The sequence below is a fragment of the Aestuariibaculum lutulentum genome (assembly GCF_032926325.1).
In the GTDB taxonomy this organism is placed as follows: domain Bacteria; phylum Bacteroidota; class Bacteroidia; order Flavobacteriales; family Flavobacteriaceae; genus Aestuariibaculum; species Aestuariibaculum lutulentum.
The window spans coordinates 1,190,931-1,306,273 of sequence record NZ_CP136709.1 but is presented as its reverse complement, the minus strand read 5'-3'; the positions used below and the strand labels follow the sequence as shown (position 1 = coordinate 1,306,273).

Below are 115,343 nucleotides of genomic sequence, written 5' to 3'. Positions count from 1 at the left end.
AAGCATAGGAATAGCGAAGTATTTCCAGAGGTTTAGTTTTGATATTAAACCAAACGCTCCGAAATAGGCTTTAATTCCTGAAACGATATTTTTAATCATAAGCCTCACCCTAACCCTCTCCAAAGGAGAGGGAATAAGTTATATTGAGTTTTTAATAATTCATTTCTGAATCTCCCCTTTGGGGAGACTAAGAGGGGCTGTTACGCGCTATAATTTTTTACAGCATCTACAAAGGCTTGTGCATTTTCTAACGGAATGTTAGGCAAAATACCGTGACCTAAGTTTACAATATATTTGTCTTTACCAAATTCGTTAATCATTTGGTGTACCATGCGTTTTATATCGGCCGGTGGTGATAACAATCTTGACGGATCGAAATTACCTTGAAGCGTGATGTTTCCACCGGTTAAATAACGTGCATTTCTTGCCGAGCATGTCCAGTCTATACCAAGTGCAGAAGCGTTACTTTGCGCCATTTCGTGAAGCGCAAACCAGCAACCTTTACCAAAGGCGATCACAGGTGCATCGTCTTTTAACGCTTCAATTATTTGGTTAATGTATTGCCAAGAAAACTCTTGGTAATCGGTTGGTGATAACATACCACCCCAAGAATCAAATACCTGAACGGCATTAACACCAGCTTTTACTTTTTCTTTTAAGTAAGCAATGGTGGTGTCGGTAATTTTTTGCAGTAGTGTGTGTGCTGCAACCGGATTAGTAAAACAAAATTCTTTCGCTTTATCATAGGTCTTGCTGCCTTGACCTTGTACCATGTAACAAAGAATCGTCCAAGGCGAACCGGCGAAACCAATTAAAGGAATTTCGTCGTTTAATAATTCTTTAGTCGCTTTAATAGCCTGGTAAACGTAGTCTAAAGCTTCTTTTACATCAGGAACAATAACATTCTCAACATCTTTAGTGGTGCGCACAGGATTAGGAAGGTAAGGTCCGAAATTTGGTTTCATTTGTACCTCGACATTCATTGCCTGTGGAATCACTAAAATATCACTAAACAAAATAGCGGCATCCATACCGTAACGACGAATAGGTTGTACAGTAATTTCACTTGCTAATTCTGGCGTCTGGCAACGTGTAAAGAAATCGTACTTATCGCGTAATGCCATAAACTCTGGTAAATAGCGTCCTGCCTGACGCATCATCCATACTGGTGGACGGTTAACAGTTTCACCTTTTAGTGCTCTTAAAAACAGATCGTTTTTTATCATCTTAAATGTTTTTGTTTCTTAAATCGTATTCTTCTTCACCCATACAGTAATTTTCGATGTCTTTGTTGTTTCCGTAAACTACTAAAATATCGTTGTCTAAAATTACAGTATCTGGGTTGGTACGGCCAATAGTTTCTTTAACTATTGTTTTCTTGCCTATTAAATTTTTCTTTTCTTTTTCGCGAATAATGGTAATCAGCGTTAAGCTGTAGGTGTCAATAGAATCTAATTCTCTTAACGTTTTTCCGTAGAACTCTTTTTTGGCTCTAACTTCTGAAATGGTAAAGTTATTATCCAGCTGATAGTTTTCTAAGGTGGACTTAAAATTGATTTGTTTTGTTAATCGGTCGGCCGAATCCTGCTCCGGGTGAATAATACTATGAATACCCATAGCTTCCAAAACCGTATCGTGAATAGGCGATAAGGCACGACTTATGATTTTTACCGTACTCAGTTTTTTAATAATGGCTGTGGTTATAATCGCAGCACCTTCGTTCTCACCAATAGCAACTACCACTTTGTCGGCATCTTTTAAAGGTACCGCATCGTAAGCTAATTCGTTAGTCGAGTCCATACAAATGGCATGTGAAATTTTGTCTTTCACAAGGTTAATTTTATCCATTTGCTTGTCTATGGCAATAACTTCATTTCCTGTTTCGGTAAGGCTTAATGCTAAGGCTGTACCAAAATTTCCGAGTCCAAAAATTATTATTTTCATAAGTATCTATTTTTGATTGAAACGGTTTCTAGTTGATTAAAATATTTTCCTTTGGATACTCATAAAACTGATGGTTTAACTGGCGAAGTAAACCAATCATTAAGTTGAGCATACCAATTCGCCCTACAAACATCACAATAATGATGACGTATTTGCTTGGTTCTGAAAGAGTAGGCGTGAAATTCAAACTCAATCCAACGGTACTATATGCTGAAAAACATTCGAACGCTACAGTTAGTAGCGGTGTGTTTTTTGGTTCAAAAATGAGTAAAGCCATAATAGCAATACCTATAACAATTAACGAAATACATAAAATGGCAAACGCCCTTAAGGTTGTTTCTGCGGTAAGGCGTCTTCCAAAAAGTTCAATTCTACTTTTCCCTCTTGCTATGGCAATAATGTTTAGCGTAGCAATGGCAAAGGTACTGGTTTTTATACCACCACCGGTAGATGCTGGCGAAGCTCCAATCCACATTAAAAAGATAACTAAAAGTAATGAGGGCACTGTCATCGCTGAGTAATCAATAACATTAAATCCGGCTGTTCTTGGGGTAACCGACCCAAAAGCTACATTTGTAAACTTACCAAATGTTGAGGTGTGGTCTAATAGGGTGTTATTAAATTCTGAAATAAACAGAAAACCTGCACCGCCTATAAGTAAAATGAAGGTTGTGTAAATTACAATTTTAGTATTCAGGGTAATTACCGGAATACGTTTGTGAATGCGCTTTTTACTGAATAACTCCAGAACATAAGTTTTTATGTATTGCACAAAGTTGAAAACGATATTATGGCCTAAACCTCCAAACACAATTAATACCATGATAACCCATTGAAAAGCATAATTAAAACGGATGCTTTGGTCGAATAATCCTGATGAAAATATAGAGAATCCGGCATTACAAAATGCGGAAATTGAGTGGAATACCGAAAAGAAAAACTTGTTAGTTATGGTGCTAACATCTAAAATAGAATAGTAAATGAAAAAAGCACCTATAATTTCAAGAGACAGGGTAAAAACTACCACATGAAGTGCCGCTTTAAAGACGTCATGTAATCCTTCCTGAGCAATAAAATCGCGGGTATTTAATCCTTCTTTAAATGATGAACTACCTCTAAAGAAAAAGGCGAAAAAGGAAGTGAAGGTTAAAATTCCGATTCCTCCCAATTGTATTAAAACTAAGATAATAGTTTGCCCAACTATTGTAAAATCCAGACTGGTATCTACCACTGCTAATCCGGTAACACAAACTGCACTTGTTGCTGTAAATAAAGCATTTGTAAAAGTAATCCCGTCTTGTGTTGCACTAGGCATAAGTAAAAGGAAAGCACCTGATAAGGCCAGAATAATAAAACTCCCTACAAAAACGATAGCGGGGTTAAAATACACATCGTAAATATGACGAACTAAAATAAGTAACCTTAAAAAGAAGTAGGCAATTAGCCCACCTTCTAAAACCGGTTTTATTTTTTGAAGGATGTAGTGAAAATTATAGTCAATATAAACTATGGTCATAATCAGGGATGTTAATAGTAAAGATCCCATAATAACAATATTCACCAGAGCCACCTTCTTGCTTTTCTTGTACTTATATACAAAAAACTTTGCCGCATTAAAAGCGAGCAAAAATCCTGAGAGAATAAGTAAGCCTAAAACGTGAGGCGTGTTAAAGTTGTCGGCAAAGTCGTAACCAAAATCAAAAACAATAAAGAACAGTACTATAATATCGAAAAAGCGATATACGTTATTTAGCAAAGATTCTCTTTTCATTGTTATAATTTAGTTCTCTTAAAGCTTGTAGAATAACACTGATTTTAAGCGAATTAAAAACATGTAATTCTATAACAAAAATAGAATTTTTATACGTAATGCTCGTTAACTAATTCGATAACACTTTCTACTGTAGGTACTTTTGCTACTCTAACGTCTTTAAAATGCTTTTTAGCTTCATTAGCCGTACTGTCTCCAATACAAAAAGCAATCACTTCAGCTTTGTTTTTTTCAACAAAACTTTGCACTGTTGACGGACTGTAGAACATCACGCTTTCTACCGAGTCGTTTACACGAATACCGTCGTATTTGGTTTGGTAGGCTTCAACTTCGGTAACTTTAATATTATTTTCAGTTAAGATCGTTGGAAGATCGTCAAGCCTTAAATCGCTGCAAAAATAGGTTACGGTTTTACCTTTAATGTTGTCAACTAAATAATTAGCTAATTTTTTAGCGCTGTTTTCAAAATGTGTTACTTTACCAATTTTTGTTTCTACCATACGCTTGGTACGGCGACCCACACAATAGATGTTTTTAAACTGAAGTTCTAAAGGTGAAAAATTAGTTAATAAGCTTTCAACAGCATTTTTACTGGTGATGATAACGTTTTCAATTTCGTTTTTAACAAAACGCGGATGAATACGGTTTAAACTTATTTTTATAAAATCGGTATGTTCAACAATGGCTTTGTCATGAAATAACACACGCTGATCTTCGGTAAACGATTTTGTAGAATATACGTTGGTGTTTTTATGTCCGTTTTTAATATCATCCATAAGGCGTTTTCCTCCACGTTCGATAATGAATTCGGCGCAGTATTTTGCCATATCGTGGTGTTCACCTACCTTTTTAACGCGAGTTACATCGATACGTTTGGTGCCGTCGAAACTTAAAAGTACACCTTTAAAAACAACTTCATCATTTTTAATTTTTGCTAAGGCTCCAATTGGAGCGGTACAACCACCTTCAAGTTTGTTTAAAAACTCACGTTCTATAGATGTACAGATTTCGGTTTCTCTGTGATTTAATTGTGAACACGCAGTTAGTGAGTAATCATCTTCACCTAAAGCAGTAATCATAATAGCTCCTTGCGCTGGCGCAGGAATCATCCAGTCTAAATTAATAGCTTCTTCCGGACGAATACCAATACGACCAATTCCAGCAGCGGCGAAAATGGCTCCGTTCCAGTGTTCGTTATCGGCTAATTTTTGCAAACGAGAGTTTACATTTCCGCGTAAATCAACTATAGTATGCGTTGGAAAACGGTTTAACCATTGTGCACGTCGACGTAAACTTCCGGTAGCAATTATGGCTTCTCTGGATCCTAAAAACTCTTCGTTGTGTTTAAAAACCAAGGTGTCATTTACGTTACCACGTTTTAAAACAGCGGCTTGTACAATGCCTTTAGGTAATTGTGTTGGAACATCTTTTAACGAGTGCACGGCAATATCGATATCATGATTTAACATGGCAATATCTAGTGTACGCGTAAAAATTCCGGTAATTCCTAATTCGTAAAGCGGCTTATCTAACACAATATCGCCTGTAGATTTTACAGGAACCAATTCTGTTTTATAACCTAATTCTTCAAGTTGACTTTGTACGGTTTTGGCTTGCCATAGCGCTAATTCGCTATCACGAGTACCAATTTTTATGATTTTAGACATGTGTTTTGGTTTCTAACTGAAACACTTTTTTTATGAGTTCCAGACTCTCATCTGTAGATACAGCATCATCTTTTAAGTGATGTGCAAAATGATTTGTTATTTTTTGAATAATGTTGTTGCTGATTAATTCAGCTTGTGCTTCATTAAAATCGGCAGTTTTTTTGCGTTGCGTTTCTAGTTCGGTCGACGCAAAATCCATTAACTTATCTCTTAAAGCTTTAATGGTTGGTGCAAATTTTCTGGTTTCTAACCAGCCATTAAATTCAGCTTTTACTTCTTCAATAATAGCTTCGGCTAATGGAATATGTTTTTTACGTTCTTCAAGGGTTTGGTCTGTTATTTTAGATAAATCATCTAAATGAACCAAAGTTACGTTGTCTAATTCTTCAACATTAGAATCTACGTTTTTAGGAATCGATAAATCTAAAATTAGTAATGGTTTTGTAGACTGAATTAAATGCTTATCAACTGTAGGGCGTTGAGCACCAGTAGCTACAATTAAAATATCCGATTTATTAATTTCTTCCTGAAGGTTGGCGTAATCTTTTACAATTAAGTTGAACTTACCAGCAATTTGTTCTGCTTTGGTTTTCGTTCGGTTAATTAAAGTAATGTGTTCGTTCTTAGTGTGTTTTACTAAGTTTTCACAGGTGTTTCTTCCTATTTTACCGGTTCCGAATAATAATATGTCTTTATTCGAAATATCAGCAACATTATTAAAAATGTACTGTACTGAAGCAAAAGATACTGATGTAGCACCCGATGAAATCTCGGTTTCAGTTTTTATACGCTTGCTAGCCTGAATTACGGCATTAAGTAAGCGTTCGGTAAAATGATTTAATAATTTGTGTTTTTTAGACACACGTGCGCTGGCTTTTAACTGACTAATAATTTCGAAATCACCTAAAATCTGGCTATCCAGACCAGAACCCACTTTAAACATGTGAGCAATAGCATCGTTATTTTTGTAGATGTAAGCGACTTGCTGAAATTCGTCAACAGTACCTTTGGTATTATCGCAAAGTAGTTGAATAAGCTGATATGGGTGTTGTGCAAAACCGTAAAGTTCGGTTCTGTTACATGTAGATGTAACAAGCAAACTTTCAACGCCGTTTTCTTTGGCCTGATTAATTAAGGCTAGTTTGGCGTCTTCATCTAAACTGAAGTGTCCTCGTATTTCGGCGTCAGCTTTTTTGTAGCTTAACCCTATGGCATAGAAGGAGTTACTCTTAGATATATTGTATTGATGCATGCTTGGTTTGAAATTTCATGGCAAATGTATGCCGATAGAAATTAAAAAAATAACGCTGAAGGAACTTTTAATAACGTTTGTGGTTTTTTGTATGCTATTTTAGTTGTAAATTAGCAATTGCCATATTTTTATAGGGAAATGGGCGGGTTTGAAGTTTTTTGTTTAGAACTAATCTAAATAATTTAGATAAAATGAATAATAGAATAGATTTTAAAAATAACGCTATAAGTGCTTTCGATGAAACCGAAATAGATGACGGTTTTTTGGTATTTACTTTTAAAAACGATACCAGTAATGAACAGTGTATTGTTAAAGATATTAACTGCGATTATATTCAGTTTCACTTTTGTTTAAAGGGGTCGAGTAAATTTCTTTTTAATGAAGGACGTTATACGTTGAATATTCATGAAGAAAACTCGTTGTTGCTTTATAATCCGCAGCGCGATTTGCCTATAAATCTTGAAGTGAACCCAAATTCATGGATAGTTTCTATTTTAATTTCCATTAAAAAATTTCACGGATTGTTTTCTCAGGAAGCCGATTATATTTCCTTTTTAAATGCTGAAAATAAAGACAAGAAATATTACAAAGACGGCATTATTTCGCCATCCATGGCTATTGTTTTAAACCAGTTGATAAACTATAATCTAAATACGTCAATCAAAAATCTTTATTTTAAAGGAAAGGCTTATGAGTTGCTGAGTTTGTATTTTAATAGAAGTGAAGACACCAATGTAGAACAATGTCCGTTTCTGGTTGATGAAACCAATGTGATTAAAATTCGAAAAGCGAAGGAAATTATTATAGCTAATATGGCCGAACCACCAAGCTTACAGGAGTTGGCTGATGAAATAGGATTGAGTCTTAAAAAGCTGAAAGAAGGATTTAAGCAAATTTACGGCGATTCGGTGTATAGTTTTTTATTCGATTATAAAATGGAAGTGTCTCGAAAACTTCTGGAATCTGGCGAAAATAATGTTAATGAAGTCGGACTAAAAGTAGGGTACAGTACAGCGAGTCATTTTATCGCCGCATTTAAAAAGAAGTACGGCACTACGCCTAAAAAATATCTGCAATCTATAAGTTAGTTTATGAAAGTCTTACTACTGACTTTTTTTGTTTTATTTGCCGGTTTTGTTAATCCTGTGGTAGCTCAAAAGGAATCCAACGTATTAGTGTTTGCTAAAACGGCCGGATTCAGGCATAAATCTATTGAAATTGGTGTCGAAAATCAGTTTACCATTACCCAAACCGAAGATGCTGAACAATTCAATTATAAAATCTTAAAACGCTACGATTTGGTGATTTTTTTAAATACCACCGGTGATGTTTTAAATTCTGAACAAGAGCTAGCGTTTGAAAAATACATTGCCAAAGGCGGTAGTTTTATGGGAATTCATGCCGCAACCGATACCGAGTTTGAGTGGCCTTGGTTTAATAAACTGGTTGGTGCTTATTTTTTAGATCATCCCGAACAATCTAAAGCGACCATTAAGCGAATTATCAGGTCGCATCCGTCCACTTCACATTTACCTGATAAATGGGAGCATTATGATGAATGGTATAATTTTAAATCAATAAATAAAAGCATCAATGTGTTGTTAATGTTAGATGAAACCACTTATGAAGGTGGAAAAAATGGTGCTTTTCATCCTATAGCATGGTATCATAAGTTTGATGGTGGACGTTCATTTTATACAGGATTAGGGCATACCGTTGCTTCTTATAAAGAGCCTGAATTTAGAAAACATTTGCTGGGAGGCATTTTTTATTGTTTAAATCGATGATTTTTAGTAGATTAGAAAAACCTAAATCATTGTTTATGAAATATTTAACTCCAGAGATTGAGGCACTTTCCAAAAGTGTCAATTCAAAATCATTAGCAAGACCTTCAACGTCCTGTGGTATTTTTCAGGATTGTGACTACAACGAAGAACGACCAAAACCTTATTTTCAGAAAAAAATTGAAGACAACGACGTATAGTTTATTTTGCCGAGAAATAATCTCTTTTCTTATCAATTTGGTTTAATTCTTAATAAGAAAATACTATACCAACATAGTGCCGCGATAATAATTTCTATTGTATTTTTGCAATAGGAGATGAGCCTGAATCACCCATTTTTAAGCAAAATGTTTACAGGCGAATTCTATCTGACGAAAATATAGAAATTTAGCATTAACAAATGAAAAAAGGTATTCTACTCGTTAATTTAGGGTCGCCAGACAGCCCGTCACCAAAAGATGTAAAGAAATATTTAGGAGAGTTTTTAATGGACGAGCGCGTTATCGATATTCCGCTTGTTGCCAGAACTGCTCTTGTTAAAGGAATTATTTTAAAAACACGTCCTAAGGCTTCTGCCGAAGCTTATAAGAAGATTTGGTGGGAAGAGGGATCTCCTTTAATTGTTATTTCTGAACGTGTACAGAAGAAGGTTCAAAACTTAGTTGATGTACCAGTAGCTTTAGCGATGCGTTATGGAAGTATGACGATTAAAAAAGGACTACAGGAGTTGGTAGATCAAGGGGTGGAAGAGGTGTTATTATTTCCGTTGTATCCACAGTTTGCGATGGCAACAACAGAAACCATTACCGTTTTAGCTGAAGAACTTCGTCAGAAACATTTTCCGAATTTAAAGATTGAATCGGTTCCGGCATTCTACAATAAACCTGATTATATAGAAGTGCTTTCAGATAGTATTAAAAAGCATTTAGAAGGTAAAAATTTCGAGCATTTACTATTTTCATATCATGGGGTTCCAGAGCGTCACATTAGAAAAAGCGACGTCACACAATCGCATTGTAAAATAGATGGGAGCTGTTGTAAAACACCAAGTAAGGCTCATGAGTTTTGTTACAGACACCAATGTTTGGAAGTGACCCGATTGGTTGCTGAAAAACTTCAGCTTAAAGAAGATTCATATTCAACGTCATTCCAATCGCGCTTAGGATTCGATCCGTGGTTATTACCTTATACCGACAGAACTATCGAGCGTTTAGGGAAAAGCGGTGTGAAAAATATGGCCATTGTAACGCCTGCTTTCGTAAGTGATTGTTTAGAGACATTAGAGGAAATCGCAATGGAAGGTCAGGAGATTTTCCATGAAATGGGAGGTAAAGACTATACAACCGTTCCGTGTTTAAATGATGATAAAGAATGGGTTGAGTTGCTTGCAAAATGGATTAATAACTGGGCGACTGCTAACATAAAGGCTTAATGGCAAAAGTATCGGCAAAAGATTTGGGCGAACAACCTATAAGTAAACTATTGGTGAAACAGGCTGTGCCTGCATCGATAGGTATTTTAGTTATGTCGCTTAATATTTTGGTGGATACCATTTTTGTAGGCCATTGGATTGGCTCTATTGCCATTGCTGCCATCAATATTGTATTACCTGTGTCGTTTTTTATTGCAGCATTGGGTATGAGTATTGGTGTAGGAGGGTCATCCATTATTTCCAGAGCCTTGGGCGCATCAAATCATGAAAAGGCACTTAAAACCTTTGGAAACCAGATTACTTTAGCACTGTTGTTTACAGTTTCTATGGTTGTTTTAGGTTTGACTTATGCCGACAGTATAATTATGTCTTTTGGTGGAAAGGGAGCTATTTTCGATCCTGCTAAAATTTACTATCAAATTGTGCTTTATGGCGTGCCGTTTCTGGCTATTTGTATGTTAGGAAATACGGTAATTCGAGCAGAAGGTAAACCTAAATTTGCCATGTATGCCATGATGATTCCGTCGGTTAGTAATTTGATTCTGGATTATATTTTAATCAATCTTTTCGATTTAGGAATGTATGGGGCAGCATGGGCTACCACGATTTCTTATGTGATTTGTTTTGTGTTTATTCTATGGTTTTTCCTGTCTAAACATTCCGAATTAAAACTAAATTTTGTTCATTTTGGATTGAATTTATCTGTTGTAAAGGAGATTGGTTCATTAGGATTTGTAACCTTGGCTAGGCAGGCAGTAGTGAGTATCACGTATTTATTTATGAATAATATTCTCTTCGATTTGGGTGGTGAAACTTCGGTTACGGCTTATGCTATTGTTGGACGGATGCTTATGTTTGCTTTGTTCCCTGTTTTTGGGGTTACTCAGGGATTTTTACCAATAGCAGGATTTAATTATGGTGCAAGGAACTATGATAGGGTTCGAGAAAGTATAAATACGGCAATAAAGTACGCCGCAGTATTGGCAACTTTGGTTTTTATTTTATTGATGGCTTTTCCGGAAGCCATAACAAAAATGTTTACTAGCGATGTTGAGGTTATTAAGCAAACACCAAGCGATATGCGTTGGGTATTTGCTGCAACACCAATTATAGCGCTGCAACTTATCGGAGCAGCTTATTTTCAAGCTATCGGTAAGGCAACACCAGCTTTGTTGTTAACGTTGTCAAGACAAGGGTTTTTCTTCATCCCGTTGATTTTAATATTACCAAAGTTTTATGGAGAATTAGGCGTTTGGATGTCTTTCCCGATTTCAGATGTATTGTCAACTTTGGTTACCGGATATTTTTTAAACCGTGAAATTCGAAAAGATTTAATTGCTAAAACTGAATAAATATTAGTTTATGTTATGGAATATTACAACTACATAAAATCGTTGCACCTTATTTTTGTAATTACATGGTTTGCCGGATTGTTTTATATTCCGAGGTTGTTTGTTTATCAAATTGAAGCTTCAGAAAAGTCATCGCCAGAAAAGGAAATTTTAGGAAAACAACTGGCGCTTATGGCAAAACGTTTGTGGAATATTATTACCTGGCCATCGGCTATTTTAGCAACGTTCTTTGCAGTTTGGCTACTTGTTTTAGTGCCGGGTTATTTACAACAACCATGGATGCATGTAAAGTTAGTTTTTGTTGTATTACTTATTTTGTATCATTTAAAAACGCATCAGTATTACAAGCAATTGCAAAAAGGGCTGGTAACCAAAACTTCTAATTTTATGCGTTTATGGAATGAAGGCGCGACCTTTATTTTATTCGCAGTAGTATTTTTGGTTATTTTAAAAAGCGCTATTAATTGGGTGTTTGGTGTGGTTGGTATCGTTGTTTTAGGGGTTTTAATCACCTTAGGATTTAAAGTTTACAAGAATTTTCGCGATAAAAATCCGGAAGCTTAGTTGCTTATTCTTTATTAAGACAATATTGGTGTGATTATTGCTATATTTAGTCAATTATTTAGATAAATGAAATTAAAAAAGTTGTCTTTACGAACCCGTATTTTCTTAGCCATGATTATGTTGGTGTTCTTAGCTTCGGTACTTATTTCGGCTGTAGCAATTTACCAATATAAAGAGCAGAGTGAAGCCTATCATAATGAGAATTTAGAGAATAAGGAGCGTAATATTCAAACGCATTTAAAACGTATTTTAAATGGACGACAAAATACCTGGGAGGTAAAAACAGAGAATATTCCCATTATTTTTAAGGAAGAAATTTTCAATATTGCCGATATTCACAAATTACAAATTAACCTTTACGATCTGGATGGGGGATTGTTAATTTCATCGCGAGCTGGAATACAGAGGCAAGAGGCAGATAGTTGTTTAAAGGCTGAAATCCTAAATGCTATCTCTAATACCGCCGAGCATATGTATATGGATGTGCATAAGGAAAATGGTGAGATTTTCCAGTCGTCGTATACGTATCTCCTCGATCAGCAATCCAAAGCCATTGCGATTTTAAATTTACCTTATTTAACAAAAGACGACTTTTTAACTAATGAAATTTTAGCCTTTTTACAACGCATTGCTTACGCGTTTATTTTTGTATTGTTACTGGCTATAGGTATAGCATTTTTGCTGTCAAAATACATTACAAAATCATTACAGACTATAAGCGAAAAAATTAATGCGACACGTTTAGAGCGCCGAAATGAAAAAATTGATATCGAAGAAAGCAGTGAAGAGATTTCAATTCTGGTGAATTCGTATAATAGTATGGTTGATGAGCTTGAAGAAAGTGCTATTCAGTTAGCCCGAAGTGAGCGCGAGCAGGCATGGCGAGAAATGGCGAAGCAGGTGGCTCATGAAATAAAAAACCCGCTAACGCCTATGCGCTTAACAGTGCAGAATTTTCAGAGGAAATTTAATCCTGAAGATGAAAATATCAATGAAAAACTTGACGAATATAGTAAAACATTAATTCAGCAAATCGATACGATGAGTGCGATAGCATCGGCTTTTTCAAACTTTGCTAAAATGCCGGCGCAACAAAACGAAACTTTAAATGTGGTTAAAGTGGTGAAGTTAGCGCTTGATATTTTCACCGAAGACTATATTCATTTTCATGCCAATGAAGAAGAAATTATTGCTAAATTTGATAGAACACAGCTAATTCGTGTGATTACGAATTTGGTGAAAAATGGCATTCAGGCCATTCCGGAAGATCGAGATCCTAAGATTGATATTGAAGTTTCATCAACCAATAAAGATGTTATTATGACTATTAGGGATAATGGTTCAGGGATTTCAGAAGAAAATATCGATAAGGTTTTCGAACCTAAATTCACCACAAAATCAAGTGGAATGGGACTTGGTCTAGCGATGGTGAAAAATATTGTTGAAACATACAGAGGTTCGATAACAGTAACCTCAGAAAATAATGTAGGAACAACATTTAAAGTGATGTTTCCAAAGGAGTTTATAGATTCTTAATTCTAAATAAAATTAAATCATGACGTTTAACAACATTCTTTTTGAAGAAGATAATGGTATAGCAACCATAACCATTAATCGCCCAAATAAGCTGAATGCGCTTAATAAAGAAACTATCGCAGAGCTTCATAAAGCCGTGAAGTTAGCTGAAGAAGATGGCGATATAAAGGTAATTATAATTACAGGAAGTGGAGAAAAAGCTTTTGTAGCGGGTGCTGATATTAGTGAATTTGCCAATTTTTCTGTTGAAGAGGGTACAAAACTGGCAGCTAACGGACATAAGGTGTTGTTTGACTTTATAGAGAATTTATCCAAGCCGGTTATTGCAGCTGTTAATGGTTTTGCCTTAGGTGGCGGGCTGGAGTTGGCTATGGCCTGTCATTTTAGATTAGCAAGTGATAATGCTAAAATGGGGCTCCCTGAAGTGTCTCTTGGTGTTATTCCTGGTTATGGTGGTACACAGCGTTTGCCTCAATTAATTGGTAAAGGCCGTGCTATGGAAATGATTATGACAGCGGGTATGATTGATGCCAATAAAGCCTTAAGTTTTGGTTTGGTGAATTATGTAACTACTCAAGATGAACTACTTCCGTTTTGTGAAAAAATAGCAGCAAAAATCTGCAATAACTCCCCCGTTGCGATTAGCTCTGCAATACAAGCCGTAAACTCTAATTTTAAATCAGGTGTTAATGGTTATGATGTTGAAATTAAAGAATTCGGTAAATGTTTTGGAACAGCTGATTTTACTGAAGGAACTACTGCCTTTTTAGAAAAGCGTAAAGCTAATTTTATCGGAGAGTAAAAGGTAAGTTGCTATTCCATATAATATAAAAAAGGTGAGCATATTGCTCACCTTTTCAGTTGTTTTAAGTGTTATGTTTGAGTGTTTTTATTTTGTTATTTCTTCGGTAAAAACTTTACCTTCAGTCTTGTAAACAATTTTGTAATCACCTTTGTTTAAGCCAGAAAGTCTGAATATTCTACTAACGTTTTCGGTGTTTGTAACAGTTTCAGAATGCATTAATTCTGGAACAGAAGTTACACCGTCTTCGCTTGTAAAGTAAACATTAATTTCTAATGGTGCTTTGTTTAAAGATAGTCTGGAAATATAAACCATTTCACCTTTAACTCTTGTAACTGGTTTAAACATTGTGTTTTCTAATTCTTTTTGAAAAGCAACAATGTCGTTGTTAACAGTAAAAGGAATTGTTGTGATTTCTACATCTTTATCTAATTCAAAAAAGTAACTACCATTAGGAAGCGATGTTAAATCGAATCCTTTAGTGTAAGTTCCGGTTTTCTGGATTAGCTCTTTATATAGTACAATTCCGTTATTATCTTTAATAGATAATAGGTTGCCTGCTTTAACATCACTTAACGTTACAGAAGTCAATTTAGCATCTTCTTTAATTGTAAATAACGATGCATCGTTCGCGAAACTTAACAAGGTAGCAAACATTGTTACCATTAAGAATCTTTTTCTTGTGTTGTTTAATACGTTTTTCATGATTTGGTGTTTTTAACGTTTCACAATGTAAAGATATGTCGGTAATTTTGTTTGTAAAACACTGAAATTGACTTATTTATATACTAAATTATCCATTATTTAATTGTGAATTTTTGGTTAAGTCAATTTGGTTTATAAAGAGGTTAAATGTCTATATAATTAGATTTTTGTAAGAATTTATCATCAAACTTGTTTAGTTCATTTCTCTGACATTAAAGTGAACGTAAAACAAAGAGCAAAAAAAAGTGAGCCACCACAGCTCACTTTACCAACTAAACTAAATAAGACATTAAACTAATTATTAATGAATTTCGTGTATTCCTTGTTATCAGAGACAAATACTATTTTATAGTCACCTTTCCCTAATTTATATGCTTTTTCAATAGACTGAACACCTTTAATTCTTTCAGAGTGAATTAATTCGTAGTCGCTATTGTTGTTTGCGTAGATGTGAATGTTTAAAGCTTCTTGCTTTGGAGCTAACTTTGTGATGTAAACAATACCATTTTCTTGTCTTACATAAGGTTTGTAGCTTGTAGTTTCCTTTTCTTTGTTAAAGTAAACATTTTCAAAGTTTACAGTAAAAGGAATTGTTTTAACTTCTAGGTTTTTGTCGATTTCGAATGTGTACTCACCGTTTGGTAAAGCAGATAGATCGAATCCTTTTTTATACGTTCCGGTTTCTTTAATTTGTTCTGTATAAAGAACAACACCGTAGTTATCTTTAAGAGATAATATGTCTCCAGCTTTAACATGGTTTAATGTAATAGCTGTTTTAGAAATTTCTGCAGCATTTGTTGAAACTATAATATCGCTAGCGTTACTTAATAAAGATGTAGAAACTGCTAATAATAAAATACCTTTCTTTAATACGTTAATTGTCTTTTTCATAATGATTTGTTTTTCAACGTTCAACGAGACAAAGATATGGCAGTTATAAGGTTAAGAAAACATCGTTTTTGATGAGTTTATATGCTATTTTATCAATTAATGCTATGTTAAATTAATGTGAAGTTAAAATAGTATATAATGTGGTTAAATGTTTATATAATGGTGTTTTTAATGGCTTTTTTGGTTCAAATAGTATTAAGTGATTTGAGTTTTATTAAATGCTCTGGATAAAATAGGATATAAATATTTAGCTAGACCACGTTAGATATTATGAAGAATTTCCAGAGTTGTATCTACTTTGAATTTCTATTGATTGCGTAATTTGTATTATCAATTTTAATGATAATTAAATTTATATATACTGTATAGGATGAGGAAGGAAGATCTAAAAAATAGACAAAAAAAAGTGAGCCACCACAGCTCACTTTACCAACTAAACTAAATAAGACATTAAACTAATTATTAATGAATTTTGTATATTCTTTATCGTTAGAAATAAATACTAACTTGTAGTTAGATCCTTTTTCTAATCTGTAAACACGTTCTATAGATTGTATCCCTTTTATTTTTTCAGAGTGAATTAATTCGTATTCATTATTGTTCAAAGTATAAATGTTAATTTTTAACATTTCATGTTTTGGAGCTAACTTAGAGACAAACAGCATGCCGTTTTCATGTTTTAAGAACGGTTTGTAAATAGTTGCTTCTTTGTTAAAAGCAACTTTATCAAAAGTTACTGTAAAAGGAATTGTTTTAATTTCTAATGATTTTTCAACTTCGAAAAAATAATCTCCATTTGGCAATGACGAAAAGTCAAATCCTTTTTTATAAATTCCTGATACTTTAATAGACTCATTATATAATGTAGCACCATTTACATCTTTTATAGATAACAAATCTCCGGCTTCTACATTATTAATAGTAAATGCGGTATTTGTAATTTCGTCATTGTTAATAGACACAGATACTTCGTTAGCGCTACTTAATAATGAAGTAGATAAGGCTAAAGCTAAAAAGCTATTCTTTAAAAATTTTACTGCGTTTTTCATAATGTGTTGTTTTTAATTGTTCAACGGTACAAAGATAGGGTAGAGTAAGAGGCTGGAAAACAACTGTTTTGACGAATATATATGCTATTTTATCAATAACTATGCTTTTTTGCTTTTCATATGAAAATTTAGTGTAAATTTGAGTTAATTAAGCATACAATGTGATTTAAGGTATGTATAATTAACAGGGAATTTTAAATTAGTAACGAAATGAAGATAAAATAGTGCAAAAAAAAAGTGAGCCACCACAGCTCACTTTACCAACTAAACTAAATAAGACATTAAACTAATTATTAATGAATATTGTAAACTCTTGTATCGAGTTAGATTTATATCGAAATTTCTTTTTTAAGAAATTCTAGATGTCAAAATTTTATTTTTCTTAAAATTTATCTCTTTAAATACGAATGATTTTAAGAACCCGTTGTTATCATAAATCAACATTACAAATATAGCACAGGTTAAGTGTCAAGAAAACAACTAATTTACCGTATTTATATGCTATTTTAACTGTTAACTAAATGTTAAATCAATGCTAAGGTAAAATAACATATAATTGAGATAATAAAAAATATGTTTGCACTGTAATATGTTGTAAATTTGCTTTAAACCCAATTTGTTATGATTAATAAAAAGCCAACATTCAGAAAGCTTACTCCAAGTTTTGGTAGTTCGATATTAGTTAAGCAACATGTCGATACCGTAGATAAGAGCTTTGCCTACTGGCATTTCCATCCAGAATTAGAGCTTATTTATATAAATAAGGGGCAAGGGAAGACACATATAGGAAACCATTTATCATATTTTAATAATAGTCAGTTAATATTAATCGGATCAAACTTACCACATAATGGGTTTACCGATAGGTTAACTGCTAATGGAACAGAAACAACTATTCAGTTTAAGTCTAACTTTTTAGGTAACGATTTTCTTGAAGTTCCTGAAATGGCCAATATCGTTTCATTATTCGAGCGCGCTAAAAAAGGTATTCGTTTTCGAGTAGAAACCAAACAAAAAATTGGTCCGAAAATCGAAAAGTTAATGAAATACCAGGGACTTAAACGTGTTTTTAAGTTTTTAGAAATTTTAGATTATCTGGCAACAACCGATGATTACACCATTTTAAATGCTGATGGTTTTTCATTTGAAACTGAAGCTCAGGATAGTTCTAAGGTAGATGTTATCTATAAATATGTAAACAAAAACTTCCAAAGACATATTAGTTTAGATGAAATAGCTGAAGAAGTTAGTATGACTGTACCTGCTTTTTGTAGATACTTTAAAAAGGCAACAGGAAAAACATTTACCCAATTAGTTAATGAGTATCGAGTGGTACATGCTACCAAATTGCTTAATGAAAGCCAGATGAGTATCGCCGATATTTGTTTTGAGTGCGGATTTAACAACTTCTCACATTTCAATAAGCAGTTTAATGAAATTGTGGGGAAAAGCGCTTCGAATTATCGTAAGGAAATTAAAATGATGATTGGATAGCCTGTTATTTTAGGCCGTTCCATTCGTTGTAAAACTGATCTAAGAACTGAGTCATATATATATGACGTTCAGTAGCCACTTTTTGTGCCGTTTTGGTATGCATTCTATCTTTAAGTAGTAATAATTTTTCGTAGAAATGATTGATGGTCGGAGCGTTTGACGCTTTGTATTCTTCCTTAGTCATATTCAAATTTGGCTTTATTTCCGGATCGTAAAGTGCACGATTTTTGAATCCGCCATAATTAAAGCAACGCGCAATACCAATAGCTCCAATAGCATCTAATCTGTCGGCATCCTGAACAACATCAAGTTCTGGTGATTTAAATTTTTGAGTTTCATTACCACCTTTAAACGAAATATTTTCAATAATGTTAACGACATGCTCAATAACGGTAGAGTCTACGTTGTGCGTAAACAGGAATTCTCGAGCCACTTTTGGCCCAATGGTTTCATCACCATCATGAAATTTACTGTCGGCAATATCATGTAATAAGGCGCCAAGCTGAACAACAAAAAGATTTACAGGTTCCTGTTTCGCTATAAGTACAGCGTTATTGTAAACACGTAATGTGTGAAACCAGTCGTGCCCGCCTTCGGCATCCTCTAAAGTGTCTTTTACAAAGGCTTTTGTTACAGTGATGATGTTGTCGTTGTTCATGATAGCATAAAAATAAAAATTCCTTTCGGTAAAGAAAGGAATTTAAATAAACATATATGTTTTAATTATTTTACAGTTGCTGGTTCTACCCATTTAAACTGATATGAATTTTCAGGAATTTTCATTCGGTCTGCCAATCGGTACATTCTATCCGGAAGCTTCATTAAATAGTCTCTTGCTTTTTCGGCTTCATCGGTTAGGTTGGTGATTTTATCAATTTCCCAACGATCAATCAGTTTTTGAAGAATATCTACATAATCTCTAGAGGTGTAAACACCAATGCGTTGTGCTGTATTTGAGAATTCTTCGAAAGCTGTACTTATTTTGTCTCCAGATTCACGTAAGAAGTGTGCTGGCATCGTGATTTTTTGTTTCATCATATAGTGAAACGCCATCATCATCTGGCTAGGGTCTACCTTAAAAATACGATCAACGAAATCTGAATACGCATGGTGATGACGCATTTCATCTCCAGAAATAATCTGACACATTTTAGCTAAACGTTTGTTTCCATTATTTTTAGCAATTTTAGCTACACGGTTATGCGAAATGTAAGTTGCTAATTCCTGAAAACTGGTGTAAACAAAGTTTTTGTAAGGGTCACGGTCGGTACCAATATCAAAACCATCAGCAATAAGGTATTGTGTGGTTTTTTCAATTTCCTTCATGTTAACACGACCAGAAAGGTATAAGTATTTATTAAGCACATCACCGTGACGGTTTTCTTCAGCTGTCCATTGTTTTACCCATTTAGACCAGCCGTTTCCGCCGTTTTCAACCTGGTTAACGCCTTCAACGTCCATAAGCCATGACTCGTATGTTGGCAGGGCTTCTTCGGTAATCATATCACCTACTAAAACCACCCAGAAATCGTATGGTAATTCTTTTGCTAATTCTCTTATTTCGCGTACCTCTTCAAAAAAGGCATCATCAGTAGTTTCTGAATTTGGTAAAAAATCGGTAGGTTGCCAGATACTTTCAATAGGAATTAAATATTTTTCCATTAAAGCATCAACGTCTTTTTCCAAAAACTGCATCACTTCTAATCTCACATTCTTTAACGACATTTCTCTAGGGTTTTATGAGTGAATACTGTTGGTAATAGTAGTTTCTATACTATTTATAAGCTCTTCTTTATTTGCAAAGGTACTAACTTTTAAAGGCTTATGAATGGTAAATGTAACATGATTGCCTAATCCCATAGGATATTTACCATATTTTAACATTTTCCATGAATTATTAATACTTACAGGAACCACGTAAGCTGAAGGTATTTTTTTAAATAACATTTCTAAACCTTTTGTTTGGAATGGTTTAGGTTTACCTGTTTTACTTCGGGTGCCTTCCGGGAAAATCACCGCAGCACGTTTGTTGGTTTCAATATATTCACCAAATTTCATAAGTGCAGGAAGAGATTGTCTCGGATTTTTACGATCGATTAACGCTGCTCCTCCATGACGTAAGTTATAAGACACGCTGGGAATCCCTTTTCCTAATTCTATTTTACTAATGAATTTAGGATGATGTTTACGCATAAACCAAGTAAGCGGATAAATATCGTGTAAACTCTGGTGGTTAGCTACGAAAATAATTGGTGTGTCCTTAGGAATGTCGTATTCGTTTATGCAAGAAAAACGTGTGCCTAAAATGTAGCCACATAGCATTAAACTGTACTGTAAAGCATCAACACTTAATTTATGAGCCTGGTAACCAAAAAGGTTGAAGCAAATCCATTGAATCGGGTGAAAAATGACCAGTGTTAAGAAAAAACACAAGTAATAAATAGCCGTTAGCGGGTATGATAATAGTTTTAACATGCCGCAAAAATAAGTAAAAACTGCGCTTAATAAATAGCGATACAGGTGTTATTTTCGCAGGTAACTTCTTTAGGAGGCGAAACAAACATACAATCTGAAAAAGTACCCCACTTTTTATTGTAGTCGGCTTGCTTTTCATTGTATTCATATACTAGAGTTTCCAAGGCTTCAACATCAATTGAAGTTGAATATATAAGATAACTCCATGGACCACCACAAGGTTTGCTTCCAAAAGCAATATACTTGCAAGTTGTGGTTTCGTTACATTCTGAACTTGCAGCTAAAGTTTCTATTTTAGTTTGTAGTTCGGTTAACGCCTTTTGGTCGTCTTCTTGAGATGAAACGCCTTCATCATCACATTTTGTAGACATGAGAACCAATGGTAATAGGAATATAAAAAGACGTTTCATAGCATGTTATTTTGGTTATAGATGCTATATATGAAGAAAGGTTGCGTATGTAAACAAAAAAGCCACGATAATTCGCGGCTTTTTAAACTAATATTTTGTTTTATTTAGCAGTACTCGTTGTAAGCATCAACAAGGTTTTCTGCAATTAATTCTGCCGGGCGACCTTCAATGTGGTGACGCTCTAACATGTGTACTAATTCACCATCTTTAAATAAAGCCATACTAGGAGAGCTTGGAGGGAATGGTACCATGTGTTGTCTTGCCTGAGCAACCGCTTCTTTATCAACACCTGCGAAAACAGTAACGATATGATCTGGTTTTTTAGCGTTTTGCAAACTTAATCTAGCACCTGGACGCGCATTTGCAGCCGCACAACCACAAACAGAATTTACTACTACAAGTGTAGTTCCTTCTTTTGCTAAGGCAGCATCTACAGCCTCAGGAGTATGTAATTCTTCAAAACCAACTTTTGTTAAATCTTCACGCATTGGTTTTACTAATTCTGCTGGATACATATTTTAATTTTTAAAAATTAACAAATTGAGATTGCAAAGATACCAATTGTGTAACAATTAGCACTTTCAATCTACTAACAAATATTATATTTACACTCATTTTTTTATAATCAATAAAACAGTGAGTGATGCCTGCTTTAGCGATTTTCTGATAAAAAACAGAAACAGTTGGTAGGTTTGACGTTAAACCATATTTATACTTACATGAATTTTTCAAAATGGATAGGGGCGGCCTTAGGATGGTCGTTTGGGGGACCCATAGGGGCAATTATAGGATTGGCATTGGGAGGCATAGTTGACTCGATGGGTAATGGTTCAGAAACCAATTACGATACACAACAACGAAACAGACAAAGGCCTGTAACGCAGCCGGGAGATTTCGAGGTTAGCCTCTTAATATTAGCATCGATAGTTATTAAAGCTGATGGAAAACAAGATCAGCGTGAATTGGATTATGTGCGTGCGCATTTTTCCAATATGTATGGAAAGGAGCGAGCGAATCAGTCTTTTCGATTGTTTAAAGAGATTAGTAAGCAAAAGAATATTTCTACAAGACAGGTATGTATGCAAATCAGACAAATGATGCAGCATCCGTCGCGTTTACAATTGATTCATTTCTTGTTTGGTGTGGCTAAAGCCGATGGGGTAGTGACTGAAAGTGAAGTGTCTGTAATTCAAACCATGGCAGGATACCTCGGAATTAGCCATTACGATTTTGAGAGTATCAAAGCCATGTTTTATGAATCGGCTGATAATGCTTATAAAATTCTGGAGATTGATAAGTCTGCAACTAACGACGATATCAAAAAGGCCTATCGCAAAATGGCTAAGAAATATCATCCAGACCGTGTTATTCACTTGGGTGAAGAACATCAAAAAGGAGCGGAAGAAAAGTTCCGTCAAGTGCAACAGGCTTATGAGCAGTTGCAAAAGGAGCGCGGGTTTATTTAAAACTAAAAAACCAATTATGCCTAAGGGTATAATTGGTTTTTAAATGGTTCTTTTTTTAAGAATGAATTTTCGCTGCATATTTAGTATTCCAGTTTTTGATTACCGGTATACTCAACAACCTGTCCTTCCTTTTTAAACACTAAAACAACTTTGTCGTTGTCATCTAGATATTTTGCTTTTAATTCCCATCCATCTTTGCTTGCTGAATCAATTAAGCATTGGCGTACATCAGGATTGTTAAGGTTCAAATTTAATTCAACAGCCTTTACATTAGCAGTAAGTAAAAGCATTCCTGTAAAAAGTAAAATTTTTTTCATAGAAAACATTTTAGGGTTATAAATTGCTTTCTACTAAGGTATTACATGATTTATGGATTGGTGAATTTTATGGTTGATTGTTGTTTTTTAACGATGAATTCAACGTTTTTACCAAAATAAAGAGCACGATTGTCTCTTTCATGACCAGCAGGCATATTGAATGCGATTGGGAAATCATAATCTTTAAGCACATCTAAAATAAGTTGTTCTACTGAATATCCCCATGGTGTGGTGTTGCGTTTTACTTTCGTCATATCGCCAATAAGTACCCCGGCACAATGGTCGAAATAACCGGCACGTTTTAAACTTTGCAACATGCGATCGATATGATATTTATATTCTCCAATTTCTTCGATAAACAGAATTTTTCCTGAAGTGTCAATACTAGTGTCTGAACCTAAAAGACTTGCCAATAAACTTAAATTACCACCAACAACGGGTGCTGTTACCGACCCTTCCTGATTGTAATTTGAACCTTCTAAAGTGTATGATAAAGGTTCTCCAAAAATAGATTTTCGAAAAGTTTCAATGGTTTCAGCGATGGTTTCGTTGTCATCTTGCAGACTGGTACACATCATGGCATGTATGCTCTCATAACCCTTAACCTGCATTAAGTTATGTAATGCTGTGATGTCTGAATATCCAATGAGCCACTTAGGGTTGTTTTTAAATTTCGTAAAATCTAATTTATCCAGAATTCTCACAGCTCCGTACCCTCCTCGGGCACACCAGATAGCACTAATGGTTTTGTCATCCATAGCCCATTGAAAATCTTCACATCGTTCCTCGTCGGTTCCTGCAAAATGATTATTCTGGTTAAACACATGTTTTCCTACCACGGTGTGTAATCCCCAATTGGCAAGAAGTGTTTTTGCTTTTTCTATTTCATCGGTTCGATTTATTAAAATACCTGAAGGCGCTACAATAGCTACAGTATCGCCAGCTTTTAAGTATAGAGGCTGTGTCAATTTTTTAGAATTAGTTGTTAAAATGTTCTGAGCAGTAGCGTTCAATTTTCCGAAGAAAAAAATGGCTATAAATGTTAGGCTAAGTAATGAGATTTTTGACATAAGGTAAATGTACATTTTTTTTCCAAATTCATAACAAAGAAACCTTCAATGAACCTTGGGAGCTTTGAACAGAGTAGTATATTGTTTTTAGTGCTTACGGCAGAGTATTTTTAAGTCTTAAATGTCGAGTAAAATATGTACTTTTGTGGCTTCAAAAAAAGAAATAACAATGTCAAAAAGATATACAATTACCTCGGCGTTACCGTATACTAACGGGCCTATTCATATTGGGCATTTAGCAGGGGTTTATGTACCAGCCGATATTTATGCGCGCTATTTACGATTAACAGGAAACGATGTGGTTTTTATTGGTGGAAGTGACGAGCACGGTGTGCCGATTACCATAAAAGCTAAAAATGAAGGCGTAACACCTCAGGATATTGTAGATAAGTACCACGCTATTATTAAGCAGTCTTTTGAGGAATTTGGTATTTCGTTTGATAATTATTCGCGTACATCGGCGCCAATTCACCATGAAACAGCTTCAGAATTCTTTAAAACACTTTACGATAAAGGGGAGTTTATTGAAGAAACTACTGAACAATTATATGACGAAAAAGCGAATCAGTTTTTAGCCGATCGTTTTGTTACAGGTACTTGCCCGAAATGTGGTAATGAAGAAGCTTACGGTGACCAATGTGAAAAGTGCGGAACCAGTTTAAATGCGACCGATTTAATTAATCCGAAGTCGGCTTTAACAGGAAATGTGCCAACATTAAAGCAAACCAAACACTGGTTTTTACCATTAGATAAGCACGAAGCTTTCTTAAAAGAGTGGATTTTAGAAGGACATAAAAAAGACTGGAAACCGAATGTTTACGGACAAGTAAAATCCTGGATTGACGATGGTTTACGTCCGCGTGCCGTAACCCGCGATTTAGATTGGGGAATTCCGGTTCCAGTTGAAGGTGGTGAAGGAAAAGTACTTTACGTATGGTTCGATGCGCCTATCGGATATATTTCATCAACAAAAGAATGGGCAGAACGTGAAGGGAAAGACTGGGAGCCTTACTGGAAAGATGAAGATACCAAGTTGGTACACTTTATTGGTAAAGATAATATTGTATTCCACTGTATTATTTTTCCGGCCATGTTACAAGCAGAGGGCAGCTATATTTTACCAGACAATGTACCGGCTAACGAATTCTTAAATTTAGAAGGGAATAAGTTATCAACGTCTAAAAACTGGGCAGTTTGGTTACCAGACTATTTAAAGGAATTCCCAGGTCAGCAGGATGTTTTACGCTATGCACTAACAGCCAATGCTCCGGAAACTAAAGACAACGATTTTACATGGAAAGATTTCCAGGCACGTAACAATAACGAGTTAGTTGCCATTTTTGGTAACTTCATTAACCGTGTGGTTGTTTTAACAAACAAATACTATAACGGCTTTGTTCCAGCACCAAGTACATTATCTCAAGTAGATGAAGAAACTTTAGCGGCAGTTAAAGCCTATCCAAACGTGATTGCAAGTTCTGTAGAGCGTTACCGTTTTAGAGAAGCACAACAGGAGTTAATGAATCTGGCACGTTTAGGAAATAAGTATTTAGCAGATGAGGAGCCTTGGAAAGTGGTTAAAGAAGATGAAGCACGTACACAAACTATTATGTATGTAGCCTTACAGATTGCTTCGGCTTTAGCAACCTTGAGTGAACCATTTTTACCATTTACATCAGATAAATTAAAAGGTATTTTAGCATTAAATGAAAATGCAAATAGCTGGGATGAAGTTTCTGTTAAGGACGTGTTGCTTCCTGTAGGTCATCAAATAGGTCAATCGGAGTTGTTATTTGCTAAGATTGAAGATGAAACCATTCAATTTCAATTAGATAAATTGGAAGCAAGTAAAAAGGCTAATGAAGCCGCCAATAAAGCGGTAGAGCCGCAAAAAGATACCATTACGTTTGATGATTTTACGAAGCTTGATATTCGTGTAGGAACGATTATTGAAGCCGAAAAAATGCCTAAAGCGAAGAAATTATTAGTGTTGAAGGTTGATACAGGAATCGATACAAGAACTATAGTTTCTGGTATTGCAGAAAGCTTTACACCAGAAGAAGTGGTTGGAAAAAAAGTAACGGTTTTAGTCAACTTGGCACCAAGAGCGTTACGTGGTGTGGAAAGTGAAGGGATGATTTTAATGACTGAGAATGCTGAAGGAAAACTGGTTTTTGTTAATCCAGACGATTCTAATGTTGCTAACGGATTACAGATTAGTTAGAACTTCCAAATAAATAAAAAGAAAGAGCCATATACTATGTAAATGGCTCTTTTTTTTGTTTTTAGATATGAAAATACTGAATTAGATTTCAGTTTTGGTTGTGAATTATTACAGTTATAATAAGGGTGAAATTAAAATGTAATTTTTAACATTTTAACTTATTTAGATTTAATAAAAATAAATATATTTGCCTGAGGTAATTCATTTATTAATAGACTCTTGGGTAAAAAGAAGAAAGAAAAAGCCATAAAAAAGCTTAAGAAGTTAGAAGCAGCAGGCATTGTCCTTCCTGAAAAAGTGAAGACTAGCTGCTGTAAAAAATTTAAAAAAGGAGAGAATAAGCGTTGTAAAAAATGCCCTTGTTTCGATTTGCTTAAGAAGGTAGCCTAAATATTAGGAACAATTTTTTATTCATACATATTTGAAAAACAGATGATTCATTTTGAGTTATCTGTTTTTTTTGTTTTATAGATGTTACAAAGTCAATTTTTTTGTGTCTAAAAAGGCAAACATGCAGTTTTATATGGGGTTTTCAGAAGTTATTTTTCTCAGAATATAATCTATAACCATTAACCTTTCGTATATTAGTGTGTGCTATTAATTAATTTAAAAAAATCTATGAAACGTTTAATTTTATTGTTTGTGGCCGTAACAATGATGGCCTGTGGCGGTTCGAAAACCGTAAGAGTATCTCAAAAAGTAATCAAAGGAAACTGGAATTTAAGTACTATAACTTATAGTAAAGCCGGAAAATATGATGTGACTTTGTTAAATGACGCTGAAAAATCATGCTTTGAGGGTAGTACCTGGCAGTTTGTCCCGAATAATAACACAGGGATTTATACTATTGAAAAGTATGCTTGTGAAACTGGAGATCGTCATTTTATTTTCACCATTGATGAAGTGGATAAGGCAACCGGTCTTTACGACTTTTTATTAAAGCCAACCGATGAAAAAGGTAAATCGGAAACTAATAAGGGTTTTAGATTGAGTTTAACATCGTTGTCAGATACACAAATGCAATGGCAACAAACGGTAATTGTCGATAATCAGCCGTTTACCATTTCGATGAATTTCAGTAAACTATAATTATTAAAAATCTTAAAAAAGAACTATTAATATGAGAAAGTTAATAAACAAAATAGGAGTTTTAAGTCTAACAATAGCGTTAGTTGTATCGGCAGTTAGCTGTAAGTCTATCCAAAATGCTAATAATGCACAAAAAGGCGGTGTTCTTGGTGCAACCGGAGGAGCTATTCTTGGAGCTATTATTGGTAACAATGTTGGTAAAGGTGGTAATGGTGAACTTGGTGCTGTTATTGGTGGTGTTGTTGGTGGTGGTGCCGGTGTGCTTATTGGTAACAAAATGGATAAACAGGCGCAACAAATTGAAGAGGAAATTCCAGGAGCTCAGGTAGAACGTGTAGACGAAGGTATTGTTGTAACCTTTGATGAAACCAGTGGTGTGTATTTCGATACTGCTAAATACAATATTAATGCGGCTTCTCAAGAAACATTAAACAAGCTTATAGGTGTGTTTAAAGAGTATCCGGATACAAATATTTTGGTAGTTGGGCATACAGATAGTGCTGGTGCAGACGATTATAACATGACTCTTTCTAAAAATCGTGCCAATGCGGTTACTTCATATTTAAAAGCTAACGGAATTTCTTCTGGTCGATTAACAACAAACTGGTTTGGAGAAGAACAACCTATTGCAGATAATTCAACTGCTGAAGGTCGTGCTAAAAACCGTCGTGTAAATGTAGCGATTGTACCAAATGATAAAATGATACAAGACGCTAAAGCAGAAGCTGGCGAATAAAATATAAACTTATGTTTGCTTAAATCTCGTTTTCAATGTTTCTTTGAAAACGAGATTTTTTTTGCAATAAACCCACAGTAATGACTTCACTAATTCAATATATCACCTCACAAACTCAATTACCAGAATCTTCAGTAAAAAACACGGTAGACTTACTTAATGAAGATTGTACTATTCCATTTATATCGAGATACCGAAAGGAGCGTACAGGGAATTTAGATGAGGTTCAAATTGGAGATATTGTAAAATATAAAGAACAATTTGAAGCTTTAGAAAAACGCAAAACGGCGATTTTAAAAGCTATTGAAGAACAGGGAAGTTTAACCCCTGAACTTCAAAATAAAATTGAATCCACTCAGGATTTAACAACGCTGGAAGATTTATACTTACCGTTTAAGAAAAGTCGAAAGACCAAAGCTGAAAAAGCACGTCAAAACGGATTAGAGCCGCTGGCGAAAATCATTATGAGTCAGAATGCAAACGATGTTGAATCGATTGCTTTTAAATATGTGAAAGGAGAGGTTAACTCGGTTGATGAAGCTTTAGAAGGCGCGCGCCATATTATTGCCGAATGGATTAACGAACGTACCGATGTTCGGAATAATATCCGTTATCAAATGGAGCGTTTTGCCATGATTGCAACAAAAGTGGTGAAGTCAAAAGAAGGCGATGAAAATGCGCAGAAATTCAGAGATTATTTCGATTGGGAAGAAAATTTAAGTCGAATTCCATCGCATCGCTTATTGGCTATTTTACGAGCAGAATCAGAAGGATTTATAAAAGTGAAAATCTCTATCGATGATGATCGAACTTTAGCAAAAATTGAAGATCGCATTATTCGTTCTAATAATGCCTGTGCAGCCCAAATAGAAATAGCTATCGCCGATGCTTACAAACGTTTGTTATTGCCTGCGTTATCTAATGAAGCTTTACAAATTGCCAAGGAAAAAGCCGATGCTTCAGCCATTTCGGTATTTGCAAGAAATTTGAAGCAATTGTTATTAGGTTCACCGTTGGGTGAAAAACGCATATTAGCTATCGACCCTGGATTTAGAACAGGTTGCAAAGTGGTATGTTTAGATGCGCAGGGGAGTTTATTGTATAACGAAACGATTTATCCGCATCCGCCTAAAAGTGATAGCACAGGCGCTATTAAAAAGCTGAGTTCTCTTTGTGAAGCTTACAAAATTGAAGCCATTGCTATAGGTAACGGTACAGCCTCGCGTGAAACGGAAGCGTTGGTTCGCAAGATTCATTTTAAGAATGATATACAAGTCTTTGTGGTAAGTGAAGCTGGTGCTAGTATTTATTCGGCGTCAAAAATTGCCCGTGACGAATTTCCGGATTACGATGTTACCGTTCGTGGTTCGGTGTCTATCGGTCGACGTTTGCAGGATCCTTTAGCAGAATTGGTAAAGATTGAAGCAAAATCGATTGGTGTTGGGCAGTATCAGCACGATGTCGATCAGACTAAACTGAAAAAGGAATTAGATATTGTTGTTCAGAGTTGTGTAAATGCTGTTGGTGTTAATATTAATACAGCGAGTGTAAGTTTATTGAGTTACGTTTCTGGAATTGGACCAAAACTGGCTGAGAATATTTTTAATTACCGGAATGAACACGGTATGTTTAAATCGCGTGCTGGCATTAAAAAAGTGCCGAGGTTGGGTGATAAGGCGTTTCAGCAGGGGGCAGCTTTTTTACGAATTAAATCGGCAAAAAATCCGTTGGATGATTCGGTTGTTCATCCGGAAAGTTATGGTATTGTAGAACAAATGGCGAAAGATTTAGGTAAAGATGTAGCCTCGTTAATAGGGAATGAGCAAATTTTAAATGCCATAGATTTAAAACGCTATTGTACAGAAGCTATTGGACTACCTACGCTTGAGGATATTGTAAAAGAGCTTAAAAAACCAGGATTAGATATTCGAGAGCAGGCTAAGGTGTTTACGTTTAATCAAAATATAAAAACGATTAACGATTTACAGGAGGGGCAATTGCTTCCGGGAATCGTGAATAATATTACTAACTTCGGCGCTTTTGTAGATGTTGGTATTAAAGAAAGTGGCCTGATTCACGTTTCAAATTTGTCAGATAGTTTTGTGAGCGATGTCAATGCACACGTGAGTTTACATCAGCAGGTTATTGTTAAAGTTTTAGAGGTAGATATTCCGCGAAAGCGTATTCAATTAAAGCTTCATAAATAGCAGAAGAAATTTAATATTTATTTGCTGATTTCAGTTTTTCACATCCGTGATAATAACTATTTTTAGCGGCTTGTTAAATGGTTAATTTTTAGTTGAATGAAAAAGGCGAGATTGGCTTTGGCTATTGGAATATTATGCATTTCCATATTTCCGATTTTAGTGAAGTTGAATTTAACTCCAGGGGTAATTTCGGCCTTCTATCGCATGGCATTTTCTTTGGTGTTGTTATTACCATATGTATTAATTACACGTCAGTTTAAAATTCCGAATTTAAAAACGGCTTTATTAGCCATATTGTGTGGTGTTATTTTTGGAAGCGATGTCGCTGTATGGAACATCGCCATTCAGGAATCTACGGCAACGCAAGCGTCGTTGTTAACCAATTTATCTCCGGTTTGGGTGGGTGTTTTAGCGCTATGTTTTCTAAAAGATAAACCTAAAGTAAATTTCTGGATTGGTACGGTAATCGCGGTTTTTGGAATGGTGATGTTGGTTGGTTTTTCGGTTTTTCAAAATTTAGATTTCGATTTGGCTTTTAGCTTTGGCGTACTGTCGGGAGTTTTTTATGCCTTTTATATGTTAATCAGTAAAGAAGTTTTGAAGACCATGAACGTGCTAACCTTTATGGCTTTAAGTTTAATGGCTTCTTCGGTTTATCTGGCAGGCGTAAGCTATGCTTTAGAGGAACCTTTTTACGGGTTTTCTAACACTGGCTGGCTGGTATTGGTTGTTCAGGCGGTTTTATGTCAATTACTGGCTTGGATTCTCATTAGTTATGCTACTCAACATATGCGAGCAACACGTGTATCTGTAAGTTTACTGGGACAAGGTATTTTAGCTTCGTTTTTAGCATGGTTGTTTATAGGTGAAGCTATATCATTTCAAATGGTGGTTGGCGGTTTAATTTTGTTATTTGGCATTCGAATAACTTTTTACGACAAACCTATTTTTGTAAATCTTCAAATCAAGAGGCAAAAGCCTGCTTTATAATGTTTTTATCATCGGCTGATATTTGTTTTGTGTAACACAAGTTGCTGATATTGTCTTAATTATTCTTGAAATTAGACTATAATTAAAGAATGATTAAAATGAAAACATATCGTAAAACTTCAGGGATTTTAGTTTTGCTGTTTTCTATGGTTATTTCGTTATTGTATGCATGTGATTCTAATTCAGATAATAATGAAATTAATAGTAACGATAAGGCTATAACAAGTGCAGATCGGGATGCATTATTGTTTATGCTAGAAGAAGAAAAACTAGCAAGAGATACTTACACATATTTAAATGATAAGTGGGCGATTAATCAGTTTGCGAATATTAAAAATAGCGAGCAAACACATATGGATGCCATTGAAAGTTTGTTGATTGAATATGACATTGACTATTCCATATTACCAATGGGACAATTTAAAAATACGGAGTTACAAGATTATTATAATCAATTTGTAGTTGATGGTTCTGCAAGTCAGCTTAAAGCGCTTAATGTTGGTGCGACTATAGAGGATTTAGATATTGTTGATTTGCAGGAGTATATAGATACAATTGAGAATACTAAGGTAATTTCTGTGTTTGAAATGTTGCAATGTGGCTCTAGAAATCATTTAAGAAGTTTTGAGGAAGCCATTGATGTGTCTGGAGGTACTTATTTACCTCAGTTTTTGAGTGTTGAGGATTATAATGCCATAATTAGTTCAGCTAATGAAAAGTGTGGTCAATAATGATAAAGTAATTTTAAAGTATAAAAAAAGCGAACCAAATAGGTTCGCTTTTCTGTATTTAGACGAATAATAATTATTTATTCATATTTCTCATTTCATCTGTAAACGTATCTAAGTCTACACCATTGCTTACTAATGTTAAAGCTTTGTCTACAATGTATTTTACGTTTTCAGGGTGAAAACCAAGACCAACAGCTATTTTTCTAAGTAAAAGCTCTTCAAGGTCTCCTTTAATATGATCTACATAAACCATACGAGCTAAATCGAATAAACGCTCTAAACGTCTTTCGTAATCGTGTGGTGGATTAATAGGATGCGATTTATAATCTTCTAAAATTAAGTTATAATCAGCCTCACTAATATCTAAGTTTCTTGCTAATCTGTCTAAAAAGGCTCTTTCATCAAGAGAAATAAAACCATCAGCCATTGCTACGCGAACAATAGCAGCAAAATGGTCTTCATTACGCTTTTTAAACCCACTATCAAATAAATCTGAAAACGACATATGTTTTAATTGTTTTTAAAGTGCTGCAAACGTACATATTTTTTGGCAATTTTATTATAAAAAACAGTTTGAAAATCTGATTTTTTCATCAATAAGTAACCTTAATAAGGTTAGAGTGTTCATGTCTTATTTTCAACAAGATAATAAGAATTAAAATTATCTCAAAGCTTTAAAAAAAAAGATTGTAAACTGTATCTTTGTTGCTTTAAAACCCAATACTTAGGTGAGTAAAACAGATATCGCCCAAACCTACGAACAGCTTTTGCAAACGCAAAAGCTGCAAATTGCTATTGCCAATACTCAAAGTAGAATACATTTAAAAGGCCTTGTCGGATCTGCGTTGTCTTTTGTAATATCGAATGCGTTTAAAAACAGTGATAAACCGTTTTTAATGGTGTTTAATGATAAGGAGGAAGCAGCGTTTCATTTAAACGACTTGGAACAGCTTTGCGGAAAAGACGATGTGCTTTTTTATCCGGGAAGTTACCGCAGGCCTTATCAAATTGAAGAAACCGATAATGCCAATGTGTTATTGCGTGCAGAGGTGCTTAACCGCATTAATTCTCGTAAAAAGCCGGCGATTATTGTTACCTATCCCGATGCGCTTTTTGAGCAGGTGGTTACCAGAAAGGAGTTAGAGCGTAACACCTTGAAGATAGCGGTAAACGATAAGTTATCTATTGATTTTGTAAACGAGGTATTATTCGAGTATCAGTTTAAACGCGTTGATTTCGTTACCGAACCAGGTGAATTTTCTGTTCGAGGAGGTATAGTTGATGTCTTTTCGTTTTCTCACGACGAGCCTTACCGTATTGAGTTTTTTGGTGATGAGGTCGATAGTATCCGAACGTTTGATGTTGAAACACAATTGTCGGTCGATCAAATTAAGAAGATCAATATTATTCCGAATGTTGCCAATAAGTTATTGGAAGAAAGCAGGCAGAGTTTCTTAAAATACATTGCACAGAAAACAGTAGTATGTTTAAAGAATGCCGATTTATGTTTTTCTCGTATCGACGATTTTTATGAAAAGGCTGAAGAGGCTTTTAAAACCTTATCTTCAGATATAAAGCATGCTAAACCAAACGAATTGTTTTGTCATGCAGATTTACTGAAAAAGCAATTACTGGATTTTTCATTAGTTGAATTTGGAAGAAATTCGGTGTTTAATGCTTCCGAAGTTATCGAATATCATACCACGCCGCAGCCGTCTTTCAATAAACAGTTCAATTTGTTAATTGAAGATTTAAACGCCAATCATGAAAAAGGGTATACCAATTATATCGCTTGTGTGAGTGAGCAGCAGGCGAAACGTTTTCATGATATTTTCGACGATTCGCATTTGGATGTTAAGCAGTATTCAACCATTATTTTGTCTTTGCATCAAGGGTTTATAGATGCCGATAGTAAAATGGTGTGTTATACCGATCATCAAATTTTCGAACGTTATCATAAATTCAGTGTTAAAAATGGCTACGCTAAAAAGCAAGCAATTACGTTAAAAGAGTTGACCAATCTGGATATTGGAGATTACGTAACACATATCGATCATGGTATCGGGCGTTTTGGTGGACTTCAAAAAATAGATGTTGAAGGAAAGAAACAGGAAGCTATAAAACTAGTATATGGTGAGCGCGATGTCTTGTATTTAAGTATTCATTCGTTACATAAAATTACCAAGTTTAATGGAAAAGATGGTAAGCCACCTAAAATTTATAAATTAGGGAGTGCCGCCTGGAAAACCTTAAAAGAAAAAACAAAGTCGCGTGTAAAACATGTGGCATTTAATTTAATAAAACTTTACGCGAAGCGTAAAACTGAAAAAGGATTTCAATACAAGCCTGATAGTTACATGCAGCATGAGTTGGAAGCGTCTTTTATTTACGAAGATACTCCGGATCAAAGTACAGCTACAGCCGATATTAAAGCCGATATGGAAAGCGAACGTCCTATGGATAGATTAGTTTGTGGCGATGTTGGCTTCGGGAAAACCGAGGTAGCTATTCGAGCAGCTTTTAAAGCGGTTGATAATGGTAAACAAGTGGCTGTATTAGTGCCGACAACGATTTTAGCATATCAACATTACAGAACCTTTAGAAAGCGATTGAAAGATTTCCCCGTAACGGTAGATTACGTGAATCGTTTTAGAACAGCAAAGGAGAAAAAGGAAACGCTTACCGGTGTAGAGAGCGGTGCTGTTGATATTATTATAGGAACACATCAATTGGCCAATAAAACGGTAAAGTTTAAAGATTTAGGCTTGCTAATTGTAGACGAAGAGCAGAAGTTTGGAGTAGCCGTAAAAGAGAAGCTAAAAACTATAAAGGATAATGTTGATGTGTTAACCTTAACGGCAACACCAATACCGAGAACACTTCAGTTTAGCTTAATGGCAGCTAGAGATTTATCGGTAATTACCACACCACCACCAAATCGTTATCCAATAGAAAGTCATGTCATTCGTTTTAATGAAGAAACCATTCGCGATGCGGTGAGTTATGAGATAGAACGTGGCGGTCAAATATTTTTTATTCATAACAGAATTGAAAATATTAAGGAAGTCGCTGGCATGATTCAGCGTTTGGTGCCTGATGCCAAAGTAGGTGTAGGTCACGGGCAAATGGATGGTAAAAAACTGGAAGAATTGATGCTTTCCTTTATGGATGGTGCTTTCGATGTGTTGGTGAGTACTACCATTATTGAAAGTGGACTAGACGTACCTAATGCCAATACCATTTTTATCAATAATGCGAATAATTTCGGATTGAGCGACTTGCACCAAATGCGTGGTCGTGTTGGTCGTAGTAACAAAAAGGCGTTCTGTTATTTTATTACTCCCGAATATTCAGCGATGACAGATGATGCCAGAAAACGTATTACAGCATTAGAGCAGTTTACCGAGTTAGGTAGTGGTTTCAATATCGCTATGAAAGATTTGGAAATTCGTGGAGCCGGTGATTTGTTAGGAGGAGAACAAAGTGGATTTATTAATGAAATTGGGTTTGATACGTATCAGAAAATATTAAACGAAGCTATTGAAGAGTTGAAACAAAACGAATTCAAAGACTTATACGACGAGAATGAAGATGAGAAAGAATACGTAAAAGACGTGACTATCGATTCCGATTTTGAGCTATTGTTTCCAGATGATTACGTTAATAATATTACCGAACGATTGAGTTTATATACGCAGTTAAACGGGTTTAAAACTGAAGCTGAATTGCAAAAGTTTGAAAGCGAACTTATCGATAGATTTGGCGAATTGCCAAAGCAGGTTAAAGACTTGTTGAACAGTGTGCGTATCAAATGGATTGCTACTAAAGTCGGCTTTGAAAAAGTGATTATGAAACAAGGTAAGTTTATTGGTTATTTTCTTAACGACCAGCAAAGTAGTTTCTATCAAAGTAAGAACTTTACCAAGGTACTACAGTTTGTGCAAACGCATCCTTCGGCATGTAAAATGAAAGAGAAACAAACGCGTAACGGTTTAAGATTATTACTTACTTTTGATAATATTAAAACCGTAGACCAAGCGTTAAAAGCGATACAGCCTATCATGGCTTAATAATTGATTATAAATAATTTACAAATACCCTGAATTTTGAAAAGGTTTTTAATACTAATTGGCTTAATCTCAAATGTGTTAATGGCGCAGCACAGCATAAAAGGTGTGTTTTCTCCGCCTGAAGATTATCGTGTGGCGGTGTTGTATAAGGTAACACCAACCATTTCAGAGTATATTACCCATGCCGAAGTTAAGAAGGACGGGAAATTTGAAATTAAATTAGACTCTACAGTTGCTAAGGGCATGTACCGTATTGTGTACGCTATTCCGGAAGAAGATTATAACTTCGATATTATTTATAATAAGAAGGAAGATATCAACTTAACATTTAATTCTGAAACAGGTTTGAAGATTCTTTCTTCTGCAGAAAATAAGTTAATGGCATCGTATAGTAACAGTATGTCCATGATTACGCATAGCATTAATAACTTTTATAGTGAAAAGAGTAAGGATACCACGGCTTTAGTTTCTATTTTTAAAACACAGCGCGAAGCTCAAAAGGGGTTTGAAGATTTGGCTAAGAATACCATTGCTTTAACGTTTATTAAAGCAAACAAGCCTTATATTCCGAAGCATTACGAAGATGTTGATACCTATAGTAAAAATGTAAAAATACACTATTTTGATCATGTGAACTTTACGAATAAAACACTTCAAAGTTCTAATTTCTTGAATGAACGCATGGTGAATTATGTTTTTGGAGTAGTTACCGATTCGATTAACAGAGAAGCAAACTACAAGAAAAACATCAATGTGTTTTACAATGCGATGAAAGAGGCCCCCATAGAAATTAAGCGTACTTTATTGGTCGATCTTTGGGAGCAAATGCGTGATTTGAATTATGAGAAGACTGCCAATTATATTTCAGATACTTACTTGATTAATATAGCGAAGCAGTTAAAAGATAAAGATCTTATTGAAGGTTTAACTTTATATAAGAACATCTCTATTGGAAAGGTAGCGCCAGATTTTTCTTTTGAACAGGAAAAGAATGGTGTTAAGACTACAAAAAAGCTGAGTGAATTAATAGGAGCTAAAAATTATATTCTGGTATTTTGGAACAGTACATGTGCTCATTGTTTAGATGAAATTCCGCAGTTGGAAGCTTTTGTTAAAGACAAGAAAAAGGAAGAAGTAACAGTAGTTGCTATTGGCTTGGAAGATTCACCTGAGTACTGGAGTCGAGTTGTAAAACGTCTTCCGGATTTTATTCATGTTTATGGTGCCGGATATTGGGATAATGAAATTGGAGATAGTTATGGCGTAACAGCTACACCTACTTATTTTGTGTTAGATTCAGAAAAGCATATTGTTGCTAAACCTGAAGATATTGATGAGTTAAAACTGTATTTTGAAAAGCAAAAAAGCAAGGCTAAGAATAAAGCTTCTCAAAAATGATAAAAGGCATCTTTTAGGTGTTCAATATGGTAGCTTTTACCATGTTTAATGATCGCAATAATATCAAAACGGACTTCTACATCTAATTGATTTTCGGTAACATATTCATCAACAGCTTTCACTAAGTTTTTAATTTGTTTGGGCTTCACAAAATCTTGTGGGTCCCCAAAATCGGTATTCGAACGGGTTTTAACTTCAATAATGGCTAAAGTATCGTTTTGTTGAGCTATAATATCCACTTCGGCTTTATCAAATCGGTAGTTACGTTCTACAATAGTATAGCGATGTTCTAAGAGAAAGTCAACTGCTAATTGTTCGCCTTTTTTACCTAATTCATTATGTTGTGCCATACCTTGTTTGGTTGAATAATAGGTCTTAATTTAGAGAATTGAAATTGTATTTACCTCATTTAAATTAAATTAAATTTTTAGTCTTGTCTAAAAATATTTTTAACATCATATAAATTAAAGTATATTTGTTTGTGTTTTGAGCAAAACTTGGAACATTTAAATCTCGATTATAGAGTAAATTTTATACATAAACTTGTTATATGTACACGTATAATCCCATATCAGCACTACTTGTGTTTTTTGTTATTGGAGGTCTTTTGTATTTTTTATTCAGACCTTCTAAAGGATGGTATTGGATTTTAAAAAATCAGTTTTCAAGTAACGAAAAGACTATTATTGAAGACGTTTTAAAACAACTGTATCATTTTGAAAACTCGAATAATAAGGTAGATATGAAAACCTTAGTTCATATGTTGAGTTTTAGTAACAAAAAAATTGTTGAAGCCATTAAAAAAATGACGATTAACGATTTAATTTACTTTGAATCCGACATACTAAAACTTACCGAAAAAGGCCGCGAATATGCTTTACGTATTGTTCGGGTTCACAGGCTTTGGGAACGTTATCTAGCAGATAAAACAGGATTTCATAAAATCGAATGGCACGATAGAGCGGAGTCTATGGAGCATAGATTAACGCATGATGAAGTTGAAGAATTATCGATGCATTTAGGTCACCCAAAGTTCGATCCGCACGGTGATCCTATACCTACGAAAACAGGGAAAATGGCACAGGTAAAAGGTGTCGAATTGCCGTTGTTACAAGTTGGCGCCGTGGGTAGAATTACGCATATTGAGGACGAGCCTGAAGTAATTTATAAGCAGATTTTAGCTGAAAATATTCATATGGGTTCTTTAATTAAAGTGGTTGAAAATAATGCTACGCGTATTGTATTTCTATCGGAAGGTGAAGAATTTAAATTGGCGCCCATTGTTGCTGCAAATTTAACGGTAGCACCTTTAGAGAAAGAAGTTGCTGTTGAAGATAATGTGGCACGATTATCTAGTTTAAATGAACATGAAACGGCAAAAATCATCGGGATTTCCCGCGAAAGTCGAGGAGAAAGTCGCAGACGTTTACTCGATTTGGGTTTTGTAAAAGGGGCCGATGTGAGCATAGATTTGGTAAATCCTTTGGGCGAGCCTAATGCATATTTAATTAAGGGAACGTCAATTGCTTTACGTAATGATCAGGCGGCTAAAATCCTTATTAAGAAAGAGTAGATTATGGAAACGAAAATAAATACAGCCTGCGAAACTTGTGAGCATTTCAATAAAGACGGATTGAAAAAATTGGGTGTTCGTACCGATAATTTCGATTTTGTTGTGGCTTTGGCAGGAAATCCGAATACAGGAAAAAGTACGGTGTTTAATTCGCTTACCGGGTTGCGCCAACATACAGGAAACTGGCCAGGAAAAACGGTGACAAGAGCCGAAGGTGGTTTCGAATATAATACTAAAAAATATAAATTAGTCGATTTACCGGGGACCTATTCCTTGTTATCTACCTCGGAAGATGAAACTGCTGCAAGAGATTTTATTCTCTTCGGAAAGCCGGATGTTACGGTTATTGTCGTTGATGCCAACCGATTGGAACGTAACCTGAATTTAGTACTCCAAATTCTTGAAATTACAGATAAAGCCGTGCTGTGTCTAAACCTTATGGATGAAGCCGAACGTAACGAAATAGAAATTGATGTACGCACCTTGTCACGCGACTTAGGAATTCCTGTGGTACCGGCCAGTGCGCGTTTTAATCGTGGTATTCCAGAGCTCATTCAAACCATAAGTGAAATTGCCAGCGGTAAAATTGTATGTAAACCGCATCGTATTAAAAGTGTTCCTGAAAATATTGAAAGGGCTGTTAAAACCTTAACGACTGAAATTGAAAAGGAATTTCCGAATATCTCTAATAGCCGATGGATTGCCTTTCGATTATTAGAAGGTGATAAGCAAATTATTGAGGCACTTAGAACGGGAGAATTTGTTTAAATATTAAACATAATGAAGGAAAATAATATAGATCATATCATCGAACTATCTAACGAATTACGCTGGCAAATTGGTGATGAGTTTCACGATAATTTAACGGAAAGTATTTATGCTGATGCCGCAGATATTGTTAAAGATTCAGTAAGAACCAGTAATTCAGATAAACGTTTTAGGTTAGATGCGAAAATCGATAAAATTGTAACCAGTAAACGATTTGGGTTTCCAATCATGTTTTTAATTCTGGGAACAGTTTTATGGATTACCATTCAAGGGGCTAATTATCCGTCGTCTTTGTTAGCAAATGTATTGTTGGATCATATTCATCCTGCTTTAAAAAGTGGAGCTGCAAGTATTGGTATGCCTTGGTGGTTAGATGGGTTTTTAATTGATGGCGTGTATTTGGCGGTAGCATGGGTTATTGCAGTGATGTTACCACCTATGGCTATCTTTTTCCCCATGTTTACTTTGTTAGAAGATTTCGGGTATTTGCCCCGAGTGGCCTTTAATTTAGATGCCTTATTTAATAAGTCTGGAGCACATGGAAAACAGGCATTAACTATGAGTATGGGCTTTGGTTGCAATGCTGCAGGTGTTGTGGCTGCGCGAATTATTGATAGTCCCAGAGAACGGCTTATTGCCATTTTAACCAATAATTTTTCATTGTGTAATGGACGCTGGCCAACCCAAATTTTAATTGCAACAATTTTCATTGGGGCCGTGGTACCGAAATCATTGTCTAGTTTGGTGTCTTTATTAGCGGTAATTGGTGTGGCAGTCTTGGGTATGGCTTTTATGTTTGGGGTATCATGGGGATTGTCAAAAACGGTTTTAAAGGGTGAAGTGTCCACATTTAATCTAGAATTACCACCATACAGGCCACCACGTTTTTGGAAAACCATTTATACGTCTTTAATCGACCGAACGTTAATTGTATTGTGGCGTGCTGTTGTATTTGCTGCGCCGGCAGGAGCCGTGATTTGGCTCATTTCTAATGTCCATATAGGTAGTGAAAGTATTGCCGCCTGGGCGATAAATGGCATGGATGGTTTCGGATTTCTTTTAGGATTAAACGGTGTGATTTTATTAGCCTATATCGTTGCGATTCCGGCGAACGAAATTGTAATTCCAACGATTTTGATGCTTACGGTTTTAGTAACAGGAGTGGCAGGTGGAGAAGGAGCAGGTGTGATGTTTGAACTGGATTCTATTAATGCCACAGCTGATGTGTTAAAAGCTGGAGGCTGGACCTTGCTAACTGCTATAAACTTGATGTTGTTTAGCTTACTTCATAATCCATGTAGTACCACGATTTATACGATTTACAAAGAAACCAATAGTGTGAAATGGACCGTTGTGGCTTCGGTAATGCCCGTTATTTTAGGGTTTATCGTAACCTTTTTGGTAGCACAAATTTGGCGTCTTATTTTTTAGGTTTTTATTTCAGGGAGTACCGTAATCCAAAAAACAATCTGCGTCCTTGATTTGGTCCGTAAACATAAGACGGGTCGAAGGTTAGGGCATAAGGGTTATTAGGGGTTGATATGGCATTTCCGTTGTTGTCAAAGATTACGTCTTCATCAAAAGGGTCCTGAGCTCTGGCTATAATAAACGGGTTGCCTTTGTTAGGTGTCCAGTTCAATAGATTTTTGATGCCTCCGTAAATTTCAAAATTATTTAAGCCATCAAAGGTGAATTGAATATTTTGAATACTCCAAACGGGAGATTCAGGAAGTCTGGGGTCTAAATCGCCAAGTAAAGGTAATCGCATCGGGCCGTAAATATTTCCGGTATAATCGAAAGTTAGGTTGTATTTGTAGTTTTTGTAGGTCGCTGCCCAGGTTCCAGTAAAACTTTCGGTGAGCATTTGTTGTTCCGTAATACCGTTTTCAGTTTTAGATACATCCTGAAAAGTTACTCCTGTAAGTAGTTTTATACCGTTTGAAAACATAGTGTCTATGTTTAAACTCACCCCTTTGCTAATAGCTTTTCCATCTAAATTATCATAAATTATTTGATTTGGATTGGTATCGTAATCAGGTAGAATAATATTCGTGAAATGGGTGTACCATGCCGAGGCATCTAAACTAACTATAATGCCACTTTTGGTGTATAGTTTGGTTAAATAATTCAGGTTTATATTATAGGAACGTTCCGGTTTTAAAGCTTCAGTAATAACTACGTCTCTAGCGCCAGTTAAGGCGGCGTGTTCTTCTGTAAATAAATTAACGACTCTAAATCCTGTACCTGCATTTAAGCGTAAAATATCATGTTTTGAAGGTTTGAATTTATAAGCCATTCTTGGAGTGAATATGTTGCCATGTCTTTTATCGTAATCATAGCGCGCACCTAATAAAATATTATGGTTTTCACTGAAAGCGATTTCATCCTGAGCAAAAAATGACGGAATAACTATTTCGTCAGGAATTGGAGTTGCGGGTGTGTTATCGTTGTAGAAATTATAGCGTGTGGCGGCTCCAAAAAGTAAATCATGATTGGTTATTGATTTGTCCCATGTAAACTGTCCAAATCCAATGCGTTGCGTTGCTAAGTAAGGTGTGTTTCCATATACTGAATTTTGATTGTGGTCTGTATACGAGAATTGAAATAGGATGTTTTCATCAATTGGTAATTGATATTTTCCGAGGAGTTCAAAACGCTTTGTGTAAATGCTTTCGCCATATATTTCGTCTCCGCCTCTGTAATTTGAATTCCATTGCATTTCGCCTCCCCATCGGTCTTCATAAAAAAAGCGTCCGGCAACAGAAAAAAGGCGATTGTTATTTCGGTTAAAGTTCCATTTTTGAAATACTGAAATGCGGTCTTGTAAAGTTAAATCGGTGAAATTATCGTTGTTATTATCTGTGGGGTTACTGTAGTTGAAGTAATTAATACCCGTTAGTATATCTGCTTTATGACCTAGTTTTGCTTTAAAACCTAAATCGGTATTGACTTCTCCCCAGCCAGAAATGTAACTATCGGCAAAAACTATTGGAGCGTTCTCGGGAAGTTTGGTAATAATGTTGATTAAACCACCAACGGCTTCACTACCGTAAAGCGAGGAGGCCGGACCTTTAACGATTTCGATTTGTTCAATTAATGAATTCGGAATTCCAGATAAGCCATAAACTGTAGACAGTCCGCTAACAATTGGCATCCCATCAATAAGAACTAAAGTGTATGGGCCTTCCAGTCCGTTAATATGGATATCTCCTGTGTTACAGACGTTACAGTTAATTTGAGGGCGAACACCATTAACGTTCTGTAGAGCTTCAAAAATATTAGGTGTTGGGTTTTTCTTCAAGAAAGTAGGGGTGTAAACTTCGACAGGAACGGGGCTTTCAAGTCTTGATACAGCTTTTAAGGTTCCCGTAACGACTACTTCGTCAAGCATGTCAGATTCGTCTAAATAAAAATTAATGTTTAGAGCTTCTTCGTTAACTTTAATACGTTTAGTTTGGGTTTTATAGCCAGTAAATGAAGCTGAAATGGTATAAGTGCCAGTTTCAATATGAGCTATATTAAAGAAACCTTCTTCATTAGTAATAGCACCTTTAGAAATCTCTTTGATAAAAACATTAACATAAGGAAGCGGATTATCTTCAGAGAAAACACGTCCGCTAATGTGCTGTGCATTCGAAGAAATTGAGATTATTGTCATTAAAAATATTAGGGTTCTCATTAATTTGGTTTTTGCAAATGTAAATATAAATTTAGATTAGTCTAAAAATAGTTTTAAAATAATGATTAATATATATTTGTCATAAATAAAAGCAGAACCATGATTACGTTAACCGAGGAGAATTATATTAAGTCTATTTATCAATTGGGTAGATATGGAACCATGACTGTAAGTACAAACAGTATAGCAGAAGCTTTAGAGACAAAGGCGTCTTCGGTGACCGATATGGTAAAGAAGTTAGCGGAAAAAGGTTATGCGAACTATAAGCGCTATCAAGGCGTGTCTTTAACATCACAGGGTAAGAAAATTGCTTCCGATGTGGTTAGAAAGCATCGTTTGTGGGAAGTTTTTTTAGTAGAAAAGCTGAATTTTACCTGGGATGAGGTTCATGATATTGCGGAGCAATTGGAGCATATAAAGTCGGAAAAATTGATAAATGAACTGGATAAGCTTTTAGATTTTCCAACGCATGATCCGCATGGCGATCCGATTCCTGATAAAAATGGCGATATTAAGAAAACAGATAAAATACTTTTGTTTAATCTGGCTGAAAATAACAAAGGCGTTTGTGTGGGTGTAAAAGATACGTCGTCTTCGTTTTTGAAATATTTAGATAAGCATAAAATAGCTTTAGGTTCTGAAATTACGGTGGTTTCTCGCGAGGACTTTGATGACTCTATGGTAATTCAAATTAATGGAGTAACGACCATGAGTATTTCTCAGGCCGTTGCCAATAATCTTTTCGTTAAGGAAGAAGCTATCGGTTAAATATTTTAATGACAACCACAATCGTCGTTGCAGCAAGATTTTTTTGATGTCTTTTTTTTCCAAAGGAATTTTCTAATTAAAAACAGCAAGGCTAAGGCTACTGCCGAAAAAACAAGTATGTTTTGAATGATAGTGTTCATGTAACTTTAGCCGATATTTTTTAGAAAACCTTTCTTCTTTTTATTTTAAGAACTGATATGCTATTAAAGCTACAGCATAAGCTAAGCCAGTCATAAATACCAATTGTAAAGAAGGCCATTTCCAACTGTTGGTTTCTCTTTTAACAATTGCTAAGGTACTCATACATTGCATGGCGAATGCATAGAATAATAGTAACGATATTCCGGATGCAAAGTTAAATAACGGTCCGCCTAAAATTGGGTTGACTTCAGCAGCCATTCGGTTTTTTATCGTGGCTTCGTCATCACTTCCAACGCTGTAAATGGTAGCTAAAGTACCAACAAATACTTCACGGGCAGCAAAACTACTTACAATCGCAATACCAATTTTCCAGTCATAACCAAGGGGTCTGATAACTGGCTCGATAGCGCGACCTGTAATACCAATAAAGGAATGCTCTAATTTAAACGAGGCTATATGTTGTTGTAATTCGTCTTCAGATAAATTCTGAGAAGCATATTCTTTTGTGATGATGTCTTCAGCTTTATTAAAGTTGTCTCCAGGTCCGTAAGATGCCAAAAACCATAGGATAATAGAAATTGCTAAAATGATTTTACCCGCACCAAAAACAAACGATTTTGTTTTTTCTAATACCGTTAATCCTACATTTTTAAATAAAGGCAATTTGTAGTTTGGCATTTCGACAACAAAGAAGGATTTGCTCCTAATTTTTAAAACTTTATTTAAAATATACGCTGAACCTACGGCCGCTCCAAATCCAATAAGATATAATAACATAAGAGTTAATGCCTGATAACCTAATCCGAAGAAACGTCCTTCAGGAATGACTAACGATATAATTATTAAATACACCGGAAGTCTTGCTGAACAGGTTGTAAATGGTGTTACTAAAATGGTTATTAAACGTTCTTTCCAGCTCTCAATATTTCTGGTAGCCATTACAGCTGGAATGGCGCAGGCTGTACCTGAAATTAAAGGAACAACGCTTTTTCCGCTAAGACCAAAACGGCGCATAATACGATCCATTAAAAAGACCACACGGCTCATGTATCCGCTTTCTTCTAAAACTGAAATAAATAGGAATAAGAAGGCAATTTGCGGAATGAAAATAACAATACCACCAAGTCCAGGAATAATGCCTTCAGCTAATAAATTAGTAAAAGCACCTTCGGGTAATATTTCTTTAGTCCATTCACTTAATGAAGCGAATGTGCTATCTATAAAGTCCATAGGTACGCTAGACCAATCGTAAATAGCTTGAAAAATAACCAGAAGAATCAAGAAAAATATAAGGTAACCCCAAACTTTATGAGTTAATATTCTGTCCAGTCTGGTGCGTAAATCTTTAGCTTGAGAGGTGTCAATAGTCTGACCAACTTTAAGTACGTTGTTTATAAACTGGTAACGTTTAATAGTTTCTTTTTGTTGAAGTCGCTTAAGGTCGGCTTTACTTTTCGTTTTGAAATCATCTAAAGTTTCAACTTCATTTCTGTCAATTTTTCCAAAGTTGACATCCTGTGTAATCACCAACCAAAGCTTGTAAAGTAGCTGATTAGGGAAGGCTTTTCTTAGACTGTTAAAATAATCAACATCAACTTCCGAAGCATTTAAACAAGGTTCATCAGAAACCTCTTTGTAATTTGTAATAAGTTGCTTTAGTTCTTCAATACCTTGTTTTTTTCGGGTGCTGACTAATGCAATCTTGGTTTTAAGTTTTTTTTCTAAATAAGGGATATCTAAAGAAATACCTTTATATTCCATTCTATCGGCCATATTAATGACCAAAATGGTTGGGATTTCTAAGTCTTTTATTTGCGTGTATAAAAGTAGGTTTCGTTTTAAATTTTCAACATCGCTGACAACTACAGCAACATCGGGGAAATCTTTATCGTTTCTGTTAAGTAGTAATTCAATCACTACATTTTCATCTAACGACGATGCATTTAAACTGTATGTTCCTGGTAAATCGATAATATGTGCCTTAACACCACGAGGTAATTTGCAAATACCTTCTTTCTTTTCAACAGTAATCCCTGGGTAGTTTCCTACCTTTTGATTTAATCCGGTAAGGGCGTTGAACACAGAAGTTTTTCCTGTGTTTGGATTACCAATTAAGGCGACATTTATTTGTTTACTCATCTACTTTTTCAATTAGGATATGATTAGCAGTTTCTTTTCTAATCGCTAAATGCGACCCGTTAATATTTAAATACATAGGGTCTTGAAAAGGTGCTAATTGTACAAGCTCGACAGTATTTCCAGGTAAACACCCCATTTCTAAAAGTTTTAGCGGAATGTGAATAGACGAAACATCGGTTATGGTTGCTTTTTCGCCGCGTTTTAGATGTGCTAAAGTGTGTTGCAAGCTTATTTAGATTGAATTTAAAGAGGCAAAAGTAATGTAAAAATTTAGGCTAAAAAAATTGAGGCTAAAAAACTATTGTTCATACTCTTGTTTTAAGATGCTGATATCCTGAATGAGGCGTTCAATATCTTCGGGATTTGTGCCATCGTAAAAGCCACGAATTTGTCGTTTTTTATCAATCAGCATAAAGTTTTCGGTATGGACCATATCGAATGGGCCACCGTCACCATCGTCTTTTACGGCCAGATAACTTTTCCGCGCAAGCGCATAAATTTCTTTTTTATCGCCGGTAACTAAATTCCATTTTCTATCTATAACACCTTTTTGAACAGCATATCTTTTAAGTTGTTCTACAGAATCTATTTCAGGCGTTACCGTATGAGATAGAAGCATGACATCGTCGTATTTCATAATAGCGGTTTGAATATCGACCATGTTTTTTGTCATAATCGGGCAAATGGTTCCGCAGGTTGTAAAAAAGAAATCGGCCACGTAAATTTTATCGTTGTAATCGTCTTGAGTAATTGTTTTTCCATTTTGATTGATTAAGGAGAAATCGGCGATTTTATGATATTTTTTTTGATACTGAATGGTGGTATCGACCAACTCAGTGCTTACCATGGCAGGTTGATAAATTGGTAGCGGTTGGTAAACATTCAACGTGTTGTAAATAAGAGATATGATTATAACCGAAATGATAGCAAAAACTATAGCAAATGTTTTGTATCCTTTAAAAAACGAAAGCATTTCTGAAAAATTTGATTCTTGCAAAAATACATTGAAAATTAGAGACGCCGCAGGGATTATCTTTTAATTTCTTGTTAAAAACCAAGCGATTAAACAATTGTCTTTTTAAAGTTGGTTTAAAAGCTTACTTTTGGGCGACATAAAAAAATTGAATGACGTTATATGGAGTTTGTTATTAAAATTTCTCAATTCTTACTTAGCCTTTCGTTACTTATTATTTTACACGAATTAGGCCATTTTATACCAGCAAAAGCATTTAAAACACGCGTAGAAAAGTTCTACTTATTTTTCGATGTTAAATTTTCATTGCTTAAAAAGAAAATTGGGGAAACTGAATATGGAATAGGGTGGTTGCCACTTGGAGGTTATGTGAAAATTTCCGGGATGATTGATGAAAGTATGGATACCGAACAAATGGCGCAAGAACCGCAACCTTGGGAATTTCGCTCTAAACCAGCTTGGCAACGTTTAATTATTATGTTGGGTGGTGTTACTGTAAATTTCTTGTTGGCTATATTGATTTACATAGGTATGAGTTATTTTTATGGCGATATCTTTTTACCAAACGAAAATATTAAAGACGGACTTTTAATTGAAAGTACCGTGGCGAATAAGGCAGGTTTATTAACAGGAGATAAAATTTTATCGGTTGATGGGCAAAAGATAAATACGTATTCTGAAATTTCTGAAAAGGTTTTATTCGGTAAAGATGTGACTATTGAACGCGACGGTGTACAGTCGGTAGTGCATTTACCAGAAGATTTTTTAGCACAATTAATCGATTCCAAAGAAAAATCGTTTATCAGTCTTCGTGAACCATTTGTAGTTGTTCAGGTGCCAGATACGTCACTTAATGTATCTAGTGGATTGCAGAAGGGAGATATCGTTGTTAAGGTTAATGGAAACAAAACAAGGTATGCCGATCAGGTAAAAGGATATTTAAATGAGTTTAAAGGACAGGAAGTAACAGCTACGGTATTAAGAGACCAGTATGAAGTAGAACTGCCTTTAAAAATTGATTCAGAAGGTAAATTAGGATTGGTTTATGCCGGAAGATCGACTTCAGAAACATTAGAAGCATTAGGATACTACAAGTATGAAACAAAGGAATACGGTTTATTAGAATCGGTTCCGGTAGGTATAACCAAGTTTAAAGAGCGTATTGTGTCTTACTGGGATCAGTTAAGTGCTATTTTCACACCAAGTACAGGTGCTTATAAAGGCGTAGGTGGATTTAAAGCCATTTATGATATATTTCCAAGTTTTTGGAGCTGGCAGGTGTTTTGGGGAATAACAGCATTCTTATCAATTATGCTTGGCGTTTTAAATTTATTACCGATTCCGGCTTTAGATGGAGGTCATGTTATGTTTTTACTATACGAAATCGTTTCTGGAAGAAAACCTGGAGATAAATTTTTAGAGTACGCACAAATGGTTGGGTTCCTGATTCTCATTGCATTAGTATTGTTTGCAAACGGCAATGATATTTTTAAAGCAATTTTTAATTAAAATTTTTTCAAAAAATGTTTGCAGATATCAAAAAGGGTCTTATATTTGCAACCGCTTAGCGAAAGCAACGCATTAACACTCCTCCTTAGCTCAGTTGGTTAGAGCATTTGACTGTTAATCAAAGGGTCCTTGGTTCGAGCCCAAGAGGGGGAGCAAAATTTAAGCCTTACAGAAATGTGAGGCTTTTTTTGTGCTATTTTTTTCCAGAGAAGAGAATGAAATGGTTACTTCTTCGCGCTTTAGTTTGCACATATTTTGCACAATCTTGACCATAACAATTCAACATTATGGCAAATGTCAAAACTATTTTAGATACCAGACGAGCAAAATCCGATGGTAATTACAACATTATTTACCGAATTACACATTTCAAGAAGGTTTACACCATCAATTCGGGCTATTCAATTCCTAAATTATTTTGGGATGCTATTAAAAATGAAGTTAGCAGCGATCATCCTAACGCAAAGCTTATAAATATTAAATTATTTGAGGAGCATTATAAAATTCAGCATGCGTTATTGATGCTTGATGATCAATTTACCATTGAAAAATTAAAAATGATGCTCGACGGTAAATCCAGTGATAAGGCTGTAGATACTTTTGAAGTGTTTGCTAATAAATTAATAAAACAAATGTTAGATGCTAAGCGTACCGGTAATGCTATAGCTTATCAAGCTGCTGTTAATAGGTTAATAAAATACTGTGGTAAGGAAGTTTCATTTGAAGAACTAAATTACGAGTTGTTAGATGGGTTTATTCATCATTTAAAGGCATCAGGATTAAAACAAAACAGTATAGCCAGTTATTTAAGATCTATTCGAGCCATTTATAATAAGGCTATAAAACATAAGCTTGTGGGTAGAGCATATTATCCCTTTAGTGATATTACTGTTAAAGTAGAGAAAACACCAAGTAGAGCCATTTCTAAAGAAGCGATTATTAAATTGAATAGAATGGATCTGGAGGTAAATTCAGCAGAGTGGCAGGCATTACAGTATTTTATGCTTAGTTTTTATTTAAGAGGTATTTCATTTACAGATATGGCTTATCTAAAGCACGGCAATATTTGTGGTAATAGAATTGAATATCAGCGTCGAAAAACTCATAAACATTATAGTGTGAAACTCTTTAGTCCAGCGAAAGAAATATTAAATAATTTCAGAAGTAATGGTGATTATTTGCTACCTATTTTATCTAATTCTATTACAGAGGATAGTGTTGAAGCTAAAAAGATTCTATTACAATGGATAAAGACTACCAATAAGTATTTAAAGCGTTTATCGAAGCAAGCTAATTTACCAATTTCTATTACCACCTATACTGCGCGTTATACTTTTGCTCAAGTAGCCAAACAACTCAGATATTCCAACGAAATGATTGCAGAAGCATTAGGACATGAATATGGAAATAAAACAACGAATATTTATCTGGATAGTTTTGATGTATCTAAATTAGATGAGATGCATAAAAACGTAATTTTTTAGGTTAAATTTTTATATTTTGTAATCTAATAAGTTAAAGTTAAATAAGTATAATTTATTATGTTATAGACAATAGATGATTAACGATAAGTCACATTGGGAAATACCTAGTTCTATTGATGTAGAAGGGTTTTTAACTAAATATCCACCAGAATTTAAATATAAAATTGATCATTTTTATTTTATTGTAGAATACTTAGCAAAGGGAATGGAGCATGGCGATTTAGATCAAAACCTTGGTTTTATTAACACCAGTTCGGTGATACTTCAAAAAAGAATCAAAAACTACAAGCAGTATCTAGATCATATGCTTGAGCATGGTTTTATCCGTACAGATATGGAGTATATCCCTGGATATAAAAGCAAGGGGTATTTAATTAGTGGGAGAAATAAAGAAGATATGACCATTAATTTTATTCCAATTCAAGATGCTGTATCAAAGAGGAATAGAATTAAGGATAATGCTAAAACCATTGCTAAGAATAAAAAAACCGAAAAGAATTATCCATATTTAACCAAATGGTTTAATGAAAAGCTTGAGATTGACAGCCAAAAAGCTAAACTGAAATTAAATGAATTGTTTCCGGTAGAAACCGGTGGGATTAGAGGTCCAAAGATAGGAACTCCAAGTAGTCATACAAAAAAAGTAAAAGCAATTTACTCTATAAGCAAACTAGAAAACCTAAATTTTTATTATAGTGTTGATGATAATGTAGGCAGATTTCATTCTAATTTAACGAATATCAAAAAGGAGCTTAGAAATTATATTACTTATGATAGTAAGAAGTTAGTTAACGTTGATATTAAGAATTCGCAGCCATTTTTCAGTACTTTATTATTTAATACTGCTTTTTACGAAGAAAAAAGCGAAAATTTTAACATGTATAAGATGCCTTCATTAAGTAAAGTGATAGGGGAGGAATCTGAGTATATATCCTTAATCATTATGTTAGGAAAAACTTTGGAAAGTACTATGAATACTAGTTTTTCAGAGTATTTAGATATGGTTAATTCTGCAGATTTTTATAATACAATTCACACCAAATTATATCCAGAACAACCATTCGATAGACCAAAAGTGAAGTTAATGATTTTAATTTATTTTTTCTCAAAAAACAGATCAAAATCCCAATTCAAAAAGGATTTCAAGAATGCTCTTCCTGAAGTCCATAAATTATTTGCATTAATCAAAAGGAAGAACCATAAAGCATTATCTCATATCTTACAACGTATCGAAAGCGAAATAATCATTGAGCGTGTTACAAAACTCATTTCAATAGAAAAGCCCGAACTTCCAATATTTACAATTCACGATAGTGTTGTTACAACACAAGGTAATGAAAATTATGTCTCAGATGTTATTAAGGATGAAATAAAATTAGCAACAGGGCTTGATGTTAAACTCGGTTTAGAATATTGGAACCCAGGAGATTGATATGTGTTCTGTATTTGAATCGAGAAAAACTACAATTTATAACTGTTTAACAGAGGTATCCGGTAAAATCATTTAGTTTATGTAGCTGGACTTAGTTTACAGATAATGTTTTTGAATTATATTGGTAAAAGCAATAAGGATGTAGCAATTGTATTAACTAAATATTTTTAACCTAAACACATGTTAGGATTTACGTTTAAGGAATATAAAGAGACTTATAAGAACAGATTATTAGCTTATTTGGACGATTATGAAGACAATACTCCAGATTTGTTTTTAGAAGATGAATTGAAAACTTATAATGCCATTTACAATGAATTAAAATTCATAGTGGATAATTTTGATAAAAACTTTGAGAAGGAAATTAATCAAGGACTGAACAGGCATATATATCTTTCAATTATAAACAACTTTATTGAATCCCAGCACAAATTTAAGCCTATACCCAAACCATCTGTACCACAATCTATAGTCAATTTTGTATTCCAATCTATACTCAATCCTAAACCAAAAACCACATCCAAAGTCAATAACATATCAGTACCCCAATACACTAAGGAAGACTTAAATATAATTCTTAAAGAAAGTTGGGATTCATCTTGTAATGAGGATTATATTAAAAGTAATATGAAAAAAATATATAACAATATAATTACGAGTACTAAAAGAATAATAGATTTCATCAATGATGAAAAATCGAGGCTTCAAAATTCTGTAGATCCATATATAAAAACAGCGACTAAAGACTCAAGTATTATTATTAAAGATCATTTATCAAATAAGCCTAAAAAGTATTCTGAAAAATGGCATGCTTTAGCTTATCTGTTAGAATTGAAATTTAAAGGATTAAAGCCGCCTATAAGTACAGAAGGTACTTTTATTAAATCTGAATTGGAAAAAATAGGTAAAGCAAGAACTGGCTTATCTGGGCAAGGATTTTATAGGGCTGTTTTAAAGCACTATGATGATTTAGGAAACCCTGAATTACTAATAAAATCTTTTGGTAAAGATTGGAAGGAAACTATTCTAGAAATCACAAAAGAAAATAAGGATTTACAAGATTATCTGGATGAAAACAATTAACTAGGGTATTTCCAGGTATATTTAGGTATTAGTACTTACCTAAGTACCTCACTTCATTTGTTCCATCAATTTTTTTATTTAAAAGAACTCATGAAGAAAAAAGCAATTTTATTTCAAGGCCTATCAATCGAAGAACTTCAGGAATTGATAGGCACAATAGTTACGAAAAATGTAGCTGAGCTACAACACGAGCTACAATCCAAAAAAATTACGGGAGAACTACGGACGCAAGAAGAAACCTGCAATTTTCTATGGGTGGATTCAAGCATCTTATGTGCTTGGACTAACAAAGGTAAAGTCAAAGATTACGGAATAGGTGCTAGACTATATTATATGTGTTGTGATTTGTTAGAATGTTTAACGTTTTTAAAAAAAGTAAGACATGATAACATTTAAAATCACTCATGATAAAGAATCAGATTCAGATCGCAATCAATTTGAAGCATGCATAGCTCAAATACAAAAATCTAATATAGATATTACAACAGATTTTAAGACTTGGGTAAATTTAGGTTTTGCTATTTCTGGAGAATTTGGTGAAACAGGAAGAAAATACTACCACCAAATTAGTAAATGTAATAAGCAATATAATGAAGCTTTATGTGATAATCAGTATAATAAGTGTCTGTCATATAATCGTACAGATATTAATATATCTACATTTTATAAAACGGTAGAAATGCACGGTATTAAACTTAGCATACAGCCTAAAATGAACGATTTAGAAGTTGGAAAACATGAGGCAGAATTAGATAGTTTAGGAAACTCTATTTCAATTATTAATCACAGATGGATTTTATCAGAGTTATTAAAACAATTTAGTCCTATAGATTTTGAAAATATAGCAAACCCCGGCGCTCATGATAATTTTAAAATTTCAAACAAGCACTATTGCGTTATTTCGGTTGATAATGTTTTAATGATTGCTAAACATAATAATTGGGATTTATGTAAAAATCATAGTTTTATTTATTTGTATAATAGTGCTTATTGGGTTGAAATAGACAAAGAGGCTTTTCAAATATTTCTAGGTCAAGCATCAGTAATTATGGGTGTGCCGCATTTAACGGCTAAATATCATAAATTCAAAAAAGAACTACATGAGCAATTTTTGGCAACTGCTTATCTTGATGTGGTTCCTAACTCGGTAGACAATGTTTTAATTAATTTAAAAAATGGAACATTTGAAATTAGCCCTGAAAGTTCCCGGTTAAGGGCTTACAATCCAAAGGATTTCCTAACTTACCAATTGCCATTTGAATATGATGCCGAAGCTAAAGCGCCAATATTTCAACAATATTTAGACCAGGTACTTCCAGATAAAGAACGTCAAAATGTGTTAGCAGAATATTTGGGTTTTGTATTTATAAAAAACAACAACAGCAAATTGAAAGAAGAAAAGGCATTAATACTTTATGGCAGTGGAGCAAATGGTAAGTCCGTTTTTTTTGAAATTGTTAGAGCATTATTAGGTGATGAAAATGTAAGTAATTATTCTTTACAAAGCCTAACCAATGAAAGTGGTTATTATCGAGCGAAAATATCCAATAAATTAGTGAATTATGCCAGTGAAATCAATGGAAAACTGGAAAGTTCAATTTTTAAACAATTGGTATCCGGCGAACCTGTAGAAGCCCGATTACCTTACGGCCAACCATTTACTTTAAAGCAATATGCTAAACTTATATTTAATTGTAACGAACTGCCTAAAGAGGTAGAACAAACAAACGCATTCTTTAGACGCTTTTTAATTATCCCATTTGATGTTGTAATTCCTCCTGAAGAGCAAGATAAAAATTTGCACAGAAAAATTATAGAAAATGAATTGTCGGGTGTTTTTAATTGGGCTTTGGAGGGTTTAAATAGAATATTGGATCAGAAAGGATTTTCTAAATGTAGTGCGGCAGAAGAAGCTGTTTTAGACTATAAAAAACAATCTGACAGTGTTAAAATGTTTGTAGATGAAAATAATTTTGTTGTTACACCAAATGATTATACGCTAATCAAAGAATTATACCAATTCTATAGGCAATATTGCTCAGAAGACGGATTTAAGCCTGCAAATAAAGGAAATTTTATTAAAAGACTAAAAGACTTAAATATAATGGTTGAACGTGTTTCGGGTAACAAATTGGCAGCATTTTTAACCAAAGAACTTCCAAAGTAAAAATTATATTAATTAATAATAACTACAGTAACTAAAATAACCTGATTAGTTATTGTTGTTATCAAAGTTACCTGATAAGAAAAACTTTTATTCACCAATACATATTCGAGAATTCATTCTCCATATAAAATTTAAATTATGGAATATAGTAAAGCATTAATAATAGCACAAAAAGTAAAACAACAACTCGCTCCTCACTGCGAGCGCATTGAAATAGCAGGGAGTATCAGGAGGAAAAAACCTGAAGTGAAAGATATTGAAATAGTAGCCATACCAAAACCATATGATGTAGGGCTTTTTGAAAGTGGAATTGCCTTAGTAGTGAACCAATGGGAAAAAGTTAAAGGTGAATTACCATGTAAATATACCCAGCGAATACTTCCAGAAGGAATTAAGCTTGATTTATTTTTTGCAGAGTGGGATAATTGGGGGCTTATATATGCTTTAAGAACTGGTAGTGCCGATTACTCACATCATATATTGGCCTCTGGATGGGTGTTTCAGGGATTTAGAAGTGAAGGTGGCTATTTGTATATAGATGGTCAACGTATAGCAGTTCGTGAAGAAGAAGATTTATTCAAATTACTATATATGCCTTTTGTAGAACCAGAAAAACGTAATTATTAAAGAATGGGATCTATCAAGTAAAGTTTCTGAGTTATAAATAGTGGGTTTAGCTTTTTTAAGTTGAACCCTTTTTTGATTATTGTCTAAAAGGGTTTAAAAGTTAAATTCTACCTAAGAGGCACTTTAGCTTAGTGATTAGCTTAAAGTTTCAGAAGTGAAGTTATGGTTAAAACTTAAAAAGATCTGTTATTTCTATTTTAAGGGCTTCTGCCAAAACATGAACAGTAGATATTGTTGTGTTAACTTCACCTCGCTCGATTCTTCCTATTTGAGATAAAGGAATATCGGCATCATTAGCCAAATTTTCTTGAGACAACCCAGCTTCTTTGCGGAGTTTCCTTAGGTTTTTGCCAAAGGCTTCAATAAACTTTTTGTCCTTAATGTTAATCACATTTTAAAAGTCCATAAAACCTACAACTCGTATAAACGCATACATGCGTTATTTTAATTATATTTGATTATACAACTACTAACAAATAACAAATTATGAAAACACTATTAACCACATTGGCACTCATTGCTTCAGGTGTATTTATATTTTATCTCTGGTTAAGAATGCCTTCAAACTTAAAAGGTGTTGTATTTTTTTGGGCTTTCCCTTTACTGGGAATTTATTTAATAATTGGGGGCATAGTTTCATTATTTAAAAAGGATGAAGATTAATTTATCATGGAAAAAAGGAATAAAATAAAAGAAAACGGATGCTTAATTATTTTAATTTGGAGTATTGTTATGTTTTTCGTCATTCCATTTGCATATGATTTTGACAATGTACCAATTAGTGTTGTAATCATTGGTTTATTAGTAATGTTATTTTTTGCTTATAAAATGTCGTAACATTTTAAGTTATAATTTAAAATTCACTTTATAAGTTAATAAATAGAGGTATACTAATAACCCCATTTTTAATGCTTTTCTCTGGATTTTAATTCTCTGGATCCATATATAATATATAGCATTAATAATGCTTTTTGATGCTCAGTAGATTAAATACCAACATTAACTTCTAAAATCAAATGGAAAATGAATTTGCTAGAGTGATGTCTGAACGATCAGATAAACAGCTTATAAAGATATTAACTGTAGAAAGGTATAAATATACGGCTTTAGCCATAGAGGCAGCAGAAGCCGAATTAACAAAAAGACAATTGCCTTATGATTATGTGGCTGAAACAGTTAAATATGAAGAGGAAAAAATCATTGATGAATTTGTAGTAGATTTTGATGTTGTTGCTCCTAATATCAGAATGTATAATTTCCTAATAGATATAATATTGTTTGGGATAGTTACCGGTTTATTAGAGGAACTTATTCTTTTACTCCTGCCTAAAGAAAATATTATTATTTGGCTAATAGTTTATTTAAGTACGTTTCTATTTTATTACGGTTTTATGGAGTTTAAGTTTCAAAAAACACTTGCAAAATTTATAACTAAAACAAAGGTTGTAACTTACAATGGATATAAGCCGAATAAAGATATAATACTAAAAAGAACATTTTCGAGGCTAATACCTATTGATCCAATTTCATATTTTGTTTCTTCTGTAGGAATACATGATAGAATATCTCAAACAAGAGTAATTAAGGATAACCCTAATAGTGTTATTGAAGATAATTTTGAATTCTAGTATTAATAATATAGCAATAACTATATCTCTGGAGCAGATAAAGCTAACATCATTAAAAATCTAAATGCTATTTTGAGCTTAGATTATTTATCCTTTTTATTTCGTTTTCTCCAAATAAAGTATAAAACCACAGCAACAATTGGTAAGACAATAAACGTTATAATATTAAAAGGATCAGAAAAATCTAATGGAGTATTATCGTCAGGGTTTTGTGTACCAGGTGGTAATTGGAAATAAATATTTAATAAATACAGTGTTTTCATGGTCATGAAATGATTTACCCATAAGGTACGGAATTTATTGGTTTTATCATTAATTGTAAAGTTCGCATATAGTATTAATTAAATTGTATTACCCTGTAGTTAGCTAATTTTCTAGATCTTTTTTTTTTTTTTTTTCAAAAGGCTTTATATCAAATATGTAAGGTCACTTCTAGCACCAACCCCACCCCTTTATTAGCAGGTGCGGGGTATCCCCGCTTTAATAAAACTGCAATAACTATAAATCAATATTATTATGTTAAAAATTGTTGACATTAAAGCGGCTAAAAATTCGGAAGGAGATGAATTTTATGGCCTTATTATTCAGTCGGGACCTATGGCTATAAAAAGCAAGAAAACAGGAAGGCTCTATTTCACTAACAAAAAAGCATTTGTTTCTACCACTTTCGATGAACAAACTTGTGCATCAATGATTGGTCAAGAGATTGAAGGCTCTATTAGGAAAGTAGAAACAGATCCGTACGAAATTACCATAGAAGAGACCGGAGAAGTTATTGAATTAAACCATCGTTATGAATATTTTGATCCGGCTTTAGAAATGGAAGAACAAGTAGTTGAAGAAACTACGGTGATTTAATAAGGCGTTATGTCCTTATCGTAAAGAGCTTATCTCTCAGGAGGTAGGCTCTTTTTATGCTATATACATTAATTAAACACAATTATAATTATGCAATTACAACAAACACAACGGCATAACGTAAAATTACGTTTAGGCATCTCTGGAGCATCAGGGTTTGGTAAAACTTATAGTGCTCTCAAATTAGCTTACGGAATAACCAATGACTGGTCTAAAATAGCTGTAATAGATACAGAAAACGCATCAGCCAGTCTATATTCAGATATGGGGAATTTTAATGTTCTGAATCTATTTCCATCCTATAGTCCGGAACGGTATATCGAAGCTATAGATACATGTGAAAAGGCCAATATGGAGGTGATTATTATCGATTCCATAACACATGAGTGGCAAGGTGAAGGTGGCTGTCTGCAAATCCATGAACAGCTTGGTGGTCGTTTTCAAGATTGGGCAAGTGTTAAACCACGACACCAGAAATTTATAGATAAAATTCTGCAATCGAAATGTCACATTATCACTACTACCAGAAGAAAGGTTGATTATTCTCTTGATGTTGGTTCTAACGGTAAATCTAAAGTAGTGAAGCACGGTACAAAGGAGATAACCAGTGAAGGATTTGAATACGAATTATCCGTAAACTTCGAGCTGATTAACGAAAATCACTTTTGTAAGGTCAGTAAAGATCGTACAAATCTGTTTAGAGGACCGGAATTTGTAATTAATAGCGATGTTGGTAAACGACTTAAAGACTGGTGTAATCAAGGCGTATCCATGGAAAATATAAAACAGGAAATAAACGCAACTACAACTTTAGAGGGTTTAAGACTTCTGTATCAGAAATACGACGGTTTAAAAACACAAATCAAGCCTTTGATTATCGAAAGGAAATCTGAAATCGAAGGCATCACACAAATTGTAGAAAACAAACAAATTATTCAAACAAATACAAATCATGGAATTGAAAGCGATAACACAACAAGTAGTCAATAATCATGAGGTAGTAGAATCCTCTATGTCGACTAATAATAGGTTTATAGAAGCAAACACGCAACAAGTCAGTTTATCTCATTTGAAGCAGGATTGCATAATCCCGGTATTTGCCAAGGATAATGAAAGCACCATCCCACATTTTGAATTTATCGAAGCAGTGAGATCTGTAGCTCAAGAGTTATATCCGGAAGGCACAGTAACTATGCCTAATATCAGAACTAGTCACATTATAAAAGGTAGAATTCCTTCAGCTATCGGTAAACCTGCCAAGGAGTTATTGGAACATGAGAAAACCATTTATTACGAGCGTATAGCCTTTATGGTGGAGATACCAGATGTTCATAACTATATTAATAATCAGAAACTTAATCTTACAGTAGGAGGGGTGCGTAGTTATTCTGAGCAGAATCTGTTTTCCAAAAAGAGTATAGAGAAGTTTAAGCTATTTATAGGCTTTAAGAATATGGTGTGCTGTAATTTATGCATTGCTACCGATGGATTAAAGGATGATTTACGTGTTAGCAGTGTTGAGGAACTCAAACTAAAAACCCAGGAGTTGTTTTTAAGTTATAATCAGCAGCAGCAGATTGAAAGCATGAAGCAAATGCAGGAGTACATGATTAATCAGGATCAATTTGCGCATTTAGTGGGGAAAATGAAACTTTATCAGCATTTAGATAAGCATCAAAAGCAGGATTTATTTCATCTAAAGACTACCGATTCTCAAATCAACACCATTATTAAGAATTATGTAGATGATGAACATTTTAGAGCCGATGCTGATGGGTATATAAATTTCTGGCAATTGTATAATCTGTTTACGGAGAGCGCTAAGAGTAATTATATTGATAACTTCTTAGATCGTAACTGTAATACTTATGAGTTTGTGAATCATTTAGGAGAAGCAATCAGGCGTAAGGAAGACAACTACTTCCTAAATCATCCATAGATAATACATTAGAACGTATCACGGGGCAATAATCCAAATTATTTTATTTAAAATGAGCAATAAAGAACTTATCGAGCTATTGAAATATTGCTCACCACACATCATTTATGTGGTTAATGGTCAAAATAGAATTATAAAGCTACATACACCTTTTAAACTTTTGGTATTACAGGATATAGGAGATTTGTATAAAGATCAAATCGTATTCTGTACAGAATTAAAAATTACCAAGCAGGGAAGAGTAGTGTTTTATATAGAAAGTAGAAACTACCACACTTACTATTTTGATATTCTAACAAAATAAATGATAAAGAGCATTATGCTGTATCTTTTGGTTTCTGAAAAGAAGCATTTTCTGAGACTGTTTTGGCTCTATAATACTAAAACTCCTGAGAAAACTGCTTAGCAGACAACCTTCATATTAAAACTTAGCCGAATAATTTATTATGTTATAATATGAAACATGGTTAATTAAATAAGTTATATTTAATGACCATTTCGGTTAAGTTTTATATGTTGGAGGTTTTAAGTTAATATATAATGTTAAAATGTGATTTTTTAAATACTTTCAATTCAATCCGAAGTAAGGTACTTCAATTGTTATCTGGAAAAGTAAAGTGCGAAAGTGTTACATACGAATTTGTATTCAATATTAAAGACGTTAAGCCTACTAAAAATAAGTGGCTCTATACCGCTGATAGCTTTGGTGAGATGGAAGAAGATGTAGTTCAATAAATATTAACTTTGAAGAACTGGACTAGTGCTTTTCATAGGATACATTGTAATGTGCTTTTATTTGTTCCATTAATCATCATAAAATTTTAAATTAAACAATGACATATCAATATAATGTTTAAAGCTTTCAAATAGCTGACTAAATTCTATATCTACATTAAAGTTGTCTATTAGTTTTGGAATATTGCCAGGTAAATAATATAAAGAACAATATGAATTTATACTTCTAACTTTTCCTAAAATTCCATTATATAGTATCTTTTGTATATTGTCAACTACTGAATCTCGTTCAAATAATTCGTAAATCTCTAAATCAGTAAATACAGAATACCACCCATCTGCAAAACCTGCGACTTCATAACTTTCCAACTTGTTTTTTAAAATGAAATCTTTATCCTCAATTGTCAAAATACCTTGATTAAAATGCTCTTGACTATTTTTTTTGTATTTATTTTCTTCTTCAGAATATTCTTTAATCTCAATTTTCTCCGAAAGCAACCAGTCTTTGAGGGTATCGTTGTTTGGAATTCGAACTTTATACTTCCATAGGTTTAATACATATTTCAATTCCTCTAATCTGTTAGATTTAAAAATATTTTCAAGTTCTTTAAATTCAATTTCTTTGTTAGTGCGATGATAGAACAACCTTTCTTTTAGCTCGTTTTGAAAAATGAAATCAGGTAAAACATTTATGTAATCTGGTGGTAAATCTAACCATTGAACCAATAAATCTTTATAATCGAAATTATTGTTCAGAAATTCAATTATCCCGATAGAATGTTGCTTTATATAATCATTGAATAGATATCTGTGTCCTTTCTCTGAAATAACTTGTATCGATTTTATTAATTTGCAAGAGTTTTCAACTTCTATAAAGTTTTTGTTTTCAAATGTTTTTAAGGCTGTTCCAATAGTTAAAAACGAATAATCCTTCCGATTGTAATACTTTGTCCAAAACATCGAAATGCTTGAAAAATCTACTTGCCGTTGTTGATAAACCGACAAGCGAATATAATTATGAATTTCGTCTCGTAAATCAAAACTACCTAAATGTTTGTTCTTTAGGATAAAATCTTTTAGGCTTAAGTTTATGTAATCATTTATACTACTCTCTTTTCCTAATCCCAAAATATTCTGTTTGGCAGCTTTCAGTATATAAGATGTGAAATGTTCATTAATGTCATTTTCAACTAAAAATCCACGAAGAATTTCATAAGAGCTATTCTCATCGTTCAAATAAGCTTTAATTGAATTCCGTAATTTTGAATATTGCTTAATCTTTGAATTGTGAACAAATAAGTTTGTGATAATTATGGGTATAATCTCCATTAAATCATACTTGTTTTCAAGCAATTCGGAAATTTTCTGTTTTTCAAATTGATTTTGGTGCAGAGTAAAATACCTTTCTTCCTTTGCAATATCATCTTCTAACTGCTCAATAAAATGTTCAGTATCATAATAATCGTTACTTGTGGCATTGAAAAGTAATGTTGCATTATTAGTTTCTATGTAGTAAAGCATTGCAAAAAGATATTTTGAACTTGTTATATCTTCCTCTGTGTAATTATTAAAGAGTAATGCTTTTAGATAAGTGTATTGAAATGTATTTATTGTAGAAACGTGGTCTTTGCTTATCAAGTTGATTATTAGCGATAAATCATAGAACTGAATAATTTTAAAATCACCAGCTTCAAAATGTTCTAATTCTTCTCGAAGTTGAGTATAAAAACTTTGTATAGCCTCAAAATCCACAACATCTAACATTAATTTTTTGAAAGATTGGATTACAGTGAACTTCGATAAAACCTCATATTTATGTTCGAGAGAAAGTCTAAAACTGTTAAAACGAGATAAAAATCTTTTCTCAAAAGATATTATTGATTTGAAAACCAACTCATTTACTTTGTTTTGTCTTTGCGAAAAATTGATATTTTGTTTTCGCAAATAAGTTGTTAAACTGTCATGAAAAAGCGAAATTCTATTTAATCGGATTTCAAAAAGATATGGATGTTCGTCAATAAATTCATATACAAGTTCAGCGAGTTCATAACCTAAAAACATACTAATTTCTGATTTCATGAAATAAGAACGAGAACAAAGAAATAACGAAAGTGAGGATTTTACTTTTGTATCTGTCAGTATTTGTTCATAATAACTATCTAAAGAGGTAAGTTCATCTAATTCAGGTAAAGTCTTTGTGCTTCTATATTGCTCTGCTAAATATTTAACGATAATTGGATAACCGCCAGTAGTTTTGAATATTTTACTTTTAATATCATAGTCTGTTATATGAAATAACTCTTCTAAAACTTTCTCTGTTTGATGTCTATTCCAACTTGTAAGTTGTTGTTTCTTCCAATCTAACTCGTTTTCAAATGGTCGGCTTAAAACAATAACTTTACAGACTTCTTTTAATCGGTTTATAAATGTGACGAATTGATTAAATTCTGATGGATTGTAATTCTTGACATGGTCAAGACCATCAAAAATTAGTGTATGATTATTTCGTTTTATTTGGTTAAATATTTCATTTTCATCCCTGTGACGTATATCATGGAACAACTTTTTTGAAAGGTCAAATAAGAATTTTTGAAATTTGAGTCGGTCTTCTTTATCGTAATCTTGCTCATGAAGCCAAAATCTATAAAGTAGATTGTTGGGAAATTTTCCTTGTAAAAATTCGACTAAATGGCTTTTGCCTATACCTGGTTTTCCTTCAATATGTAGAATGTTTTCAAATTCAACTAATTCTCTCTCAACATTAATTGTATCAATAAGTTTTGTATTAAAAATATCAATAGCAGGCAATTCATTTTTCTGAATAATCCATTTTCTGCTATCTAAATGGTTACTGAGAAATTTTTGAATTACAGACTTTCGGAATGGATTTAGCTCGTAAAAATTGGTCAATATTTCATCAATCTCTACTCTGTTAAGTGAAATCAAATACAAATCAGACATTTTAAAAGCTGCAAATCCTAATATTTCACAATTTGGAACAATATCAATTTGATTAAAGAAGATGATATTAGTATTACTTGAAAGTTTATGTGGCTTATTGTCTATAAATATCTCATTTTCTATGATATTTAGTTTTTCAAGTTTAACTCCTGAAATGTCTTTTATTTGAATTTGATATTTGCCTTTATTATTGTTGATTACTAAATCGTCAAACTTGTCATCAGTTTTGGCTTCAATTTGGATAACATCAATTTCACGTTCAGTATCCATTTTTGATAAAAACAGTTCTGTTACGTGATTTTGATATGTATATCCTATGTATCCGCCTTTACTCATCTATAATTTTCAGGTTGGTATCTCGGTTTTTATAATTGCACATAACGTGTTTGTATAAGATTAGTTGCGTGGATTAGCACTTAACTTTGCAAGTGCTCACTGAACTGAAAATCCGCTAGGATTTTCAGAAGTGGGCGAGATCAAGCAATAACTTATACCATTGTTGGCAGCTGGTTTTTTATCTTCTTAATCTTTTGTCTGCAAGAGCTAAATATTTTAGTCCGCTTTGGTCAAATACATTTTCAGCTCTTTCTATTTGTAATGCAGAATACACAGCATTTGCAAATCCAGGTAATGCTCCAAATATTGCTCCTGTCGTTGATGCTGCCGCTATTCCTTGATAAGCACCGATTAGACCACAGACAGTTCCAAACAAAATACTGTTAAATTGACTCTCATTCATTTTAGTGGACAATTCATCTTTTCGTTGAGTTAATTCTGCTAGTCGTTGATAAAATAATGGTGTTCCCTCAATTATGTTTGAGTCTAATGCAATTAATTCAACTTGAGTTCTAAAGGCTTGTAATAAGTCAGAATGTTTTTCTTTAAATCTCATTAAGCGAGTTAAATCAATATCTTGAGGAAAAGGAATTAAATTCCTCAAAATTGTTTCTCTTTTTTCCTGTATTTTTTTAAATGAGTTTCGATAGTGAAAAGGTTTAACATAATCGGTTGTTGGGAGTCTATCTGTTTTAGCACTGACTAAAGTTGCTAAAAAATTCATTAGATTGTTTGCTGTCCTTTTCTCGACTGAATACCAACGTCCTCCTGAACTTTCAGCAAGTCCTAATTGCTCTAATTGGTAAAATATTTCTTGGTCAAATTTGTCAGCGTGAATGTTGGCTTTTGAAAATTTGTCACTATGGATATTTCCGCGATTACCTGCAATGAATCTATTTTGTGCTTTTTCGAGTTTTTTTCTGTTTTCTTGGATTAATTCAATGAATGGTCTTGTCGATGTCCATGGATTGTCTAAAACATCCATTGGATTAATTGGTGTAACTAGTCCTTCTCTTACTAATTCGAGCATAAACTGGTCATAGTTTCTTTCTGGTTCATAGAAATATTCTTGTGGAACAATCGAGCCTATATTATCATAATAGAGAAGTGTTCTTAATGTCCAATCTGTTCTAGGTAAATTTATGTACGGAAAATAAAGTAAGTTACTCATTCAGTTCAGTTTTTAACTTGCTGCCAACTATTTATGTCTTTATAGAATATGCCGTTTATTCTTTATATGTTAAGGAATAACCAAATTAAACATTTTGAATATCTATAAATAATATATTTTTAAAACTATGCTTTAAATGTAAGAAAATTATATTTAAATATGGTGTTTCTTATAATTGGGTTTAAGTATATTGTGCGAAATTTTCTGAAGGCTGTATGTTACGATTTTGAAAGGTTGAGTTTATTAGAAAATTTATAAAAATCCATTTCCTGAATTGAGTAAGAATGTGTTCCAGAATTGTTTTGAGAATTGTTTTGAGATTTGTTTTTTCTATAAACCTAAAATTGACTTAATTTATATTTCTCAGCAACAGTTTTGTAAGTTTCATATCAAACGGTCAACTGAAATAATAAGGTATTATTTAAAGTTTTGATCCATATTATTTAGAGGGTCTATTTCATCGGCTTTAGAGAAAGCCCATTCAATATATTTTTCAAAATCATTATTATTAGAATGGTTAGATATCGTTTTTTGTTTAACTAGGGCATTTAGGAAGGAACGTATTTTATTTGCCTTGTTGTGGTTTTCAGCATCGAGTATTAATTGATTGAATTTTTCTTCTTCTATTGCTTTTTGCCTAGATAGTTCTGCATCAATTTTTGCTTGAGCTGTTCTTATGGCTTCCTGTATTGCTTGACGTTTTCTTAAGTCAGCCCATCTTCTACTATCTTTTTCAAGATAATCGTAAATTATAAATAAGTAGTCTTCTAAGTTTTTATTTTCTCTATCAATCCAACCTTTACGTGCATAGCTCCCTACTTGAAATTCAAGTTTGTCGCTCTTTTCGTAAGAATTATGTGAGTAGCCACTATTGTTTTTAATGCGCTTTCTGAAATATTTTTGTCTTAAGTTTATTTCTGTTAGTTGGCCGTACATTTCAATATGGCACCTATTACATTCAAATTTAATACTGTGATTATTGACTTCCAGTTTTTTAATTAGACTATCCATGAATTTAAGAGCTCTATTTCGTAATTTAGGTTCAACTGTAATCGGTAAAAATTTAGAATTGTATTTCTCCTGTTCTTTCCAACTTAATCGATCTATTTTATCTAGTCGTTTAAGTTCTATTTTGGTTTTCTGAACAAGTGGATGTAGCTGTGTTTTCATATTCTTACTTTTTGAAACTTTTAGTAAATGTTAGTCTTAATTCCAGAGAGGAAGTATTGAATATTTTATTGGAATAGGTTATCTATTCAATTTTTAAATTTAAACATTAGAAATTTAATGAGTGTTTGTAGAAATAATCCTATTTTTAGCTTTGAATTAATTTTTAAAAGCATCAATGGCGTTATATCGAACCTCGGTTTTAAAGCAGTTTAAATTAAAAGAGAAACCAAAGAAACTGGATTTATCTAAAAAAATATTACAAGTTAATAAGCTTATATTAATAGGTAACGGTTTTGATTTAGCGTTAGGGTTAAAAACGAAATATGAAGACTTTTTATTATGGCTTTTAAAAAAATATATAGTTCAAGCTTTAGAGTCGGGTGAACAAAATGCACCTTTTGATAAATATCCAGGAATGTATAATGAAATTTATAGAAAAAGAGATTTTAGAAAGGTATATGGTTATAGTGAAAATAATCTTTTCGATGTTCTTTTTAATACGAGTTATAGGCTTGATAAAAATGAAATTTTACAAAAGGAAAATTTAAAGGACTTGAATGATCTTTTAGGTAAATTTAAAATTGAAATTGCAATACATAATAAAAATGGACTTTTTGAGGAGATTTTAAAGGATAGTAATTTAAGGTGGGTAGATGTTGAGGGGAGTTATTTCAAAATAATGAAAGAGGTAATAAATAGAAGTAGAAAATTTCCTGACAATTATATTGATGTTTTAAATTCAGATTTAGAAAAAATAAAGGGGTATTTAAGAGAATATTTAAAGGAGTTAGATTATTCAATTTCAGAAGATTTAAATGTAGCGACTAAATATTATTCTCAATTTATCCAGGGTATTAAACGAGCCGAATTGACCGAAGTCGCAAAAAAAAGTGAGGTAATTAAAACTGAGAATTTATTGTTTTTAAATTTTAATTACACCAATTCACTAAGTAATGTTATAAATAAATCAAGAAGTGAATTTTATTTTAATGGGAACATAAATATTAAAGAATGGAGAATCCATGGTAGCTTGACAGGAGAAATTAATTCAATGGTATTTGGTTATGGTGATGAGATGGATAGCGACTATAAAAAAATTGAAGAGCTTAATGATAATAGATTTTTTAGAGGAATTAAATCTTTTAAGTATAGTGAAAACTCGAAGTACAGGGATTTATTAAGGTTTTTATATTCGGAGGATTATCAGGTTTGTGTATATGGGCATTCTTGTGGTCTTTCAGATAGATTAATGCTAAATGAAATCTTCGAACATGAAAACTGTAAATCAATAAAAATCTTTTATTACGATAAAACCGAATTTGTAAATAAAACAATGGATATCTCCAGACATTTTAAAAATAATCAAATTATGCGTCAACGGATTGTTGAATTTAACGAAGAAGATCAGATTCCTCAGGTAAAGAATTCTTAATTTTTATTATGGCATCCAATTCAAAAGATTTCCAAACTTATTACACTGTTAACGAACTAAAGCAATATGATAATGAGGAAGTTGTAACTCATATTAAAGATTTTCTAAAATATAAGTTAGGTCACGAAAAATTTTCGAAAGGGCAAATGATTTCCTGGAACAAATCTATTGATTTAGTAAGAAGTATTTTTGAAAAGGATAATCCTAATTGGCACATTTTCTTTGAATTTTTAATTCCGTTGTCAAGCGGTAAAAGACCTGATATATTACTCACTAATGGAGTTAATATTTTTATAATTGAAGTAAAGAACAAGTCTAAGTACACAAAAGCAGACTTAGACCAAATTGCTGGTTATAAATTGGATTTAGAATTTTATCATTCAACTGCCAAAAATTTTGAATTTCACCCAGTATTACTATTGTTGGGGGCAGATGATATGTATGGCACTTGTGACGGTATTACCATTGTAAGTCCTGATAAATTAAAAATGCATTTGGTTCAAAATTATCAGGAATATTTAATGATACATCCTAAAAGCCTAAATGAGGGTGTTTTTAAACCTGTCCCTAGTATAGTTGAATATGCTAAAGATGTTTTTAATAATAAAGAAATACAAACCATTGAAAAGGGATGTTTTGAAGATTCACATGTTATAAACTCAGAGCTAGCTGAGATTATAAAAAAATCGGAGGAGCACAAAGAACACTCTGTTGTTTTTATAACTGGAGCACCGGGTACTGGAAAATCTGCCATAGGATTAAAAACATGTTTTGACCATAACGGTCTATTCGTGTCTAAAAACAGGCAATTTGCTGAAAATTTAAAAGCTGAAGTTGGTTCTGAGAGCAACATTAAAACGAATCATAATTTTATAACCGAGTATTCAAAATCTGATAAAGTACCGAATTGGAATGTTGCAGTTTTCGATGAAGCGCAAAGACTTTGGCGAAAGAATAAAATGCGTTATTATTTTGGTCTTGAAAAGGCAGAAAGTGAGCTTTTGGTGAATAAGTTTATTTCAAAAGAATGGTGTGTTTTGGTTGTTTTAATAGGGAATGGTCAAGAAATAGGTAGTGATGAGTCCTGTGATTTTTATATATGGAAAGACGCTATGGAAAGTTCAAACAAAAATTGGAATGTATACGGATCGGGTAAAATTAAATGGGAGTTTCACCGGGGTAAAATGATAAACTATCATGATAGACCTGATTTCAATTTAACCAATTCATTTAGAAATTTTAAAACTCCTAATTTTCCAAAGTTTGTTGATGAATTATTAGATCACCATTCTGGAATTAATTCAATTTCATTTAACTCTTTGAAAAGCCAATATTCTAAATTAAAGCAAGGTGGTTTAAAGATATTGGTTACCAGAAATTATGATAAGGCATTAGAATATTGTAGGGACAGGTATCAGGATAGGCCAAATTCGTATTGTACATTAACATCCTCTGCTTCATACATAAATGATATAGACGAGCTAAATTTTCAAAATTCTATAGTATATGACTATAATAAGTCATCAAAATTAGAAATTCATGAATATTTAATTAGTAATGGGAAAGTTGCAGGAAATGAAAATGTGTCATTTGCACTTAGTGAGTTTTCATCAATTGGTTTTGAATTACAAATGCCAATAATTGTTTGGGGGCTAGACTATTTGTGGTATCATGGTTCCTGGAATTTTGATTTTGAGACAAATGCATTTGGTAATACCTTACTAAGATTAAATACTTATAGAATTTTGTTAACCAGAGGTCGCGATGGGGTTATATTATTTTTTCCACCAGTTTGGAATTTTAATAATACTTATGAGTTTTTTAAAGAATTAGGGGCAGATGTGATATAAGATGCTGCTATCCCAATTTACTTGTAGTTTTAAATATAAATTAAATTAATCTACATAGGGTAGTTTTAACCCGGTTTTGTAAATCTGAATATAATGAGGGATTTTATTGGCTTTTAAAGATTCTCTGTTTTTAAACTCCATTTCATTTTCTTGATCTGAATAAACAATAAGGCAATCTATAATTTTATTTAAATTATTTAATTTCATCTCCTGGTAAATAGATGACAGCCTTGCATAGCCACTTACTTGTCTTATGTCATCCACTGAAATGTTTTTTACAGCATATCTTGGTTTATATTTTGCATCAACTATAATTTTATAATTACCATCTTTAGAATTTATTATAAAATCAGGTTCTAAATAGTGAAATTTTTTATGGTAAATAACCTCACCTTTTATGGGAAACAAATTTCTTAATTTTTTATACACATAAAGTTCAAAGAGCATACTCATATCAATCCAAAAAGGAGGAGTCTGAATCAAATTTTCTCCTACATTTTTAATATTATAACCGTATCTCTTTAATATAAGTTTTGCAATATATAAGGCTTGTTCATATTCTTTGAAAAGTGGATTTGATTTATAATTCTTTAAATCATGTATCTCAACTTTATTATCAACTTTATCAAAAGCTGGCTTAATAAAACTCAAGATTGATTGTAAGTTAATATTGTCTGAACCTTTTAAGTTTTTTAAAACCCTTTCTGAAAATTCCAATGCTTTCTTTAATACTTTATTTTCAATAGAATTATAACCAAATTCGTTATAACTGCAATAAGTAGAAAAATGGTCACCTTTAAAATGGTTGTGTCTAATAGTTTTATTGATTAGGATTTTACCTTTAACTTTGGAACTGAAGTTTGTTGTTTTTTTATAATAACTTTTTTTTAGGCCTTTACGAACAATTTTTTTGAGTACATTGAGATATTGAATAATTAATAGGGGGGAGAGTAAATCTTGCTTTTGCCTTATTTTAATTAAGGGCTTTTTGAAATCGATATTATACAAGTAATCTAAATGATTATAATTTTCATTTTCTTTTAATGATTCAAAAAGCATAGTTAAATAATCTACACTATTATTTTCGTCATTAATTTTTGGTTGAACATAAATTGGTAACTTATTTTCAACAAGCCAATCAACTCCAATAAAATAGGAACTTTTAAATAAATATTTATTAACGTTGGATTCGTCATATTCTAAACTAAAACATAACTGATCACTTCTTTCTTGAATAAAATATCGGCTAAATTTTAGACCATTTAAAATATCAGAATAAGCTGATAAATCAGTATTTAATGGCTTAGAATCAGGATAGCCATGATGTTCATTCAATACTATCATTATAGACTATTAATTGTTTCTAATGATGATTCACTTAATATACCATCCTTAACATATTCTTTTAAAATTGGTTTTATTTCATATTCCATTTTCATTTTAAACTCATCTTCATTTTCTGCTATAAAATAACTATGACCTAACCAAATGTCCTCAACTCTAAACTCGTCAGATAAGTATTCTGATTTTTCGAGAAATGTGTGTGAGTTTAAAATATATTCATCAATATTTGATGTAAATAATTTAGAAACTTCAATAAATTTATCTTTGATAAAGATTTTATTTTCTAATTCAGAATCTTCTAATATTTTAGGTAGAACTTCTACGAATGCAAAGCGTCGTCTTATTGCATAATCAATATGACCAACACTTCTGTCCGCTGTATTCATAGTGCCTATTATATACAGATTTGGAGGTATTATAATACTATTTAAACCATCTATATCATACATGCTTTCAACAGAATCACCTCTGTATTCTAAAGCATATATTAGCTCACCTAAAACATTCGGCAGATTTGCTCTATTTATTTCGTCAATTATTAATACATAATTTTTCTGCTTAATACTTTGTATATTAATGATTGGAGCTTTTTTACCTTTCATGAAATCGTAAAAAGCATCTAATAATAGTTTGAAATATGTTGCGTGGGTTTTACCTAAAGAACTTATTTTTTCTTCCTTTTTTATGCTCTTTCTACTTGAAATGTTATTCATGTATAAATGGATTATATCTGAATATTTCATGCGGAATTGATTTTTCCAAGTATTACCTGTATATCTAAAAGCATCCTCCTCAACTCCTATGATATTTACTGTATCATTGAGTGCATAGTTACTATTTGAATCCATGGAATCTATAATAAAATCCTTAAAGTCTTCAAATTCTTCTTTAACCCATTGTTCTTTTGTGATAGATTTCGTGTCTTTTTTACTATCAATATAGTTTTCGTTGGCTTGAGCAGCTAAAGATGCTAATATTTTATTTTCAGTTTTGTATTCAACTTCATTACCATTGTTTTTTACAACTATACCTCTTACGAAGTCTTCGTATGTGTATGACGGATGAAATTGAATTAAAGCATAATCATTAGACTCTTTAATGGGTTTTGATTTAATAAGACTGTTGTTTTCATGAAGATATTTTGCAATAGCGGCATTATATGGGTCGAAACCATTGCTTTGACCGCCTTCCCATAATCTATTTTTATAAGCCTCTCTAATACCATTAAAAGGTATTTCATATGAGCTATTTGTTTCTAATATTACCGTACATCTATCATTTTTTATGTTTTTAATTCTATATGTTTTTCTATTAGAGGCGCTTGGGATGCTTTCAACATCCTTAAGTCTTTCAGCGATATTGGCATTAGTTAAAGGAATTTGTTCTAACGTAATGCCCTCATGTGTATTTGTATTGCATAATTCTGATGCCAATATTTTAGCTAATCTTGTCTTACCAGTCCCTGGAGGACCTTGAAGAATAATTTGTTTCTTTTGTTTTAAAAGACTTATAAGATTTTCTTTTCGTGCCTCCATTGTATATTTTTTTAAAGTCTTACTAAAAATATTTTGGGTGTTTAAATCCTGTACTTTACAAATACCTTGTTGTAATTGATACTTAAACTGGTCTTCCTTTTGTAATACAAACCAATTAGCCTTTGCTATTAACAAATTATCTTCGAATGGTATTTGAAGTTTTTCAAATTCATGCTTATAATTTGGATTTGATACACATGAATGCATCTCTTCGCTAACGATGGCAAAAGCTAAAATCGTATGACCATTTGCAATTAATATCCAATCATTTTTTTGAAATGGTTTATCAATCCAACTAATTACGATACTATGATTTTTGATAAAATCATAAAAAAGAGGTGTGTTACTTCCCCATCTACAACCTAACTTCCATAATTGCATAAAACTTTATTTAATAGTGTTTTCAACTCGCTATTATCAAAATTAGGCTTTAAAACATAAGCGCCAACACCTGAATAAAGTGAAGTAAGGGGTTCTGGATAAAAAATATTATTAGAACCAGGAAATAATGCAATTGCAAAATTGCAGTTAATAATGGCATCTTTATAGGTGTGCATTTTATGTATATCTTCTGATTTCACAAGTTCATGTTTACTTTTAAATTTGGAATCTAAAACCAAAATTTCTAATTCATTAGTATTTAAGTTTACAATTTCAATTGAAAAATCAGGGTCCAAATTTATGGAATATGTGTCTACTTGTTTTTTGTAGGTCTTTTGATAGAATAATGAAATTTTTTTGTCAGTAGTTTGGTAAGAAATTTCTGGAGAGGATAATATTACACTATTTCCATTTACGACTTCTTGGTAATCAGTATTTTTGTTATAAGTTTTTAGAATGTCATCTAAAATTTCTTCTAATTTAAAAAAACAATAATATTCATATAGTTTATCAATCTTCTTTAATTCAAGAATTTCATCATATGTGTTTTCAGAAAAATTTATAACTGGTAAAGAGTTCATATCTTGATAAAACCTTAAAGCTTTATTATAGGGTGTCTTCTTTTGAATTACTTGTGAAGAAAAGGGTATGTAGTTCATTTTTTTACAATCACGTAAAATTGATCGATTAGAATAATACCAAAGGTTTTTTTTAATGGATATGATATCAATATTCTCCAACATATGATTTGACATTATGTCATACCTTCCTTTACAAACATTTATTAATTGACATAAGTTATCAACTAAAAATTTAATGAACCTATTTTCTACATTATCATAGGTGTCAAATTCTAAACCGTGACTTATTTCCACAGGAATATGTTCTTTGCCATTGAATACTAACTTCTTTGATAAGCTTGATGATTTTACTGAAGGAGTGAATTGATTTGAACCTGAAAATATTTCAACCATTGATTCTTCATCAATATAAGGAGCTAATTCAAGTTTTTCATATTCTCTTCTGCTTAAATTTAACCTATGTGGTTCTTTAATAATTGATTCAAGCCAGGGTTTTAAATGGTCTTCAAAGAATTGAGCTAAATATTTAAATCTCAAATATTCATTTTGTTGTAAATTTTGTTTTTTCCTTATTACTTTTGAACCTACTCCAGATACATTGTAAGAAAAAGTAAGGTTAGAAATCTTTGAATCAACGGTTTTTAGTAATTCTTCAAATTCAGAATTTGATAGTTTTGAAGATTTTACAATTAAATCTAATTTTTCGAATTTAGACTTACCAATAGAATTTTTAAAAAATAATTCACCAATATTATTATCAATTAATCGTCCTCTGTTATTAAATAGACTTTCATTTAAAATTTTATCATTAATTGACTGAATATAGTAAGATTGCCATTCATGAACAGATATTTTATTATTGGTTTCATCAAATTCAAATGAATACTCATCATCAGTAGCTAAAACGTAATCTATATTTTTATCACTATTTTTAAGCGCACCAATAACATCACCCAATTTTAAGCAAATAATTAAGGAATCTATTTTAACAGCTTTTACATTTAGCATTACTCAATAAAACTCGTAAAACCGTTATACATTAAATTTTGTATCATCCTGATAATTTTTTTTGCAGTGCGAGGATATTTAAATAAAGAATTTAATTGTTCATTATTTTCACCTGGCCCATTATTTAAATCATTTAAAATATTTTCAAATTCCTCTTCAGTATATTCCGATTGTGCAGATAAATTATTACTATCGTTTGAAAGACATAAAGACAATATGGACATAAGTGGATTAAATAGCTGTTCGGCAGAACCATGTAATTTTGGCAATATTTTTTGAAGTATTTGAATATCTGTAGCAACTGTAATATTAGCACTTGAAGATTGACTAATAGCATTTAAGCAATAATTAGAAACTTCATTAAATACCCTATAGCCAAAGTGTTTATTGTATTTTTTTAAACTTTCATTAATTTTAAAAATATCATCAAATTGAGTTTTGAATTGGCTTTCAAATTCAATAACATGTGCTGTATGTGATAAATTTATTTTTAATGGAGCTATATCTGTAGCAAAGAAATAATTATCATCAGCCAGGTTGTCATTATTAGAGTATTCAGGTTTATTAAGTATGCTTTCTAAATTCACTTCGTTCATTTCAATTACATTACTTCTATCTAATACTTTAGGGCTAAACATATGTGTGGTTTCATCTACATTTACAGTTCCTACAACGAATAAGTTTAAAGGAATCTCGATCTCTTGCGGAACGTAATAGGAATAATTTGGATAAGAACCTTGTACAAATGCATCACCAGAATTGTAGGCTGGTAAAGAATCATTTGATTTTAAAACTGAATTTGAATGAAGTTGTATAGAATGTTGTTTTATATCAAAAAATTGACTTTTAATACTTTCATAAGTAGTTTTTATTGAATCAAAGGCAACTTGAGATGCACTATCTAATGTGTCATAATTTTTGAGTTTATAGCTACCGTCACTGCCTTCTAATAATTTTCCAGCTAATCTTGAAGGTAGACTACTGGAATCCTTCTGATTGATTTCTGTTCTGTATTGTGGAGTCCAATTAGCAGGGTCTCCGTTAAAGAATGTTTCTTTCCATAGAGTAGAGAATATATCTGAACGATAATCACCAATAGACATAGCAACATTATTAGGATTTATATGCAAACATGACATTATAATCGCCTCTGATAAAGATGTGCCTGCTGGAAAACTAAAAACACTTTTAAGGTCACTTATTGTACCGATAGAAGAAGGTGTATATCTTCTTGTTTCGATTAAGCTTAAAAAATCGGCAAAATATTGTTCAACCTTTGCTAGATTCATTTCATCAAGAATAAGAAAATAAGGTTTGTCAGGATTTGAATGAGCTTTTAGAATTAATTTTAAGATTGGAGTAATAGAATAAGTGTCGTTCACCAAATTATGATAGCCGAAAACATTACGATTATCTCTCCAATTTGGTTTTACAGGAACTAATTCATATTGGCTATCATTTTCTGATAATATTTCTGCAAAAATTTCTATTATTTTAGATTTACCAGAACCTGAAATACCTGAAAGTATAACAAAAGGCTTTGTTTGTAATGAAATAAAGAGATTATAAATTTGCTCTTTAGAATATAAAAATCCTTTTTCTTTAAACTTGGTGTAAAAATCTTCTGATGTCATTTAATATTTTTAACAATTTTAATCATTATTTATTAGATTTGTGAACGTTTTGAACGGTTACGGAAAATATGAAGAAAAATCAACTTACTACAAAAGAGGCAGCGGAAGTGTTATCGGTCTCAGAATCAACAGTTAAAAGATATGCAGACTCTGGTTTAATTGAGTATATTAGGATTGGAAACTCTGGACACAGAAGATATTTGAAAGAAAGTATTGATAATTATATTATTGATCAAAAAAACAATGCTTCTGAAATACACGTAGCAACAATAAATAATGGAAAGCCTAAATTGGGTAATTTAAAAGCTCATTCACATCCTAAGCATTATTTGATGCATAAATATTGGGGGAGAAAGGCTCATAATATTGTACGTCAATATATCGAATATTTCACTTCAGAGAATCAAGTGGTATTAGATCCTTTTATGGGGTCAGGTGTTACTGTTATAGAGTCACTTAAAACTAAAAGGAGGGTAATTGGAGTTGATTTAAATCCTATGAGTATTTCGATTGTTAGAAATTCTATCAGTTCAATTGATTTAGAGGAGTTTCAAAATAATTATAATAAAATTTTTAGTAAGGTAGTTAATTTATATGGGAATTTATATGAATCTCCCTGTCCTGTCTGCAATAAAGTTTCAAAAATTAATTGTTCCGTTTGGGAATTTGAAGAATTACTCACTCTAAAAGGAGAATGCGAGATTCACGGTAAGTTTGTTAAAAAAGCTACAGGTTATGATTTGAAAATTTTTCAAAAAAGTGAGAAATTATTAGATGAATTATCTAAAACCAAAAAAAATTTAATTCCAACGGATAAAATTCCTCAATATGTAAAGAGGAATAATAAAGAAACAATTGATGAACTATTTTCTAAGAGAGCATTATTGATATTAGCAGAGATTAAATATGAAATTAATAAGCTTAAAAATAAAGATATTAGAGAATTGTTTGATTTCATTTTTACTTCAATGCTGGCTAACTGTAGTAGTATGCTACCAGGTGATCCAGAAAAGGGAATTTATAAGTCAGGTTGGGTAATAAGTAAATTTTGGGTTCCTAATATTCATGCAGAGAGAAATGTGATAGATTGTTTTGAACTAAGATTTAACGCTATTAAAAAAGGGAAAAAGGAACTTAAAAATATTGGAGGAGAAAATGCTGAAATATTAAATTTAGATAGTAGAAATACTACAATTTCTTCCGAAAGTGTTGATTATATTTTTACAGATCCTCCTTATGGAGAAAGTATAGCTTATTTTTCTTTAAGTCATTTATGGAATACCTGGTTGAAAAATAAACCTAAATTTGAAGATGAAATAATCATTGATAATTTTCGAGAAAAGGATTATGAAGATTATTCGAAAAGAATAGGTGAAGCATTTAAGGAAATGTATAGAGTTTTAAAGCCAGAATCTTATCTGTCCTTTACATTTCATAATAGAGATTTAAATGTATGGAAGGCTATTATCGATGCATGTACTAATGCCGGCTTCAAATTTGAATCAGCAATTTTACAAGAGCAAGCGGTATCTTCAGGAACACAAGGAATAAACAAAAATAATACTTTGACCGGGGATTTTGTTTACACATACAAAAAATCAAATTGTAATAAACCAGTATTATCAAAACCTTGTGAAGATGGTGAGGTTTTTATAGTTAATTCAGTTCAGGATTTTCTGATTCAGAATGGAGCTGTAACCTCTTCTCAACTTTATGAATTTATAATCCCTGAAATCATAAATAATTATGCTGTATTAGATAAAAAAGGGAAAGTTATAAATTTAGAAAAGCTTCTGTTATCCCATTTTGATTATAAAATGATAAACAACTCATACAAATGGGATAGGAAGGAGTTTACAAAAGATAAAAAAGAAAACAAGTTTTCAGTTTTAGATTTGTTTGCTGGTGCAGGGGGGCTTTCAAATGGTTTTGAAAAAGCAGGATTTGATATTGTAGCAGCTGTTGAGTATGATAAAAGAATAGAAAAAACATATCTCTATAACCATCCTAACACTAAATTAATAGTTGACGATATAAGAAATGTTTCTGGTTCAGAAAAAGATAAAAGATCTGAAATCTCTATTGAAAATATATTCAAGCAAAAATCAGCCGAATGCGATGTAATTATTGGAGGACCTCCTTGCCAAGGGTTTTCAATGGCGGGTAATAGAATTAGAAAGGATTTTAAGTTCTTTAATGATAAAAGAAATTATTTGTTCTTAGAATATTACAGGATGGTTAAAGATTTAAATCCTAAATTTTTTGTAATTGAAAATGTACCAGGTATTTTAAATTATAATAACGGAAGTGTTAAAAGAGAGATTATAGAGAAATTTGAAGCCCTTGGGTATAATGTAACTTCAAAGGTTTTAAGTGCAAATGAATTTGGAGTTCCGCAATTAAGGAAAAGAGCATTTTTTATAGGAAATAGACTTGGATTAAATTCAGAAGAACTTTTTCCTGAACCACAAAAAAATCCTAAGAAATTTATTAGCGCATGGGAGGCAATCGGAGATTTGCCTGAATTAGAGCCTGGAGAGGGAAATGAAAAAATATCAACAAAAAATTACAAAGAAAGATTCTCAAACTACCAGATTAATATGAGAAGTTCTAATGGATATATTTTTAATCATGTTAGCTCAAAACCAACACCCAAAACAATTGAAATTTTAAAACTTATAAAAGAAGGACAAGGAATCAAAGATCTTCCTAGGGAATATCATACAAAATCTATTCATAGTGGAGCTTATGGTAGAATAGACAGAACAAAACCTTCTTACACAATAACTACAAGGATTAACACTCCTTCTGTTGGGAGAATTACCCATCCGTTAAAGAATAGAACTATTACTCCAAGGGAGGCTGCTCGAATCCAATCATTTGATGATTCATATAGGTTTTTTGGTAATATTACCTCTCTGGGAATACAGATAGGTAATGCAGTACCTCCTCTTTTAGCAAAAGCAATTGCAGAAAAACTCAAAAAGTATTTAGAATGAGATACTGTTTATATGTGTAATTCAAACTCAAAAAAAGTATGAATCGATTCTTAAAAATATAAAACATTTTGGATGATGATTGATTAAATATATTTTATATTCGCATATTAATCCGGTTAAGGTTTGCATATTATTTGCACAAGCAGCTCTCTGGATAGAGAAAGCAACACTCCTCCTTAGCTCAGTTGGTTAGAGCATTTGACTGTTAATCAAAGGGTCCTTGGTTCGAGCCCAAGAGGGGGAGCAAAATTTAAGCCTTACAGAAATGTGAGGCTTTTTTTGTGAAGTAAAATTTGGGGTTTACAAGATATTGCTAATTCCTCTATGTGTTTAATTTAGGAAACTTAATTTATCCTTCTACTAAAAAAAGACACCCATTTGGATACCTATTAATTTTTAAAAGACACCCATTAATAAAATTATTATTAATCGCTTCGTTTTGTATTCATAATTTCTTTTCAAAAAAATTAGACATCTCAACTAATTGGTTGATATAATTCTCAAAATTATTAATATGCATAATTTTATAACATACATTACCTGAAAAAGGTTCTGCAATATCAAAATGATATTTTTTTTCTAGATACTTTTCATTGTCTATAACATAAACCATTTCTATGTTGTTGGATGAACATTTTTTAAGCTTTCTATTATCTCGTTTTACTATATTTTTTAATTCATCATCGCCACCAAAGAAATCTTTTGGTTCAAAATGTTGGATACCTTGGCATTCAATAGCCATGTTGAAATCAGGTAAATAAAAATCTAAACTCTGTCTCCCTAACCATTCAAATCTTTTTTGCATTTTATATTTAACGTTATGTTTTTTGAGATAATTACAAACTGCTCTTTCTAGCCTACTCATTTTGCAAGCTGGACAACCAGCCCCCATTAAGTGATTATTAGCTTTCTGCCAAAATTTATGCCCACATTTTTTACATTTAATATGCATTTTAGACGCAGCTGTTTTGTAACCATTTAGATATTCATATTCGTTTGGAAATGCCTTATCAAGAAATTCCTTATTACTTAAACGAGTTAAGCTTTTTATTTGTCGCAATGATTCTAATCCACATTTAGGACAACCATGCTGAGTTAAGAGGGTATTAGGAGTTTTATTAAATTCGCCATGTTCTTTACCTGTTTCAGGGTCTTTATTATGGCATATGATTGTCACTTTAGTAGAGGAATCTACGTAATCAACTAATGAATAATCATATAATGGAGCCCCACTTTTATCTTTATAGATTTCGTTTGCTTTTTGTATGAAAAAACTTTTATCCATATAGTTTCCAGTGCATTTAGGACAGTTATTACCATTGAGGTGATTTGCTGGTGTTTGCAAAAAAACTCCGTGTTCTTTACAAATGATGGATACTTTAGAATGAGTTTTTTTATAGACTGTTTTGGAATAATCATATCGGTTACCATGGATTTTCTTAGCTTTTTCAATCCACTCTCTAGTTGTGGGTGAGTAAATATTACTGCATTTAGGACATCCGTTACCTCTTATATGACTATCTGGTACCTGCGAAAATAGTCCATGCTCTGGACAAATAACATTTACTTTTTTACGTGCAGTTTTGTATTCAACTTTTGAATAGTCATATTGGTTGTTATGAATTACTCTTGCTCTTTTTATAAAAAGTTCTTGTGTCATATAATTTCCAGTACATTTGGGGCAATTTCCACCTGCTAGATGATTAGATGGTTGTTGTAAAAACTCTCCATGTTTTTCATTTGTTATTTCATCTATATTGTGACAAATAATACTGACTTTTTCTTTAGCTTTTATATATTCAACTTTTGAATAGTCATATTTGTTTCCATGTTTTTTTCTGGCTTTTTCAATAAATTTTTCAGTATTAGAATATGTTTTTTTAATTGCTATTTTTCGTGCACATTTCAAACATCCTTTACCTCTAGAATGAGAATTTGGAATTTGATAAAAAGGTCCATGTTCCGGGCAAATGATACAGACTTTTTCTGTAGCTCCTAAATATTCAACTTTTGAATAGTCATATTTATCACCATGTACATTTTTTGATTTTTCTATAAATTCAAGTGTATTACTTTTACGCATAACTTCTACATAATATAGGAATAAACACATTGCATTTAACTCCATAATGTTCAATCTTCTAAAGATAAATAACTTTATTTAGTCAATTACCTTCCACCTTAATTTAAAATCTTATTCAAAATGAAAATCAACATACTATTTATAATAAATAAGCAGAAAAAAAATGCTAAAGGAGTTTGTGCACTAATGTGTAGATTGACACATAATAAAGTCAGAAAAACATTTTCTACAGGTCAGTTCGTAAATGCTAATAACTGGGATAGTAAACAACAGGTAGTTAAACCACCTGAACCAGATAGAAAAGAAATAAATCAACAGCTAAGCCTTATTAAAACTAAAATTAATAGGGCTTTTTTATTGCTTCAGGTTAAAGATGAAGCTTTTACTGTAGACGATATTTTTAGCCTGTATAAAGGCGTTAAAACAGCTAAGGAATACAACGTGATTGAATACTTTGAACGTTACTTAAAACGCATAAAAACGCTTGTTGGTGTTGAGATAAAACAAGTAACCTACGAGAAGTTTGAATACGTTAAAAATGATATTAAAGCTTTTGTGAAATGGAAGTTTAAAACCAAGGATTATCCACTAAAGAAACTTGATATGAACTTTTTAAGTGAATTGGACTACTACTATAAGGTAGGGCATAAAACGCAGTTAAAACAGGTTACCATCAATAAAAAGATTTAGCGTTTTAAAAAGATAATTAAAGTTGCTGTAGCTGAACGACATTTACAGGTAGATCCATTTATGCTTTATAAAGCTAAAAAGGTTAAGAAGGAGGTTGTGTTTTTATCACCAGAAGAGTTAATACAGCTTGAGAGTTATGAATTTATACAGCCTAGACTTAAACTAGTAAAGGATTTATTTATATTCAGTTGTTATACTGGGTTACCTTATTTGGAATTAATGAACCTTAAACAAACAAATATTATTAATGGGTTTGACGGTAATAAGTGGATTAAGATGAAACGAGAAAAGACAGATAAGGATTTATCAATTCCATTATTATCAAAAGCTTTAAATATTTTATGTAAGTATACCGATGATGATTTAGTGTTTCCTAGAATAAGTAATCAGCGTTATAATTCCTATTTAAAGGAAATAGCAGCGATTATAGGGGTTGAAAAAAATTTAACTACCCATATGGCTAGACGTACTTTTGCAAGCACTGTATTGCTTTATAACAATGTGCCTATGGAGATTGTCAGTGAGCTACTTGGTCATAGTAATATGAAGATAACGCAGGAAAGCTATGGAAAGGTAGTACAGAAAAAAGTTAGTTTGGAAATTGAGAGGTTAAAACAAAGTGATTAGGTAGTAAAAAGGAGTTTTAAACTGTATTAAGTATCTTGATGTTGTAGAAAAATTAAGTTTTTTGCAACATCAAGTTTCTTATTGCAAATTTCATCGTTTTTTACATGAGGGAAATTTATAATTTTATAAACACTAAATTTCAATTTTAAAAAATTTGTTTAGAGGAATTTCAAGTGTTAAAGCTATTACTGAAATTGTAAATATATTAGGAGTTATCTGTTACCATAAAAAGACACGAGCAATGAAATTTGACCCATTAACAAAAGATATTTATACAGACAAAGACGAATTTGTGAAGAAAATGAATTGCCCCTATAAAATGAGTTGGGACAAATTAGAAGCTACAAATTCTACATTTCGAAAATGTGCAAATTGCGTCCACTTAATAGTTGATACAGAATTTTTAACAGATGACGACCTTCTGAAAATTGTTAGACAAAATCCCGACACTTGTTTGAAAATTGACTTAAAACAACACAATATAAAAATAGTATCAAATGGCATTCTTGAACAGAAATAAAAAAACGCAAGGATTACGTGTTATAAAAACTGCCCGTGACAAGGACACTATAAATAAGGCTGCTAAAAGTGGACTTAATCCATTAGTAAAAAAGGTTGAACCTTCTGATAAAATTCGTTCAAAGTATTCTGTGGTTCAAAACAAGAAAACGGGAGAAATTGAAATTGTTGGAGACTATCGGGTCGACTTTTATTCGGACGATAATAATGATTTTGAAACTGTGGTTGACTGGACATTTTATTATCCTCATAGTTTCAAGTCGCCTTTTGCAGCATACTTAATACCAAAAGATATTGTAATTGGTGAAAGAGTTTTCATTGAAGACTTAATTGAAGATTATATTGGTGCAAGTTGGAACCAAGGTGACACATACCGACTTGAAAGTTGTGAAGCGATTTGGAATGGAACAGACTTGGAAATTCAATATGACCCAAATACAAATCGTTCAGACTTTGTAGGATAGAAGAATGGCAGCAGGTAACAGTACATTTGCAATATCGAGGTGACGTGCTTCTATGACACTGTTGTGGTTAATGGAAGTGTAATGCTCCATATGAATATTTGTCCTGAAAAACCCGCCCATCGCAAATCTGCAAAACGTTACAACATTTTTTTCAATTTTATATAGGTACTGTCTATCCTTACCAACTAATTGAGTTAGTTGAGTTAGAATAAGACTCTTTCCCTTTCTTAAACATTTGGTTCTTATCTATTAGAAATGATTGGAGTTGTTGGAATAGAAAAGAATCTAATCACCCATATAGCTAGACGTACTTTTGCTAGTACTGTATTGCTCTATAATAACGTGCCTATGGAAATAGTAAGTGAACTTTTAGGGCATTCCGATATGAAAATTACTCAGGATAGTTACGGTAAGGTGGTTTAGAGGAAAATTAGTTCTGAAATAGAAAAGTTAAAGGGAAGTGGTTAGCTTCTTTTTATTTACAATTAGTCTTTAATCACAGTGCATCGTGTCAAAATCAATGTGAAGTTCAGTTGTGCCATTTTGATCAACTGTTACTCATTTGTAATTAATCAGAGTGTAAGCATTTCCTCCATCCATTGGACCATCTTTTATTCCGAGTTTTGAAAGTTCTAGAGGAGGGTTGTAGTTGGGGTTTAAACAGCTAAACATTCTTCCGAATCGTCCGTGGTGGGAGGTGTCGTGCTTGCACATGGCGTTAATGCCGTGTAGTGAATTCATTCCGTGATGTGACATAATAAGTATAATTAATGGTTAAACAAAAAGTATACTATTATTAATAGTAGGGAGTATTGGGTTTTTATGAGGGTAAATATATGTAATGTTTTTGTAATCAGTGTATTACATTTATGTTAATTAGTGTTTTTTAAGTTTGCGAAGTATTTCTTCTTAATTAATAAAAACAAAAGATAAAGGAAGGAGTTAACGGCGTTTATGAAATAAGGAAAACCGTATATATTTTATGGTATAGTGTTGTATATTAGTTTTTTAAAAATTTTTATTAAAAATAAAAAGTATGATTAAAAATGTTTTAAAGATACTTTTAATGGTGTTGTTTTTAATAGGTTGTAGTTCTGGTTCTTCAGAGGAAGGCAGTCCAGATCCGGTTGTAGTAGAAGCCAAAACATTGTTAAGAGTAGAAGGTAGCGATCAGTATGATAAGCTTTATTTTTACTTTGAAAATGATAAGCTAATAAAAATTATTAATTATCAAACTTGGAAAGATTTTCATCAGTTAATTTATCAGGAGAACATACTGAAAAGTGTAATTCTTGCTAATCCAGAACATGGTGGTGGTAACTATGAAAGTTACAATGACTTTTCATTTGATTTAGCGAATTGTGTCGATTGTCTAAAGTATGATTATGAATATTCTAATGGTAAAATTAGTTTTATCCGAAAGGATGGTATTGTAGTAGGTGAATATAAGTATGATGGAGAGAATCTAGGTGAGTATAAGTTTTATATAGATGGAGAACTGCATAGAAAACTATTGTTTAGTTATCAAGATGGTAAGTTACATCAATATTCCATAACAGAATATTATGCAGGTGAATCAAGCTCAAGTATTTTTAATGTCGTTCTAGATGATAAAATTAATCCGTTTTTTAAAGTAGGGGTTGAAACAGGGATATATATACCTAACGCACCTTCTATTTTTTCAAAGAAGCGATTAAATGTAAATTTTATTCCAAATAATGTAACAAGTATATCTGATTCAGACGGAAATGAAATTTTTAAAGTAGTATACCAATACGATGCCGATAATTATCCTATTTCTTACGAATTGTTAGCCCAAGATGTTCAGGATTCAGGAGTGTTTATTTATGAATAGTATTTAATTTTTTGTCCTATGAAAAATATGTTTTTAATTTTTATTATCCTACCAATGTTAGGTTTTGCGCAAGTGAATAGGTATTCTACAATTCATACGTCTGAATATAAGCCTATTACTTTTGAAGAAATGCTTAGTGCATACAGAGCTACTCAGAGGGAGTAATATTCTAGTCTGTAAGCAGTTTATCTAAAATGTGTATTTGTAATAAAATACGTCGTATATAATTTTTATCTTGCCCGTTATTATTGTTTTCTGAGTTTTACCTACATGAGATTTTTTTTAAGTTTTATCATCCTACTGTTAGGAGTTAATTTAAGTTTATTTAGTCAAATAAAACTAACCCATAATGTAGGTGATAATCTTGTAAGGTCCTATGTTGGATCTTGTGAAGAAACAGAGCATTTAGCTAGGACATTTACGCTTTTAGATTTTGGTGTTAATCCAGACGAAGAATTTATTATAGATCAAGGAGAAATTGGTCTTTACATGTCGGTTGCTGATAACTCCAATTTAAGTTTTAATATTTATGAGATAGATTTTGATTTTCCCAATAGCTTTGACGAATCTAAATTAATAGGAAGTAGTCAGGTAGAATTAGCTCCACCTGCATGGTCTGGTAATAAGGTGATATTTACGATTAATTTTGAAACACCAGTTATTGTTCCGGCGGGAGTAGAAAGGATATTGGTAGAAGTAAAAAAGGAGGCTTCTCCTGGAGGAATTGGAGTTTCAGCAGTTCAATTGGCAGGAACAGAAGAAGGGAATGATTTTTCATGGTATAAAGGGTGCTTAGGTACTCGGTCTTATATAAAATCAACAGATTTTGGTAGTGGTAGACCTCCTTCTAATTTGTTTATAAATGTTACTGGAGTACCTAGGAAAACAAAAGAAATTCCTTTCAGTGTTGAGAATTTATGTTTTGGAGATACAGCTAAATTTATTCTTGAAGAAACAGTAGATTCAATCCATTGGGATTTTGGAGATCCAATTTCAGGAGCTAATAATACTTCAACAGATTTAGAGTCTACACATGTGTTTTCTGAAGCTGGAACCTATGAGGTTAGTGTTATTGCGTCCTTAGGAGGTAATACTGTAACAGAAGTAACTACGATTACAATATATGAGCAGCCAATAGCAAGTAAACCTAATGATATAGGGTTATGCACGTTGTATGATGATAATTCTTTTGATTTATATGGTCATAATAAATATGTTTTAAATGGTCTAGATTCTAATGTTTTTGGAGTGCATTATTATGAAGGAATAGAAAATTATAATAATGGGATAAAAATTAATGCACCTGAAGCTTATACAAATGCCTTAGGGTTTTTTACACAAGAAATTATTGCTGAAGTTTATAACAAACAGAACCCGGAATGTAATGATATTACGAAGTTTAATATAGGTGTTTATAAAACTCCACAATTGGAATTGCCTAATAATATTTCAAATTTAACACAATGCGATAATTCAGACTCAGGGTCTGATACAGATGGAATTGTTGTTTTTGATCTAACAGAAAAGGAACAATATCTATTGCTTAACGGAATAGATTCAGAAGTGCACTATAATTATTATACAGATGAAGACCTCAAACAGCCAATAGCTTCGCCAAATACCTTTGTTAATAGTCAAAGCTCGCAAACCATTTATGTGGAATGTGTTAGTAATTTAAATAGTGAATGTAAAGCAATAACGTCCTTTATAGTTGAAGTTTTAAAATTACCGTCGGTGACTCCAATTGTTGAACTAAAACAATGTGATGATGATTTAGATGGTCTTTACAGTGCATTTAATTTAAATGAAGTTATAAATGAAATAACTACTAATGCAGACGAAGAGAAAGTTTCATTTTTCGAATCGGAGTTAAAAGCTGAAAATGATCAAGATCCAATAACTAATTTAACAACATATTCTAATAATACACCTAGTCTAGATGTGGTTTGGGCTAGAGTTGAAAATAAAAATGGATGTTTTAGGGTCTCAAAAGTTAATTTAATAGTAACTACAACAAAGATTCCATTGGATTTTAAAAGGGAGTTTTATACTTGTGATGATGATTTTGATGGGATTTCAAATTTTAGTTTTGAAACTGTTCATGATGAAATTGCCAGTCTATTTCCTGCAGGACAGGAATTAATAATTACTTATTACCAAAATGAACCTGATGCATTGGCTGAAGTTAATAAAATAGAGAATATAACAGATTATAGTAATATTGGATATCCTTATACACAAGATATTTATGTTAGGGTAGATAGTAGGCTAAATAACGATTGTTTAGGTTTAGGAGCACATATAACATTGCATGTTGAAGCTAATCCTGTTGCTAATCCAGTTACAATAACAAGAGAATGTGATGATGATTTTGATGGTAAATATCCTTTTGATGTATCTGAAGTAGAGTTAACCGTTTTAGGAAGTCAGTCTTTAAGTGATGTTTCCATTTTCTATTATGACGAAAATGATAATCCTTTACCTAGCCCTCTGCCTAATCCGTTTTTAACCTCTAGTCAAATTATAAAAGTTGTTGTAGAAAATAATAATATAGCTGATGGAAGTTGTTTTGATGAGACGACTTTAGAATTTATTGTAGATAAGAAGCCTGTAGCTAATATGGTATCAGATCTAATATCATGTGACGATGGTATAAATGATTCGGATGGGCTGCATGATTTTGATACATCATTAATAGAAAGTTCTGTTTTAAATGGACAAACAGGCATGGAGGTTCATTATTATAATAGTCTAGGTATAGAATTACCAAGTCCCTTACCAAATCCATTTAGGTCGAATACTCAAACTGTAACAGTTAAAGTAGTAAATCCCTTAAATTCTAATTGTATTGCATCTACAGATATTCAGTTTATAGTTAATCCTTTGCCTGATTTTACAATTGAAAATTCTCAAATAGTTTGTTCATCAGACCCTACGTTTACAATTGTTCTAGATCCTTTAGAGTCAAATGCAAATGAAATTTTTAATTATGAGTGGGTGTATGAAGATGGTACAGTACTCTCTAATGCGCCTACTTTAACGGTGTCAACGCCTGGAACCTATTTTATAACTTTAACCAAGACTGATGGAACTGGGTGTTCTAGAACTAGAGATGTTTTTGTAAATGCTTCTGAATTAGCTAATATTATTCCAGAGGACATAGTTATAGAAGATGTTTCAAATAATAATAAAGTTATAATTAATACTAATAACTTAGGACAGGGAGAATATGAATATGCTTTAGATGATGAATTTTCATCTTTTCAGGATAGCCCTATATTTGAAAATGTTAGTTCAGGTATTCATACGGTTTATGTAAGAGATAAAAAAGGCTGTGGAACAGCTTCAATAGAAGTTTCGGTAATAGGTTTTCTAAGATACTTTACGCCTAATGGAGATGGTATTAATGATACTTGGTATATTCCTGGTGTTAATGATCAGTTTCAAATTCAAAGTGATATTTTTATTTATAACCGTTATGGTAAATTGTTAAAGCAGTTAAATCCAAGCTCTAATGGATGGGATGGTACCTTTAAAGGTGAAATGCTTCCTACAGATGATTATTGGTTCAGTGTTATTTTAGAAGACGGTAGAGTTTTCAAAGGGCATTTTGCTCTAAAACGTTAAAAAGGAATTATTAAACGTACCTAATTTTATTTATTCAAGGGTGTGTTTAAAGGTGAAATGTAAAGATGTAGTCTTGTTAAGTGTCTGATTATTAATATTGTGTGTTATATAGAAAAACCCCAAGAGGGGGAGCAAAATTTAAGCCTTACAGAAATGTGAGGCTTTTTTTGTGGAGTAAATTATATGACTTTATTAGAACTTTCGAAAAACACAAAAGGGAGCTTATAGCTCCCTTTTTTTGAATAGTAATTCAATATGTTATTTTACACTTCCTATTTCACCACTTAAAATTTTAGCGCCTAAAATAGATTCAAGCATACTTGCTTGTTTATTGTCTGTGCTGCCGCTAAAAACTGTGTTTGGTAGTTGAAGGCCATTAGGGCCGGCTAAAGCTTTTGTACGCTGCACACTGGCATCTAATTCCATTTGTAATTGTTTTTCAGGGGTAATACCGGCATTTACTTTTTTAGAAATTTCGTAAGCCTCAGCATCGGCAATAATTCTAATTTTTTCAGCCGATTTTTTTGCTGCGGCTAAAAGGTTAGATTCTTCCTGTTCTTTGTAAGAAGCGGTTTTTGCTGCAGTTTCTGCCGTAATAGTTTTTTCTAATTGTATTTTTTCAAGTTTTACGCGAGTTTCGGCTTTTTCACGTTCACCTTTTGCAATGGCTTTTTGTGTGGCATAATATTCTTTTTCGGCTTCTTGTTTTTCCAGTTGTGTTTGGGCAACCTGTTCTTTTTGGTCTTTAAGTCGGTTGTCAAAACTTGCTTCCCAATCAATACTCGTAACTGCAACTTGTTGTACTGTTAGTCCGTATCGTTTTAAAGAGTTCGAAGCATCTCGAATTGGATCTCCGTTTTTGTCTTTACGAATTCTGTATTTCTTCTCCCGTTTTTCGTTGTTTATTTTTCCTTTTGCAACGGTTCTAGTAGAATCTAAAGAGGTAATTGGGCTGATGTCAATATCTTCATAAACTTCTTCGGTTAAATACATCCCGTTTTCCATTTGATCTTTTAAATAATAATCAAATTGTGATGAAGCTCCTGAAATATAATCTTGCGCATCCATAAGTTTGCAGGTGTTTTTTAAGGCTTGATCGTATACAGGGTAAATTCTTGCGTAAACAAGTTTGCTTTCCGATCGGTTTTTGTCGGCCATTTCTAAAAATAAATCTTCGTTATTGTAATCAATAGATACAATTAATGCAGCTGCAATATCTGCTTTAATAGCATCGGCGAATTCTCTGGTTTGTGCATTTCGGTGGTAGATACCTTCCTCAGCTCCGTTTTTATCGATAATTCGGTTGCCTTGTTTGTCGAATTCTATGATTTTATCCTGTAAAGCGATTTCAAAAGAAATAGGAATAGTTTTTCCCCACAGTTTTAGTTTTACACCTTGAGTGGTAACTGCTGCATCTCCTCCCCACAAATATTGAATGGCAGTTGCTGTTCCGGCAGGATTGTAGAAAAACATTCCGCTTAGACTAACAAAAAATATACCTAGTAAACCTAAGTAGATAGACTTCTTTAGAGTCCATAAATTAATTAACTTTTGAACAAGATTTGGAACTTTGGATTCCGATTCTGTTGAAGCATTAGATGAAAAAATGTTGATTGTAACAGCCAACAGAATAGCTAGTACAATTAAAGTAATACCAGTGATAGTCATGGTTAATAAAATTAAGTTAAGATGATAGTTTGTTTCAAAACCCTAAAAAGTAAGGTTTTATTGATTAGTTGAGGTTTTAAGAATTTTGTTACAAATGTTTTCGAAAATTCCTGTTTTTGGGGTAATGAAATATATTTTACAAAGCTGCTTTTATGGCTTCAACGGTTTTTTTACTATTCCCTATAAAAATGTTTCTATCTATTATAATTACCGGACGACTTAAAAAGGTGTAATGCTCTAAAATGTAGTTTTTGTAATCACGTTCAGTAATATCTTGGTTCTTTAAATCCATTTCTTTGTAAAGTTTTGAACGTTTACCAAAAAGAGCTTCGTAGCTACCGGAAAGTGCATGCATCTCTTCTAATTGTTTAACGGTTATTTCTTCGGTTTTTATATCCTGTAGAATAAAGTCGGAAGGAAGATTTAACTCTTTTAAAATTCGTATACAGGTACTGCATGTTTTTAGGTAATATACTTTTTTCATAATCCTATTTTTGTAAAAATTTATACCAAAATAAAAGTAATTTTGTCATTTAAAGTATATTTATCAAAAAAATAAGGCATGCAGTTTACATTAGACATTTTAGCTAAAACAAGACAATTTTTTGGACAATTTTTAGAAAATACTTCACTTGAGGATTTAAATAAAGTTCCTGAAGGATTCAATAATAACATTATTTGGAATATTGGCCATATTGTGGTTACTCAGCAATTATTAGCATATAAGTTATCGGGTTTGCCAATGATGGTTGATGAGGTTATGATTTCAAAATATATGAAAGGAACAAAGCCTGAAGGAGTTGTTTCTCAAGAGGAAGTTAACAATATTAAAGCTTTGTTGTTTTCAACTTTAGAAAAAACAAAAGAGGATGTTGAAAACGGGGTGTTTAAAACATTTAACAGTTATACGGTTTCTACAACAGGAAATACATTAAACACAATTGAAGATGCTTTCGATTTTATTTTATTTCACGAAGGTATGCATCTCGGTTATGTAATGGCTTTAGTGAGGGCTATTAATAGCTAATAAGGAATTGACCTCTTCGGCGGGAATTGTGTATTCTATAATTCCTGCTGAATATGGTGCTATTTCGTAGGTGTTGTAAAGCATAATAAGGCCTTCTTCACTGAATCCTATATTTTGAGCAAGTTGAAAGTTTTCAGGTTCAAAAAGCGTATTTTTATCTTCAATCGATTTATCGAAATAGGTTTTGGCTATAGTTTCAAAATCCTTTTCATTATTAAACAGTTCTTCATTTGCAATTCGTTTACCTGTTAGAGCGTCCAAATTTAAAAACGAAATAACAACATTGCCGTGAGCACCGCCTGTATTTGTATAAGAGGTAATTGATATACTGATTAGTTCAGGTGATTGAAATATAACTTCGCCATCAATTTGAGCTTCCCAAGGGAAAGTGCTTTCAGGAAAATCTTTTGCAAAATCATTGTATTCGGTATTAAACTTTTCAATGTTTTCTTCAATTGAAGCTTCAGCATTAGGTGTTTCTTCTCCAATGTGTAATGATGCTGAAACAACTTTGTTTATTTCATTATTTATGTTCTTTGAAATCTCGTTGTTGCCCTCAGCTTTGGGAATGTTTATTTCAACTAATTTGTTATTGTCTGTAGTAACCGTAATAATTGAAAATGTTGTATTACTATCTTCATTGCATGAAAACAATAATAAAACAATACAAAAGGCTGTGAGTAATGGTTTAAAAGACATGTCAAGAGGCTTAATTAAGATATATGATAAAGGTAACTATTGTTGTGAACTTCGGCAATAAATCTTAGTAAACTTGATAGCAAATAAAAAGGGGGGCTAGTCCAGATAATATACATAGCCAAAGTTTAACCAAACCAACCAGTCGTTTTTACGGTCGTAGTTTCTCCAGTTGTGGTCAAATCCGTCAATCCAATCACTAAAGTAATATTGCCATCTTAAATCTATCATAAGATCAGATAAAATGCCAAGTTTGTAACGAGCTCCAATACTACTTACAACAGACCAAGTACTGCCACCGTCAATGTTAATTGGGTAAGGTGCTTCTCCTGCATTATAGGCATCGAACCAATAGGGGTAAAGGTTAGATTGGTCATAAATATCACCATAAGCATCAGGATTCGGATTATTATATCTGGTGCTTGCTTTTGGATGGTAGGAGGTATAATGAACTCCTAAACTAACAAAGGGGGCGACTCTGTAAGCGAAAGCCTGAAATGAACGAATACTTAGTGGGAAATATTCTAACTGCATACCAATATCGAAATTTTCTGCTGCGCCACTGTGAGCTCTTAATTTATCAGCTGCGGTGCTGGTTTTATCCGGAGCTACCCAAAAACCGTGATGGTCTAAGCGTGTGTAGTTATATGAGATTTCACTTCGTAGTTTAAAATGGTCATTAAAATAAGTGTCGGTAGAGTAGCAGTTACAATCTGCAGTATAAGCGAAACTGATGTAATGAATGAGTCCAATACCAATTCCTGAATTGCCAAGGTTGGTAGCTTCTTCATTACGGCTTCCAAAATCTGATCGAAACTCCACGGGACCAATAATAGCACCAATTTCGTGAGAAAACCCAAGCTGAGAAAACATAGTTTGAGTTGTAACAAACATAAAAAAAAGCAGGGCTAAACACTTAAAGTTAAGCATGATAGTAGTTTGTTTAATGGAGCCATTGTTAAAACAAATATAAAAAAACTGCCCTTAGAAACAAATATTATAACTTGGTACAAGATTAAATGAAAAATATATGTTATCAAATTCAAAAAATAAATGCATTATTTTTAAAGATAACGTATATTTGTGGCAATAAATTGTATATTCAATAATTTGATGGCTTTTTTGAAGGGTTTGAAACTCGTAAATAAAATTCCATCTTAAACCAAAATTGAGCTTTTTATACAGTTTTTTGTTAAACTAAAACATTAAAGTAATTGATGAAAAGTAACATTGAAGCTTTTTTAGATCAAGTTAAAGAGCGTAATGGTCATGAACCAGAGTTTTTACAGGCTGTAGAGGAAGTAGCAGAAACAGTTATTCCTTACATTGTAGAGCATGATATTTATTATGGCAAAAACATTCTTTTAAGAATGGTTGAGCCAGAGCGTGTTATCACGTTTAGAGTTTGTTGGGTAGATGATGCAGGAGAAATACAGGTTAACAGAGGTTACCGTATTCAAATGAACTCTGCTATTGGACCGTATAAGGGTGGATTACGTTTTCATCCAACGGTTAATTTAAGTATTTTGAAATTCTTGGCTTTCGAGCAGGTATTTAAAAATAGTTTAACCACATTACCAATGGGTGGTGGTAAAGGAGGAAGTGATTTCGATCCTAAAGGAAAGAGCGATAATGAAATCATGCGTTTCTGTCACGCCTTTATGAGTGAATTGTTTAGACATATTGGACCAAATACCGATGTTCCTGCTGGAGATATTGGTGTTGGAGCTCGTGAAATTGGATACCTTTTCGGAATGTATAAAAAACTAAGAAATGAGTTTACTGGGGTTTTAACTGGTAAAGGATTGTCTTGGGGAGGTTCGTTAATCAGACCTGAAGCAACGGGTTACGGTGCGGTATATTTTGCAGAAAATATGCTTAAAACTAAAAATGATACTATTGAAGGTAAAAATGTTGTGATTTCAGGTTCAGGAAACGTTGCGCAATATGCTGCCGAGAAAATTTTACAACTAGGAGGTAAAGTGTTAACCTTATCAGATTCTTCAGGATACATTTACGATGCCGATGGTATTGATGCTGAGAAATTAGCATATGTTATGAATCTTAAAAACGTAAAACGCGGAAGAATTAGCGAGTATGTTAATGTCTATCCTTCTGCTCAATTTGTTGAAGGTAAAACACCTTGGGGTGTAAAATGTGATATAGCATTACCATGTGCTACACAAAACGAACTTCATGAAGAGGATGCAAAAGTGCTTTTAGCAAACGGTTGTATCTGTGTTAGTGAGGGAGCAAATATGCCATCTACTAAAGAAGCAATTGTAGCATTCCATGAAGCAAGAATCTTATTTGCCCCAGGTAAAGCATCAAATGCCGGTGGTGTTGCGACTTCAGGGTTAGAGATGACTCAGAATTCTTTAAGATTCAACTGGACAAGAGAGGAAGTTGATAAAAAATTAAAAGAGATTATGGCTAATATTCACGATGCTTGTATTACTTACGGAAAAGGTGAAGACGGTTATATAGATTATGTAAAAGGTGCAAATATTGCAGGATTTGTTAAAGTTGCCGATGCTATGTTAGCTCAAGGTATCGTTTAATAAATTACCCTTATAAAATTGTTAAAAGCTTCCTGAATTTCAGGAAGCTTTTTTTGTTTGAATTTATATGATTTTCAGGTAAAACTCGTTACTTATAAATATATTTGACGAATTAAATGGTATCTATGTTTAAAAAACTCGTTGTTTTTGTCGTTTATATAATTCCGATTTGTCTCTTCGCTCAAGATTATTCAGCGTCCTGGCAAGGTCACTTTTCATATTACAATATTAAGGAAGTTGCTCAGGGAAATGATAAAATTTATGCAGCTTCAGAAAATGCTGTTTTCAGTTTAGATACACAAACTAATCAGTTAGAAGAAATTAATTCTGTTAACGGTTTATCAGGAGAAACGATTTCAACCATTTATTACAGTGATGCTTATGAATTGCTAGTTGTTGGATATGATAATGGTTTAATAGAAATTGTTTTTGATAATGATGAGAATGTATTGACCATTGTTGATATTATCGATAAACCTACCATTCCTCCAACAACAAAACGAATCAATCATTTTAATGGCTATAATAATTTGGTTTATATTTCAACCAGTTATGGTATTTCGGTGTTCGATTTGGCGCGTCTAGAATTCGGAGACACTTATTTTATTGGTGATGGAGGTTCTCAGATTCAAGTAAATCAAACCACAATTTATCAGGATTATATATATGCTGCTTGTTCTGGAAGCAATGGAATAAGAAGAGCATTGACAACTAACACAAATCTAATTGATTTTAGTAATTGGGAAGCAGTAACGACAGGGAATTTTACAGGAATAGAGTCTCAAACAGATGATTTATATGCAGTAAGGTCAGATAAAAGACTTTTTAGAGTAGAAAATGGTATTTTAACTGAATTATCATTATATCAAGATCAGCCATTGGATTTGAGAAAAGTGAATGAAAATATGATAGTTACGACTAGAAATCAAGTTTTTATTTATGATTCAGCTTTTAATCTTTTATCTCAAGTAGTAGTAGATACAAATAATTTTCCTACTGAGTTAACTTCTGCTACAATTGATGATAACTTTTTATACATTGGAACCAAAAATTTTGGAGTTTTAAAAACAGAATTATTAAACCCCGTTACTTTTGAGGAAGTTCATCCTGACGGGCCTTTGTTAAACATTCCTTTTTCGTTACAGGCAAAATCAAATGGGGTTTGGGTAACTTTTGGAGAATACGATTTGTTTTATAACCCATACCCGTTAAATAATAGGGGGATTAGTCATTTAAAAGGTGATCAATGGATAAATTTGCCATATAATGATGTATTAGAAGCGAAATCTTTAAATAGAATTTCTGTTAATCCTTTTAAGAATAATCAGGTATTTATAAGTTCCTTTTTTAGTGGATTATTAGAAGTAAATGAAGAAACATCTATTATATTGTATAACGAAACTAATAGTGGTTTAGAGTCGTTGGTTCTTCCAAATAATCCTAGTTACATTGATATTAGAGTTGGAGCTACAACTTTTGATTCAAATGGTGTGTTATGGGTAACTACGGGATTGGTTAAAAATCAATTAAAATCTTTTGATTTATCAATTAAACAGTGGAGATCGTATAGTCTTGGTAAAATAATTACAGACGAATTCGATAATAATGGTTTTGCTGATGTTGTAATTGATGGTAACCAAACAAAATGGTTAGCTAGTTATGATTTTGGAGTTATTGCTTTCAATGAGAATGGAAGTAATTCAGTAAAAAATATTTCTACGGAAGAAGAAAATATGCCATCCAAATATGTTACAGCTTTAACTCTTGATAAAAGAAATCAATTATGGATTGGTACAACAAAAGGAGTTAGAGTATTGTATAATACTTCAAATTTCTTTGAAAATAATAATGTTCAAGTTGACGAAATTATTATTGAGGAAGATGGTATTGCTAAAGAATTATTATATCAACAGTACATAATGGATATTAAAGTAGATGGTTCAAATAATAAATGGATTGGAACTAGTGATTCAGGGCTGTTTTATTTTTCATCGGACGGGCAGAAAACGATTCATCATTTTACAACAGATAATTCGCCATTGCCATCTAATAGTATTAGAGATATTTCTATAGATGATGTTAATGGTATTGTATATATAGCTACAACACGTGGATTGGTATCTTTTCAATCTGGAAGCTCTGGTGTTCTTGAAACTATAGAGAATGCTTATGCTTATCCCAATCCTGTAAGACCCGGTTTTGATATTGTAGAAAAGAAAGTTAAGATTAAAGACATTTCAGAGAATGTTAATATCAAAATAACGGATATAGAGGGGAATCTGGTGGCCGAGGGGCAATCTAGAGTTAATCAGCGTTATAGCGGTTATAATTTGGAAATAGATGGAGGTACGGCTTATTGGAATGGTAAAAATTTAGGGGATAATGTTGTAGCTTCTGGAGTTTATTTAGTGATGCTTTCCGATTTAGATACCTATGAAACGAAAGTCCTAAAAATAATGGTAGTTCGATAATGCTTGTTACCACAAATGCCATTGTTCTTTCTAAACTAAAATATAAGGATAACGATTTAATTGTTACCTGTTACACACAGGAATTAGGTATTGTAGGCTTTTTACTTAAAGGTGTATTAAAGAGTAAAAAATCTGGAAATAAAGTGGCTTATTTTCAGTTATTATCGCAATTGCAATTGATAATAAATTACGCAGAGAATCGCTCTTTGCAAATTGTAAAAGAATCTAAGCCTATTCATGTTTACTCTAGTTTACACACGCATATCTTAAAGAGTTCTATAGTCATGTTTTTGGCCGAGGTATTATATTCTGCTTTACGCGAAGAAGAGCAGAATGAAACATTATACAGTTACTTGGAAACGGCTCTTTTGTGGTTGGACGAACAGTCCGATTTTTCAAATTTTCATTTGTTATTTCTATTGAATCTTACAAAATACTTAGGATTTTATCCTGATACTTCAACTATCGATTTTCCATATTTTAATTTGGCTGATGGTATGTTTGATTTAAAGGAATATGGAAAGTCGTCGGTTTCAGGTGATAATTTAAAACTCTTAAAAGAACTTTTAGGCATGTCTTTTGACGATTTATCTTCTGTAAAAATCACAGGTAAACAACGCCAGTCGTTTTTGAATATGCTTTTACAGTACTACGAATTACATTTAGAAAGTTTCAGAAAACCTAAATCCCTAGAAATACTTAATCAAGTCTTTAGTTAAGGATATTTCAACAATAGTAGAATTATTATTTTAGTGCCCAAATGCAACAATCTAAAAAAACATATACGGTTCAGGAAGCTATGAGTAAGTTAGAGCATTACTGTGCTTACCAAGAGCGTTGTCATCAGGAAGTGGTTCAAAAGCTTACGCAAATGCATATGATACCTGAGGCAATAGATGTTATTGTCGTGCATTTACTTCAGCATAATTTTTTAAATGAATCTAGATATGCTAAACAGTTTGCCAGCGGAAAATTTAAAATAAAGCATTGGGGTAAGAATCGAATTTCATTTGAATTGAAGAAAAAGGATATTAGTAAAATAAATATTCAGGAAGCTCTTAATGACATTGATGATGAAGACTATTTGGAATTATTTAATACTATAGCAGAGAAGAAGGCCGAGAGCATTAAAGAAAATAATGTATATAAAAAGAAAAAGAAGTTTGCCGATTACTTTTTATACCGTGGTTGGGAATCCTATCTGGTTTACGACAAGGCCAACGAATTAATAAAATAAAAAAGGTTAAGCTCTCGCTTAACCTTTTTACAAACTATATTGAGTTTTTTTAACTATAAGCTAAAAGACATACCAAAGCTAACAGTAAACTGGTTGTGTAACTTTTCAGCAGGGGTTAAATCTTCAGTTTTGTACTTTGCTAATGGGGTGTTTAATTCAGTGTAAACTCCGAAACCTTCAGTAAAGAAATAGCGAGCTCCTAAATGACCACCAAAATTTTTAAGGCTTAAGTTTAAACCAGGGTATAAATCGAAGTTTTCATCAATGTTAATAACGTTTCCTAAGTTTGCATTAAAACGTCCTTTAAGGTCGAAACGATCACCAAAATCAGCGTCGATATCTTCATTTACACCTAATGCATAAGCCGATGATAAACCAATAGAGATATTATCGCCAAGACCATAATCGTAAGTAAGGTTAATGCTTGTGGCATTATCTTGTAGGTTAACACCAACCTGAAATTTATTATCGTTAACACCATTGTAAGCTTGAGCGTTAGCAAATGTGAAGCTAAGAACGGCAACAGCTAATAAAATTAATTTTTTCATAATTTGATTTTAGATTTTTTTGGTAAACAAATATATTATAACTTTTATAAAACGACGTATTTATTTACAGTGCTTTGTGAGTTTTAACAATTGCCCGGTTATTTTTCCAGTCAATCCATTTCTGGCCACCAATGCGGCGCATGACATTGTCGAAGCTACGCATAAAAACTAGGTTAGAAACGGCTTTGCTGAAGTTTTTTGGGTTTCTTGCTATAGCACGTAAACTCATTGAAAAACCAGGTGTTATATATCGCATATAGTGCCAGTAACCTTCAGGCATATACAAAACTTCACCATGATTTAATTCCGTTTGAAACCCTTTTGCTTTTTTTAGCATGGGCCATTTTTTAAAATCCGGATTATTGAAGTCAATGTCTTCTCTGGTAATAAGAGAATACGGAATTTTATATAAATATTGATTTTGTTTCTGGTCGAATAGTATAATCTGTTTTTTACCTTCAAAATGAAAGTGAAAAATGTTTGCCAGGTCAATATCGTAATGCATAAAAGTGTACGAATCACGTCCTCCAAAAAATAACATTGGAATCCCTTTCATTAATCGTAAACCAAAGTCAGGAAAGGTAAAATCGTCTTGTAATTGCGGAATTTCCTTAATGGCATTCCATAAAAATATGCGGAATTTCGTTGGTTCGCGTTTTAGTAAATCGATATAGTCGCCAAGTTTCATTCTGGCATGAGGCTCGTTAAACCCTTCTTTATAATCTACAGGTCTGTCGTCATACAACGGAATGGTAATATCGCCACCCAATTCCTTCATGTAATCTAAACTCCATTTGCTGTAAGCAGGCCAGTCTTCTATAAAACGTTCAATGACCACAGGTTTTTGTGGTAAAAAATAATGCTTTATAAAGTCCTCTTTAGTAATGGTTTTTACCCGAGGAATGTCTTGTAAGTTTAACGACAAGGTGAAAAAATTTAGTGAGCCAAAGTTAAGAAAAGGTTATGGAATTTGGAATTAGAGTTTATTGATTAAATTCCTTTTTAATTATTATTTCACTTCAAAAAAGGTATCAAATAATTTGTAAAATTTTTCAGGTTCTTCTAAATATGGATTATGACCACTATTTTCAAACATTTCAAATTGAGCCTGAGGCATAAATGTTTTATATTGGATATTGAATTCAGGAGTTGAAACTCCATCGTATCGACCTGCAATAATCATAGTTTTAGCCTTTACATTTTTTAAATCTTGGCGATAGTCCTGATTAATCATACTTCCACTAACGTAAAAATCTCCATCTCGTCCAATAATAGTTTCATAAACATCATTAGACCAACGTCTGTAAGGTTCATTAGGGTGATTGCCTTCAATATTTGTGTTGTGATAATAAATATATTTTGTAGGAAAGCTGGCGTAAAGTGATTTTAAGGGCTCCTGGCTAGAAACATACCCCAATGCCCTTAAAGAATCTACTTGTTTCCATTTTTCAGGAAAGTGTGTTTTTGTGTAGTGGTTGTAGCTATCGCAATTAGCTTGCCACATCTCTCCTCCATGAAATCCACTAATAAGCAATAATTTGTCAACATTATTGGGATATTTTATACTATATGCTTGCGCTGGAACTGTTCCGTAGGAGTGCCCTACTATAGAAATTCTATCAAAATTTAATAGTTTTCTTAGTTGTTCAATGAGAGCTACATCATTTTCAACAGAATATTCCGAAAGATCTTTGGCATCGTCACTTTTTCCTCTGCCTAAGAAATCGAAGAATACAACTTTATGGCTTTTGTAATATTGTCCAAAGTTAGCTTGCATGTAGTCATGAGAATTACCCGGTCCGCCGGGAAGAAAGAAAATAGGTTGTCCTTCTCCTTTAACTTCAACATTTATTTTATAGCCATTAATTTCATAAAATTTAGATTCGAATTTGCTGAAAATATCAGGGTCTGTTTGGCTGTTCAAAGTAGCATTAAATAGGAATAAAAAGATGGTGCTAAAAAGTATAGATAGATAATTCATAATATTTGTTTGGCATAAATATAAAGAAATAAAAAAGCCCTCTCTAGTTATAGAAAGGGCTTTATATGTTAATTGTGTATAATCTGTTATTTTAAAGATTTAGCTTTTTCTTTTGCTGATTCATTTCGTTCAATGGTGTGTTCAGGTCGACTCCATTTGGGTTTTTCGCCTAAGTCCTGAAATTGCGAATCTTCAGCTTCTACGGTTTCTGGTTGCATCTTTTTTATAAAAGGCTTTTGGGTATTTAATCCGAGAAGCTTGAATAATTCCATGTCTTCACTAACATCTGGATTGGGTGTGGTCAATAGTTTGTCGCCGGCAAAAATGGAATTCGCTCCAGCAAAGAAACATAGGGCTTGTCCTTCTTGCGACATTTGCGTGCGACCAGCACTTAAGCGTACTTGTGTTTCAGGCATAACAATACGCGTTGTGGCAACCATGCGAACCATTTCCCATATAGAAACCGGTTTCTGGTGTTCTAATGGTGTGCCTTCAACAGCTACCAAAGCATTAATGGGTACCGATTCTGGTTGCGGATTTAAAGTGGATAAAGCCACTAACATGCCTGCGCGATCGTCTTCGGTTTCGCCCATGCCTATAATACCACCGCTGCAAACCGTAACATTGGTTTTTCTAACATTATCGATGGTTTTCAGGCGGTCTTCAAAACCTCGTGTAGAAATCACTTCTTTATAATACGTTTCTGAAGAATCTAAGTTGTGATTGTAAGCATATAAGCCAGCTTCAGCTAATCGCTTCGCCTGATTTTTGGTAAGCATGCCTAAAGTACAGCAGACCTCCATATCCAGTTTGTTAATGGTGCGAACCATTTCTAAAACCTGATCGAATTCTGCACCGTCTTTAACATTACGCCAAGCGGCTCCCATACAAACACGGGAGCTACCAGACGCTTTGGCACGCAAAGCCTGAGCCTTTACCTGCGTAACGGACATTAAATCGTTGCCTTCAATATTAGTATGATAGCGTGCGGCTTGCGGACAATACCCACAATCTTCAGGGCAACCCCCTGTTTTGACAGAAAGTAAAGTGCTTACCTGAACTGTATTCGGATTGTGGTGCAACCGATGTACAGTAGCTGCTTCGTAAAGTAGCTCCATCAATGGTTTGTTGTAGATTGCTAAAATCTCTTTTTGTGTCCAGTTGTGACTTGCCGCCGCCATAATTATTTATTTAAAGTTGTAACGTAAACCAAATAATACATTACTTGGAGGCATTGGTACAATACCGGTCTCGATGTAATCGGCATCGAAAATATTGTTTGCTGTAATGCTTAATTCAACTTGGTTGAAATTAAAAATCGCCGATGCATCTAATACATTATAGCTTAATCCTTGGGTACGTTCAGCGTATTTATAAATCACATTAAAGTTGATGTTTTTTGTAATGCGAGTACTTAATCGTGATGTAAAATGGTGCTTAAGAGAATTGATGGAATATCTTGAGAAATCAAGGTTGATTTCTTCAATTTTGTCTTCCATAAAGGTATATCCAACCGATAAATTTTGCTTTAAGTTGTTAACTGTGAAATTGTAAGAGGTATTAACTTCAAATCCTTTAGTTTTAGAATCTCTAATGTTTTGTGCCATAAAAGGATCGTCTGTATTAGCTTTTACATAATCAATTAAGTTTTCGGCGTCTTTATAAAATAATGCAAACGAGGCATTAAATCTTGAAGAGAAAAATTTACCTCCAATTTCACCAGAAAGTGCTTCTTCAGGTTGTAAATCTTCATTTCCAATAGAAGAAGGGTCGCTATAATATAAATCGGTGTAAGTTGGTACACGATAAGTATATCCTAAATTTCCATAAGCTCTGAAGTTTTCAGAAATTTTATATCCTAAATCAACACCAGGGAACGCATGAAATTTAAAATCTGAAAAGTAAGTTACAGCCACACCCGGTGTAATGTCTAAATTATCAACTTTAAAACGATGTTCTAAAAATGCTGTAGCCATCAATCTGTCACGATCCCCTAAGGTGTTACTAGTCATGTAAATTTGTGATACATCAACACCCAATCCGGTAACCCCTAAATTTGAGGTGTAAGACGTATTAATTTCAGCACCTACTTTATTACTAATGTGTAAATTTCTGTAAAAACTTGGTTCATTACGTCTTAGCAAAAACATATCCTGATTGCGTTTCCAATACAATCTCGGTTTAATTTTTAGATTATTGGTTTGAAATGCTGTTGATAAGCCAATTAAACTGTTTTGAGTTTCCTCGTATTCGTGAAATGTTGCGTTTGAGGTATAGAAGTTTTCTGCACCAAATTTTCTTTCAAAGAAAGTTGCAAGCATTTCTATTGGAAGCGCATTTTTATTGAATACACTTTTTAAGAAATAGTTTGAATTATCGTAATCTGAATTGGTTCTGTACCCGTCAGAAGATAATTTCCCCATATGTGCAATATGTGAGGAGTTTACTAAGTCAGATCCCACAGTAACCGATCCGTTTAACTGATTGAAAGAGCCTGTTTCTATATTAGCCGAAACACTATTTTTTAGTTGGTTTTTAGTTACAATGTTTATCGCTCCGGCAAAAGCGTTTTGACCAAAAGCTCTGGCAGCCGGTCCTTTTATAATTTCAATACGTTCAATAACTTCAATTGGTAAAGCGGCGTTCATGGTGTGATGTCCGGTTTGTGCATCGTCCATTTTTATACCGTCGATAAGTAAAAGGGTTTGGTCGAAACTACCACCGCGAATGTATAAATCGGCTTGGCTACCTCCCGTTCCTCGTTTTCTGATGTCGATTCCAGCTACTTGTTGAAGTAAGTCTGCCACGTTAGTAGCCGCGCTATTTTTAATATCTTCAGAAGATATAATATTTATGGTTCTTGAGTTTTCTTTAAAAGGTAAATCGATACGTGTTGAGGTAATGGTAACTTCCTGTAGCGAATCCATTTTAATAGGTTCATTTTGTGCTTTAGCGAATAAGCTAAAAAGCATTATAAATGAAATGAGAGTCAGTTTGTTTTTCATGATTAAGTTTAAATTTAAAAACAGTGCAAAAGTCGTAACTTAGCGGACTATTAAAGTAGTCCAGTTTGAAAACAGTAAATAGTCCGGTTGAAAGTCTTTTTGAAAAACTTATCACTTTTGATAAAGTATTACCGAAGCCCATATATATGCAGGTTGCCGAGCAGATTATTAATTTAATTCAACGAGGCTATGTATTAAAAGGCACACTATTACCTGGAACACGTGTATTGAGTCAGTTGTTAAAAGTGCATAGAAATACGGCTGTTGCTATTTATGATGAGTTGGCTTCACAAGGTTGGGTAGAAATTCAACCAAATAAAGGTACTTTTGTTTTAGTACCGGAACAGCATACTGCTAAGATAACCGCACCAATACAACAAATCGATCAGGCATATACGTATTCAAAAACTACAGGTTTTCCTTTTCAAACGGCATTACATTTAGCGCCTACTATTCAAATTACGAATGCCAAATACAGTATTAGCGATGGAAAACCCGATTTAAGATTACATCCAGTTCATCAGTTTTCAAAGTGGTATAGTGCGGCCATGAAACGAAAAACGTTAATACCAAAATGGAATAGAGCAGGAGAGCAAATACATTCCATTTTCGAAAATCAGCTCTGTAATTATTTGAACGCAACACGCGGATTTCACATTAATCCGGGAAATATTGTGAATACCCGAAGTACCGAAATGAGTCTATATATCGTGTCTCAGCTGCTTATAAAACCTAAGGATGTGGTATTGGTAGGGCAGTTGAGTAATTACGAATCCAATATGATTTTTCAGGAAGTTGGCGCGAGTATTAAAACGATTCCTGTTGATGAGGATGGACTGGATGTAGATTATATTAAAACGCATTTTGTAAAAGGGACTATTCGGTGTGTTTATGTTTGTGCTCAACGTGATTATCCAACTACAAGGACGCTTAGTGCGGAGCGACGCTTAAAATTATTGGAATTGGCTAAACAATATGGTTTTGCGATTATTGAAGATGATTACGATTACGATTTTCAATACGAAGGCTCGGCCATGCTACCCATGGCGAGTGCCGATGCTAATGGTATGGTTATCTATCTTGGTAAGTTGGGGCAATCTCTATTTCCAAGTTTTCAAACAGGGTTTGTAGTGGCGCCAGATAATTTAATTTCAGAAGCCAAAAACTATTTGCAATTACTCGATAAACAAGGTGATTTAATTCAGGAACAAATGTTGGCAGGATTAATTAATGAAGGCGAAATTTCTCGGCTTATAAAAAAGAATATTATTGTTTACAAGCAACGGCGTGATGTTTTATGCGAGTTATTAAAAAATCATTTTGGAGACAAAGTCAGTTTTGAAATTCCTTCAGGAGGTTTGGCATTGTGGTTGCAATTTGAACCAAAAATTTCTTTAGTAAAGCTTGCTGAAGCATCTGAAAAGCATGATTTGTTCATTCCAAAAACCATTTTATATCAGGATAAAAATACCTGTGCTATTCGTTTGGGATTTGGACAGTTAACAGAAGAGGAGATTGAGGTGGTAGTAGAGAAACTTTATAGAGCATACAGTCAAGTGGTATTAAAATAAAAAGCCTCATTAATTTAATAATGAGGCTTTTATGAAAGTGAGTATTATTACTCTTTATCTGTTGGAGATTCCTCGATATCAGTACTATCTGTTATCGTTGATTCCGATTTAACTTCAACATCTTTTCCTTTTAAATATTCCGGTAATTGCATACCGGCCATATTAAACATGTCTTGTAATGGAGGCACCGATTTATACATGCCAGAAAGGAAATTTGCAGTAGATGATTTGCCATCTTTAGTACTGCCATTATCCCAAACGGTAACTTTATCAATCTTGATATTTTTAATAGCTTCAGATTGTAATTTAACCAACTCAGGAAGTTTGTCGGCAATCAATAATAACACAGCATCTCTGGAATTGTTTCCGGCAGCCTTTACAATTTCATCAAGACCGGCTGCTTGTTTGGTTAAGACTTCGTAAATACCTTGTGCTTCGGCTTGTGCTTTAAATAAAATCGCATCGGCTTCCCCTTTTGCACGTCTTCTAATATTTTCAGCTTCAGCTTCAGCATCAATTTCTACTTTCTTTTTATCAATTTCGGCTGGAACGATAATATCGGCCATTTGTGATGAACGCTCACGTTCGGCTCTGGCAACCTCGGCAAGTTGCTCTGCAGCATAGGCTTCTTCTAATGCTCTTGCAGCCTGAACTTTTTCAGAGGCAATCGCTCGTTTTTCAGCTTCAGCTTCTTTTTCACGTCTTAAAGCATCAGATTCAGCAATCGAAATTTTAGCAACGTTTTCTCCGTCGATGGCACGTGCATTGGCTTCCGATATTTTAATACGCTCTTCTTTTAAAGCCTCGGCCTCACCAATTTTAGCTTTTGCTATGGCGCTGGCAGTCTGCACCCTTTCGGTTTGATTGGCATTAGCTTCACCAATCATAGCTTGTGCGTTAGCTGCTGCTACCTGAGTTCTTTCATTTTGCATCGCGTTGGCCTCACCAATTTTTGCTTTGGCGTTCAATTCGGCAACTTTAGTTCTTTCATCCTGAACGGCATCGGCTTCACCAATAGATCCATCTCTGTTTTTCTCGGCAACCGATTTACGAGCCGCGTTTATAGCGTGTGCAGCAGCTTCTTTACCTAAAGCTTCGATGTAACCAGACTCATCAACAATATCTGTAATGTTAACGTTAATCAGTTTTAAACCTACTTTTTTAAGCTCCGATTCAACACTTTGTGAAATATTGGTTAAGAATTTATCTCTGTCGGAATTGATTTCCTCAATGTCCATAGAAGCAACTACTAAACGCAACTGACCGAAAATAATTTCTTTTGCTAACTCCTGAACATCACTCATTGATAGACCTAATAAACGCTCGGCAGCATTTTGCATAATACCAGGTTCGGTAGACACACCAATAGTAAAACGCGATGGTACATTAACACGGATGTTTTGTTTTGACAGGGCGTTAACCAGATTTACTTCAATAGAAATAGGTGTTAAATCCAGAAATTCATAATCCTGAATAACCGGAAAAATAAAGGCAGCACCCCCGTGAATACATTTAGCCGATTGTCCGCCAGCTACTTTACCATAAACCACTAAAATGCGATCGGAAGGACAGCGTTTATAACGGCGAATAAGTACAATAAAAAATACAAAAATGAACATGATGGCCGCAATAACAGCCATAGGAAGCCCAAAACTAAAGGCGTCCTGAGTAATAAGTGTTAGCATTAAATTAGTTATTAAGTTGTTCTACAATTAAAATTCCGTTATCGGTAACGTCTTTTACTTTTATTACGGTTCCCGATTTTAAGGTAGTCTGTGCATCGGTTAAGGCTTCAAGTTCACGCAAAGCGCCTTGAATACGAACATGAGCTTTACCAATAGACGAGCGGTTAGCACCGATAGTTAAATAAACTTCACCAACAGCACCTATAGCATTTTTAAAGTCAAGTGTACCACTATGATTTAGTTTTTTCATATAATAAAACATGGCCGCCATAATACTCATCATTACTAAACCAGCAATTAGAGAAATAACAATGGTAAGCGGTTTTGATACCCCTGCATCAATGCATGCAATACCACTCCACCCAAAAATGGTAAAGAATCCCACCAGGTTTTTAAAAGTGATGAATTGAAAACCGATTCCCGTGTCGGTTTCAATTTCGGCATCTGTTTCAAGTTCTAATCCATCAGAATCACCTCCCACAAAGGTTAGAATCATCATAATTATAAAAATTAGTGAAGCTACCAGAGCAATACCCCAGTAAATCTGAGGAAAGAGTTCTAAGCTATAAAACCACTCGGTCATAATTAAAAGGTTTAAATTTTATGATTCAATATAAAACCTTTTTGTGGTTTTATATGACTAATTCGAAAGTAAAATCAACATAGATTTCATGAAATTCCTATATCTAAAATTAATGTGTTCTTAATTAGGTTAATAGGAGTCTATAAATTTTAATTTTCATTATATATGTAGGTGAAATCTGTGATTTGTTACAAGGATAACTTTTATTTTCAATTTTCATTAAAACTATCGATGATTCAAAAATGTTATCTTAGTCGTTTAAAATGTTGTAATGCGTAGAATTCTTTTCATTTTCCTTTTAGTTTCAAGTTGTTTTAGAATCAAGGCACAAGTGGCCTCAAACTATAATATTTCCTTTGAAAATGCCGGACATCACGAAGCGGTTGTTGACGCCGTTTTTACGGATTTAACGGAAAAAACTGTAGAATTTAGAATGAGTAGAACCTCACCAGGTCGTTATGCTTTGCATGAATTTATGAAGAATGTTTACGGCGTTAAGGTAACCGATGGTAAAGGAAAGGTATTAAAAACATCAAGACCCGATCCGTATTCCTGGGAGGTTTCCGGACATGACGGGACCATAAAAGTGCATTATATTTTATTCGCTAATCGAGGTGGCGGCACCTATTCTCAAATAGATGATACCCATGCGCATTTAAATATGCCGGCAACTTTTTTGTATGTGCCGAGTTTAGAAGATAAAGCTATGGAAGTCACTTTTAATGTGCGTGAAGATTTGAAATGGAAAGTTGCAACACAATTAAAGCATGTAAAAGACAATACCTACTACGCCGAAAACTTGCAGTATTTTATGGATAGCCCAACCGAGATAAGCAATTTTAGTGAACGTTCTTTTCAGGTAAACGGACAAACCATAAACTTCGTATTGCATCATAACGGCACTGAAGCGGAATTAGATGATTATTTTAACCGCGTTAAGAAAATTGTTCTAGAGGAAGAACAGGTGTATGGCGAATTGCCAAAGTTCGATTATGGTGAGTATACTTTTTTGGTGTGTTATATTTCTAACGCTTCAGGCGATGGTATGGAGCATAGAAATTCAACCATTGTTACCAACACACGTAGTTTGGCCGATGGCGGAATGGATGCGAATTTAGGAACAGTCGCTCACGAGTTTTTTCATTGCTGGAACGTAGAGCGTATTCGTCCTGATACCTTGGAGCCGTTCGATTTTGAAGAGGCTAATATGAGTGGAGAACTTTGGTTTGCCGAAGGCTTTACCAGTTATTACACTACTTTAACCTTATGTAGAGCAGGTTTAATCAGTGAAGAGCAATATGTCAATAGCATTACCGGAACATTTAATTATGTATGGAATTCTCCGGCGAGACAATTTTTCAATCCTATTGAAATGAGTTATCAGGCGCCGTTTGTTGATGCGGCTCGTTCAGTAGATCCGGTGAATAGAGACAATACATTCATTTCTTATTATTCATACGGAAATATGCTTGGCCTGGCTTTAGACTTGTCGTTGCGTCAAAACGGATTAAATCTCGATGATCTTATGAAACTGGTTTGGAACAAATATGGAAAAAATGAAAAGCCATATACGGTTGAAGATTTGCATAATACGTTAAATGAATATGCCGGAGAAGCTTTTGGCTCTCACTTTTTTAAGAATTATATCTACAAAAGTGATATGCCTGAAATGAAGGCTTTATTAAGTTCTGTAGGTGTGACTTTAACTCAGGATTTAGATAAACCCGATTTTGGAGTTTCAGTAAACGACGAAGGTTTTATTTCCAAAAACACCATTATCGGAACAGCAGCATATAACGCCGGACTGGAAGAAGGTGACAGAATTTTAAAGGTAGACGGAATAGATTTCACAACTTCAAATAACTTTAATGTTTTAATAGCTAGTTTAAAACCATATGATGTTATAAAAATTGAGTTTGAACGGTTTGGTGTGCCGAAGAGAACAAAAGTGACTTTACTACCAAACAGAGCATATAGCTTAAGCCCGTTTGAAGCTAACAATCTAAAGTTGAATGCCAAACAAAAAACGGCCAGAAAGGCTTGGTTGTCTTCTAAGCAATTAAACTAATAATTTGTACTTTTGAGTACATCCAATTATAAATATTCTATGAAATCAATAGTTTTCCTTTTATTACTTTTTATCACATCTGTATCGTTTGCTCAAAATAATTATATTGTTAAAACCGAAGATGGTCGAAAAGTTCTGTTAAAAGCTGATTACACCTGGGAATATATTGATGCCATGCCTAAGGATGCTCCCAAAAAGGATATTTCTGAAGCTATATCTGTAAAAGATGATGCATGTAAATTGGGTGAAGGTTTTGAAGAACCTAAACTAAACAATAAAATTCAATCGCAGTTAAAAAAGGGCAGAGCGACTATTGATGATGTAAAAGCTAAAGTGGCTAAAGATTATAATTGCTCGGTAGAAGAGGTTGTTTTAATATCTGCCTCAGAGCAAAAATCTAAAGGCAGATATCAGTTTTGTGCCAATGGGAAAAAGGTCGATTATAAGCGAACCGGGTTTACCATTATTGAAGCAGGTAAATTATTTTAAGGCTTCAAATAGTTTTTCCATATCGTTTACAATAACCAATTCAACATCTGCGAAAGGTTGTTTTAAGGTTTCTATTCGAGATTTGAATGATTTTATGTCATTCTTCGATAGCTTTTCTTTTTGTGACAGCTTCAATAAAAACTTAGCACTTTCCGAAAGGTTAAACGATAAAGATTCCAGCGGTGCTATCTTAGGGCTTTTATCTATTTTTTGAAAAGCTTTATGGTTTTTTGCCCAAGATTCCAATAGCGTAATAATATCCGATTTGTGCGCTTCGTTAGGTGATTCAGTATAGTTTGTAACGGCTTTTTTAAATTTTAAAGCATCGTTGGCGTCTACATTACAGGCATCGGCAAATAGGGTGAAAGGCGAGTAGGTTTTATACTCGGTACCGCCTTCATTTCGGCTGTAAATTTTAAGCGGTTCACAAACATTAGAAAGTATTTCCAATCCTGAAATATCCTGATTATTACTCAGGTTTCTTAAAATTACCCCTTTGTTTCTAATATGGGTAATGCCAACCTCTTCCAATCTATAATTAATAACTTCTAAACGTTTCAGCATCTTATCAACATCCGTAATGTCTTTTTGTGACCATAAGCGCTCGGCTATGGCAGCTGTTCTTGGCCAGATTCTGGAGTCGATGGTTAATGGTGTTACCAGTTCGCTCCACATGGTGACTTCGCCACCTAAAATACGGTTTCGTTCGTCTTCGGTTAGTTGTACATCTCCAATCGGTTCGGTTTGGTAATGTTTCACCACAGATTCCATGCGGTCAATATAAAATCCGTTAGATAAAATGGTGTTATACCCTTTTTTAGCAGCTTCAATTAAGGTTCCGCCCTTTGCTAAGCCTTCATGTTCACCTCTCCACGAATGAATAATGGCTGTTTTCGGCATATTTGGTGTCATAATTTCATCCCAGCCAACCAGTTTTTTATCCAGTTTTTTCAGAATTTTTTCTAATCGGATATTAAAATAGGTTTGTAAATCGTGGTTGGTAGCAAGATTATGTTCTTTTTTAAATAGCTGAATATGCTCGTTAGCATCCCAGTGTTTGCCTTCGTTTTCGTCACCACCAATATGAAAATAGCTATCTGGGAATAGGGGTGCTATTTCAGTAAATAGGTTTTCTAAAAAAACATATACATCCTCGTTAGTCGGGTCTAAAGTGGGATCGAAAACACCCGAATAACGTTCAATTTTATAGGTTGCTCCCGGTTTGCTTCCAAGTTCTGGATAGGCGGTTAAAATGGCGGTAGCATGGCCCGGCACATCAAATTCCGGAATTACTCGAATGCCAAGAATAGAGGCATACTCTACAATGTCCTTGATTTGTTCTTGAGTATAGTATAGTCCGTCGGAAGCCAATTCGTGTAGTTTGGGATAGGTTTTCGACTCAATTCTAAAGCCTTGGTCGTCTGTTAAATGCCAGTGAAAGACATTCATTTTTACAGAAGCCATAGCATCGAGATTGCGTTTTATAACGTCTATGGGATGAAAGTGTCTGGAAACGTCAATCATTAAGCCACGCCATACAAAACGTGGGGCATCGGAGATAGAAACACCGGGTAGATAGTATTCAGAATTGGTGTTCGTTAATAATTGTAAAAGTGTTTCCAATCCTCGAATAGCCCCAACATCTGTATTGGCAACAAGCGATACTTTATTAGACTGTACATCTAATTGGTACGACTCGTCGTCTTCAATGATTAACTTAGCAGATTCTTTATAAGATATTTGAATAGATGCTTGCTTGTTTTCAGATAAAGGCATTGCAAAACCTTCATTGATAAACACGCCACTTCTGTTTGACAGGCGTCTTAAAAATGAAGTCACTGCATGCTGAACCCGTTTTGGGGAGTCACCATCAATGGATACCGTTAGGTTTTCATCTATAACAAAACGTTGGTTGTTTTCCTCTATTGATTTTGGCCAGGGCATTAAATTATAAGTCTCTTTCAAATTGGATTGAGAGAAACAATTTAAAGTAATGAGGCAAAGTATAGCAAGTAATCTATTCATGTTAATTGTTAAAAATGGTAGCGTTTAAAGGCTTCAATAGCAGCATATTCGGCTAAGCCTAAATCATTGTATTTTTTTGCGGTTAAGCGGTTACGGTCTTCAGCGCGTACCCAGAATTCTCTGGAATCGTCGCCTTGAAACATCACCCCGTCTTTTTGCGACTGGTGATAGAAAATGGCATGACGTTTTTTAAGTACCTGATCGGGACTCATAGGTATGGCCATGTCTATTTCGTAGGATTCCCATTCATGCCAGGCACCACGATAGAGCCAAACCCAGCAATCGTTCATGTAAGGTTTTGATTTTAATTCTTCTAAAGCCATAAACAAGGCATTTAAACACACACGATGTGTACCATGCGGATCGGCTAAATCGCCGGCGGCATATATTTGATGCGGTTTTATGCTTTCAATCAGGTTACACATAATGCTGATATCAGCTGAAGTTAAATGCCCTTTTTTAATGGTTCCGGTTTCGTAAAACGGAAGATCTAAAAAGTGTACGTTTTCATCTTTTAAGTTTAAATAACGCGTGGCGCCAAGCGATTCGCTACGACGTATTTTGCCTTTAAGATTTCGTACTTCTAAACAGTCGATGTCGCTCTCTCGCTTTGTTTTGAGGTATGAAATTATTTTATCGATTTCTGCATTCGGTTCGAAAAGGTTTGCTATTTCTGCAAATTTCAAGCTTTCTTCGTCCGAAACAGCGATGTTTCCTGAGGTTTGGTAAGCCACATGTACCTCGTGACCTTGCTCCACAAGGCGATCGAAAGTGCCACCCATAGAAATGACGTCGTCGTCTGGGTGCGGGCTAAAAATGATGATGCGCTTTTTTTCTGGTGTTGCGCGTTCAGGACGGTAAGTATCATCAGCATTAGGTTTTCCTCCAGGCCATCCTGTTATGGTATGTTGTAATTGATTAAACATTTTAATGTTTAAATCGTAAGCAGTGCCTTCTTCGGTTAATAAACCAGACATGCCATTATCGTTATAATCTTTATCAGTTAGTTTTAAAATAGGTTTATTTAGTAATTCACTTAGCCAAACCACAGCTTTTAATTTTAAAATATTGGTCCATAAACAAGAAGTAACTAACCAAGGGGTTTTTACACGGGTTAGTTCTAAAGCAGCTTCATGGTCTAACACAAAGGTTGTGTTGTGGTGTTCCTGTAAATAGGTTGCAGGAATGTTTGGGGTTATGTCGCCCTCAATGGCTTGTTGTATAATTTCAGCTTTATTGTTTCCCCAAGCTAATAAAACAATGCGTTTAGCACTTTTTATGGTGCCAATTCCCATAGTAATGGCTTTACGCGGAACGTTATCTATTCCTAAAAATGACGAAGCAGCATCAACACGTGTAATGTGATCTAAAGTAATGCTTCGCGTACCGGAGTTGAGGTGTGATCCGGGTTCGTTAAAACCGATATGGCCTGTACGTCCAATACCTAACAATTGAAAGTCTAATCCGCCATAAGATTTGATTTTCATTTCATAATCTATACAGAATTGATACAGTTCGTCGGTAGGCACTTTGCCATCAGGAATATTAATGTTTTCAGAAAGTATATCTATGTGGTTGAACAGGTGTTCATGCATAAAGTAGTAGTAACTCTGAATATTATTTTTATCCATGGGATAGTATTCATCGAGATTAAAAGTAACTACATTAGAGAAACATAAACCTTCTTCTTTGTGCATACGAACCAGTTCTTCGTAAACTTTAATAGGAGATGATCCGGTTGCTAAGCCAAGTATACATGGTTGTCCTTGCGACTGTTTATCACGAATTAGTGATGCTATTTCCTTAGCAACAATTAATGAAGCTTCATGAGAAGATTCGAAAATAACATTGTGAATTTTTTCAAAGCGCGTTTCTTCAAATTTTCCAGCCTCTCTGTAGGCTATACTTTTATAATCAGTAATATCTACTCTCATTTTCATCTGTTTTTTAAAAGCAAGCAGAACAATGTTCTGCTTGCTTGTTAAGAGCTCTCTTTCAAATTAAAAAACGCTCTGTTTAAACTAAACCAAAAAATATATGCTTATGAAAATCTTAAAAATTTGCAGCACCTGTATCCCACCATAATCTGGTGCCTCCGTTGTCTGGGCCGCTTAGTAATTTTACGGCCTCGGCAACACCTTCCGGGTTGGTTGATAGTTCGCTATCTACAAAAGGAATACGTCTAATTTGAATATTGGTATCTATAAGTCCGCCACTTTGATTGCTTACCACAGGGAAGATTTTAGGATACCCAGTACGTCTGAATTCACTCCAGGCTTCTTGTCCTTCAGGGAACATAGCCAGCCATTTTTGAGTAATAATTTTTTCAAGCTTAACTTCGTTGCTGGCCGCTTCGTCCCAGGCAATTGTAATAGTTGAAAGTGCTGAAATATTATTTGATGGAGTTATAGGGTCTACATAATTAGCAGGAGTTGATGCATTATCTGAAATATAGTCGTTTACGCCACTAGCCCCATGTTGATCGAAAGACAGTTGTATGCCGGTTTCGTAATTAGACTGTGCATCGCCTGC

97 protein-coding genes, 2 tRNA genes and 2 pseudogenes (2 of these 101 cut by a window edge) are annotated in these 115,343 nt (G+C 33.3%); 53 read left to right on the top strand and 48 right to left on the bottom strand.

What is annotated here, in order from left to right; all coding sequences use genetic code 11:
* The 6 genes from R1X58_RS05540 to hemA all read right to left on the bottom strand — a co-directional run.
* Nucleotides 1-99 carry the 5' portion of an EI24 domain-containing protein gene (locus tag R1X58_RS05540; protein WP_240572363.1) on the bottom strand. It extends 651 nt beyond the left edge of the window, so 99 of the gene's 750 nt are visible here — the first part of the coding sequence; the start codon lies at nt 97-99; its stop codon lies beyond the left edge, outside the window.
* 101 nt (nt 100-200) lie between these two features.
* Entirely contained in the window at nt 201-1,226 is a 1,026-nt protein-coding gene (hemE, locus tag R1X58_RS05535; RefSeq protein WP_240572362.1) for a uroporphyrinogen decarboxylase, read from the bottom strand.
* Between the two features lies 1 nt (nt 1,227).
* Nucleotides 1,228-1,944: a potassium channel family protein gene (locus tag R1X58_RS05530; protein ID WP_240572361.1), complete on the bottom strand. Its 717-nt coding sequence runs from the start codon at nt 1,942-1,944 to the stop codon at nt 1,228-1,230.
* 28 nt (nt 1,945-1,972) lie between these two features.
* Nucleotides 1,973-3,715 (bottom strand): TrkH family potassium uptake protein, encoded by a 1,743-nt coding sequence (locus R1X58_RS05525; RefSeq protein WP_240572360.1) that lies wholly within the window; start codon nt 3,713-3,715, stop codon nt 1,973-1,975.
* An 89-nt stretch (nt 3,716-3,804) separates the two neighbouring features.
* Complete coding sequence (hemC, locus tag R1X58_RS05520; RefSeq protein WP_240572359.1) at nt 3,805-5,382, bottom strand: hydroxymethylbilane synthase; 1,578 nt, start codon at nt 5,380-5,382, stop codon at nt 3,805-3,807.
* Nucleotides 5,375-6,634 (bottom strand): glutamyl-tRNA reductase, encoded by a 1,260-nt coding sequence (gene hemA, locus R1X58_RS05515; RefSeq protein WP_240572358.1) that lies wholly within the window; start codon nt 6,632-6,634, stop codon nt 5,375-5,377. The genes hemC and hemA overlap by 8 nt, the downstream gene beginning before the upstream one ends.
* 191 nt (nt 6,635-6,825) lie before the next feature.
* Here hemA and R1X58_RS05510 point away from each other — a divergent pair, with 191 nt between their 5' ends.
* The 8 genes from R1X58_RS05510 to R1X58_RS05475 all read left to right on the top strand — a co-directional run bounded on the left by R1X58_RS05510 (nt 6,826) and on the right by R1X58_RS05475 (nt 14,104).
* Nucleotides 6,826-7,722, top strand: a complete 897-nt coding sequence (locus R1X58_RS05510; RefSeq protein ID WP_240572357.1) for a helix-turn-helix transcriptional regulator — start codon at nt 6,826-6,828, stop codon at nt 7,720-7,722.
* Between the two features lie 3 nt (nt 7,723-7,725).
* On the top strand, nt 7,726-8,421 hold the full coding sequence (locus tag R1X58_RS05505; RefSeq protein ID WP_240572356.1) for a ThuA domain-containing protein: 696 nt from the start codon (nt 7,726-7,728) through the stop codon (nt 8,419-8,421).
* Nucleotides 8,422-8,456: 35 nt separating this feature from the next.
* Nucleotides 8,457-8,618: a hypothetical protein gene (locus R1X58_RS05500; RefSeq protein WP_240572355.1), complete on the top strand. Its 162-nt coding sequence runs from the start codon at nt 8,457-8,459 to the stop codon at nt 8,616-8,618.
* Nucleotides 8,619-8,818: 200 nt separating this feature from the next.
* Nucleotides 8,819-9,850: a ferrochelatase gene (hemH, locus tag R1X58_RS05495; RefSeq protein WP_240572354.1), complete on the top strand. Its 1,032-nt coding sequence runs from the start codon at nt 8,819-8,821 to the stop codon at nt 9,848-9,850.
* A complete protein-coding gene (locus R1X58_RS05490; protein WP_240572353.1) occupies nt 9,850-11,202 on the top strand; it encodes an MATE family efflux transporter in 1,353 nt (450 codons plus the stop codon). Before hemH ends, R1X58_RS05490 begins: the two co-directional genes overlap by 1 nt.
* Nucleotides 11,203-11,217: 15 nt before the next feature.
* Nucleotides 11,218-11,766, top strand: coding sequence for a CopD family protein (locus R1X58_RS05485; protein WP_240572352.1), 549 nt, complete (start codon nt 11,218-11,220; stop codon nt 11,764-11,766).
* 66 nt (nt 11,767-11,832) lie between these two features.
* Nucleotides 11,833-13,302 (top strand): sensor histidine kinase, encoded by a 1,470-nt coding sequence (locus R1X58_RS05480; protein WP_240572351.1) that lies wholly within the window; start codon nt 11,833-11,835, stop codon nt 13,300-13,302.
* 19 nt (nt 13,303-13,321) lie between these two features.
* The gene (locus tag R1X58_RS05475; RefSeq protein WP_240572350.1) at nt 13,322-14,104 is read left to right on the top strand and encodes an enoyl-CoA hydratase/isomerase family protein; all 783 of its coding nucleotides are present in this window, start codon (nt 13,322-13,324) and stop codon (nt 14,102-14,104) included.
* Nucleotides 14,105-14,191: 87 nt separating this feature from the next.
* On the opposite strand, the gene R1X58_RS05470 is transcribed toward R1X58_RS05475, so the two are convergent.
* From R1X58_RS05470 to R1X58_RS05460, 3 genes are all read right to left on the bottom strand, one after another.
* A complete protein-coding gene (locus R1X58_RS05470) occupies nt 14,192-14,809 on the bottom strand; it encodes a hypothetical protein (RefSeq protein WP_240572349.1) in 618 nt (205 codons plus the stop codon).
* A gap of 294 nt (nt 14,810-15,103) precedes the next feature.
* The gene (locus tag R1X58_RS05465; RefSeq protein ID WP_240572348.1) at nt 15,104-15,700 is read right to left on the bottom strand and encodes a hypothetical protein; all 597 of its coding nucleotides are present in this window, start codon (nt 15,698-15,700) and stop codon (nt 15,104-15,106) included.
* A gap of 455 nt (nt 15,701-16,155) precedes the next feature.
* Nucleotides 16,156-16,749 (bottom strand): hypothetical protein, encoded by a 594-nt coding sequence (locus tag R1X58_RS05460; protein WP_240572347.1) that lies wholly within the window; start codon nt 16,747-16,749, stop codon nt 16,156-16,158.
* A 621-nt stretch (nt 16,750-17,370) separates the two neighbouring features.
* Between R1X58_RS05460 and R1X58_RS05455 the strand changes: the two genes are divergently transcribed.
* Nucleotides 17,371-18,243 carry an AraC family transcriptional regulator gene (locus tag R1X58_RS05455; protein WP_240572346.1) on the top strand — a complete coding sequence of 291 codons (873 nt, stop codon included), beginning with the start codon at nt 17,371-17,373 and terminating at the stop codon, nt 18,241-18,243.
* Nucleotides 18,244-18,247: 4 nt separating this feature from the next.
* Here the strand turns inward: R1X58_RS05455 and R1X58_RS05450 are convergent, their stop codons facing one another.
* From R1X58_RS05450 to R1X58_RS05430, 5 genes are all read right to left on the bottom strand, one after another.
* A complete protein-coding gene (locus R1X58_RS05450; protein ID WP_240572345.1) occupies nt 18,248-18,901 on the bottom strand; it encodes an HD domain-containing protein in 654 nt (217 codons plus the stop codon).
* A gap of 65 nt (nt 18,902-18,966) precedes the next feature.
* On the bottom strand, nt 18,967-19,968 hold the full coding sequence (locus tag R1X58_RS05445; protein WP_240572344.1) for an acyl-ACP desaturase: 1,002 nt from the start codon (nt 19,966-19,968) through the stop codon (nt 18,967-18,969).
* Between the two features lie 12 nt (nt 19,969-19,980).
* Entirely contained in the window at nt 19,981-20,718 is a 738-nt protein-coding gene (locus R1X58_RS05440) for a lysophospholipid acyltransferase family protein (protein WP_240572343.1), read from the bottom strand.
* A gap of 26 nt (nt 20,719-20,744) precedes the next feature.
* Nucleotides 20,745-21,128, bottom strand: a complete 384-nt coding sequence (locus R1X58_RS05435; RefSeq protein ID WP_240572342.1) for a hypothetical protein — start codon at nt 21,126-21,128, stop codon at nt 20,745-20,747.
* A 104-nt stretch (nt 21,129-21,232) separates the two neighbouring features.
* Nucleotides 21,233-21,643 (bottom strand): BrxA/BrxB family bacilliredoxin, encoded by a 411-nt coding sequence (locus R1X58_RS05430; RefSeq protein ID WP_188214396.1) that lies wholly within the window; start codon nt 21,641-21,643, stop codon nt 21,233-21,235.
* Between the two features lie 204 nt (nt 21,644-21,847).
* Between R1X58_RS05430 and R1X58_RS05425 the strand changes: the two genes are divergently transcribed.
* Nucleotides 21,848-22,594, top strand: a complete 747-nt coding sequence (locus R1X58_RS05425; protein WP_240572341.1) for a TerB family tellurite resistance protein — start codon at nt 21,848-21,850, stop codon at nt 22,592-22,594.
* 80 nt (nt 22,595-22,674) lie between these two features.
* On the opposite strand, the gene R1X58_RS05420 is transcribed toward R1X58_RS05425, so the two are convergent.
* Nucleotides 22,675-22,911, bottom strand: coding sequence for a hypothetical protein (locus R1X58_RS05420; protein ID WP_240572340.1), 237 nt, complete (start codon nt 22,909-22,911; stop codon nt 22,675-22,677).
* A gap of 50 nt (nt 22,912-22,961) precedes the next feature.
* A complete protein-coding gene (locus R1X58_RS05415; RefSeq protein WP_240572339.1) occupies nt 22,962-23,981 on the bottom strand; it encodes a S66 peptidase family protein in 1,020 nt (339 codons plus the stop codon).
* A 169-nt stretch (nt 23,982-24,150) separates the two neighbouring features.
* Here R1X58_RS05415 and metG point away from each other — a divergent pair, with 169 nt between their 5' ends.
* From metG to R1X58_RS05385, 6 genes are all read left to right on the top strand, one after another.
* On the top strand, nt 24,151-26,205 hold the full coding sequence (metG, locus tag R1X58_RS05410) for a methionine--tRNA ligase (RefSeq protein WP_240572338.1): 2,055 nt from the start codon (nt 24,151-24,153) through the stop codon (nt 26,203-26,205).
* 618 nt (nt 26,206-26,823) lie between these two features.
* On the top strand, nt 26,824-27,294 hold the full coding sequence (locus R1X58_RS05405) for a lipocalin family protein (protein ID WP_240572336.1): 471 nt from the start codon (nt 26,824-26,826) through the stop codon (nt 27,292-27,294).
* Between the two features lie 31 nt (nt 27,295-27,325).
* On the top strand, nt 27,326-28,030 hold the full coding sequence (locus R1X58_RS05400) for an OmpA family protein (protein ID WP_240572335.1): 705 nt from the start codon (nt 27,326-27,328) through the stop codon (nt 28,028-28,030).
* 80 nt (nt 28,031-28,110) lie between these two features.
* Entirely contained in the window at nt 28,111-30,237 is a 2,127-nt protein-coding gene (locus R1X58_RS05395) for a Tex family protein (RefSeq protein WP_240572334.1), read from the top strand.
* 96 nt (nt 30,238-30,333) lie between these two features.
* The gene (locus tag R1X58_RS05390; RefSeq protein ID WP_240572333.1) at nt 30,334-31,227 is read left to right on the top strand and encodes a DMT family transporter; all 894 of its coding nucleotides are present in this window, start codon (nt 30,334-30,336) and stop codon (nt 31,225-31,227) included.
* A gap of 98 nt (nt 31,228-31,325) precedes the next feature.
* Nucleotides 31,326-31,958, top strand: coding sequence for a DUF2202 domain-containing protein (locus tag R1X58_RS05385; RefSeq protein WP_240572332.1), 633 nt, complete (start codon nt 31,326-31,328; stop codon nt 31,956-31,958).
* A gap of 73 nt (nt 31,959-32,031) precedes the next feature.
* Here R1X58_RS05385 and R1X58_RS05380 read toward each other — a convergent pair whose 3' ends face one another.
* Nucleotides 32,032-32,463 (bottom strand): TerB family tellurite resistance protein, encoded by a 432-nt coding sequence (locus R1X58_RS05380; protein WP_240572331.1) that lies wholly within the window; start codon nt 32,461-32,463, stop codon nt 32,032-32,034.
* A gap of 223 nt (nt 32,464-32,686) precedes the next feature.
* Between R1X58_RS05380 and mfd the strand changes: the two genes are divergently transcribed.
* Both mfd and R1X58_RS05370 read left to right on the top strand, forming a co-directional pair.
* The gene (gene mfd, locus R1X58_RS05375; RefSeq protein ID WP_240572330.1) at nt 32,687-36,028 is read left to right on the top strand and encodes a transcription-repair coupling factor; all 3,342 of its coding nucleotides are present in this window, start codon (nt 32,687-32,689) and stop codon (nt 36,026-36,028) included.
* An 81-nt stretch (nt 36,029-36,109) separates the two neighbouring features.
* Entirely contained in the window at nt 36,110-37,426 is a 1,317-nt protein-coding gene (locus tag R1X58_RS05370) for a TlpA family protein disulfide reductase (RefSeq protein WP_240572329.1), read from the top strand.
* Here R1X58_RS05370 and R1X58_RS05365 read toward each other — a convergent pair.
* Nucleotides 37,417-37,776, bottom strand: a complete 360-nt coding sequence (locus tag R1X58_RS05365) for a YraN family protein (protein WP_240572328.1) — start codon at nt 37,774-37,776, stop codon at nt 37,417-37,419. The genes R1X58_RS05370 and R1X58_RS05365 overlap by 10 nt on opposite strands.
* A 200-nt stretch (nt 37,777-37,976) precedes the next feature.
* Here R1X58_RS05365 and R1X58_RS05360 point away from each other — a divergent pair, with 200 nt between their 5' ends.
* Together R1X58_RS05360 and feoB (R1X58_RS05355) are read left to right on the top strand one after the other, a co-directional pair.
* The gene (locus tag R1X58_RS05360) at nt 37,977-38,999 is read left to right on the top strand and encodes a metal-dependent transcriptional regulator (RefSeq protein WP_240572327.1); all 1,023 of its coding nucleotides are present in this window, start codon (nt 37,977-37,979) and stop codon (nt 38,997-38,999) included.
* A gap of 15 nt (nt 39,000-39,014) precedes the next feature.
* Nucleotides 39,015-41,198: pseudogene (feoB, locus tag R1X58_RS05355) on the top strand (ferrous iron transport protein B).
* A gap of 4 nt (nt 41,199-41,202) precedes the next feature.
* Here feoB (R1X58_RS05355) and R1X58_RS05350 read toward each other — a convergent pair.
* Nucleotides 41,203-43,446 carry a TonB-dependent receptor gene (locus tag R1X58_RS05350; RefSeq protein ID WP_240572326.1) on the bottom strand — a complete coding sequence of 748 codons (2,244 nt, stop codon included), beginning with the start codon at nt 43,444-43,446 and terminating at the stop codon, nt 41,203-41,205.
* A gap of 102 nt (nt 43,447-43,548) precedes the next feature.
* On the opposite strand from R1X58_RS05350, the gene R1X58_RS05345 reads away from it, so the two are divergent.
* Nucleotides 43,549-44,214, top strand: coding sequence for a metal-dependent transcriptional regulator (locus R1X58_RS05345; protein WP_240572680.1), 666 nt, complete (start codon nt 43,549-43,551; stop codon nt 44,212-44,214).
* Nucleotides 44,215-44,219: 5 nt separating this feature from the next.
* On the opposite strand, the gene R1X58_RS05340 is transcribed toward R1X58_RS05345, so the two are convergent.
* From R1X58_RS05340 to R1X58_RS05325, 4 genes are all read right to left on the bottom strand, one after another.
* Complete coding sequence (locus R1X58_RS05340; RefSeq protein WP_240572325.1) at nt 44,220-44,354, bottom strand: FeoB-associated Cys-rich membrane protein; 135 nt, start codon at nt 44,352-44,354, stop codon at nt 44,220-44,222.
* Nucleotides 44,355-44,394: 40 nt separating this feature from the next.
* Complete coding sequence (gene feoB, locus R1X58_RS05335; RefSeq protein ID WP_240572324.1) at nt 44,395-46,494, bottom strand: ferrous iron transport protein B; 2,100 nt, start codon at nt 46,492-46,494, stop codon at nt 44,395-44,397.
* Entirely contained in the window at nt 46,487-46,720 is a 234-nt protein-coding gene (locus R1X58_RS05330) for a FeoA family protein (RefSeq protein ID WP_240572323.1), read from the bottom strand. The genes feoB (R1X58_RS05335) and R1X58_RS05330 overlap by 8 nt, the downstream gene beginning before the upstream one ends.
* Before the next feature lie 72 nt (nt 46,721-46,792).
* Nucleotides 46,793-47,467 (bottom strand): SCO family protein, encoded by a 675-nt coding sequence (locus tag R1X58_RS05325; protein WP_240572679.1) that lies wholly within the window; start codon nt 47,465-47,467, stop codon nt 46,793-46,795.
* Between the two features lie 162 nt (nt 47,468-47,629).
* On the opposite strand from R1X58_RS05325, the gene rseP reads away from it, so the two are divergent.
* The 8 genes from rseP to R1X58_RS05285 all read left to right on the top strand — a co-directional run bounded on the left by rseP (nt 47,630) and on the right by R1X58_RS05285 (nt 55,769).
* The gene (gene rseP, locus R1X58_RS05320; protein ID WP_240572322.1) at nt 47,630-48,976 is read left to right on the top strand and encodes an RIP metalloprotease RseP; all 1,347 of its coding nucleotides are present in this window, start codon (nt 47,630-47,632) and stop codon (nt 48,974-48,976) included.
* A gap of 79 nt (nt 48,977-49,055) precedes the next feature.
* Nucleotides 49,056-49,129, top strand: a tRNA-Asn gene (locus R1X58_RS05315).
* Between the two features lie 134 nt (nt 49,130-49,263).
* Nucleotides 49,264-50,460, top strand: coding sequence for a site-specific integrase (locus R1X58_RS05310; RefSeq protein ID WP_240572321.1), 1,197 nt, complete (start codon nt 49,264-49,266; stop codon nt 50,458-50,460).
* Between the two features lie 73 nt (nt 50,461-50,533).
* Nucleotides 50,534-51,892 (top strand): hypothetical protein, encoded by a 1,359-nt coding sequence (locus R1X58_RS05305; RefSeq protein WP_240572320.1) that lies wholly within the window; start codon nt 50,534-50,536, stop codon nt 51,890-51,892.
* A 180-nt stretch (nt 51,893-52,072) separates the two neighbouring features.
* Nucleotides 52,073-52,975, top strand: coding sequence for a hypothetical protein (locus R1X58_RS05300; protein WP_240572319.1), 903 nt, complete (start codon nt 52,073-52,075; stop codon nt 52,973-52,975).
* Between the two features lie 90 nt (nt 52,976-53,065).
* A complete protein-coding gene (locus R1X58_RS05295; RefSeq protein ID WP_240572318.1) occupies nt 53,066-53,371 on the top strand; it encodes a DNA-binding protein in 306 nt (101 codons plus the stop codon).
* The gene (locus R1X58_RS05290; RefSeq protein WP_240572317.1) at nt 53,358-55,142 is read left to right on the top strand and encodes a phage/plasmid primase, P4 family; all 1,785 of its coding nucleotides are present in this window, start codon (nt 53,358-53,360) and stop codon (nt 55,140-55,142) included. Before R1X58_RS05295 ends, R1X58_RS05290 begins: the two co-directional genes overlap by 14 nt.
* A gap of 138 nt (nt 55,143-55,280) precedes the next feature.
* Nucleotides 55,281-55,769 carry a hypothetical protein gene (locus R1X58_RS05285; RefSeq protein WP_240572316.1) on the top strand — a complete coding sequence of 163 codons (489 nt, stop codon included), beginning with the start codon at nt 55,281-55,283 and terminating at the stop codon, nt 55,767-55,769.
* 166 nt (nt 55,770-55,935) lie between these two features.
* Here R1X58_RS05285 and R1X58_RS05280 read toward each other — a convergent pair whose 3' ends face one another.
* Nucleotides 55,936-56,160 carry a helix-turn-helix domain-containing protein gene (locus R1X58_RS05280; RefSeq protein ID WP_240572315.1) on the bottom strand — a complete coding sequence of 75 codons (225 nt, stop codon included), beginning with the start codon at nt 56,158-56,160 and terminating at the stop codon, nt 55,936-55,938.
* 95 nt (nt 56,161-56,255) lie between these two features.
* On the opposite strand from R1X58_RS05280, the gene R1X58_RS05275 reads away from it, so the two are divergent.
* Together R1X58_RS05275 and R1X58_RS05270 are read left to right on the top strand one after the other, a co-directional pair.
* Nucleotides 56,256-56,432: a hypothetical protein gene (locus R1X58_RS05275; RefSeq protein WP_240572314.1), complete on the top strand. Its 177-nt coding sequence runs from the start codon at nt 56,256-56,258 to the stop codon at nt 56,430-56,432.
* Nucleotides 56,433-56,785: 353 nt separating this feature from the next.
* A complete protein-coding gene (locus R1X58_RS05270) occupies nt 56,786-57,397 on the top strand; it encodes an RDD family protein (RefSeq protein ID WP_240572313.1) in 612 nt (203 codons plus the stop codon).
* Between the two features lie 83 nt (nt 57,398-57,480).
* Here the strand turns inward: R1X58_RS05270 and R1X58_RS05265 are convergent, their stop codons facing one another.
* Nucleotides 57,481-57,660, bottom strand: coding sequence for an adenylosuccinate synthetase (locus tag R1X58_RS05265; protein ID WP_240572312.1), 180 nt, complete (start codon nt 57,658-57,660; stop codon nt 57,481-57,483).
* Between the two features lie 253 nt (nt 57,661-57,913).
* Here R1X58_RS05265 and R1X58_RS05260 point away from each other — a divergent pair, with 253 nt between their 5' ends.
* The 4 genes from R1X58_RS05260 (at nt 57,914) to R1X58_RS05245 (ending at nt 60,498) form a co-directional block, all read left to right on the top strand.
* Nucleotides 57,914-58,255 carry a hypothetical protein gene (locus R1X58_RS05260; protein ID WP_240572311.1) on the top strand — a complete coding sequence of 114 codons (342 nt, stop codon included), beginning with the start codon at nt 57,914-57,916 and terminating at the stop codon, nt 58,253-58,255.
* 90 nt (nt 58,256-58,345) lie between these two features.
* Nucleotides 58,346-59,245, top strand: coding sequence for an AAA family ATPase (locus tag R1X58_RS05255; protein ID WP_240572310.1), 900 nt, complete (start codon nt 58,346-58,348; stop codon nt 59,243-59,245).
* Entirely contained in the window at nt 59,208-60,194 is a 987-nt protein-coding gene (locus R1X58_RS05250) for a DUF3871 family protein (RefSeq protein WP_240572309.1), read from the top strand. The genes R1X58_RS05255 and R1X58_RS05250 overlap by 38 nt, the downstream gene beginning before the upstream one ends.
* Nucleotides 60,195-60,246: 52 nt before the next feature.
* Nucleotides 60,247-60,498, top strand: a complete 252-nt coding sequence (locus tag R1X58_RS05245) for a hypothetical protein (RefSeq protein ID WP_240572308.1) — start codon at nt 60,247-60,249, stop codon at nt 60,496-60,498.
* A gap of 500 nt (nt 60,499-60,998) precedes the next feature.
* Here the strand turns inward: R1X58_RS05245 and R1X58_RS05240 are convergent, their stop codons facing one another.
* The 3 genes from R1X58_RS05240 to R1X58_RS05230 form a co-directional block, all read right to left on the bottom strand.
* Nucleotides 60,999-64,226, bottom strand: a complete 3,228-nt coding sequence (locus tag R1X58_RS05240; RefSeq protein ID WP_240572307.1) for a hypothetical protein — start codon at nt 64,224-64,226, stop codon at nt 60,999-61,001.
* 178 nt (nt 64,227-64,404) lie between these two features.
* Entirely contained in the window at nt 64,405-65,397 is a 993-nt protein-coding gene (locus R1X58_RS05235; RefSeq protein ID WP_240572306.1) for a kinase, read from the bottom strand.
* 417 nt (nt 65,398-65,814) lie between these two features.
* Entirely contained in the window at nt 65,815-66,567 is a 753-nt protein-coding gene (locus R1X58_RS05230) for a hypothetical protein (protein ID WP_240572305.1), read from the bottom strand.
* 175 nt (nt 66,568-66,742) lie between these two features.
* On the opposite strand from R1X58_RS05230, the gene R1X58_RS05225 reads away from it, so the two are divergent.
* Entirely contained in the window at nt 66,743-67,999 is a 1,257-nt protein-coding gene (locus tag R1X58_RS05225) for an AbiH family protein (protein ID WP_240572304.1), read from the top strand.
* A gap of 8 nt (nt 68,000-68,007) precedes the next feature.
* A complete protein-coding gene (locus R1X58_RS05220) occupies nt 68,008-69,849 on the top strand; it encodes a DNA/RNA helicase domain-containing protein (protein WP_240572303.1) in 1,842 nt (613 codons plus the stop codon).
* A 45-nt stretch (nt 69,850-69,894) separates the two neighbouring features.
* On the opposite strand, the gene R1X58_RS05215 is transcribed toward R1X58_RS05220, so the two are convergent.
* From R1X58_RS05215 to R1X58_RS05200, 4 genes are read right to left on the bottom strand one after another with little or no spacing between them, the layout of a single operon-like run.
* The gene (locus R1X58_RS05215; protein ID WP_240572302.1) at nt 69,895-71,193 is read right to left on the bottom strand and encodes an McrC family protein; all 1,299 of its coding nucleotides are present in this window, start codon (nt 71,191-71,193) and stop codon (nt 69,895-69,897) included.
* Nucleotides 71,193-73,109 carry an AAA family ATPase gene (locus R1X58_RS05210; protein ID WP_240572301.1) on the bottom strand — a complete coding sequence of 639 codons (1,917 nt, stop codon included), beginning with the start codon at nt 73,107-73,109 and terminating at the stop codon, nt 71,193-71,195. The genes R1X58_RS05215 and R1X58_RS05210 overlap by 1 nt, the downstream gene beginning before the upstream one ends.
* Nucleotides 73,091-74,698, bottom strand: a complete 1,608-nt coding sequence (locus R1X58_RS05205; protein WP_240572300.1) for a DUF2357 domain-containing protein — start codon at nt 74,696-74,698, stop codon at nt 73,091-73,093. Before R1X58_RS05205 ends, R1X58_RS05210 begins: the two co-directional genes overlap by 19 nt.
* Nucleotides 74,698-76,332 carry an McrB family protein gene (locus R1X58_RS05200; RefSeq protein ID WP_240572299.1) on the bottom strand — a complete coding sequence of 545 codons (1,635 nt, stop codon included), beginning with the start codon at nt 76,330-76,332 and terminating at the stop codon, nt 74,698-74,700. The genes R1X58_RS05205 and R1X58_RS05200 overlap by 1 nt, the downstream gene beginning before the upstream one ends.
* Nucleotides 76,333-76,400: 68 nt before the next feature.
* On the opposite strand from R1X58_RS05200, the gene dcm reads away from it, so the two are divergent.
* A complete protein-coding gene (gene dcm, locus R1X58_RS05195; protein WP_240572298.1) occupies nt 76,401-79,331 on the top strand; it encodes a DNA (cytosine-5-)-methyltransferase in 2,931 nt (976 codons plus the stop codon).
* Between the two features lie 170 nt (nt 79,332-79,501).
* A tRNA-Asn gene (locus R1X58_RS05190) sits at nt 79,502-79,575 on the top strand.
* Between the two features lie 201 nt (nt 79,576-79,776).
* Here R1X58_RS05190 and R1X58_RS05185 read toward each other — a convergent pair.
* The gene (locus tag R1X58_RS05185) at nt 79,777-81,459 is read right to left on the bottom strand and encodes a PDDEXK family nuclease (RefSeq protein ID WP_240572297.1); all 1,683 of its coding nucleotides are present in this window, start codon (nt 81,457-81,459) and stop codon (nt 79,777-79,779) included.
* Nucleotides 81,460-81,534: 75 nt separating this feature from the next.
* Here R1X58_RS05185 and R1X58_RS05180 point away from each other — a divergent pair, with 75 nt between their 5' ends.
* From R1X58_RS05180 to R1X58_RS05165, 4 genes and pseudogenes are all read left to right on the top strand, one after another.
* Nucleotides 81,535-82,104 (top strand): Arm DNA-binding domain-containing protein, encoded by a 570-nt coding sequence (locus R1X58_RS05180; RefSeq protein WP_240572296.1) that lies wholly within the window; start codon nt 81,535-81,537, stop codon nt 82,102-82,104.
* A gap of 60 nt (nt 82,105-82,164) precedes the next feature.
* A complete protein-coding gene (locus tag R1X58_RS05175) occupies nt 82,165-82,731 on the top strand; it encodes a site-specific integrase (RefSeq protein WP_240572295.1) in 567 nt (188 codons plus the stop codon).
* A 497-nt stretch (nt 82,732-83,228) separates the two neighbouring features.
* Nucleotides 83,229-83,714 (top strand): hypothetical protein, encoded by a 486-nt coding sequence (locus tag R1X58_RS05170; RefSeq protein ID WP_240572293.1) that lies wholly within the window; start codon nt 83,229-83,231, stop codon nt 83,712-83,714.
* Between the two features lie 234 nt (nt 83,715-83,948).
* Nucleotides 83,949-84,137, top strand: a pseudogene (locus tag R1X58_RS05165) (site-specific integrase); the annotation flags it as partial.
* 135 nt (nt 84,138-84,272) lie between these two features.
* On the opposite strand, the gene R1X58_RS05160 reads toward R1X58_RS05165, so the two are convergent.
* Nucleotides 84,273-84,470 (bottom strand): hypothetical protein, encoded by a 198-nt coding sequence (locus R1X58_RS05160; protein WP_240572291.1) that lies wholly within the window; start codon nt 84,468-84,470, stop codon nt 84,273-84,275.
* Between the two features lie 280 nt (nt 84,471-84,750).
* Between R1X58_RS05160 and R1X58_RS05155 the strand changes: the two genes are divergently transcribed.
* Both R1X58_RS05155 and R1X58_RS05150 read left to right on the top strand, forming a co-directional pair.
* Nucleotides 84,751-85,569 carry a hypothetical protein gene (locus R1X58_RS05155; RefSeq protein ID WP_240572290.1) on the top strand — a complete coding sequence of 273 codons (819 nt, stop codon included), beginning with the start codon at nt 84,751-84,753 and terminating at the stop codon, nt 85,567-85,569.
* Nucleotides 85,570-85,839: 270 nt separating this feature from the next.
* The gene (locus R1X58_RS05150; RefSeq protein ID WP_240572289.1) at nt 85,840-89,196 is read left to right on the top strand and encodes a T9SS type B sorting domain-containing protein; all 3,357 of its coding nucleotides are present in this window, start codon (nt 85,840-85,842) and stop codon (nt 89,194-89,196) included.
* Nucleotides 89,197-89,454: 258 nt separating this feature from the next.
* Here the strand turns inward: R1X58_RS05150 and R1X58_RS05145 are convergent, their stop codons facing one another.
* Both R1X58_RS05145 and R1X58_RS05140 read right to left on the bottom strand, forming a co-directional pair.
* Nucleotides 89,455-90,864, bottom strand: coding sequence for an SPFH domain-containing protein (locus R1X58_RS05145; protein WP_240572288.1), 1,410 nt, complete (start codon nt 90,862-90,864; stop codon nt 89,455-89,457).
* Nucleotides 90,865-91,000: 136 nt separating this feature from the next.
* Nucleotides 91,001-91,348 (bottom strand): arsenate reductase family protein, encoded by a 348-nt coding sequence (locus tag R1X58_RS05140; protein ID WP_240572287.1) that lies wholly within the window; start codon nt 91,346-91,348, stop codon nt 91,001-91,003.
* A gap of 78 nt (nt 91,349-91,426) precedes the next feature.
* On the opposite strand from R1X58_RS05140, the gene R1X58_RS05135 reads away from it, so the two are divergent.
* Nucleotides 91,427-91,891, top strand: coding sequence for a DinB family protein (locus R1X58_RS05135; RefSeq protein ID WP_240572286.1), 465 nt, complete (start codon nt 91,427-91,429; stop codon nt 91,889-91,891).
* On the opposite strand, the gene R1X58_RS05130 is transcribed toward R1X58_RS05135, so the two are convergent.
* A complete protein-coding gene (locus R1X58_RS05130) occupies nt 91,868-92,590 on the bottom strand; it encodes a DUF3298 and DUF4163 domain-containing protein (protein WP_240572285.1) in 723 nt (240 codons plus the stop codon). The two genes, R1X58_RS05135 and R1X58_RS05130, sit on opposite strands and share 24 nt — an antisense overlap.
* 96 nt (nt 92,591-92,686) lie before the next feature.
* Nucleotides 92,687-93,517: a THC0290_0291 family protein gene (locus tag R1X58_RS05125; RefSeq protein ID WP_240572284.1), complete on the bottom strand. Its 831-nt coding sequence runs from the start codon at nt 93,515-93,517 to the stop codon at nt 92,687-92,689.
* Nucleotides 93,518-93,804: 287 nt separating this feature from the next.
* Here R1X58_RS05125 and gdhA point away from each other — a divergent pair, with 287 nt between their 5' ends.
* The 4 genes from gdhA to R1X58_RS05105 all read left to right on the top strand — a co-directional run bounded on the left by gdhA (nt 93,805) and on the right by R1X58_RS05105 (nt 98,856).
* Entirely contained in the window at nt 93,805-95,148 is a 1,344-nt protein-coding gene (gene gdhA / locus R1X58_RS05120; protein WP_240572283.1) for an NADP-specific glutamate dehydrogenase, read from the top strand.
* A gap of 125 nt (nt 95,149-95,273) precedes the next feature.
* A complete protein-coding gene (gene porZ, locus R1X58_RS05115) occupies nt 95,274-97,619 on the top strand; it encodes a type IX secretion system anionic LPS delivery protein PorZ (protein WP_240572282.1) in 2,346 nt (781 codons plus the stop codon).
* Nucleotides 97,619-98,338 (top strand): DNA repair protein RecO, encoded by a 720-nt coding sequence (gene recO / locus R1X58_RS05110; RefSeq protein WP_240572281.1) that lies wholly within the window; start codon nt 97,619-97,621, stop codon nt 98,336-98,338. The genes porZ and recO overlap by 1 nt, the downstream gene beginning before the upstream one ends.
* A gap of 41 nt (nt 98,339-98,379) precedes the next feature.
* The gene (locus R1X58_RS05105) at nt 98,380-98,856 is read left to right on the top strand and encodes a regulatory protein RecX (protein ID WP_240572280.1); all 477 of its coding nucleotides are present in this window, start codon (nt 98,380-98,382) and stop codon (nt 98,854-98,856) included.
* Between the two features lie 53 nt (nt 98,857-98,909).
* Here the strand turns inward: R1X58_RS05105 and R1X58_RS05100 are convergent, their stop codons facing one another.
* The 5 genes from R1X58_RS05100 to R1X58_RS05080 all read right to left on the bottom strand — a co-directional run bounded on the left by R1X58_RS05100 (nt 98,910) and on the right by R1X58_RS05080 (nt 104,390).
* A complete protein-coding gene (locus R1X58_RS05100; RefSeq protein WP_240572278.1) occupies nt 98,910-99,404 on the bottom strand; it encodes a porin family protein in 495 nt (164 codons plus the stop codon).
* Between the two features lie 64 nt (nt 99,405-99,468).
* Nucleotides 99,469-100,329 (bottom strand): cupin-like domain-containing protein, encoded by an 861-nt coding sequence (locus R1X58_RS05095; protein WP_240572277.1) that lies wholly within the window; start codon nt 100,327-100,329, stop codon nt 99,469-99,471.
* Between the two features lie 84 nt (nt 100,330-100,413).
* Nucleotides 100,414-101,385 carry an alpha/beta fold hydrolase gene (locus R1X58_RS05090; RefSeq protein WP_240572276.1) on the bottom strand — a complete coding sequence of 324 codons (972 nt, stop codon included), beginning with the start codon at nt 101,383-101,385 and terminating at the stop codon, nt 100,414-100,416.
* An 86-nt stretch (nt 101,386-101,471) separates the two neighbouring features.
* The gene (gene bioB, locus R1X58_RS05085; protein ID WP_240572275.1) at nt 101,472-102,566 is read right to left on the bottom strand and encodes a biotin synthase BioB; all 1,095 of its coding nucleotides are present in this window, start codon (nt 102,564-102,566) and stop codon (nt 101,472-101,474) included.
* A 6-nt stretch (nt 102,567-102,572) separates the two neighbouring features.
* Nucleotides 102,573-104,390 (bottom strand): TonB-dependent receptor plug domain-containing protein, encoded by a 1,818-nt coding sequence (locus R1X58_RS05080; RefSeq protein ID WP_240572273.1) that lies wholly within the window; start codon nt 104,388-104,390, stop codon nt 102,573-102,575.
* Between the two features lie 65 nt (nt 104,391-104,455).
* Between R1X58_RS05080 and R1X58_RS05075 the strand changes: the two genes are divergently transcribed.
* Nucleotides 104,456-105,961, top strand: a complete 1,506-nt coding sequence (locus R1X58_RS05075; protein WP_240572271.1) for an aminotransferase-like domain-containing protein — start codon at nt 104,456-104,458, stop codon at nt 105,959-105,961.
* A gap of 47 nt (nt 105,962-106,008) precedes the next feature.
* On the opposite strand, the gene R1X58_RS05070 is transcribed toward R1X58_RS05075, so the two are convergent.
* Together R1X58_RS05070 and R1X58_RS05065 are read right to left on the bottom strand one after the other, a co-directional pair.
* Nucleotides 106,009-107,646: a flotillin family protein gene (locus tag R1X58_RS05070; protein ID WP_240572270.1), complete on the bottom strand. Its 1,638-nt coding sequence runs from the start codon at nt 107,644-107,646 to the stop codon at nt 106,009-106,011.
* 4 nt (nt 107,647-107,650) lie between these two features.
* The gene (locus R1X58_RS05065; protein ID WP_240572269.1) at nt 107,651-108,229 is read right to left on the bottom strand and encodes a hypothetical protein; all 579 of its coding nucleotides are present in this window, start codon (nt 108,227-108,229) and stop codon (nt 107,651-107,653) included.
* 271 nt (nt 108,230-108,500) lie between these two features.
* Here R1X58_RS05065 and R1X58_RS05060 point away from each other — a divergent pair, with 271 nt between their 5' ends.
* Nucleotides 108,501-110,297 carry a M61 family metallopeptidase gene (locus R1X58_RS05060; protein WP_240572267.1) on the top strand — a complete coding sequence of 599 codons (1,797 nt, stop codon included), beginning with the start codon at nt 108,501-108,503 and terminating at the stop codon, nt 110,295-110,297.
* A 39-nt stretch (nt 110,298-110,336) separates the two neighbouring features.
* Nucleotides 110,337-110,786 (top strand): DUF3157 family protein, encoded by a 450-nt coding sequence (locus R1X58_RS05055; protein WP_240572266.1) that lies wholly within the window; start codon nt 110,337-110,339, stop codon nt 110,784-110,786.
* On the opposite strand, the gene R1X58_RS05050 is transcribed toward R1X58_RS05055, so the two are convergent.
* The 3 genes from R1X58_RS05050 to R1X58_RS05040 all read right to left on the bottom strand — a co-directional run.
* Complete coding sequence (locus R1X58_RS05050; RefSeq protein WP_240572265.1) at nt 110,778-112,811, bottom strand: beta-N-acetylhexosaminidase; 2,034 nt, start codon at nt 112,809-112,811, stop codon at nt 110,778-110,780. The two genes, R1X58_RS05055 and R1X58_RS05050, sit on opposite strands and share 9 nt — an antisense overlap.
* Nucleotides 112,812-112,819: 8 nt before the next feature.
* On the bottom strand, nt 112,820-114,745 hold the full coding sequence (gene nagB / locus R1X58_RS05045; protein ID WP_240572264.1) for a glucosamine-6-phosphate deaminase: 1,926 nt from the start codon (nt 114,743-114,745) through the stop codon (nt 112,820-112,822).
* Between the two features lie 118 nt (nt 114,746-114,863).
* A protein-coding gene (locus tag R1X58_RS05040) for a RagB/SusD family nutrient uptake outer membrane protein (protein WP_240572263.1) crosses the window boundary here: on the bottom strand, nt 114,864-115,343 show its final stretch. The gene runs 1,107 nt beyond the window's last position; 480 of the gene's 1,587 nt are visible here — the last part of the coding sequence; its start codon lies beyond the right edge, outside the window; the stop codon is at nt 114,864-114,866.

Excerpts from the sequence above, each read along its gene's own strand:
- R1X58_RS05250 (WP_240572309.1), top strand. The coding sequence starts at position 59,208 with ATGGAATTGAAAGCGATAACACAACAAGTAGTCAATAATCATGAGGTA.
- bioB (WP_240572275.1), bottom strand. The coding sequence starts at position 102,566 with ATGGCGGCGGCAAGTCACAACTGGACACAAAAAGAGATTTTAGCAATC.
- R1X58_RS05105 (WP_240572280.1), top strand. The coding sequence starts at position 98,380 with ATGCAACAATCTAAAAAAACATATACGGTTCAGGAAGCTATGAGTAAG.
- R1X58_RS05485 (WP_240572352.1), top strand. The coding sequence starts at position 11,218 with ATGGAATATTACAACTACATAAAATCGTTGCACCTTATTTTTGTAATT.
- R1X58_RS05285 (WP_240572316.1), top strand. The coding sequence starts at position 55,281 with ATGGAATATAGTAAAGCATTAATAATAGCACAAAAAGTAAAACAACAA.
- R1X58_RS05215 (WP_240572302.1), bottom strand. The coding sequence starts at position 71,193 with ATGATAGTATTGAATGAACATCATGGCTATCCTGATTCTAAGCCATTA.
- R1X58_RS05080 (WP_240572273.1), bottom strand. The coding sequence starts at position 104,390 with ATGAAAAACAAACTGACTCTCATTTCATTTATAATGCTTTTTAGCTTA.
- R1X58_RS05245 (WP_240572308.1), top strand. The coding sequence starts at position 60,247 with ATGAGCAATAAAGAACTTATCGAGCTATTGAAATATTGCTCACCACAC.
- R1X58_RS05055 (WP_240572266.1), top strand. The coding sequence starts at position 110,337 with ATGAAATCAATAGTTTTCCTTTTATTACTTTTTATCACATCTGTATCG.
- R1X58_RS05530 (WP_240572361.1), bottom strand. The coding sequence starts at position 1,944 with ATGAAAATAATAATTTTTGGACTCGGAAATTTTGGTACAGCCTTAGCA.
- R1X58_RS05510 (WP_240572357.1), top strand. The coding sequence starts at position 6,826 with ATGAATAATAGAATAGATTTTAAAAATAACGCTATAAGTGCTTTCGAT.
- R1X58_RS05065 (WP_240572269.1), bottom strand. The coding sequence starts at position 108,229 with ATGACCGAGTGGTTTTATAGCTTAGAACTCTTTCCTCAGATTTACTGG.
- rseP (WP_240572322.1), top strand. The coding sequence starts at position 47,630 with ATGGAGTTTGTTATTAAAATTTCTCAATTCTTACTTAGCCTTTCGTTA.
- feoB (WP_240572324.1), bottom strand. The coding sequence starts at position 46,494 with ATGAGTAAACAAATAAATGTCGCCTTAATTGGTAATCCAAACACAGGA.
- R1X58_RS05295 (WP_240572318.1), top strand. The coding sequence starts at position 53,066 with ATGAAGAAAAAAGCAATTTTATTTCAAGGCCTATCAATCGAAGAACTT.
- R1X58_RS05265 (WP_240572312.1), bottom strand. The coding sequence starts at position 57,660 with ATGAAAACACTGTATTTATTAAATATTTATTTCCAATTACCACCTGGT.
- R1X58_RS05400 (WP_240572335.1), top strand. The coding sequence starts at position 27,326 with ATGAGAAAGTTAATAAACAAAATAGGAGTTTTAAGTCTAACAATAGCG.
- R1X58_RS05475 (WP_240572350.1), top strand. The coding sequence starts at position 13,322 with ATGACGTTTAACAACATTCTTTTTGAAGAAGATAATGGTATAGCAACC.
- R1X58_RS05305 (WP_240572320.1), top strand. The coding sequence starts at position 50,534 with ATGATTAACGATAAGTCACATTGGGAAATACCTAGTTCTATTGATGTA.
- R1X58_RS05070 (WP_240572270.1), bottom strand. The coding sequence starts at position 107,646 with ATGCTAACACTTATTACTCAGGACGCCTTTAGTTTTGGGCTTCCTATG.
- R1X58_RS05465 (WP_240572348.1), bottom strand. The coding sequence starts at position 15,700 with ATGAAAAAGACAATTAACGTATTAAAGAAAGGTATTTTATTATTAGCA.
- R1X58_RS05135 (WP_240572286.1), top strand. The coding sequence starts at position 91,427 with ATGCAGTTTACATTAGACATTTTAGCTAAAACAAGACAATTTTTTGGA.
- R1X58_RS05385 (WP_240572332.1), top strand. The coding sequence starts at position 31,326 with ATGAAAACATATCGTAAAACTTCAGGGATTTTAGTTTTGCTGTTTTCT.
- R1X58_RS05405 (WP_240572336.1), top strand. The coding sequence starts at position 26,824 with ATGAAACGTTTAATTTTATTGTTTGTGGCCGTAACAATGATGGCCTGT.
- R1X58_RS05350 (WP_240572326.1), bottom strand. The coding sequence starts at position 43,446 with ATGAGAACCCTAATATTTTTAATGACAATAATCTCAATTTCTTCGAAT.
- dcm (WP_240572298.1), top strand. The coding sequence starts at position 76,401 with ATGAAGAAAAATCAACTTACTACAAAAGAGGCAGCGGAAGTGTTATCG.
- R1X58_RS05130 (WP_240572285.1), bottom strand. The coding sequence starts at position 92,590 with ATGTCTTTTAAACCATTACTCACAGCCTTTTGTATTGTTTTATTATTG.
- porZ (WP_240572282.1), top strand. The coding sequence starts at position 95,274 with ATGTTTAAAAAACTCGTTGTTTTTGTCGTTTATATAATTCCGATTTGT.
- R1X58_RS05390 (WP_240572333.1), top strand. The coding sequence starts at position 30,334 with ATGAAAAAGGCGAGATTGGCTTTGGCTATTGGAATATTATGCATTTCC.
- R1X58_RS05255 (WP_240572310.1), top strand. The coding sequence starts at position 58,346 with ATGCAATTACAACAAACACAACGGCATAACGTAAAATTACGTTTAGGC.
- R1X58_RS05050 (WP_240572265.1), bottom strand. The coding sequence starts at position 112,811 with ATGAATAGATTACTTGCTATACTTTGCCTCATTACTTTAAATTGTTTC.
- R1X58_RS05225 (WP_240572304.1), top strand. The coding sequence starts at position 66,743 with ATGGCGTTATATCGAACCTCGGTTTTAAAGCAGTTTAAATTAAAAGAG.
- R1X58_RS05440 (WP_240572343.1), bottom strand. The coding sequence starts at position 20,718 with ATGTTAAAACTATTATCATACCCGCTAACGGCTATTTATTACTTGTGT.
- hemE (WP_240572362.1), bottom strand. The coding sequence starts at position 1,226 with ATGATAAAAAACGATCTGTTTTTAAGAGCACTAAAAGGTGAAACTGTT.
- R1X58_RS05155 (WP_240572290.1), top strand. The coding sequence starts at position 84,751 with ATGATTAAAAATGTTTTAAAGATACTTTTAATGGTGTTGTTTTTAATA.
- R1X58_RS05270 (WP_240572313.1), top strand. The coding sequence starts at position 56,786 with ATGGAAAATGAATTTGCTAGAGTGATGTCTGAACGATCAGATAAACAG.
- R1X58_RS05395 (WP_240572334.1), top strand. The coding sequence starts at position 28,111 with ATGACTTCACTAATTCAATATATCACCTCACAAACTCAATTACCAGAA.
- gdhA (WP_240572283.1), top strand. The coding sequence starts at position 93,805 with ATGAAAAGTAACATTGAAGCTTTTTTAGATCAAGTTAAAGAGCGTAAT.
- R1X58_RS05220 (WP_240572303.1), top strand. The coding sequence starts at position 68,008 with ATGGCATCCAATTCAAAAGATTTCCAAACTTATTACACTGTTAACGAA.
- R1X58_RS05260 (WP_240572311.1), top strand. The coding sequence starts at position 57,914 with ATGTTAAAAATTGTTGACATTAAAGCGGCTAAAAATTCGGAAGGAGAT.
- R1X58_RS05370 (WP_240572329.1), top strand. The coding sequence starts at position 36,110 with ATGGCGCAGCACAGCATAAAAGGTGTGTTTTCTCCGCCTGAAGATTAT.
- R1X58_RS05505 (WP_240572356.1), top strand. The coding sequence starts at position 7,726 with ATGAAAGTCTTACTACTGACTTTTTTTGTTTTATTTGCCGGTTTTGTT.
- R1X58_RS05340 (WP_240572325.1), bottom strand. The coding sequence starts at position 44,354 with ATGAACACTATCATTCAAAACATACTTGTTTTTTCGGCAGTAGCCTTA.
- R1X58_RS05450 (WP_240572345.1), bottom strand. The coding sequence starts at position 18,901 with ATGAACAACGACAACATCATCACTGTAACAAAAGCCTTTGTAAAAGAC.
- R1X58_RS05360 (WP_240572327.1), top strand. The coding sequence starts at position 37,977 with ATGTACACGTATAATCCCATATCAGCACTACTTGTGTTTTTTGTTATT.
- nagB (WP_240572264.1), bottom strand. The coding sequence starts at position 114,745 with ATGAGAGTAGATATTACTGATTATAAAAGTATAGCCTACAGAGAGGCT.
- R1X58_RS05200 (WP_240572299.1), bottom strand. The coding sequence starts at position 76,332 with ATGACATCAGAAGATTTTTACACCAAGTTTAAAGAAAAAGGATTTTTA.
- R1X58_RS05325 (WP_240572679.1), bottom strand. The coding sequence starts at position 47,467 with ATGCTTTCGTTTTTTAAAGGATACAAAACATTTGCTATAGTTTTTGCT.
- R1X58_RS05145 (WP_240572288.1), bottom strand. The coding sequence starts at position 90,864 with ATGACTATCACTGGTATTACTTTAATTGTACTAGCTATTCTGTTGGCT.
- R1X58_RS05150 (WP_240572289.1), top strand. The coding sequence starts at position 85,840 with ATGAGATTTTTTTTAAGTTTTATCATCCTACTGTTAGGAGTTAATTTA.
- R1X58_RS05415 (WP_240572339.1), bottom strand. The coding sequence starts at position 23,981 with ATGTCAAAAATCTCATTACTTAGCCTAACATTTATAGCCATTTTTTTC.
- R1X58_RS05060 (WP_240572267.1), top strand. The coding sequence starts at position 108,501 with ATGCGTAGAATTCTTTTCATTTTCCTTTTAGTTTCAAGTTGTTTTAGA.
- R1X58_RS05300 (WP_240572319.1), top strand. The coding sequence starts at position 52,073 with ATGTTAGGATTTACGTTTAAGGAATATAAAGAGACTTATAAGAACAGA.
- R1X58_RS05445 (WP_240572344.1), bottom strand. The coding sequence starts at position 19,968 with ATGTCGTTAAAGAATGTGAGATTAGAAGTGATGCAGTTTTTGGAAAAA.
- R1X58_RS05525 (WP_240572360.1), bottom strand. The coding sequence starts at position 3,715 with ATGAAAAGAGAATCTTTGCTAAATAACGTATATCGCTTTTTCGATATT.
- R1X58_RS05365 (WP_240572328.1), bottom strand. The coding sequence starts at position 37,776 with ATGGCACAACATAATGAATTAGGTAAAAAAGGCGAACAATTAGCAGTT.
- hemA (WP_240572358.1), bottom strand. The coding sequence starts at position 6,634 with ATGCATCAATACAATATATCTAAGAGTAACTCCTTCTATGCCATAGGG.
- R1X58_RS05435 (WP_240572342.1), bottom strand. The coding sequence starts at position 21,128 with ATGAAACGTCTTTTTATATTCCTATTACCATTGGTTCTCATGTCTACA.
- hemH (WP_240572354.1), top strand. The coding sequence starts at position 8,819 with ATGAAAAAAGGTATTCTACTCGTTAATTTAGGGTCGCCAGACAGCCCG.
- R1X58_RS05170 (WP_240572293.1), top strand. The coding sequence starts at position 83,229 with ATGGCATTCTTGAACAGAAATAAAAAAACGCAAGGATTACGTGTTATA.
- hemC (WP_240572359.1), bottom strand. The coding sequence starts at position 5,382 with ATGTCTAAAATCATAAAAATTGGTACTCGTGATAGCGAATTAGCGCTA.
- R1X58_RS05125 (WP_240572284.1), bottom strand. The coding sequence starts at position 93,517 with ATGCTTAACTTTAAGTGTTTAGCCCTGCTTTTTTTTATGTTTGTTACA.
- R1X58_RS05310 (WP_240572321.1), top strand. The coding sequence starts at position 49,264 with ATGGCAAATGTCAAAACTATTTTAGATACCAGACGAGCAAAATCCGAT.
- R1X58_RS05460 (WP_240572347.1), bottom strand. The coding sequence starts at position 16,749 with ATGAAAAACGCAGTAAAATTTTTAAAGAATAGCTTTTTAGCTTTAGCC.
- R1X58_RS05235 (WP_240572306.1), bottom strand. The coding sequence starts at position 65,397 with ATGAGTAACTTACTTTATTTTCCGTACATAAATTTACCTAGAACAGAT.
- R1X58_RS05290 (WP_240572317.1), top strand. The coding sequence starts at position 53,358 with ATGATAACATTTAAAATCACTCATGATAAAGAATCAGATTCAGATCGC.
- R1X58_RS05275 (WP_240572314.1), top strand. The coding sequence starts at position 56,256 with ATGAAAACACTATTAACCACATTGGCACTCATTGCTTCAGGTGTATTT.
- R1X58_RS05420 (WP_240572340.1), bottom strand. The coding sequence starts at position 22,911 with ATGAAAAAAATTTTACTTTTTACAGGAATGCTTTTACTTACTGCTAAT.
- R1X58_RS05100 (WP_240572278.1), bottom strand. The coding sequence starts at position 99,404 with ATGAAAAAATTAATTTTATTAGCTGTTGCCGTTCTTAGCTTCACATTT.
- R1X58_RS05500 (WP_240572355.1), top strand. The coding sequence starts at position 8,457 with ATGAAATATTTAACTCCAGAGATTGAGGCACTTTCCAAAAGTGTCAAT.
- R1X58_RS05380 (WP_240572331.1), bottom strand. The coding sequence starts at position 32,463 with ATGTCGTTTTCAGATTTATTTGATAGTGGGTTTAAAAAGCGTAATGAA.
- R1X58_RS05185 (WP_240572297.1), bottom strand. The coding sequence starts at position 81,459 with ATGGAGTTAAATGCAATGTGTTTATTCCTATATTATGTAGAAGTTATG.
- R1X58_RS05480 (WP_240572351.1), top strand. The coding sequence starts at position 11,833 with ATGAAATTAAAAAAGTTGTCTTTACGAACCCGTATTTTCTTAGCCATG.
- R1X58_RS05090 (WP_240572276.1), bottom strand. The coding sequence starts at position 101,385 with ATGAATTATCTATCTATACTTTTTAGCACCATCTTTTTATTCCTATTT.
- R1X58_RS05180 (WP_240572296.1), top strand. The coding sequence starts at position 81,535 with ATGAAAATCAACATACTATTTATAATAAATAAGCAGAAAAAAAATGCT.
- R1X58_RS05490 (WP_240572353.1), top strand. The coding sequence starts at position 9,850 with ATGGCAAAAGTATCGGCAAAAGATTTGGGCGAACAACCTATAAGTAAA.
- R1X58_RS05425 (WP_240572341.1), top strand. The coding sequence starts at position 21,848 with ATGAATTTTTCAAAATGGATAGGGGCGGCCTTAGGATGGTCGTTTGGG.
- R1X58_RS05205 (WP_240572300.1), bottom strand. The coding sequence starts at position 74,698 with ATGCTAAATGTAAAAGCTGTTAAAATAGATTCCTTAATTATTTGCTTA.
- R1X58_RS05230 (WP_240572305.1), bottom strand. The coding sequence starts at position 66,567 with ATGAAAACACAGCTACATCCACTTGTTCAGAAAACCAAAATAGAACTT.
- R1X58_RS05455 (WP_240572346.1), top strand. The coding sequence starts at position 17,371 with ATGATTAATAAAAAGCCAACATTCAGAAAGCTTACTCCAAGTTTTGGT.
- R1X58_RS05240 (WP_240572307.1), bottom strand. The coding sequence starts at position 64,226 with ATGAGTAAAGGCGGATACATAGGATATACATATCAAAATCACGTAACA.
- R1X58_RS05175 (WP_240572295.1), top strand. The coding sequence starts at position 82,165 with ATGCTTTATAAAGCTAAAAAGGTTAAGAAGGAGGTTGTGTTTTTATCA.
- metG (WP_240572338.1), top strand. The coding sequence starts at position 24,151 with ATGTCAAAAAGATATACAATTACCTCGGCGTTACCGTATACTAACGGG.
- R1X58_RS05430 (WP_188214396.1), bottom strand. The coding sequence starts at position 21,643 with ATGTATCCAGCAGAATTAGTAAAACCAATGCGTGAAGATTTAACAAAA.
- R1X58_RS05210 (WP_240572301.1), bottom strand. The coding sequence starts at position 73,109 with ATGCAATTATGGAAGTTAGGTTGTAGATGGGGAAGTAACACACCTCTT.
- R1X58_RS05160 (WP_240572291.1), bottom strand. The coding sequence starts at position 84,470 with ATGTCACATCACGGAATGAATTCACTACACGGCATTAACGCCATGTGC.
- R1X58_RS05470 (WP_240572349.1), bottom strand. The coding sequence starts at position 14,809 with ATGAAAAACGTATTAAACAACACAAGAAAAAGATTCTTAATGGTAACA.
- R1X58_RS05140 (WP_240572287.1), bottom strand. The coding sequence starts at position 91,348 with ATGAAAAAAGTATATTACCTAAAAACATGCAGTACCTGTATACGAATT.
- recO (WP_240572281.1), top strand. The coding sequence starts at position 97,619 with ATGCTTGTTACCACAAATGCCATTGTTCTTTCTAAACTAAAATATAAG.